This is a genomic window from Micromonospora sp. CPCC 205558, from assembly GCF_036902955.1.
Lineage (GTDB): Bacteria > Actinomycetota > Actinomycetes > Mycobacteriales > Micromonosporaceae > Micromonospora.
Genome location: NZ_JBAKHR010000015.1, coordinates 56,086 through 170,120 on the forward strand (window position 1 = coordinate 56,086; position 114,035 = coordinate 170,120).

General features: G+C 71.4%; 101 protein-coding genes, 3 tRNA genes and 1 other RNA gene (2 of these 105 only partly in view). 47 read left to right on the forward strand and 58 right to left on the reverse strand.

Translation table 11 applies throughout. From position 1 onward, the window contains the following. The 3 genes from V6U86_RS18270 to V6U86_RS18280 all read right to left on the reverse strand — a co-directional run. Window positions 1-617 carry the 5' portion of a glycine betaine ABC transporter substrate-binding protein gene (locus V6U86_RS18270; RefSeq protein WP_334504933.1) on the reverse strand. 388 nt of this gene lie to the left of the window's left edge, so only the first 617 of its 1,005 coding nucleotides appear in the window; the start codon lies at window positions 615-617; the stop codon falls past the left edge of the window. A 201-nt stretch (window positions 618-818) separates the two neighbouring features. Next, window positions 819-1,559 carry an ABC transporter permease gene (locus V6U86_RS18275; RefSeq protein WP_334505119.1) on the reverse strand — a complete coding sequence of 247 codons (741 nt, stop codon included), beginning with the start codon at window positions 1,557-1,559 and terminating at the stop codon, window positions 819-821. Further along, window positions 1,556-2,242 carry an ABC transporter permease gene (locus tag V6U86_RS18280; protein WP_238658416.1) on the reverse strand — a complete coding sequence of 229 codons (687 nt, stop codon included), beginning with the start codon at window positions 2,240-2,242 and terminating at the stop codon, window positions 1,556-1,558. Before V6U86_RS18280 ends, V6U86_RS18275 begins: the two co-directional genes overlap by 4 nt. Before the next feature lie 2 nt (window positions 2,243-2,244). Between V6U86_RS18280 and V6U86_RS18285 the strand changes: the two genes are divergently transcribed. Beyond that, on the forward strand, window positions 2,245-3,249 hold the full coding sequence (locus tag V6U86_RS18285) for an ABC transporter ATP-binding protein (protein ID WP_334504938.1): 1,005 nt from the start codon (window positions 2,245-2,247) through the stop codon (window positions 3,247-3,249). Between the two features lie 43 nt (window positions 3,250-3,292). Here V6U86_RS18285 and V6U86_RS18290 read toward each other — a convergent pair whose 3' ends face one another. The 7 genes from V6U86_RS18290 to folP all read right to left on the reverse strand — a co-directional run bounded on the left by V6U86_RS18290 (window position 3,293) and on the right by folP (window position 7,887). Continuing rightward, window positions 3,293-3,784 (reverse strand): hypothetical protein, encoded by a 492-nt coding sequence (locus tag V6U86_RS18290; RefSeq protein WP_334504940.1) that lies wholly within the window; start codon window positions 3,782-3,784, stop codon window positions 3,293-3,295. A gap of 65 nt (window positions 3,785-3,849) precedes the next feature. Beyond that, the gene (locus V6U86_RS18295; protein WP_334504943.1) at window positions 3,850-4,158 is read right to left on the reverse strand and encodes a hypothetical protein; all 309 of its coding nucleotides are present in this window, start codon (window positions 4,156-4,158) and stop codon (window positions 3,850-3,852) included. A 53-nt stretch (window positions 4,159-4,211) separates the two neighbouring features. Further along, window positions 4,212-5,426 carry an ABC transporter permease gene (locus V6U86_RS18300; RefSeq protein WP_334504946.1) on the reverse strand — a complete coding sequence of 405 codons (1,215 nt, stop codon included), beginning with the start codon at window positions 5,424-5,426 and terminating at the stop codon, window positions 4,212-4,214. A 119-nt stretch (window positions 5,427-5,545) separates the two neighbouring features. Next, window positions 5,546-6,031: a DUF3180 domain-containing protein gene (locus V6U86_RS18305; protein WP_442934963.1), complete on the reverse strand. Its 486-nt coding sequence runs from the start codon at window positions 6,029-6,031 to the stop codon at window positions 5,546-5,548. Window positions 6,032-6,101: 70 nt separating this feature from the next. Further along, window positions 6,102-6,629 carry a 2-amino-4-hydroxy-6-hydroxymethyldihydropteridine diphosphokinase gene (gene folK, locus V6U86_RS18310; RefSeq protein ID WP_334504952.1) on the reverse strand — a complete coding sequence of 176 codons (528 nt, stop codon included), beginning with the start codon at window positions 6,627-6,629 and terminating at the stop codon, window positions 6,102-6,104. Continuing rightward, window positions 6,626-6,994 (reverse strand): dihydroneopterin aldolase, encoded by a 369-nt coding sequence (gene folB / locus V6U86_RS18315; RefSeq protein WP_334504954.1) that lies wholly within the window; start codon window positions 6,992-6,994, stop codon window positions 6,626-6,628. Before folB ends, folK begins: the two co-directional genes overlap by 4 nt. Then, a complete protein-coding gene (folP, locus tag V6U86_RS18320; protein WP_334504957.1) occupies window positions 6,991-7,887 on the reverse strand; it encodes a dihydropteroate synthase in 897 nt (298 codons plus the stop codon). The genes folB and folP overlap by 4 nt, the downstream gene beginning before the upstream one ends. Before the next feature lie 356 nt (window positions 7,888-8,243). Between folP and V6U86_RS18325 the strand changes: the two genes are divergently transcribed. From V6U86_RS18325 to V6U86_RS18355, 7 genes are all read left to right on the forward strand, one after another. Further along, window positions 8,244-8,558, forward strand: coding sequence for a hypothetical protein (locus V6U86_RS18325; RefSeq protein WP_278149444.1), 315 nt, complete (start codon window positions 8,244-8,246; stop codon window positions 8,556-8,558). A 13-nt stretch (window positions 8,559-8,571) separates the two neighbouring features. Then, a complete protein-coding gene (locus tag V6U86_RS18330; RefSeq protein WP_053654782.1) occupies window positions 8,572-8,934 on the forward strand; it encodes a hypothetical protein in 363 nt (120 codons plus the stop codon). A gap of 70 nt (window positions 8,935-9,004) precedes the next feature. Continuing rightward, entirely contained in the window at window positions 9,005-12,385 is a 3,381-nt protein-coding gene (locus V6U86_RS18335; RefSeq protein ID WP_334504973.1) for an ATP-binding protein, read from the forward strand. A 1-nt stretch (window position 12,386) separates the two neighbouring features. Next, window positions 12,387-14,393, forward strand: a complete 2,007-nt coding sequence (locus V6U86_RS18340) for an MFS transporter (RefSeq protein WP_334504975.1) — start codon at window positions 12,387-12,389, stop codon at window positions 14,391-14,393. A 5-nt stretch (window positions 14,394-14,398) separates the two neighbouring features. After that, window positions 14,399-14,947: a hypothetical protein gene (locus V6U86_RS18345; protein ID WP_442934957.1), complete on the forward strand. Its 549-nt coding sequence runs from the start codon at window positions 14,399-14,401 to the stop codon at window positions 14,945-14,947. After that, the gene (locus V6U86_RS18350) at window positions 14,944-16,119 is read left to right on the forward strand and encodes a M23 family metallopeptidase (protein WP_334504980.1); all 1,176 of its coding nucleotides are present in this window, start codon (window positions 14,944-14,946) and stop codon (window positions 16,117-16,119) included. Before V6U86_RS18345 ends, V6U86_RS18350 begins: the two co-directional genes overlap by 4 nt. 13 nt (window positions 16,120-16,132) lie before the next feature. Further along, window positions 16,133-16,732, forward strand: coding sequence for a hypothetical protein (locus V6U86_RS18355; protein ID WP_334504983.1), 600 nt, complete (start codon window positions 16,133-16,135; stop codon window positions 16,730-16,732). Between the two features lie 3 nt (window positions 16,733-16,735). Here V6U86_RS18355 and V6U86_RS18360 read toward each other — a convergent pair whose 3' ends face one another. Beyond that, window positions 16,736-17,179, reverse strand: a complete 444-nt coding sequence (locus V6U86_RS18360) for a hypothetical protein (RefSeq protein ID WP_442934958.1) — start codon at window positions 17,177-17,179, stop codon at window positions 16,736-16,738. A 306-nt stretch (window positions 17,180-17,485) separates the two neighbouring features. Here V6U86_RS18360 and V6U86_RS18365 point away from each other — a divergent pair, with 306 nt between their 5' ends. Then, entirely contained in the window at window positions 17,486-20,047 is a 2,562-nt protein-coding gene (locus tag V6U86_RS18365) for an FtsK/SpoIIIE domain-containing protein (RefSeq protein ID WP_334504988.1), read from the forward strand. 28 nt (window positions 20,048-20,075) lie between these two features. Then, entirely contained in the window at window positions 20,076-20,795 is a 720-nt protein-coding gene (locus tag V6U86_RS18370) for a hypothetical protein (protein ID WP_334504991.1), read from the forward strand. A 71-nt stretch (window positions 20,796-20,866) separates the two neighbouring features. Here the strand turns inward: V6U86_RS18370 and folE are convergent, their stop codons facing one another. The 4 genes from folE to V6U86_RS18390 all read right to left on the reverse strand — a co-directional run bounded on the left by folE (window position 20,867) and on the right by V6U86_RS18390 (window position 24,934). Then, complete coding sequence (folE, locus tag V6U86_RS18375; protein ID WP_112601529.1) at window positions 20,867-21,484, reverse strand: GTP cyclohydrolase I FolE; 618 nt, start codon at window positions 21,482-21,484, stop codon at window positions 20,867-20,869. A 34-nt stretch (window positions 21,485-21,518) separates the two neighbouring features. Next, entirely contained in the window at window positions 21,519-23,537 is a 2,019-nt protein-coding gene (gene ftsH / locus V6U86_RS18380) for an ATP-dependent zinc metalloprotease FtsH (protein ID WP_334505000.1), read from the reverse strand. Between the two features lie 532 nt (window positions 23,538-24,069). Then, window positions 24,070-24,645: a hypoxanthine phosphoribosyltransferase gene (hpt, locus tag V6U86_RS18385; RefSeq protein WP_334505002.1), complete on the reverse strand. Its 576-nt coding sequence runs from the start codon at window positions 24,643-24,645 to the stop codon at window positions 24,070-24,072. Window positions 24,646-24,745: 100 nt separating this feature from the next. After that, on the reverse strand, window positions 24,746-24,934 hold the full coding sequence (locus V6U86_RS18390) for a hypothetical protein (protein ID WP_334505130.1): 189 nt from the start codon (window positions 24,932-24,934) through the stop codon (window positions 24,746-24,748). Between the two features lie 99 nt (window positions 24,935-25,033). Here V6U86_RS18390 and V6U86_RS18395 point away from each other — a divergent pair, with 99 nt between their 5' ends. Continuing rightward, complete coding sequence (locus tag V6U86_RS18395; RefSeq protein WP_334505004.1) at window positions 25,034-25,996, forward strand: GlxA family transcriptional regulator; 963 nt, start codon at window positions 25,034-25,036, stop codon at window positions 25,994-25,996. Between the two features lie 9 nt (window positions 25,997-26,005). On the opposite strand, the gene tilS is transcribed toward V6U86_RS18395, so the two are convergent. The 3 genes from tilS to dacB all read right to left on the reverse strand — a co-directional run bounded on the left by tilS (window position 26,006) and on the right by dacB (window position 29,612). Beyond that, window positions 26,006-26,989 (reverse strand): tRNA lysidine(34) synthetase TilS, encoded by a 984-nt coding sequence (tilS, locus tag V6U86_RS18400; RefSeq protein ID WP_334505006.1) that lies wholly within the window; start codon window positions 26,987-26,989, stop codon window positions 26,006-26,008. 10 nt (window positions 26,990-26,999) lie between these two features. Next, window positions 27,000-28,070 carry a zinc-dependent metalloprotease gene (locus V6U86_RS18405; protein ID WP_334505008.1) on the reverse strand — a complete coding sequence of 357 codons (1,071 nt, stop codon included), beginning with the start codon at window positions 28,068-28,070 and terminating at the stop codon, window positions 27,000-27,002. 93 nt (window positions 28,071-28,163) lie between these two features. Further along, window positions 28,164-29,612 carry a D-alanyl-D-alanine carboxypeptidase/D-alanyl-D-alanine endopeptidase gene (gene dacB, locus V6U86_RS18410; RefSeq protein ID WP_334505120.1) on the reverse strand — a complete coding sequence of 483 codons (1,449 nt, stop codon included), beginning with the start codon at window positions 29,610-29,612 and terminating at the stop codon, window positions 28,164-28,166. Between the two features lie 572 nt (window positions 29,613-30,184). Here dacB and V6U86_RS18415 point away from each other — a divergent pair. Next, window positions 30,185-30,691, forward strand: a complete 507-nt coding sequence (locus V6U86_RS18415; protein ID WP_109816465.1) for an inorganic diphosphatase — start codon at window positions 30,185-30,187, stop codon at window positions 30,689-30,691. A 31-nt stretch (window positions 30,692-30,722) separates the two neighbouring features. On the opposite strand, the gene eccD is transcribed toward V6U86_RS18415, so the two are convergent. Continuing rightward, entirely contained in the window at window positions 30,723-32,126 is a 1,404-nt protein-coding gene (gene eccD, locus V6U86_RS18420) for a type VII secretion integral membrane protein EccD (RefSeq protein ID WP_334505013.1), read from the reverse strand. Window positions 32,127-32,227: 101 nt separating this feature from the next. On the opposite strand from eccD, the gene eccCa reads away from it, so the two are divergent. The 3 genes from eccCa (at window position 32,228) to V6U86_RS18435 (ending at window position 38,438) form a co-directional block, all read left to right on the forward strand. Next, a complete protein-coding gene (gene eccCa, locus V6U86_RS18425; protein ID WP_334505016.1) occupies window positions 32,228-36,211 on the forward strand; it encodes a type VII secretion protein EccCa in 3,984 nt (1,327 codons plus the stop codon). 74 nt (window positions 36,212-36,285) lie between these two features. Beyond that, window positions 36,286-37,626, forward strand: coding sequence for a type VII secretion-associated serine protease mycosin (gene mycP, locus V6U86_RS18430; RefSeq protein ID WP_334505018.1), 1,341 nt, complete (start codon window positions 36,286-36,288; stop codon window positions 37,624-37,626). A 53-nt stretch (window positions 37,627-37,679) separates the two neighbouring features. Next, window positions 37,680-38,438, forward strand: coding sequence for a phosphatase PAP2 family protein (locus tag V6U86_RS18435; RefSeq protein WP_334505020.1), 759 nt, complete (start codon window positions 37,680-37,682; stop codon window positions 38,436-38,438). A 15-nt stretch (window positions 38,439-38,453) separates the two neighbouring features. On the opposite strand, the gene V6U86_RS18440 is transcribed toward V6U86_RS18435, so the two are convergent. The 6 genes from V6U86_RS18440 to V6U86_RS18465 all read right to left on the reverse strand — a co-directional run bounded on the left by V6U86_RS18440 (window position 38,454) and on the right by V6U86_RS18465 (window position 43,792). Next, entirely contained in the window at window positions 38,454-39,632 is a 1,179-nt protein-coding gene (locus V6U86_RS18440; RefSeq protein ID WP_334505021.1) for a MarP family serine protease, read from the reverse strand. 63 nt (window positions 39,633-39,695) lie between these two features. Further along, entirely contained in the window at window positions 39,696-40,388 is a 693-nt protein-coding gene (locus V6U86_RS18445; RefSeq protein WP_334505022.1) for an NUDIX hydrolase, read from the reverse strand. Next, window positions 40,385-41,068: a TlpA family protein disulfide reductase gene (locus V6U86_RS18450; RefSeq protein WP_334505023.1), complete on the reverse strand. Its 684-nt coding sequence runs from the start codon at window positions 41,066-41,068 to the stop codon at window positions 40,385-40,387. The genes V6U86_RS18445 and V6U86_RS18450 overlap by 4 nt, the downstream gene beginning before the upstream one ends. Continuing rightward, window positions 41,065-41,898: an endonuclease III gene (gene nth / locus V6U86_RS18455; RefSeq protein ID WP_442934964.1), complete on the reverse strand. Its 834-nt coding sequence runs from the start codon at window positions 41,896-41,898 to the stop codon at window positions 41,065-41,067. The genes V6U86_RS18450 and nth overlap by 4 nt, the downstream gene beginning before the upstream one ends. After that, complete coding sequence (locus V6U86_RS18460) at window positions 41,895-43,073, reverse strand: CapA family protein (RefSeq protein WP_334505026.1); 1,179 nt, start codon at window positions 43,071-43,073, stop codon at window positions 41,895-41,897. Before V6U86_RS18460 ends, nth begins: the two co-directional genes overlap by 4 nt. Window positions 43,074-43,129: 56 nt before the next feature. After that, a complete protein-coding gene (locus V6U86_RS18465) occupies window positions 43,130-43,792 on the reverse strand; it encodes an adenosylcobinamide amidohydrolase (RefSeq protein WP_334505121.1) in 663 nt (220 codons plus the stop codon). A gap of 143 nt (window positions 43,793-43,935) precedes the next feature. Between V6U86_RS18465 and V6U86_RS18470 the strand changes: the two genes are divergently transcribed. The 9 genes from V6U86_RS18470 (at window position 43,936) to V6U86_RS18510 (ending at window position 55,299) form a co-directional block, all read left to right on the forward strand. After that, complete coding sequence (locus V6U86_RS18470) at window positions 43,936-44,613, forward strand: Crp/Fnr family transcriptional regulator (RefSeq protein ID WP_007073398.1); 678 nt, start codon at window positions 43,936-43,938, stop codon at window positions 44,611-44,613. A gap of 129 nt (window positions 44,614-44,742) precedes the next feature. After that, window positions 44,743-45,486 (forward strand): metallophosphoesterase family protein, encoded by a 744-nt coding sequence (locus V6U86_RS18475; RefSeq protein ID WP_334505027.1) that lies wholly within the window; start codon window positions 44,743-44,745, stop codon window positions 45,484-45,486. Between the two features lie 700 nt (window positions 45,487-46,186). Beyond that, window positions 46,187-46,792 carry a TetR/AcrR family transcriptional regulator gene (locus V6U86_RS18480; RefSeq protein WP_334505028.1) on the forward strand — a complete coding sequence of 202 codons (606 nt, stop codon included), beginning with the start codon at window positions 46,187-46,189 and terminating at the stop codon, window positions 46,790-46,792. Between the two features lie 37 nt (window positions 46,793-46,829). Next, entirely contained in the window at window positions 46,830-47,627 is a 798-nt protein-coding gene (locus V6U86_RS18485) for a TIGR03084 family metal-binding protein (protein ID WP_334505030.1), read from the forward strand. Continuing rightward, the gene (locus V6U86_RS18490) at window positions 47,624-49,300 is read left to right on the forward strand and encodes an acyclic terpene utilization AtuA family protein (RefSeq protein WP_334505031.1); all 1,677 of its coding nucleotides are present in this window, start codon (window positions 47,624-47,626) and stop codon (window positions 49,298-49,300) included. The genes V6U86_RS18485 and V6U86_RS18490 overlap by 4 nt, the downstream gene beginning before the upstream one ends. After that, entirely contained in the window at window positions 49,297-50,493 is a 1,197-nt protein-coding gene (locus V6U86_RS18495) for an acyl-CoA dehydrogenase family protein (protein WP_334505032.1), read from the forward strand. Before V6U86_RS18490 ends, V6U86_RS18495 begins: the two co-directional genes overlap by 4 nt. Then, on the forward strand, window positions 50,490-52,091 hold the full coding sequence (locus tag V6U86_RS18500) for an acyl-CoA carboxylase subunit beta (protein ID WP_334505033.1): 1,602 nt from the start codon (window positions 50,490-50,492) through the stop codon (window positions 52,089-52,091). The genes V6U86_RS18495 and V6U86_RS18500 overlap by 4 nt, the downstream gene beginning before the upstream one ends. Before the next feature lie 11 nt (window positions 52,092-52,102). Continuing rightward, window positions 52,103-54,139: an ATP-binding protein gene (locus V6U86_RS18505; protein ID WP_334505034.1), complete on the forward strand. Its 2,037-nt coding sequence runs from the start codon at window positions 52,103-52,105 to the stop codon at window positions 54,137-54,139. Then, window positions 54,136-55,299, forward strand: coding sequence for an acyl-CoA dehydrogenase family protein (locus V6U86_RS18510; protein ID WP_334505035.1), 1,164 nt, complete (start codon window positions 54,136-54,138; stop codon window positions 55,297-55,299). Before V6U86_RS18505 ends, V6U86_RS18510 begins: the two co-directional genes overlap by 4 nt. 47 nt (window positions 55,300-55,346) lie before the next feature. On the opposite strand, the gene V6U86_RS18515 is transcribed toward V6U86_RS18510, so the two are convergent. Both V6U86_RS18515 and V6U86_RS18520 read right to left on the reverse strand, forming a co-directional pair. Then, complete coding sequence (locus V6U86_RS18515; RefSeq protein ID WP_334505036.1) at window positions 55,347-56,555, reverse strand: hypothetical protein; 1,209 nt, start codon at window positions 56,553-56,555, stop codon at window positions 55,347-55,349. Continuing rightward, window positions 56,552-57,493, reverse strand: a complete 942-nt coding sequence (locus tag V6U86_RS18520; RefSeq protein WP_334505037.1) for a transporter substrate-binding domain-containing protein — start codon at window positions 57,491-57,493, stop codon at window positions 56,552-56,554. Before V6U86_RS18520 ends, V6U86_RS18515 begins: the two co-directional genes overlap by 4 nt. A gap of 168 nt (window positions 57,494-57,661) precedes the next feature. Between V6U86_RS18520 and V6U86_RS18525 the strand changes: the two genes are divergently transcribed. Continuing rightward, window positions 57,662-58,003: a hypothetical protein gene (locus tag V6U86_RS18525; protein WP_334505038.1), complete on the forward strand. Its 342-nt coding sequence runs from the start codon at window positions 57,662-57,664 to the stop codon at window positions 58,001-58,003. Here the strand turns inward: V6U86_RS18525 and V6U86_RS18530 are convergent. The 7 genes from V6U86_RS18530 to V6U86_RS18560 form a co-directional block, all read right to left on the reverse strand. Continuing rightward, on the reverse strand, window positions 57,990-59,468 hold the full coding sequence (locus tag V6U86_RS18530; protein WP_334505039.1) for a serine/threonine-protein kinase: 1,479 nt from the start codon (window positions 59,466-59,468) through the stop codon (window positions 57,990-57,992). The two genes, V6U86_RS18525 and V6U86_RS18530, sit on opposite strands and share 14 nt — an antisense overlap. Window positions 59,469-59,498: 30 nt before the next feature. Further along, the gene (locus V6U86_RS18535; protein ID WP_334505041.1) at window positions 59,499-60,002 is read right to left on the reverse strand and encodes a hypothetical protein; all 504 of its coding nucleotides are present in this window, start codon (window positions 60,000-60,002) and stop codon (window positions 59,499-59,501) included. Window positions 60,003-60,127: 125 nt separating this feature from the next. Then, window positions 60,128-63,775 carry an adenylate/guanylate cyclase domain-containing protein gene (locus tag V6U86_RS18540; protein WP_334505043.1) on the reverse strand — a complete coding sequence of 1,216 codons (3,648 nt, stop codon included), beginning with the start codon at window positions 63,773-63,775 and terminating at the stop codon, window positions 60,128-60,130. Next, a complete protein-coding gene (locus tag V6U86_RS18545) occupies window positions 63,772-64,608 on the reverse strand; it encodes an MBL fold metallo-hydrolase (RefSeq protein ID WP_334505044.1) in 837 nt (278 codons plus the stop codon). The genes V6U86_RS18540 and V6U86_RS18545 overlap by 4 nt, the downstream gene beginning before the upstream one ends. 123 nt (window positions 64,609-64,731) lie before the next feature. After that, a complete protein-coding gene (locus V6U86_RS18550) occupies window positions 64,732-65,193 on the reverse strand; it encodes a RidA family protein (RefSeq protein ID WP_334505045.1) in 462 nt (153 codons plus the stop codon). A gap of 55 nt (window positions 65,194-65,248) precedes the next feature. Next, window positions 65,249-65,404 carry a DUF4177 domain-containing protein gene (locus V6U86_RS18555; RefSeq protein ID WP_007466198.1) on the reverse strand — a complete coding sequence of 52 codons (156 nt, stop codon included), beginning with the start codon at window positions 65,402-65,404 and terminating at the stop codon, window positions 65,249-65,251. Between the two features lie 46 nt (window positions 65,405-65,450). Then, window positions 65,451-65,933: a hypothetical protein gene (locus V6U86_RS18560; RefSeq protein WP_334505047.1), complete on the reverse strand. Its 483-nt coding sequence runs from the start codon at window positions 65,931-65,933 to the stop codon at window positions 65,451-65,453. A 353-nt stretch (window positions 65,934-66,286) separates the two neighbouring features. Between V6U86_RS18560 and V6U86_RS18565 the strand changes: the two genes are divergently transcribed. The 3 genes from V6U86_RS18565 to V6U86_RS18575 are packed head-to-tail and all read left to right on the forward strand — an operon-like array spanning window position 66,287 to window position 69,213. After that, on the forward strand, window positions 66,287-67,003 hold the full coding sequence (locus V6U86_RS18565) for an Rv0361 family membrane protein (RefSeq protein WP_334505048.1): 717 nt from the start codon (window positions 66,287-66,289) through the stop codon (window positions 67,001-67,003). A 26-nt stretch (window positions 67,004-67,029) separates the two neighbouring features. Then, window positions 67,030-68,007, forward strand: a complete 978-nt coding sequence (locus V6U86_RS18570) for an ArsA-related P-loop ATPase (protein ID WP_334505049.1) — start codon at window positions 67,030-67,032, stop codon at window positions 68,005-68,007. A 54-nt stretch (window positions 68,008-68,061) separates the two neighbouring features. Next, a complete protein-coding gene (locus V6U86_RS18575; protein ID WP_334505050.1) occupies window positions 68,062-69,213 on the forward strand; it encodes an ArsA family ATPase in 1,152 nt (383 codons plus the stop codon). Between the two features lie 6 nt (window positions 69,214-69,219). Here the strand turns inward: V6U86_RS18575 and V6U86_RS18580 are convergent, their stop codons facing one another. Further along, a complete protein-coding gene (locus V6U86_RS18580; protein ID WP_210780772.1) occupies window positions 69,220-69,540 on the reverse strand; it encodes a WhiB family transcriptional regulator in 321 nt (106 codons plus the stop codon). A gap of 407 nt (window positions 69,541-69,947) precedes the next feature. Between V6U86_RS18580 and V6U86_RS18585 the strand changes: the two genes are divergently transcribed. Continuing rightward, on the forward strand, window positions 69,948-72,383 hold the full coding sequence (locus tag V6U86_RS18585; RefSeq protein ID WP_334505051.1) for a penicillin-binding protein: 2,436 nt from the start codon (window positions 69,948-69,950) through the stop codon (window positions 72,381-72,383). 97 nt (window positions 72,384-72,480) lie between these two features. On the opposite strand, the gene V6U86_RS18590 is transcribed toward V6U86_RS18585, so the two are convergent. Then, window positions 72,481-72,936, reverse strand: a complete 456-nt coding sequence (locus V6U86_RS18590; RefSeq protein ID WP_030328082.1) for a GatB/YqeY domain-containing protein — start codon at window positions 72,934-72,936, stop codon at window positions 72,481-72,483. A 25-nt stretch (window positions 72,937-72,961) separates the two neighbouring features. Here V6U86_RS18590 and V6U86_RS18595 point away from each other — a divergent pair, with 25 nt between their 5' ends. The 3 genes from V6U86_RS18595 to V6U86_RS18605 all read left to right on the forward strand — a co-directional run bounded on the left by V6U86_RS18595 (window position 72,962) and on the right by V6U86_RS18605 (window position 75,760). Further along, the gene (locus V6U86_RS18595; RefSeq protein ID WP_334505053.1) at window positions 72,962-73,855 is read left to right on the forward strand and encodes a metallophosphoesterase; all 894 of its coding nucleotides are present in this window, start codon (window positions 72,962-72,964) and stop codon (window positions 73,853-73,855) included. Between the two features lie 74 nt (window positions 73,856-73,929). Continuing rightward, window positions 73,930-74,006 (forward strand) — tRNA-Pro (locus V6U86_RS18600). A gap of 314 nt (window positions 74,007-74,320) precedes the next feature. Then, window positions 74,321-75,760: a hypothetical protein gene (locus tag V6U86_RS18605; protein ID WP_334505054.1), complete on the forward strand. Its 1,440-nt coding sequence runs from the start codon at window positions 74,321-74,323 to the stop codon at window positions 75,758-75,760. A 116-nt stretch (window positions 75,761-75,876) separates the two neighbouring features. Here the strand turns inward: V6U86_RS18605 and V6U86_RS18610 are convergent, their stop codons facing one another. Next, on the reverse strand, window positions 75,877-76,425 hold the full coding sequence (locus V6U86_RS18610) for a hypothetical protein (RefSeq protein ID WP_442934959.1): 549 nt from the start codon (window positions 76,423-76,425) through the stop codon (window positions 75,877-75,879). Between the two features lie 75 nt (window positions 76,426-76,500). Between V6U86_RS18610 and V6U86_RS18615 the strand changes: the two genes are divergently transcribed. Continuing rightward, window positions 76,501-77,784, forward strand: a complete 1,284-nt coding sequence (locus V6U86_RS18615) for an MFS transporter (protein WP_334505056.1) — start codon at window positions 76,501-76,503, stop codon at window positions 77,782-77,784. A 74-nt stretch (window positions 77,785-77,858) separates the two neighbouring features. Here V6U86_RS18615 and V6U86_RS18620 read toward each other — a convergent pair whose 3' ends face one another. Further along, window positions 77,859-79,565: a bifunctional metallophosphatase/5'-nucleotidase gene (locus V6U86_RS18620; RefSeq protein ID WP_334505057.1), complete on the reverse strand. Its 1,707-nt coding sequence runs from the start codon at window positions 79,563-79,565 to the stop codon at window positions 77,859-77,861. Between the two features lie 276 nt (window positions 79,566-79,841). Between V6U86_RS18620 and V6U86_RS18625 the strand changes: the two genes are divergently transcribed. From V6U86_RS18625 to V6U86_RS18635, 3 genes are all read left to right on the forward strand, one after another. Continuing rightward, window positions 79,842-80,639, forward strand: a complete 798-nt coding sequence (locus V6U86_RS18625; protein WP_334505058.1) for an alpha/beta fold hydrolase — start codon at window positions 79,842-79,844, stop codon at window positions 80,637-80,639. 380 nt (window positions 80,640-81,019) lie between these two features. Further along, a complete protein-coding gene (locus V6U86_RS18630; protein ID WP_334505059.1) occupies window positions 81,020-82,429 on the forward strand; it encodes a sensor domain-containing diguanylate cyclase in 1,410 nt (469 codons plus the stop codon). Between the two features lie 266 nt (window positions 82,430-82,695). Continuing rightward, window positions 82,696-83,865 (forward strand): DDE-type integrase/transposase/recombinase, encoded by a 1,170-nt coding sequence (locus V6U86_RS18635; protein ID WP_334505060.1) that lies wholly within the window; start codon window positions 82,696-82,698, stop codon window positions 83,863-83,865. 552 nt (window positions 83,866-84,417) lie between these two features. Here the strand turns inward: V6U86_RS18635 and V6U86_RS18640 are convergent. Together V6U86_RS18640 and V6U86_RS18645 are read right to left on the reverse strand one after the other, a co-directional pair. Beyond that, a complete protein-coding gene (locus tag V6U86_RS18640) occupies window positions 84,418-85,479 on the reverse strand; it encodes an aspartate-semialdehyde dehydrogenase (RefSeq protein WP_334505061.1) in 1,062 nt (353 codons plus the stop codon). A 5-nt stretch (window positions 85,480-85,484) separates the two neighbouring features. Then, window positions 85,485-86,750, reverse strand: coding sequence for an aspartate kinase (locus V6U86_RS18645; protein ID WP_334505063.1), 1,266 nt, complete (start codon window positions 86,748-86,750; stop codon window positions 85,485-85,487). A 258-nt stretch (window positions 86,751-87,008) separates the two neighbouring features. Here V6U86_RS18645 and V6U86_RS18650 point away from each other — a divergent pair, with 258 nt between their 5' ends. Together V6U86_RS18650 and V6U86_RS18655 are read left to right on the forward strand one after the other, a co-directional pair. Beyond that, a complete protein-coding gene (locus tag V6U86_RS18650) occupies window positions 87,009-87,797 on the forward strand; it encodes a hypothetical protein (RefSeq protein WP_334505064.1) in 789 nt (262 codons plus the stop codon). A gap of 85 nt (window positions 87,798-87,882) precedes the next feature. Further along, on the forward strand, window positions 87,883-88,422 hold the full coding sequence (locus tag V6U86_RS18655) for a nitroreductase family protein (RefSeq protein WP_334505065.1): 540 nt from the start codon (window positions 87,883-87,885) through the stop codon (window positions 88,420-88,422). A 12-nt stretch (window positions 88,423-88,434) separates the two neighbouring features. Here the strand turns inward: V6U86_RS18655 and V6U86_RS18660 are convergent, their stop codons facing one another. After that, on the reverse strand, window positions 88,435-89,421 hold the full coding sequence (locus tag V6U86_RS18660) for an ArsR/SmtB family transcription factor (RefSeq protein ID WP_334505066.1): 987 nt from the start codon (window positions 89,419-89,421) through the stop codon (window positions 88,435-88,437). A 79-nt stretch (window positions 89,422-89,500) separates the two neighbouring features. Between V6U86_RS18660 and V6U86_RS18665 the strand changes: the two genes are divergently transcribed. Together V6U86_RS18665 and leuA are read left to right on the forward strand one after the other, a co-directional pair. Continuing rightward, window positions 89,501-90,772, forward strand: coding sequence for an MFS transporter (locus V6U86_RS18665; protein ID WP_334505067.1), 1,272 nt, complete (start codon window positions 89,501-89,503; stop codon window positions 90,770-90,772). A gap of 237 nt (window positions 90,773-91,009) precedes the next feature. After that, the gene (gene leuA / locus V6U86_RS18670; RefSeq protein ID WP_334505068.1) at window positions 91,010-92,761 is read left to right on the forward strand and encodes a 2-isopropylmalate synthase; all 1,752 of its coding nucleotides are present in this window, start codon (window positions 91,010-91,012) and stop codon (window positions 92,759-92,761) included. Between the two features lie 30 nt (window positions 92,762-92,791). Here the strand turns inward: leuA and V6U86_RS18675 are convergent, their stop codons facing one another. After that, window positions 92,792-94,285 (reverse strand): MFS transporter, encoded by a 1,494-nt coding sequence (locus V6U86_RS18675; RefSeq protein ID WP_334505070.1) that lies wholly within the window; start codon window positions 94,283-94,285, stop codon window positions 92,792-92,794. 107 nt (window positions 94,286-94,392) lie between these two features. Here V6U86_RS18675 and V6U86_RS18680 point away from each other — a divergent pair, with 107 nt between their 5' ends. Both V6U86_RS18680 and V6U86_RS18685 read left to right on the forward strand, forming a co-directional pair. Continuing rightward, window positions 94,393-95,031 carry an HNH endonuclease family protein gene (locus V6U86_RS18680; RefSeq protein WP_334505071.1) on the forward strand — a complete coding sequence of 213 codons (639 nt, stop codon included), beginning with the start codon at window positions 94,393-94,395 and terminating at the stop codon, window positions 95,029-95,031. Window positions 95,032-95,084: 53 nt separating this feature from the next. Further along, window positions 95,085-95,414 carry a hypothetical protein gene (locus V6U86_RS18685; protein ID WP_442934966.1) on the forward strand — a complete coding sequence of 110 codons (330 nt, stop codon included), beginning with the start codon at window positions 95,085-95,087 and terminating at the stop codon, window positions 95,412-95,414. A 30-nt stretch (window positions 95,415-95,444) separates the two neighbouring features. Here V6U86_RS18685 and V6U86_RS18690 read toward each other — a convergent pair whose 3' ends face one another. The 7 genes from V6U86_RS18690 to V6U86_RS18720 form a co-directional block, all read right to left on the reverse strand. Beyond that, window positions 95,445-96,548: an ABC transporter ATP-binding protein gene (locus V6U86_RS18690; RefSeq protein ID WP_334505073.1), complete on the reverse strand. Its 1,104-nt coding sequence runs from the start codon at window positions 96,546-96,548 to the stop codon at window positions 95,445-95,447. Next, window positions 96,545-97,558 carry an ABC transporter ATP-binding protein gene (locus tag V6U86_RS18695; RefSeq protein WP_334505074.1) on the reverse strand — a complete coding sequence of 338 codons (1,014 nt, stop codon included), beginning with the start codon at window positions 97,556-97,558 and terminating at the stop codon, window positions 96,545-96,547. Before V6U86_RS18695 ends, V6U86_RS18690 begins: the two co-directional genes overlap by 4 nt. A gap of 7 nt (window positions 97,559-97,565) precedes the next feature. Continuing rightward, the gene (locus V6U86_RS18700; protein WP_124776653.1) at window positions 97,566-98,528 is read right to left on the reverse strand and encodes an ABC transporter permease; all 963 of its coding nucleotides are present in this window, start codon (window positions 98,526-98,528) and stop codon (window positions 97,566-97,568) included. Next, complete coding sequence (locus V6U86_RS18705) at window positions 98,525-99,529, reverse strand: ABC transporter permease (RefSeq protein WP_334505075.1); 1,005 nt, start codon at window positions 99,527-99,529, stop codon at window positions 98,525-98,527. The genes V6U86_RS18700 and V6U86_RS18705 overlap by 4 nt, the downstream gene beginning before the upstream one ends. A gap of 85 nt (window positions 99,530-99,614) precedes the next feature. After that, window positions 99,615-101,276 carry an ABC transporter substrate-binding protein gene (locus tag V6U86_RS18710; protein WP_334505076.1) on the reverse strand — a complete coding sequence of 554 codons (1,662 nt, stop codon included), beginning with the start codon at window positions 101,274-101,276 and terminating at the stop codon, window positions 99,615-99,617. Window positions 101,277-101,588: 312 nt separating this feature from the next. Then, window positions 101,589-102,182, reverse strand: a complete 594-nt coding sequence (recR, locus tag V6U86_RS18715) for a recombination mediator RecR (RefSeq protein WP_334505077.1) — start codon at window positions 102,180-102,182, stop codon at window positions 101,589-101,591. Between the two features lie 8 nt (window positions 102,183-102,190). Beyond that, on the reverse strand, window positions 102,191-102,499 hold the full coding sequence (locus V6U86_RS18720; protein WP_007466279.1) for a YbaB/EbfC family nucleoid-associated protein: 309 nt from the start codon (window positions 102,497-102,499) through the stop codon (window positions 102,191-102,193). A 201-nt stretch (window positions 102,500-102,700) separates the two neighbouring features. Here V6U86_RS18720 and V6U86_RS18725 point away from each other — a divergent pair, with 201 nt between their 5' ends. Continuing rightward, on the forward strand, window positions 102,701-103,372 hold the full coding sequence (locus V6U86_RS18725) for a DUF998 domain-containing protein (protein WP_334505078.1): 672 nt from the start codon (window positions 102,701-102,703) through the stop codon (window positions 103,370-103,372). Between the two features lie 61 nt (window positions 103,373-103,433). Here V6U86_RS18725 and V6U86_RS18730 read toward each other — a convergent pair whose 3' ends face one another. Further along, entirely contained in the window at window positions 103,434-106,388 is a 2,955-nt protein-coding gene (locus V6U86_RS18730) for a DNA polymerase III subunit gamma and tau (RefSeq protein WP_334505079.1), read from the reverse strand. A gap of 192 nt (window positions 106,389-106,580) precedes the next feature. After that, an RNA gene (ffs, locus tag V6U86_RS18735) (signal recognition particle sRNA small type) lies at window positions 106,581-106,670 on the reverse strand. An 82-nt stretch (window positions 106,671-106,752) separates the two neighbouring features. On the opposite strand from ffs, the gene V6U86_RS18740 reads away from it, so the two are divergent. Beyond that, a tRNA-Ser gene (locus V6U86_RS18740) sits at window positions 106,753-106,837 on the forward strand. A 72-nt stretch (window positions 106,838-106,909) separates the two neighbouring features. On the opposite strand, the gene V6U86_RS18745 is transcribed toward V6U86_RS18740, so the two are convergent. From V6U86_RS18745 to V6U86_RS18770, 6 genes are all read right to left on the reverse strand, one after another. Beyond that, window positions 106,910-107,542 (reverse strand): pentapeptide repeat-containing protein, encoded by a 633-nt coding sequence (locus V6U86_RS18745; RefSeq protein ID WP_334505080.1) that lies wholly within the window; start codon window positions 107,540-107,542, stop codon window positions 106,910-106,912. A 26-nt stretch (window positions 107,543-107,568) separates the two neighbouring features. Further along, the gene (locus tag V6U86_RS18750) at window positions 107,569-108,270 is read right to left on the reverse strand and encodes a hypothetical protein (RefSeq protein ID WP_334505082.1); all 702 of its coding nucleotides are present in this window, start codon (window positions 108,268-108,270) and stop codon (window positions 107,569-107,571) included. 10 nt (window positions 108,271-108,280) lie between these two features. Further along, window positions 108,281-108,982 (reverse strand): WXG100 family type VII secretion target, encoded by a 702-nt coding sequence (locus V6U86_RS18755; protein WP_334505083.1) that lies wholly within the window; start codon window positions 108,980-108,982, stop codon window positions 108,281-108,283. Beyond that, complete coding sequence (locus V6U86_RS18760) at window positions 108,979-109,359, reverse strand: hypothetical protein (protein WP_334505085.1); 381 nt, start codon at window positions 109,357-109,359, stop codon at window positions 108,979-108,981. The genes V6U86_RS18755 and V6U86_RS18760 overlap by 4 nt, the downstream gene beginning before the upstream one ends. Continuing rightward, window positions 109,310-109,744 (reverse strand): YbaB/EbfC family nucleoid-associated protein, encoded by a 435-nt coding sequence (locus V6U86_RS18765; RefSeq protein ID WP_334505087.1) that lies wholly within the window; start codon window positions 109,742-109,744, stop codon window positions 109,310-109,312. The genes V6U86_RS18760 and V6U86_RS18765 overlap by 50 nt, the downstream gene beginning before the upstream one ends. A 389-nt stretch (window positions 109,745-110,133) precedes the next feature. Beyond that, window positions 110,134-112,065: a hypothetical protein gene (locus V6U86_RS18770; protein WP_334505088.1), complete on the reverse strand. Its 1,932-nt coding sequence runs from the start codon at window positions 112,063-112,065 to the stop codon at window positions 110,134-110,136. On the opposite strand from V6U86_RS18770, the gene V6U86_RS18775 reads away from it, so the two are divergent. Beyond that, a complete protein-coding gene (locus V6U86_RS18775; protein ID WP_334505089.1) occupies window positions 111,994-112,548 on the forward strand; it encodes a hypothetical protein in 555 nt (184 codons plus the stop codon). The genes V6U86_RS18770 and V6U86_RS18775 overlap by 72 nt on opposite strands. 92 nt (window positions 112,549-112,640) lie before the next feature. Further along, entirely contained in the window at window positions 112,641-113,135 is a 495-nt protein-coding gene (locus tag V6U86_RS18780; protein WP_442934960.1) for a hypothetical protein, read from the forward strand. A gap of 84 nt (window positions 113,136-113,219) precedes the next feature. Here V6U86_RS18780 and V6U86_RS18785 read toward each other — a convergent pair. Beyond that, window positions 113,220-113,306, reverse strand: a tRNA-Ser gene (locus tag V6U86_RS18785). Window positions 113,307-113,381: 75 nt separating this feature from the next. On the opposite strand from V6U86_RS18785, the gene deoD reads away from it, so the two are divergent. Beyond that, on the forward strand, window positions 113,382-114,035 hold the 5' portion of the coding sequence (deoD, locus tag V6U86_RS18790) for a purine-nucleoside phosphorylase (protein WP_334505092.1). Its footprint extends 54 nt past the window's final position; only the first 654 of its 708 coding nucleotides appear in the window; it begins with the start codon at window positions 113,382-113,384; its stop codon lies off the right edge, out of view.

Below are 114,035 nucleotides of genomic sequence, written 5' to 3' on the forward strand. Positions count from 1 at the left end.
GGGGTGCCGCCCTTGGCCTTGGTGTTGAGGAACTCGGCCATGGTCGCCGCGTACTCCGGGACGACCTGGACCTCGCCCTTCTCCAGGGCGGGCTCGTACAGCTCACGGTTGCCGATCTGCTGCACCTTGACCTGGTAGCCGGCGGCGGTGAGCGCGATCCGGTACAGCTCGCCCAGAATCTGGCTCTCGGCGAAGTTACCGGCACCCACGGTGATGTCGCCGCCCGGGCCCTTGGCGATGCCCGCGGTGAGGTTGTTCGCGCTGGCGAACTCCTCGGCCGCCACCTTCGGGGTCTTGCGGTCCTCGTTCACCGCCTTGTTGAGCTGGATCAGCTTCGGGGTGTCGAGCGCGGCGGAGACCTTGTCCAGTGCGGCGATCAGCTGCGGATTGGCCGCCTTGCTGTTGACCGCCGGAATGATGTTGTCGGAGTTCTGGAGCTTCTTGTCGTCCTGCAGAGCGATGAGCTGCTGACCGGCCACCGGGGCGCACCCGGCGCCGGAGGCGCTGGTCTGGGGTGCGTCGGTGCCGGACGAGCCGGCGTCACCGCAGCCGGTGAGGAGCGCTGCCCCGGCGACGGCGCTGACAGCCCCGATCGCCAGACGTGTACGTGCGCGCATGTGCCCGCCTTCCGTGTCCCGGCGCGGCCCGTCCTGGGCCGGCCGCGTGTCCGACGGGCGATCCTGACTGTCGGTCGCCCGCGAATATCCACCCAACATGTTCCGCAACCGACCGACAACTTGAGATGGACTTCGTCACCCCATCGTCACCGAACGGATGCGACCCGGTGGCCGGTTCGACGCGGGGCCCCCCGGACGGGGTCAGGCGCTCCCGGTGGCGTCGGCGGCCCGGGGCCGTCCCAGGCGCTGTCGCTGGCGCCGCAGTGGCTTGGGGGTGACCAGCCGTTCGACGCCACCGAGGACCACCTCAGCGAGCAGCGCGAGCCCGGCCACCAGCACCCCGCCAGCGACGATCTGCCCGCCGCCGGCCGCGATGCCGATACCGAAGCCGGTTCGGATGATCTGGCCCAGGCCGCCGCCGTTGACGAAGGACGCCAGCGCCGCGGTCGCGATCACCTGGACCGCCGCCGTCCGGAAGCCGGCCGCCAGATAGGGCACCGCCAGCGGCAACTCCACCCGGCGCAGCAACTGTGCGCTGGACAGACCCATACCCCGGGCCGCGTCGCGGGCCTCTGGGTCCACCTGCCGCACCCCGGTGTAGGCGTTGGCCAGCAGCGGCGGCACGGCGAAGACGGCCAGTGCCACCACGACCGGCGTCTTCCCGAAGCCGCTGGCGAAGACCACCGGCAGGATGGTCAGCAGGGCCAGAGTGGGGATGGCCAGGGTGGCGTTGGAGATCAGCACCACCAGGCCGCCACCTCGGCCGAGATGCCCCAGCCAGAGCCCGAGCGGCCAGGCCACCAGGCAGCCGAGCGCCACCGCCAGGGCGGAGATCGTCAGGTGCTCGCCGAGCCGGTCCAGCATTCCGCCCGGGTTGGTCCAGTTCAGCGGGTCGTTGACCCAGGTGATCGCCTGCCCGATCGGGTTCGCCGCGACGGTCACCGCGCCCTCCGGGTGGACCACGGGGTCACCAGTCTGGCGACCAGGATGAGCAGCAGGTCGAGCACGACCGCGAGCGCCACGCAGAGCAGCGCGGCGGTCATGATCTCGGCCTTGTAGAGGTTGTTCTGGAAGCCCGCGAAGATCAACTGCCCGAGCCCGCCGTGCCCGACCAGCACCCCGACCGTGACCAACGCCACCGTTGAGACGGTCGCCAGCCGTACGCCGGTCACGATGCCCGGAAGCGCCAGCGGCAGGTCGATCCGGAACAGGCGCCGCCACCGGCCGTAACCCATGCCCTCGGCGGCCTCCCGAACCTCCGGGGGCACCTGATTGAGACCGGCCACCACGTTGCGCACGATCAGCAGCAGCGCGTAGAGGACCAGCCCGACCAACACCGTGGTCGCCCCGGTGCCCAGGTAGGGGGCGATGAACGCGAAGAGCGCCAACGACGGGATGGTGTAGACCACCCCGCTGACGGCGAGGATCGGGCCGGCGAGCGGACGGAACCAGTAGGCCAGCACCGACAACGGCAGGGCGATCAGCACCGCGATCAACACCGCCCGCCCGGTGAGGGAGGCGTGTTCGCGCACCGCGGCGAGGATCGTGTCAGAGTTGTCCCGCACGTACTGCCAGGAGAACCAGGGGTTACCCGGGTCGGCCCGGTAGCTCAGGCGGAAGGACATACGTGGACGTTACCCCGGAGGCTGCCAGCGTGGCCCAATCCCCTCGCGCGGCGTCGATCTCCCTGCACGGCATCCAGAAGCGCTACCCGAACGGCACCGAGGCTGTCCGGGACCTCAGCCTGGATGTCCGGGCCGGTGAACTGGTGGTCCTGATCGGCCCGTCCGGCTGCGGCAAGTCGACAGTGCTGCGGATGATCAATCGCCTGATCGAACCGACCGCCGGCCGCATCACACTTGGTGACGAGGATGTCACCGATGTGGACCCGGTGCGACTACGCCGCCGAATCGGGTACGTGATCCAGAACGTCGGTCTCTTTCCACACCAGACGGTGCGGGCCAACGTGGCCACCGTGCCGGGCCTGCTCCGCTGGCCCAAGGGGCAGACCCGGGCCCGGGTCGACGAGCTGCTCGACCTGGTCGGGCTGGACCCGAGCGAGTTCGGTGGCCGCTACCCGCACGAGCTCTCGGGTGGCCAACGGCAGCGGGTCGGTGTCGCCCGCGCGCTCGCCGCCGACCCGGTGGTGCTGCTGATGGACGAGCCGTTCTCGGCCGTCGACCCGATCGTCCGGGCCCGCCTCCAGGAGGAGTTCCTGCGCCTTCAGGCCGAGGTGCGTAAGACGATCGTGCTGGTCACCCACGACCTCGACGAGGCGGTCCGACTCGGTGACCGGATCGCGGTGCTCTCCGCGGGCGGGCACCTGGAGCAGTACGACACACCGGCCGCGCTGCTCGGCGCACCCGCCACCGGGTTCGTACGCGAATTCGTCGGCGCCGACCGGGGCATCCGCCGGCTCGCGGTCACCCCACTCGACCGGGACGCGCTGGAGCCGGTGCCCGAGGACGGCGCACCGGACCTGCCCACCGTCGCGGTGGACGGCTCCGCGTACGACGCATTGGCGGTCCTGCTCACCTCGGGCCGGGATCGGCTCCTCGTGACCGACGGCGACCGGCCGGTGGGTGCGCTCAGCCGACAGCGCCTCCTCGACCTCGGCCGCCCCACCAGCTGACCCGCCTCAGTCGGTCGCGGCTGGCCCCCCGCCTCGCGTCGGGTCAGGCGCGACCGCCGAGGCTGGCGATACCGATGATCCACCCGGTGAGGAAGCCGTAACCGGCACCGGCGCTGGCGTCCTGGAGTGCCCCCAGCAGCGAGGGCGCCGGGCCGAGCAACGCCGCCAGCACGGCGGCCAGCCCACCGGCCAGCACGTAGGCGGCCCAGCCGGAAAAGAACTGGCTGACCGGGCCGGGCACCCGGGCGACCTGGGCCGCCGGCAACAGGTAGAGCAGAGCCACCGCCAGGACCACCAGCAGCACGGCCCGCAGGTCGGCGGCGAACAACCCACCGGCCTGCCCGTCGGCGTCGAGCCGCCAGGCCGGCCACGCGAGAAGGCGCGCGTAGAAGGCGCCGGCCGACGCCGGGTCGGTCAGGGTGACCGCCCAACCGGTGTACGCCGGACTGCCGCAGATGCCGACCAGCAGCAACACGGCGAGCGCGCCGGTGCCGGCGGCCGTGCCGTAGCGGCTGACCGGGCCGGAGCGGTGCATGAACGATGCGATCCGCCCAGCCCCCGAACCGTTGGCTCGGGCGGACCTGGGCTGCCCCGAGCGGCTCAGTGCTTCATCAGGTAGTCGATGAAGGCGGCCCGCAGCAGCGGCGCCGACTCCTCGTAGCCGTGACCGGTCAGCTCCCGCCACAGCGCATTGGCCTCGTCGATCGTCGGGCCGATCGAGTTCGGGGCGCCGTCCAGCACGGTGGCCTCGTCCGCGTTCGGCAGGTGGCGAATCACCGACCAGTAGAACCCCACGTCCCGACGCTCCCGGGCCAGGGCGAACGCCCGCTCCCGCAGCTCCTCGGTGGACAACGCGTCAAGCTCCTCGAACGAGGTTCCGCCGGGGGTGGCGGCAGGTGTGTCGGTCATGTCGCCGAGCCTAACGGTCGAGATCAGCTCCGGCTCGGCGGACGCGATGTGGCTCACCGCCCGTCTGTGTCCCACCGCCGCGGGCCGTCCTCCCAGCGCGGATCCCGCCACGGGTCGGCAGGTTGGGACGCGGCCTGGGTCGGCAGCGTGGGCGGCCAGTTGTCGACGGACTGCGACTGCGGCATGGTCCAACCCGAGCTGATCGTGCCGTCACTGACAGGTTCGAGCTGCTCCGGGCTGCCCTGTCGGGGCCGCCCGAGCGTCTCGACCAGCCGGGTGGCCAGCAGCCCGACGCCGAGCGCGGCCCCGCCGACCGCCCAGTTGCTCAACGTCCAGCCGCGCTCCGGCGCGTACACCTGGAAGACGGTGACCAGGCCGACCGCCAGCAGCGTGCCGAACACACCGCCCCGGCGGCCGTACGCGCTGGTGCCGGCGAGCAGGGCCACGCCGACCGCCAGCACCGTCCAGTCCAGCCCCGAGGTGGGCGCCACCGGCCCGGGATCGTTCGCGGCGAGCAGCACGCCGGCGAGAGCCGCCAGCACCGTGGAGACGACAAGCGCGACGGCGGTCACCACGGCGGCCACCGCGCCCCGCCGACGGGCCGGGTCGGCGATCGGGCGGTACCGGCCGACGAGCCGGCGGATCGCCCGGATCGCGCCGAACAGCCCGCCGAGGACGGCCAACGCGGCGAAGCCGGCGAAGAGGTACCCGGCGCTGCTGGTGGGGTCGTAGTCGCCCTGCACCAGCACGGGCGCCGACCGGCGTTCGATGTACACCACCACGGCTGCGGCGCCGGCCAGGCTGGCAGCCCAGCCCGGCACGTGCAGCACCACCACAGCCAGCGCCAGCGCGAGCCCGCCCAGCGCGGCGACCGCCACGGCCGGGCCGATCGACGCCGGCAGGCCCCGGTCACCCTGCTCGGCGTAGTGCAGGGCCGCCGCCACCGCGACCGGGCCGATGGCCAGGTTTGGTGCGGCCGTACGCAGACTCAGCCCGGCGGCCAGGGCGAGCAACCCCAGCCCGACCGCGTCGATCAGCAGCGTGCGCAGATTGCCGTCGCGCACTGCGGCCGGATCCTCCTGCCAGAGCAGCCAGCTCACGGCCGCCAGCCCGGCCAGCAGCACCAGCTCCCACCCCAGGTGTACGCCGATCCGATCCCGGCCGGGCTCACCGTGGGTGGGGTCGTCGAAGACGTTCTCCAGTACGGCGGCCGGCACCCCCGACGAGGGTTCGGCCGACCGGTCCCGGCCCGCTTCTTCGTACCCCATGACGCCGCCTCCCCAGTGGCCGGCCGTCCCCAGTCCGGCGCGCGGACGGACCCTGGGCGGCCCTTGCTCTCTGATCGGTGGCACCGTACCCGCGCCCGCAGCTGGGCGTAACCCCCTGCTCAACGCTGGCCGGGGCGGCTCTCCCGTGGGTCCTGCTCGCGCTCGTCGTCCGGGCGTTCCGGCACCCGGCAGGAGCGCTCCAACCAGAGCGCGGCGCCGACCAGGGCCAGCGAGGCGAGCAGGCCCCCGCCGGCGGCCGGTCGATCGTCCAGGGCGGCCCGGGTGGTCTCCACGAAGAGCCAGCCGGTGAGCCCCGCGTAGAAGCCCGCAAAGATCGCCGCGGCCAGTGCCGACGCCTTGGCCAGCACCACGAAGCGGGCAACCATCAGCGGGTTGACCGGGTCGCGGCCGGGCTTGCGCTCGATCCGACCCCGGGTGTTGATCGCCGCGTACGCCTCCAGCACGGCGAGGCCGGCCAGCGTCACCACCGGCAGCCAGGGCAGCCGGGGAATGCCGCTGTAGTAGAGGCTGCTGATCAGCAGCCAGGCCACCGCCGCCGCGGCCAACCCGGCCACGACAAGGGTCGAGATCCGGGTGGGGCCCATCCGGGACCCGTCCGGGCTCGACCCGCGGGGTGGGGGCTTCGCCTGCGTCATGCCGGCCGGTTCCGCTCGGTCATGCCGTCGACTCTAACGCCAACTCCGGCCGCGGACGCAGTTCCAGCGCCTCGTCCGCCGCGGGGCCGGTGGTCAGCAGGTCGGTCAGCCAACCGTGACCGGGCAGCCGACCGTACGGCTGGATGTCGATCCACGGGCGCAGCACGAAGGCGCGCAGGTGCGCCCGGGGGTGTGGCAGGGTCAGCTCCGGGTCGTCGCTGAGCACCGGCTCGTCGTCGTCGCCCCAGACCGCGATCACGTCCACGTCGAGGGTGCGCGGCCCGAACCGCCGCTGCGGGTCACGGACCCGGCCGGCCGCGCGTTCCGCTTCGCGGGCCCGCTCCAGCCAGTCGCGCGGGGTGGCGCTGTCGTCCTGGGCGAGCACCACCGCGTTGAGGTACGCGGGCTGGTCGGTGTCGCCCCACGGTGGAGTCTCGTACACACCGGAGAGGACGAGCACGGCGTCGCCGAGGGTGGCCACCGCCGTACGCAGGTGCTCCAGGCGGTCGCCCAGGTTGCTGCCGAGCGAGAGGACCGCCCGGGTCACCGGGCACGCGTCCGGGTCATGGTGACGGCCACGTCGGTGAAGGTGTGCGGTACCGGGGCCTCCGGCTTGTGCACGGTGATCGTCGCGGCGTCGACCCGCTCGTCGGCCAGGCAGACCGCCAGGAGCCGGTCGGCGAGGGTCTCGATCAGGTTGACCGGCTCGCCGGTCACGACCGCGACCAGGCGTTCGGCCAGCTCGCCGTAGTGCACGGTGGCGGTGACATCGTCGCTGGCTGCGGCCGGGCCGAGGTCCAGCTCCAGGACGGCGTCGACGACGAAGTCCTGCCCCTGTGCGCGCTCGAAGTCGTACACCCCGTGCCGGCCGTGCGCCCGCAGGCCGGTCAGCTGGATCCGGTCGGTCGTCATCGCCGTACCTCGTGTTCGTGATCGTGTTGCGCTCGCTCCTGGTGGCGCGACGGAGCGGCCAGGCGGGGGCTGCCGGTCGCGGCCCAGACGGCGAGCGCGTCGGAGGTGGCCTGCACGTCGTGCACGCGTACGCCCCAGGCGCCGGCGGCGACCGCCAGCACGCTGGTGGCCACGGTGGCCGCCTCCCGCTGGGCGGTCGGTCGCGGCGTGCCGTCCGAGCCGGCGAGCAGGCCGCCGAGGTACGACTTACGACTGGCCCCGAAGAGCAGCGGGTAGCCGAGATCGAGCAGCTCCGGCAGGCGGGCGCTGAGCTCCCAGTTGTGTGCGGCCGTCTTGGCGAAGCCGAGCCCGGGGTCGACGATGAGGCGGTCGGCGGACACCCCGGCGGCCAGCGCCGCGTCGATCCGTTGGGCCAACTCGGCCCGGACGTCGGCCACCACGTCGGTGTAGGTGGCCAGCTCGCGCATCGCACGGGAGTGTCCGCGCCAGTGCATCAGCACCCAGGGGCAGTGTGCATCGCGGACCACGCGGGCCATGTCCGGGTCGGCCAGGCCGCCGGAGACGTCGTTGACCACCGCCGCGCCGGCGGCCAGCGCGGCCTCGGCGACCCGGGCGCGGCTGGTGTCGACGCTGACCGCCACGCCGGCGGCGGTCAGCTCACGGATGACCGGCAACACCCGTTCGGCCTCGGTCGCGGCGTCGATCCGCTCAGCGCCCGGACGGGTCGACTCGCCGCCGATGTCGACCAGGTGCGCACCGGCGTCGCGCAGACGGACGCCGTGTCCGACGGCAGCGTCCAGGTCGGCGTACCGTCCGCCGTCGGAGAAGGAGTCCGGTGTGACGTTGAGGACGCCCATCACCACCGGGCCCGAAGCCCGCACCAGATCGGTCACGACTAGACGGTACCGGTCGCGGCAGCGGCGCCCAGCGACCCGGGTCGGCCCCGCACCAGCACCCCTGACGTGGCAATTGGAACAGGTGTACGATCGGTCATCCGGGCAGCATCGGGCAGCCCCTTCGCGGCTTGTCGCAATCCGGGGCGGCCCGTACGCTTTGGAATTGGTCAGCATCGAGATGGCGAAGCTTGGAGGGAGGGCCGAAGCGGGGAAAATCCGCCCAAACCTCGCCACCCTCCGTGGTGAGTAACGAACACAGGGTCAAGTACGCCATGCCCTGTGGAGCACTTTTCCCGCCAGGCTTGCCTATTGCACCGCCGCGGCACCGCCGGCCGCGCTATGGGGAGGTTCCAGTGATCGCCTTCGAGCTCATGGAGACGGCGTCGTCCGGCGTCGCCCACGCGCTCTCCACCCTGGCGTCGACTCCACTCGCGGAGCCGGCACCGAAGGGGATCGACACCAACGGTGTCGTCACCTTCTTCGCCAGCAAGATCGCGCCGATCCTGCTCGCCGTCCTGGGCGTCATCTTCATCGGTCGTGCCAGCCGAGGCGAGATCTCCAAAGTGCTGACCAGCTCCGCGATCGCCATCGTCGGGCTCGCCTTCATCGCCGGCGCGGCAACACTCTTCTTCGTCGGCGATTACCTGATCGACCTGATCTTCGAATAGGCGCGTTCATCAGATGCGGCTGCGCACCGACGACGACATCTACCGGGCCCGCCTGGTCTACCTCGGGCCGCCCGGTTACACCCTTCCGGTCCACCTGCCCTACGCCCAGTACGGGCTCTTCATGCTGCTGGTCCCCCTCTACATGTTCATCCACTGGCTGTTCACGTTGACGGTCGAGCTCTTCCCAGCCTGGGAGATCGCGCTCGCCATCGTGACCACGTCGTTCATCTTCCGGCACGTCGACCCCGATCGGCCGGCGCGGGTGGTCATCCGCACCGCGCTGACCGACTGGCGGCGCACCCGGGAGCCGGCGGTCGAGCAGCGCGATCCGCGCCTGGTCGGCAGCCGGATCAGGATTCGGGAGGAGCTGGCATGACCGGACGTAGGGTGAACGGTCCGTCGCAGGGCGTGGGCAAGGTTCTGCCCACATCCCTTGAGGCGGGCGCATGAGCCGCTCCTCCACGCCGGGCTCCCCGGCCGGCCGCCCGGGCGCGCCGACCGGTCACCGTGCGCACTCATTCGACTACACCGACGACGACGAGGTCGCCCTCGACCCCGCGCTGGTGACGTCACCCGGCCACGGCGCCGTCGGCGTGTTCCAGGCACCCCGGCCGGTCCCCCGCCGGACACCACCGGTGGAGCCCGCCGCCGTGTCGGCCGGGGAAAACGCCGACATCGACTCCCCCTTCCTGGACCTCTTCGGCGGCGGGGCCCGACCCAGCGCGGCCCGAGCCGTCACGGCCGGCCCGAGCACCCGCGAGCAGCCGGCGATCCCGCATCAGCCGCCACCCACCGCCAGCCCGGCACCAGCCCGCGCGGTTCCCGAGCTGGAGCCTCCGTGGACGCCCGCCGAGCAGCCCGCCAGCGGCAGCCGACCCGTCGAGGCACGGCACGGAGGCGGCCACCCGACCACCGAGTCCCGGGTGCCGCATCAGGCCGGCGATCGACGGCCGATGCTGCGCCCGCCGGACGAGCCCGACCCGTCCCCCGGCCGTGGCTCATCGGCGGCGGCAACCGGCCCCGCTGGCCGGACAACCGGCACCCTGCCGAGCAGCCGACCCACGCCCACCCCGACGGCTCAGGCGGCCCGGCCCACCGCACCGGCCCCGCAGCCGGCCAGCACCGCAGGCGCGGCTCGCCCGGCATTGGAGCGCACGCCGCGGCGAGCCGCCTCCACGGGCAAGGAGGTCGCCGCACCCCGACAACGCACGGCGAGCCGACCGGACCGGCCGATCAAGCCGACCCGGGTGCGGGCCCCAAAGATCAAATTCGGGGATCGGGATCCGTCGGTCGAGTTGGCCATCACCGAGATCGCCGGCCACCTGACCTTCACGCCGAACACCGTCACAGCCTGGTACTGGCTGCCCGAGGTCCGCTGGGCGTTCCGGCCGGACGCCGAACGCGAGGCGCTACTGTCGGCGATCTCCGAGCAGTACGCCGGCTTGGCCGGCTTCCGCCTACACCTGCGCCGCACCACCCGGCCGTTCCCCGCCGACGAGTGGGCGCGCACCATCGACACACACACCGCGGCACCGCTCCCCGACGTACCCGGCACCACCGGCTGGGCCGATCACCTGGTCGCCGCCCAACGGCACCTGATGGCGGTCAACCACGCCGAGGGGCAGACCTACCTGGGTGTCACCTTCGCCCGCCGTTCCCTCGGCGACTCGCTCACCGAGCGGCTGCTGCGCACCTTCGGCCGCGGCACCGCCGATGGCGAACGCCGCAAGCTGGGCCGCACCGTCGAGCAGTTCGACGAGGTGCTCGGCGCGTTCGGCATGCGCGGCCGGCGGGTCACCGCCCAGGAACTCGAGTGGCTGCTCTACCGCTCGGTGGCGCTGTGCATGTCACCGCCGAGCACCCTCTCCCCCGTCACCGACGGGCGCTGGGAGCGCGGCGACCTGCTCGCCATGACCGAGCAGGTCGAGCGCTACCGCACCCCGTACGGCTCGACGGTCAAGCTGGTCAATCGGATGACCGGCGAGGAGCGGCACGTGGCCGTGCTCGCCGTCGGCCGGATGGAGCCGCTGGAGATCCCGGAACGGCACGAGCCGTGGCTGCACTTCCACGAGCGGCTGCCTTGGCCGATGGAGATCTCCACCCGCGTCGACATCCTCGGCTCCGGCGACTCCTTCCGCAATCTCGAACACCGACTGCGGATGATCCGCTCGCAACAGCTCGACTACGCCGAACACGGCATCGACGCACCCCCGGAGCTGGAACGACTGGCCAAGCGCGCCCTGGTGATCGGCGACGAGATGACCACCGGTCTGCCGGTCGACTCGGCCCGTGCGCACGGCTGGCACCGGATCGCGGTCGGCGGCCGGACCAGGGAGGAATGCCTGGAGCGAGCCCGCCGGCTCATCCAGCTCTACTCCCGGGAGCTGCGCATCTCGCTGCAGCACCCGAAGAACCAGGACTGGCTGGCCCGCGAGTTCATCCCCGGCGAACCCATCGCCAACACCGGCTACGTCCGTCGCATGCCGGTGCCACTGCTCGCCGCCGCGCTCCCCCAGGCCGCATCGAACGTGGGCGACCGGCGGGGCGACCTGATCGGCCGGACCGCCGGCACCTGCCGCCGCCCGGTCTTCCTCGACCTGCACTTCCCCATGGAGGTCCGGGAACGCTCCGGGCTCGCGGTCTTCGTCGCCGAGCCGGGCGGTGGAAAGTCGACACTGCTCGGCGCGCTGGGCTACCTGGCCGCCCGCCGAGGTGTCCAGGTGACCCTGCTCGACCCGTCCGGCCCGCTGGCCCGCCTCTGCGCGATGCCCGAGCTGCGGCCGTACTCCCGGGTGTTGAACCTGACCGGCTCGGAGCACGGCACCCTGGCGCCCTACTCACTCATCCCGACGCCGCTGCGCACCGAGTTCGGCAGCGGGGCCGCCGGTGACCGGGAGTTCGAAATCGCGGTCTCCAACGCCCGAGCCGAGCGGCGGATGCTGGTCCAGGACATCTGCATGATGCTCGTCCCGCCGCAGGTGGCCAGGGAGGCGTCGACCGCAACCCTCTTCCGGCACGCCGTCCGCCAGGTCCCCGCCGAGGAGGCCTCCACCCTGGACGACGTGGTGAGCTGCCTCGGGCGGCTCGACGACGACGCCGGCAAGGAACTGGCCAACCTCCTGCTGGACACCGCCGAGATGCCGTTGGCCATGCTCTTCTTCGGCCGACCTCCGGAAGGGCTGCTCGGTGCCGACGCGGCCCTCACCGTGATCACCATGGCCGGGCTACGGTTGCCCGACCTCAAGATCGAACGGGAATACTGGTCAGCCGAGGAAGCCCTGGCCCTGCCGATGCTGCACACCGCGCACCGGCTCGCCGTCCGGCGCTGCTACGGCGGCTCGATGTCGTCCCGCAAGCTCGTCGGCCTCGACGAGGCGCACTTCATGGAGGGCTGGCGATCCGGGCGCTCCTTCCTGGTCCGGCTCGCCCGTGACTCCCGCAAATGGAACCTGGCCGCGCTGGTCGCCTCCCAGAACCCCCGCGACATCCTCGGCCTCGACGTGCAGAACCTCGTCTCCACCGTCTTCGTCGGCCGCATCGCCGAGGACGCCGAGATCGCCTCCGAAGCCCTGCGGCTGCTGCGGGTGCCGGTCAACGACGGGTACGAAGCCACCCTCGCCTCGCTCTCCGCCGCCGACGCCAACTCGGCCTCCCGCCTCGGCTTCCGGGAGTTCGTGATGCGCGACGTGGACGGACGGGTGCAGAAGGTCCGAGTCGACGTCTCGTACGTCGAAGGGCTGCTGGACCACCTCGACACGACGCCCGCCGCGATCGCCGCAGCGGCCGGAGTGCTGCCGAGCATCCCCCTGCCGGACCTGGAGGCGTGACATGGCTAGGGCCTGGGCCAGGGTCCTCGGTCGAGCCGAGGCGGAGGGCCGTGACCCGGGCCCCGGGGTCTGGGCAAAGATCACGTCGTTTCTGCTCGCCCTCGGCGTACTGGCCGGGGCCAGCCTCACCTGGCCGCTGATCAGCGCGGAGGCCGCAGCCGCCGCACCGCCAGCCGCCCAGGCCCGCGCCGACCTCTGCACGACCGCCGAATGGCAGGCCGACTTCCGCGCCTGCGTGGAAAAGCTACAAGCAGTCAGCGAGGACCAGGTCACTTGCCGCAACGCACCAACCCCGGGTGCGCCGGATTCCGGGCTCGCTGGCTGGTTCGCCGCCGCGCCGCCAACGGAAGCCGCGAATGGAGTAGCTGGTCGGTACAGCCTCTATGGCTACGGCGGCTACAGCTATAACACCTATGACGTCGACGGTGGCTGCGCCTCGAGCGTGCTTCATCCGGACTACAAGTTCACCACGACGGTCGCCAATGGCGAGTTCATGGCCGCCACGGCAATCATCGGCGCGTCAAATGCGCTCAGAGAGCGCGCCTGGGACCCCGGTTCGATGTGGGGATGGGCTGACCCGCTTGTCGAACAGGCGACCAAGGCCGTGTACCAGAAGGTGTTCAGCGTCTTCGGCATCGTCACCCTCTGCGTGGTGGGGCTCTACCTACTCTGGCGATCCCGCCAGTCAGACATGAGCAACGCGATGACCACCGCAGGCTGGGCACTGCTGGTGATGGTCGCGGTCACGGCGCTGGCTGCCTGGCCGGTCAAGTCGGCGAACATCGCCGACGGTGCACTTGTCACCGGCCTCGGAGTGGTGCACGACGCCGTTGGGCCGCAGGCGAAGGAACCGGATCCAGGGCGGTGCATCGAGCCGGACCGCTGCAAAGATCTTCGCGCCCCTGCCGTTCGAGCCAGCGACACCGCTACCGAGACGATGCTCTACCGCAACTGGCTCCGGGGCGTTCTAGGTTCAGCAGATAGCGAGACCGCGCTCAAGTACGGCCCCGCACTTTACGATGCGAAATCTCTAACCTGGGGCGAGGCCAAATCCATGCGCGCCAGTTCGGCCGCCCGGGACGCGACGATCAAGGCCAAGCAGCAGCAGTGGGCGCGGGTGGCACAGCAGATCAAGACCGAGGATCCGGAGGCGTACGAATACCTTCGGGGCGTACGCGATATGGACCGAATCGGCGCAGGATTCATCGCCGTGCTCGCGGCCGCACTCTTCGCGATGTTCGACCTCACCGCGTCGTTGCTGGTGCTGCTGGGCTTCCTGATCTTCCGGTGGGCGGTGATCGCGGCCCCCATCCTGGGCACCATCGGTCTACTCCGGCCGGCCAGTGCCGGTCTGCGGCGGTTGGCGAACGCTGTGGTCGCCGCGCTGTTCAACATCGCCATCTTCGGCACCGGGGCCGCCATCTACCTGTTCGCCGTCGATTTGATCATGAGTACCCCCACCATGCCGGGTTGGCTTCAGGTGGTGCTGGTGTGGCTCTGCGGGGTGGTCGGATGGCTGCTGCTGCGGCCGTATCGTCGGATCACCCAACTCGGCGGCAAGGACAGCAGCGAAGCGGTCAGCTCGGCCGGGTCCTGGCATCGCCGGTTCTTCCGTGACATGCGGACCGCCGCGCGACTGGACGTTGCGGAGCCGGGCGGCACCGCCGAGCCGGTGGGCGGACGTCGACGGTCACCCAACGCGGAGCAGACCCGGCTACGACCGGAGGCACGGCGGGAGGACCCGGCCCCCGTGCCGACCGCTGCGGCCGAGGGCCGGCGCGCAGACGCAGTGCGCCCCGACGGTCGAGAGCGGCCCGACGAGACGCCGGCGGGTGAGGGCAGCGGTCGGAACCGTCAGGTCCCCCCACAGCCCCGACGCCGACAGCCGGCGACCTGGACCGAGCCCGACGTACCGGATGAGAACCCGGCGTTCGTGGTGTACCGCCCGGGCTCCACCGATCGAGCGCCGGATCGCACCGGACCTCGGGTGCGCTCAGAGGCGAGGTGACGGTCATGCGACGGGCGTTGGAGTTCCTCTTCACCCGGGCGCTGCGGTCCCGGTTGGGCATTGCGCTGGTGATCGGGGTGGTGGTCGTCGGCGTACTCGGGGCGGCCCGGCTGATCGGCAACCCGGCCGATTCGGCGGATGGTTTGAGCAGCCGTCCGGATGGACCGATCATCACCGTGGATCCGACGGCCGGCGACGACGGTCTGCTCAACAGCGCGGCGCCGCCGTCACCCGTGACGTCGCCCGGCGCCCGCACTCCCGAGCAGACCGCCGACCGCTTCGCCGCAGCCTGGCTGGGTCGCCCCGGGATGACCACCGAAGCCTGGCAGGCTGGCCTACGGCCGCTCTCCACACCTGCGCTGAGGGAGAAGTTGGCCGGCGTCGAGCCCGAGAGCGTGCCCGCCGAGAAGGTCACCGGTGCGCCAACCATGCGGGAGCGGACCGAGACGTTCGTCGAGTTGCTGCTCCCCCTTGATGCCGGCCGGCTTCGGCTGGAGCTGGTCACCTCCGACGATGGTTGGCTGGTCGACGTTCTGGACTGGGAGCGGCCATGAGCGACGTTGGTAGCCCCGAAACCCGCCGCCGGCCCCGGCTCGGTCTCATCGCCGCTGTGGTCACCGGGGTGCTGCTCCTGCTCTGCTGCACTGGCGGCACCGCGGCGTTCTTCCTCACCGGGCTAGGCGGCGACGACGCCGAGAACGGCGACACCCTGGCAGGCATGGAGTGCGGACCGGTCCGAGCTGTGAACATCGCCGGCAAGCTGCCGCGGTTCGCGGAGTACGGCGACAGCCAGGTCCGCAATGCCGCGATCATCATCAAGGTTGGCCAGGACATGGGTGTGCCGTCGCGTGGCTGGGTGATCGCCCTCGCCACCGCGATGCAGGAGTCCGCCCTGCGCAACCTGGCGAACAGCGGCGTGCCCGAGTCCCTGGCCCTGCCGCACGAGGGCGTTGGCGCGGACCACGACTCGCTGGGCCTGTTCCAGCAGCGGCCGGGATGGGGCTCTGTCGCCGAGCGGTTGACCCCCGCGTACGCGGCCCGCAAGTTTTACGAAAAGCTCATCAAGGTGGAGAGCTGGCAACGCCGACCACTGACCGTGGTCGCGCAACGAGTGCAAGTCAGCGCATACCCGGACGCGTACGCCAAACACGAAGAGGTAGCCAGCCGGATCGTGGACGCGCTGGCCGGCGGCGCGGCCCGCACCGTCGAGATCAACGGCAAGGCGGTGTGTGACGCGGCCGAGCGCGGCCAGATCGCCGCCTCCGGCTGGACCGCGCCGATCCCCGGCAGAGTCGGCTCCGGTTTCCGCACCGCCAGCCGACCCAGCCACAACGGAGTCGACATCGGCGCGGCCAAGGGCACCGAGATCCGTGCGGCAGCGACCGGTCGGGTACTGGTTTCCACCTGCGACGAGGACTACCGCGGCCGGCAAGACTGCAACGTGGACGGATATCCCGGCAAGAAGGGCTGCGGCTGGTTCGTCGACCTGCTGCACGCCGGCGGCTACATAACCCGCTACTGCCACATGGTGGTTCAGCCCTTCGTCAAGAAGGATCAGATCGTGTCGGCCGGTCAGGTGATCGGCAAGGTCGGAAGCAGTGGCAACTCCTCCGGCCCACACCTGCACTTCGAGGTGCACCTGCGCAACGACCGCAACGCGTCGGGCGCGGTGAACCCGGTCCCGTTCATGCGCCAGCGGGGCGCCCCGCTGCGCGCTGCGGAGTGAGGCCACCGCGGGTATGACCGGACCATTGCCCGATCCCTTCGCCGACCAGCCCGACTGGGCACCGCAGCCACCCCGGCCGCTGGCCATCGTCCCTGCAACGGAGCGGGTCGAGCTACGCGGGCGGCGGGTGCTGGTCGGGCTGCCGGGGTTGGGTTGGCGTGGCGATCTGCGCGCGGACGACCGGGTGGTGCAGAGCGTCCGGACCTACGTGCCGGTCATCCCCGAGCATGAGTGGTACCGGGCCGAAGCGGACCAGGTCGAGGTGTTCGCGCCGCTGGTGCCGGTGGAGCGGGTCTGGGTGGAGACCGTCGGCAGCCGACCCGGGGTCGATGGCGCCCGAGACACGGGAATCCGGTTGGTCTCGCTGGACGGGCCGGCCCATCGGGCCCCCACACCGGTCTTCGAAGCCGACGCAGTCACCGGCCGTCGGGTGGTGCACGTCGAGAACGGCCTGGAGCGCCGTGACCTTCGAGCGGTCACCGAGACTTACTCGGGCGCCGAAGGGGACATCTGCGTGCGCATCACGCCCGAGGTGGAGTGGTACCGCTGGGCCTGGCGGGGCCAGTCGCCCACCACCCTGGAAGTGCCGGTCCATTTGTTGTGGATTGAATGAAAGTTAACTGATTTTGGAGCCAGAGCAGACGCGCCATCCATCCCTGTCCTTCAAATCGAACCGCCAAGTGTCGGCCAAGCTCTGATGGATTCCGTCAATCGCCGCGCTCCGTCTAATGACGGCGATCACAGATGCGTCGGCGGCAGCAGCCTCAGCCACGGCAACGTCTTCGATGTTGATCGCAAAAGAGACGCCCAGTTCCTGCTCTCGTCGGGCTACGTCCGCTGCGAACTCGTCAACCGAAGAAACCGCGCCATCGCAGGTGAACAGCTTTGCCCGGTTTGAATCACGGGAGACGAGCGTCGCCTGAAGATAGTTGATCACCGCTACGTCCGGCGTGCTGCGGTCCGGGGCTGAGGCGCGGCTGTACCAGACGTAGGCGGTTGCGACCCCGCCAAGACAGAGCAGAGCGAGCACGCCGGCGACGACCGTGAGCACCGTCCGCATTCGGCGGTGTGGCGGCTGCGGTGCCGGCGTTACCGGGGCGGGTGGCAGCTGCTCGGACGGTGTCCGCTGGGCCGGTACGCGGGAGACCTGGGAACCGGCGGGGGGCTGCACTGATTCCACCTCCTGAAGTTAACGGCTGGACGCTCCGGAGCCAATGCCTCAGATCCAGCGGATCGTGACGGACCCCTCCCCACCGGTGAGATCCGCGACAACACCGGCGCAGCGCCGAGGCACCTCCCGGAGGTGCGCCTGCGGCTGGGATACCGTCTCTGCTTGGGGAGGGGTTGCCAACCTCGGGTAGAGGGGGTGGACGCGGTGGCCGGTCCGAAGGCTCGCACGAACCGCGCCGCAGCCCTGCATCGTCGGGCGACGGCCGTCGCGACTGCGGCTGCCGGGATCCTGGACGAGACGCGGCCGGCTCCGGCCGATCAGCGCCGTCAGTACGAGGTGGCCGACCGGCTTCGGTCGGCTGCTGCGTTGTTGGCTCCGGGTTGGTCGGGCGCGGCGCTGGATTCGCTGTCCGTGGATTCGCCGGCGGGTGATGGTCCGCCGCCGTTCGTTCGGGTCGGCACCGCGGCGCCGTTGGACGACGCTCGTTTCCCCGCGTTGGTGCCACTTGTCGGCACCGGTCATCTCAGCGTCGACGTTGACGCGCGGGAGCCGAGGGTGGCTGGGTTGCTCCGAGCCGTACTCCTGCGGTTGTTGGGTGCGGCACCGGCGGGTGCCCTGCTGATTCGCGCGGTGGATGCCACCGGGGCTGCGCTGACGCCGTTCGGAGCGCTCGCGGACGCTGGCCTACTGCCGCCGCCGGCGGTGGATGTGGCGGGTCTGCGCGCGGTGCTGACCGAGGCAGAGCAGTGGGTCGCGCCGGGGACGAGTGGGCGGCGCCGCCACGATCGGACGCTGTTGCTGGTGGTAGCCGCGTTGCCGGAGTCGACCGGTCCGACCGATCTGGCGCGCATCGAGACGTTGGCGGAGCAGGGGCCGGGCGCTGGGCTGCACCTGGTGGTGGCGGGTTGGCCGCCCGCCGGCCCGTACTCGGCCCGGGCACCGCTGCCGCGCACCACCTCGCTGGCGTTGCGTAATGCGTACGCGCTGCTCGGTGACCCACCGGGGGCGTCGTTCGCGGGGCCGGGCGCCGATCCGCCGGGCGGTTTGAACTCGCCGGTCTTCGTCGAGTCGGACCCGCCGGCCGAGTTGGTCGACGCGGTCTGCCGACGGCTCGCCGAGCAGGTCGAGGCTGGTTCCCGGTTGGCGTTGGGTGCTCTGCTGCCGCCGACGGGTGAACAGCTGTGGGAGTCGGACTCGGCCGACGGGTTGACCACGACCGTCGGCGATGCCGGGGGCCGGCCGGTGCCGCTGGGTTTCACCGAGTTGACCCCGCACTGGCTGGTGAGTGGCCGGTCCGCGACGGCCCGTGCGGCGTTCCTGACCACCGCGCTGCTCGGCCTGGCCGCCCGGTACGGCCCGGAGGATCTGGCGTTCTACCTGGCGGATCTCGGCGACGGCGAGTCCTTCGTGGAGTTTTTGCAGACCGAACGGGACCGGTCGTGGGTTCCGCAGGTGCGCGCGGCGGCGATGGCCGCCGACCGGGAGTACGTCCGGGATCTGCTCGAGGAGTTGGCGGCCGAGGTCCAGCGCCGTACGGAGGCGGGTGCCCGGGCCGGAGGGCAACGCTTCGCGGAGCTGCGTCAGCATCAGCCGCTGCCGCGGATCGTCTGTGTGGTGGACAATGTGCCGCTGCTCTTCGCCGAGCGGGATCGGCTTGCCGCCGAGGTGGCCGCCCAGTTGGACGGGCTGGCCCGGGCCGGTCGGGCGTACGGCGTGCACCTGGTGTTGGCCGGCGCGGGCGAGTTGGGGCTGAGTGCGCGTGCCGATGCTGGTCATCGCGATTCGGTGCTCGGGCAGTTTCCGGTGCGGGTGGCGTTGCCGGGTGGCAGTCCGGTGCTGGAGCCGACGAACGACTCGGCGGCCGGTCTGCCGGTGGGCAGTGCGGTGGTGAACACGGCCGGTGGGCTCGGCGGCCCGCGGGGTGCGATCCGGGGGCACGAACGGTTGATCCGTCACCCGGATCCGCAGGATCATCCGGAGGTTGTGGAGAGGCTGCGGCACGAGTTGTGGGCGGCCCGACCGGCCGGGTCGGTGCCGCCGGTGGTCTTCGCGGGTTACGCCCGGCCACTGCTGGGCAACGATCCGCGTCACCGGGCGGCCTTGGCGGGGCAGGCGCATGGTCCGGCCGCCCTGCTGGGTCGGGCGGTGGACGTGGCCCGTTCGACGGTCGCCGTGCCGTTGGGGCCGGCGGCCGGGCGCAACCTCGCGGTGCTGGGTTCGGGCTCGGCGGCGGGCGGGCTGCTGGCGACGGCCGCGCGGAGCACGTCGGCTCACCACCCACCGGGTGGCGCCCGCTTCCTGGTGGCGGCACCGGACCCGGGCTCCCGGGCGTTGGCGGAGGCGTTGACGGTCGAGTTGGCTGCCCGGCATTCAGCCGAGTTGGTGGATCTGCCGACGCTGCTCGCGGACGCGGCCGACGACCTGCCGACGTATCTGGTGGTCTTCGGGCTGGACCGGCCGGGTCCTCGGGAGCTGCCGGTGGACCGGCTGCGGTCGCTTCTGCGGGACGGGCCTCCGGCGGGCAGACATCTGCTGGGCTGGTGGCGTGCGGTGCCGCCGTTCGCCGCGTTGTTCGAGCCGGCGGGCGAGGTCGACAAGCTGGCTGCGGTGGCCGTGCTGGATGTGCCGGTCGCGCAGCTCACCGCGGTCTTCGGCCGGACGGTCGAGTGGCAGGTGCGCCCCGACCGGGCGGTGCTGTTCGACGGTCCGGACGAGCGGGGCACCGTGCTGGTGCCGTTCGCCGACGAGGCCAACTGATCGGGTGGCGCGCGTGGAGGTGGTCGAGGTGAGTTCGAACGCGACGGTGGTCGGGCCGGGGCGACAGCGGGCCGCTGCGGCGACCGGGGACTCCACGCCGCCGGCGGTCGAGCCCAGCACGGCCTGGACGGAGTATCTTGCGGCCGCCCGCCAGCTGGACGGGGTACGCCGTAGCGCGGCTGCCGCCGCCGGTGAGCAGGCCCGGTCGGCGGAGGCTGCCCGGGAGGAGTTGACGGTGGTCCGTACCGGGCTGGCGAGCCAGCAGGAACGGCTGCGCGAGTTGGGCGTACCGGCGATCTCTCTGGTGCCGTCGCCGCCGGAGCTGACCGAGGCGGCCCGGTCGATGGCGGGTGGCCCGGCTGCGGTGCTGGCGGCGCTGCGGTCCGCGCGTGGTTGGGCTGAGGCGGCGGACGCGGCGCTGGACGCGCGCCGCCGGCTCCGGCCGGGGTCCTGGCCCGCGCGAGCGCGCAACCTCCTGGTGTACGGGCCGTTTGCGCTGCTGGTGCCGTTGATCCAGGTTGTGGTTCTGGCGGCGACGGGGGTGGGACCGGCCAGCGTGGCGGCGTTGATCTGCGGGCTGCCGATGCCGGCTGTCGCGTTCGTCGCCGGCTGGATCGGCGTCGGGCGGTTGTTCCGGGTCAGCCCCACCGAGCGGTTGGACCGTACGGCGCGGTTCGGCGCGTTGGTGTGCCTGGTGCCGGCGGTGCTGGCCACTGCCGGCCTGCTGCTGGCAGTGCTCGCCGGCTGAGGAACATCCTGCGGGAGCGCAACGGCCGACCGTCCCGCAAGGGTGTCGGCCGGCCGTGGGGCGTCGGGATGTCAGCGGGGGATGATCAGCGCCATCGCCTCGGCCCGCGACTTGGAGTCCGTCTGCAGGATGCCGCGTACGGCCGACGTGATGGTCTTGGCCCCGGACTTCTGGATGCCGCGCATCGCCATGCACATGTGTTCGCATTCGAGCACGACGACGACGCCGCGTGGTGCGAGTTTGCTCATCAGCAGGTCGGCGACCTGCGAGGTGAGCCGCTCCTGTACCTGCGGCCGGCGGGCGAAGACCTCGACGAGTCGGGCCAGCTTGGACAGGCCGGTGATCCGCCCGTCGGGGCCCGGGATGTAGCCGATGTGCGCGCTGCCCCGGAAGGGCAGCAGGTGGTGCTCGCAGAGGCTCATCACGTCGATGTCCCGGACGATGACCAGCTCTTCGTGGTTGGCCTCGAAGGTGGTGCTGAGCACCTGGGCCGGGTCGACCCGCAGGCCGGCGAAGAGTTCGGCGTACGCGCGGGCGACCCGGGCCGGCGTCTGCTGGAGTCCGTCGCGGTCCGGGTCCTCACCGACCGCGATGAGGATCTCGCGGACGGCCTTCTCGATCCGGCCGAGGTCGACCGCGTCCTCGACGGGACGACCGGTCAGCTTGCCGCTGATCAGCCGCGCGGCCACGTAGTCCAGTTCGTCGTCGCCGTCGGGTCGTTGCTCAGTGCGTGCCGTCCGAGTTGTTGGACGGCGCCACGCCGCCGACCGACGCCTGCGCGCCGTCGGCCTCGGCCTGCGCCTTGAGCTTGTCCTTCTCCGCAGGGGTGAGCACGGGCGGCTCGGTCGAGGGCTGACGCTTGCCGAAGCCGTTGTACGGTGCCAGCGGCGGGCGCTTGACCACCCGGGAGCAGATGCGCGCCATGTCGGCCGTGGAGAGGGTCTCCTTCTCCATCAGCTCGAGCACGATGTTGTCCAGGACGTCCCGGTATTCCACCAGGATCTCCCAGGCCTCGTCGTGCGCCAGCTCGACCAGTGCCCGCATCTCGCCGTCGATCTCGGCGGCCACCGAGTCCGAGTAGTCCCGCTCGTGGCCCATGTTGCGGCCGAGGAACGGCTCGTCCCCGCTGGTGCCGTACTTGATCGCGCCGAGCTTGGAGCTCATGCCGTACTGGGTGATCATCGCGCGGGCCAGTTGGGTGGCCTTCTCGATGTCGTTGCCGGCACCAGTGGTCGGCTCGTGGAAGACCAGTTCCTCGGCGGCCCGACCGCCCAGCGCGTACGCCAGGGTGTCGATCATTTCGGCGCGGGTCTGGGTGTACTTGTCTTCGGTCGGGAGCACCAGGGTGTGGCCCAGCGAGCGACCACGGGACAGGATCGTCACCTTGTGCACCGGCGCGGCGTGCGGCAGCGCCCAGGCGACCAGCGCGTGCCCACCCTCGTGGTACGCGGTGATCTTCTTTTCCTGGTCGCTCATCACCCGGGTCCGTCGCTGCGGACCCGCGATGACCCGGTCGATCGACTCTTCCAGCGAGTCGTTGGAGATCGCGCGCTGATCCTTACGGGCGGTGAGCAGGGCCGACTCGTTGATCACGTTGGCCAGGTCGGCGCCACTGAAGCCCGGGGTACGCCGTGCCACCGAGTCGAGGTCGACGTCGGGGGTGAACGGCTTGCCCTTGGCGTGCACCCGCAGGATGGCCTTGCGGCCCTCCATGTCGGGGGCGTCCACCGGGATCTGCCGGTCGAACCGGCCCGGGCGCAGCAGCGCCGGGTCGAGGATGTCCGGCCGGTTGGTGGCGGCGATCAGGATGACCCCGCCCTTGGTGTCGAAGCCGTCCATCTCGACGAGCAGTTGGTTGAGCGTCTGCTCCCGCTCGTCGTGGCCGCCGCCCATGCCGGCGCCACGGTGCCGGCCGACGGCGTCGATCTCGTCGACGAAGACGATCGCCGGGGCGTTCGTCTTGGCCTGCTCGAACAGGTCGCGGACCCGGCTGGCGCCGACACCGACGAACATCTCCACGAAGTCGGAGCCGGAGATGGAGTAGAAGGGCACGCCGGCCTCGCCGGCGACCGCGCGGGCCAGCAGCGTCTTGCCGGTGCCGGGCGGGCCGAACAGCAGCACGCCCTTCGGGATCTTGGCGCCCAGGGCCTGGTACTTGGCCGGGTTCTGCAGGAAGTCCTTGATTTCGTGCAGCTCTTCGACGGCCTCCTCGGCACCCGCGACGTCCGCGAAGGTCGTCTTCGGAGTGTCCTTGGTGATCATCTTGGCCTTGGACTTGCCGAAGTTGAGCACCCGGGAGCCGCCGCCCTGCATCTGCGACATGAAGAACAGCAGCAGGAGGACGAGCAGCGCGATCGGCAGCAGGTTGACGAGCAGGCTCACCCAGATGCTGTCCGAGGAGACCTTGGCGTCGGCCGGGCCGGTGACCCGGTTGGCCGCCTTGGCGTCCAGCACCTCGTTCCAGATCTGGTCGCCAGCCTGGTACGGGAACTGAGCCTCGATCTTGTCGGTCTCGGTCTTGCCGAACTTCGTCTTCTGGGCCAGATCCAGCTGGAGCGTCTGCTCCTTGTCCTGGAAGACAACCTTATTGATCTTGGCAGTGTGCAACTGATCGAGCGCAACGGAAGTGTCCACGCGGTGGTAGCTGGGACCAGCGGTGAACAGCTGACTGAGCACAACGGCGCCGAGGATGACCAGGATGATCCAGACCACCGGTCGGCGGAAGAAACGCGTACGTTCCATACTGTTGTCGAGCGCCGGAGCGCCCGCATCCTCCTGATCGACGTCCTGACCGTCTGATGGTGTCGCCGCGCTGAGCGGCGGCCGGAGCCGCCGTGCGGGCCGGCCTCGACCCCGAGACGCGAAAACTGCCGCGCCGCGGTCATTCGACGGTACACCGTGTGCGCGAGGAGTGAGCTTGCGAGCCCCGCAGTCGTGCACCATCAAAAGACCGAGTACGCCAACAGCGAGCCTGCGAGCCCCCCGCACTCGGCGCGCCTTCGACATCGACGGCACGCACCGTGGGCAGGCCCACCAGCCCCGCAGCCGACATGCGGCGAGTCCGGGGTGGAAGCCGGCGTGGCGGGGAGTCCGACTCGGCCACCCGAACGCCCGGTCACGCGATCGAGGGGGTCGAGCGCGGAGGAACCTCCGGGCCACCGTGCTACACGGTAACCGCATCAGCTGAGAGCGCGCTGAACGTCGGCTTGATGGATGCCGATGCGAGTCGGGCTCATTGCGCCCGACGGGCCACCCCGACGGGTCGGGCCCGTCGTCAGGAGCGGGCGTAGACCTCGGGCTTGAGCACCCCGACGTAGGGCAATTCCCGGTAGCGCTCATCGAAGTCGAGGCCGTACCCGACCACGAACTCGGTGGGGATGTCGAAGCCGACGTACTTCACCGGGACCGGCACCTTCACCGCGTCCGGCTTGCGGAACAGGGCGACCACCTCGACGCTCGCCGCCGAACGCGACTCGAGGTAGCGCAGCAGCCAGGAGAGCGTGAGCCCGGAGTCGACGATGTCCTCGACGACGACCACGTGCCGACCGGCGATGTCGCGGTCCAGGTCCTTGAGGATGCGGACCACACCGGAGGAGGTGGTGCCCTGGCCGTAGGAGGAGATGGCCATGAAGTCGAGCTCCGCCGGCGGGCCGTTACGGCCCAGCGCCCGGGCGAAGTCCGCCATGAACATCACCGCGCCCTTGAGTACGCAGACCAGCAGCAGCCCGTCGCCCACGTGGGCGTAGTCGGCGGAGACCTGCTTGGCCAGCTCCGCCGTCTTCTCGCGGATCTGCGCCTCAGAGATGATCACGTGGTCGATGTCGGCGTCGTACCAGGAGCCGTCAGCCATGACTCCTAGCCTGCCGTACGTCGGATGGCCTCCGTCGGCGGGGCCGCACCTTTTGGCGCGGTCCCGCCAAGGATTTTCTGCGCAAACAACGCTAATCACATCAGTTGGTGCGTGACCGCCAGCGGCGACCGGCGTCGCTGGGCTTCCAGTCGGCCGAATCGTGGCTGTCGACGGTGAGGCCGGCCGCCGAGGCGGCGACGAGCAGGACGAGGAACAGGAGGAAGAGCAGGAACTCCATGGCGGCGCTCGCTTTCAGATGATTGCTGTCGGTTTCGCCGCCGGTGCGCACCGGACTGAGACCAGTCTGCGACCTGCCAAGCCGGCCGGACAGTGGCAGGAATGCCAGTGGTCATCGATTTACTGCCACCTGTCGGGTTACCCTCGTCACATGCTGCGGTCAGTTGCCGTCCTCGCCCTCGACCAGGTCGCCCCCTTCGAGCTCGGCGTACTCGCCGAGGTGTTCGGCACCGACCGGACAGCCGACGGTTTTCCCGCCTACCGCTTCCAGGTGTGCAGCCCCGACGGCGCCCCCGTGCGTACCTCGTCCGGCTTCCACCTGACCCCACACGCGGACCTCGGCCCGGTCGACGAGGCCGACCTGGTGGCCGTTCCCGCGCACAGCCAGGGCACCACCGTCCCCGGCCCGGTGCTCGACGCGCTACGCCGGGCCGACGCCCGCGGCGCGCACCTGTTCAGCGTCTGCTCCGGAGCCTTCCTGCTCGGTGCGGCCGGGCTGCTCGACGACCGCGAGTGCACGACCCACTGGCGGTACGTGGACGAGCTGCAACTCCGGCACCCACGCGCCCGGGTGCGCTGCAACTCGCTCTACGTCCAGGACGGTCGGCTGCTCACCAGCGCCGGCACGGCGGCCGGCATCGACGCGTGCCTGCACCTGATCCGCCAGGAGCACGGCTCGGCCACCGCGACCCGGCTGGCCCGGCGGATGGTGGTCCCGCCGCACCGCGACGGCGGTCAGTCCCAGTACGTCGAGGCGCCCATCCCCAAGGCGCCCGAGGCACCCACCCTCGAACCGGTGCTGGAATGGCTGATGGGTCACCTGGACCGGACGATCACCGTGGAGGAGTTGGCCGCCCGCGCCGGCATGGCACCCCGCACCTTCGCCCGCCGGTTCCGCGCCGAGACCGGCACCACACCGCACGACTGGCTCACCAACCAGCGGGTGCTGCTCGCCCGGCGGCTGCTGGAGGAGACCCCGTTGAGCGTGGAGGCGGTCGCCGACCAGTCCGGCTTCAGCGACGCGGCAGCGCTGCGTCACCACTTCAGCCGCCGGGTCGGCGCCACCCCGCACAGCTACCGGACCACCTTCCGGGACCGGGCACACAGCGGCTGACCCGGAGTCTCAGCCCGAGACCAACCTGCCGTCGCGCCGCAGCACCCGGACACCGCCGGGCAGGTCGGCCGGGCCCTGACCGTGCCAATCGGTGACCAGGGCGTCCAACGCGGCGACGTGCCGGTGCGACAACGCCCCCGGCAGGGCGCCCAGCTCACGGGCCCAGAAATGCAACACCCGACCGCGTACGGCGGGCACCAGGCCGCGCAGCGCCGGCACGGACAGCCCTCCGTCGGGACACCGGGCCGCCGCCAGCGCCGTCCGCGCCAACTCGTCGAGCGCGGCGTTGTCGGCGGCCACCAGCCGGGCGGTACGCGCGAGGTTGTCCACCACGCCGGGGCCGAGCGCCCGTACCAGCGCCGGCAGCAGGTCGGCCCGCACCCTCGACCGGGCGTACGACGGGTCGGTGTTGTGCGGGTCCTGCCACGGAGTCAGCCCGAGGACGACGCAGGCGGCGCGGGTCTGCTCCCGGCCGATCTCCAGCAGCGGGCGCAGCAGCGGCACCCCGCCCAGATCCCGCCGGTCAGGCATCCCCGCCAACCCTCGTGGGCCGGCACCCCGGGCGAGCGCGAGCAGCACCGTCTCCGCCTGATCGTCGCGGGTGTGCCCGGTGAGCACAGCGACCGCGTTCTGCTGCCGGGCCACCTCGGTCAGCGCCTGGTAGCGGGCCTCGCGGGCAGCCGCCTCCGGCCCGCCGGGACGCCCGGCCACCTCCACCCGGACCACCGTCGCCGACCCGAACCCGATCCCCCGACCCCAGGTGGCCACCGCCTCCGCGCGCTCCGCGGAGCCGTCCTGCAAGCCGTGGTCGACGGTGACGAGCACCGCGGCGCGGCCCAGCCGAGGTGCCACGAACACGGTGGCCGCCGCGAGCGCGAGCGAGTCGGCGCCGCCGGAGCAGGCGACCAGCACCGGACCGCCGGACGGCAGACCGGTCAGGGCCCGGCGTACGGCCACCCGGATCGCGGCCACCGGCGGAGCGAGCGCGGCCACCGGCGGGCGGTCAGCCAGCGGCCGGGATGGTGCCGGCCGGGCCGTGCACCCGGGCGACCCAGGCATCCGGGTCACCCAACTCCGACAGTCGAGGCAGGGTCAACGGCGAGTTGAAGATCGAGTTGAAGCCGTCCATGCCGACACGTTCCACCACCCCGTGCACGAACTTGCGCCCCTCGGCGTACTGGCGCATCTTGACGTCCACCCCGAGCAGCCGGCGAATCGCCTTCTCCAGCGGGTTGCCCGCCTCCCGACGTCGGTTGAACGACGCCCGGATCCGCTCGACGCTCGGGATCACCTGCGGGCCGACGCCGTCCATCACGAACTCGGCGTGCCCTTCCAGCAGGGTCATCAACGCGGTGAGCCGGTCCAGTACGGCCCGCTGCGCCGGGGTCTGCACGATGTCCAACACGCTGGTGCGGCTCTCCGGGTCACGGATCGCCTCGGACAACGTGGCCACGCCGCGCCGCAACCGCTCGAGCAGGTGCTCACTCCCGCTGGACGAGGCGTCAACGAACGCCTGCACCTCGCTGAGGAAATAGGCCCGCATCCACGGCACGGCCGTGAACTGGGTGCGGTGGGTGACCTCGTGCAGACACACCCAGAGCCGGAAGTCCCGAGGGTCGGCGCCGAGCTTGCGCTCCACCTCGACGATGTTCGGTGCGACGAGCAGCAGTTGGCCCGGTTCGGCCGAGAAGACCTCGTACTGGCCGAGCACCCGGCCGGAGAGGTAGGCCAGCACCGTGCCGGCCTGCACCCCGGTCAGCCGGGACCCGATCGCCTCGGTCAACGCGCCCGGTTGCTTGTCACCGGAGAGCCGACTCACCAGCGGGGTGATGACCTCGCGGAGCCCGGCGATGTTGGTCGCGGCCCAGTCGCGGCGATCGACCACCCGGACCGGCGGGTGCGACACCTGCGCCCGCAGCCCCGTGTAGTCGGCCACGTGCCCGGCCGCCTCGTCGGTCAGCCGGCGCAGGTCGCCGACCACGTCGGTGGCTTCGGCGTACGACACGCGGGGGCCAGACTTGCTCAACGCCCCCGCCGTGGCGGCGGCCAGATCCCAGTCCACGAACTGCGCCATGGACCCACCGTACCCGCGCCGCGACACCCCGGCCCGGGCTCGCGCCCTCGATCGACACCGATGGCGACCGCGTCGCCTCCGGAGCGGCGAGGGTCAGCCGCAGCCGCAGCCGGCCAGCGCGGCGGCGATCCGGTCCAGCGCCGGCTGGGCGGTATCGCGGTCACCCGGCACCTTGTCGGTGAGCACCGCGAAGGTCAACAGCCGACCGTCGGCGGTGGTGACCAGGCCCGCGATGGCGTGCACGCCGGTCAGGGTGCCGGTCTTGGCCCGGACGCTGCCCGCGCCGACGGCGGTGCCCGCGGTGTTGCGGTAGCGCTCGTTCAGCGTCCCGGACCAACCGCCCACCGGCAGACCACCGAAGACGCCTGCCAACTCCGGATGGTCCGGGCTGGCGGCCAACCGGATCAGGTCGGTCAGCAGCGACGGGCTGATCCGGTTGCGGCGGGACAGGCCGCTGCCGTCGGAGACGCTCATCTCGTCGGCGGGCAGGCCCAACTCCGCGACCTCGGCGTCCATGGCGGCGGCACCCCCGTCGAACGAGGCCGGCTGGTTGCGGGCCAGCGCGACCTGACGGGCGAGCGCCTCAGCCACCAGGTTGTCGCTCTCGCTGATCATGACGTCGACGAGCCGGATCAGCGGCGGAGACTGCACCACGCCCAACTCGGTGCCCGGTGCCGGGGTGGCGCCGGCCGCGGCCTGGGCCGGGGCCGGTGCGGTGCCACGCTGCACGGCGTCGGTCGGCACCCCGAGCAACCGGGCGAACGCCTTGCCGGCGGCCAGGTCCGGCTCGGCGAACCGCTGGGCGGATCCGTGGTCGACGCCCGGGTCCGTACGCGCGCCGTCGGTCATCAACGCGGTCACCGCGCCGCCCGACCCGCCGGTGGGGATGTCGTCGTCCCAGCCCGGGCCGTAGACCGGGCCGGAGTAGAGCGAGCCGTCGACGGTGACGCTGGTCGGCGGGGTGCCGCCGAGCGCGGTACGCACCTGGGCGGCCAGATCGTCGAGGCGCGCCGCACCCGGGTAGTAGCCCTTCTTGTTGATCGCCAGGGTCGGGTCACCGCCACCGATGATCACCACCTCGCCGGCCTTCGCGCCGGCCACCGCACGAGTGGGAATCCGGTGGCCGGGCCCCCGGGCGGCGAGCACGGTCACCGCGGTCACCAGCTTGGTCACCGAGGCGGGGACGGTGCCGTCGTCCGCACCCTTGGCGAACAGCGTCTGACCGGTGATCACGTCGGCGACCGAGACGTTCACCCGGTCACCCAGGGCTGCGACCCCGACCAGTGGATCGAGCGCGGCACGAACCCCGTCCGGGGTGGGCACCGGGGCGTTCGAATCCGGGCCGGCCAGCACCTCCGACGGGGCGGGGTCCGGGGGCACGCCTGCCGCGTTCGGCCCGGACCCGGCGTCGTCACCCAGCCACCCGGCGACCGGGCCGGGACGGGTGATCACGAGCCCGACGCTGGCGAGCACCAGCAGGAGCACGGCGGCCAGCACCAGCGGCAGCCGCCCGCGGCGGCGCGGCGCGGCGGGCGCGGGCACGGGTGCCGGCACGGGCGCGGCGCCGGCGGGTGCCGGCAACGCGGAGATCGGTGGGCCCAACGGGGGGACCTCACCGGCGCCGGGGACGGCCGGCCCGGAAGCGAGTGGCGGGCTGACCGGCGCAGGGCTGACCGGGACCCTGGCACTGCCGCGCGGCGGGCCGCTCACCGGCCGCTCACCGCCGGCTACCGGGAAGCGACCGGTGTTCGGCGTGGGCGGTACCGGACCGGCCGGCGGGCGCCAGGGCAGCGGCGGGGGTCGCTCGGACACCGTCTCCGGTGCCGTGGCCGGTGGTTCGGGAGCCCGTGGGAGGTGCGCCTCCGGCACCGGGACCCGCCCCTTGGCACTGCCCGAGCCGGATCGTCCGGTACCGTGCGCGGAGCCCCCGTCCGGGCGGTAGTGTGAATCTTCCCTCCCCACAACCCCCTCCTCCCCCAGCGAAAATCGGCTTGGGTGACACTACTTCGGTCCGAAGACTATGCGGCGGCCGGAGTCGGCGGGTGGGCATTCACCTGTCCGGAGGGCCGCCAGTGGTTCCGTTAGCCAGCGTGGGCAGACGAGGGAGCGTGCAGATGGATTTCGACGTGACGGTTGAGATCCCCAAAGGTCACCGGAACAAGTACGAGGTGGACCACAAGACCGGCCGGATCCGGTTGGACCGCACCCTCTTCACCTCCACCCAGTACCCGGCCGACTACGGGTTCATCGAGGGCACGCTGGGCGAGGACGGCGACCCACTGGACGCCCTCGTGCTGGTCCCCGAGCCGACCTTCCCGGGCTGCCTGATCCGCTGCCGCACCATCGGCATGTTCCGGATGACCGACGAGAAGGGCGGGGACGACAAGGTCCTCTGCGTGCCCTACGAGGACCCCCGCCAGGAGCACCTGCGCGACATCCACCACCTGGGCGAGTTCGACCGCCTGGAGATCCAGCACTTCTTCGAGGTGTACAAGGACCTGGAGCCCGGCAAGTCGGTGGAGGGCGCGACCTGGGTCGGCCGTACCGAGGCCGAGGCCGAGATCCACGCCTCCTACCAGCGGGCCAGGGACGCCGAGGCGCGCGGCGAATCCGCCCACTGACGACCGCTGACGCACCGGGCCCGAGGGTCGCTCAACCGAGCAGCCCTCGGGCCCGGTCGTACAGGTCGAGCACCGCGCAGGCGATGGGCACCACGGCCACCACCAGGGCCGTGTCGGTGAGGTCCGCGATCCTCCCGACGTACGGCGAGACCGGCCGCCGGGCGTACGCGGTGCCGCTGGCGGCTGCCACCAGGGCCAACGCCGTCCCGCCGAGGACCAGCACCAACCGCCCGGCCTCGTCGGCCCGACCGACCAGCGCCGCGCCCAGCACCGCGTAGCCGGCCAGCCCGGCGAGCACCATCGGCACCCGGTGTCGCAGCGCCACGAACAGCCACGACCGCAGCAACAGCACGGCCGAGGTGACCGCCACCAGCACCCGACCGGCGGTGCCACCGGCAACCACGAGTACGACCGCCGTGGCAACCGCCAGCAGGGCGTGACCGATCAGCATCCCGGTCAGCATCTCCTCGGTGCGGATCACCGCGGCGTGCACCCGGCCCCGGTCCGGCAGGTCCCGGGCCCGCTCCGGCTCCTCCGCGGGAGTCGAGGCCGGCAGGGTGATCGGCGGGAGCGGCAACTTGCCCAGCCGGATGGCCAGCAACGGGATCACGCCGACGGCGAAGACCAGTGCGCTGAGCAGCACCGCCGCCGTACCGGCCGTGGTCATCAGCAGCGCACCGAGCGCGGCCCCCGCACCGATCAGGCCGACCGTGACACCGGCCACGAAGACCCGCAGCCGGCTGGCCACCCCGAGCAGACCGATCAACGCCACCAACAGCAGCGCGACCGAGCCGGCCAGCAGTTCGGGAGCGCCCACCCAGCGGGCCGGCCCGAACGGCCCGACCGGGTCGCCGGAGCCGACCGCCAGGGCGCCGGCCGTGAACGCGTAGGGCAGCGCGTAACCGCCGAGCGTCGCGCCGGCGACACCGTCGCCGTTGGCGCGGGAGGCCACTGTGGCGGCCACCGTGAGCACCAGGGCAACCGCGACGGCCGCCAGCCAACCGGCCCGCTGGGTCGGGCCACCGGCGAGCAGGGCGAGCAGTCCGACCGCGAGCGGTACGGCGGCACCGGCCAGACCAGCCGCCCGGGTGGCCGTGGGCGACCAGGCACCACCACGGCGGCGAGCACCCTCGGCGATCGCCTCGATGACGTCGTCGTACTCCAACTCGGGCCAGTGTGCGCGGGCCGGCACGAGGTGCAGCACCTCACCGTCGCGGACCCCCTGCGGCAGCAGCGCCTGGGCTGTCACCAGCAACGCCCCGTCGGTGCGGCGGAGCACCCAACCACCGTGCTGCTCGCCGTCGTCGGCCAGCCCGACACCGGCGTGCCGGAGCACGTCGGGCAGCAGCTCAGCCAGGGGCACCTGCTCCGGCAGGGCGACGTCCACCCGTCGTTGCGGCGCGCTGATGGTGACGCGTACCAGCCCGGTAGTCATCGACTGGTCTCCATATCGAGGGGGATCGGAGGCTGCGCGGACGACAGGACTTTACCTACCATGAGCCAGGCTCGGGTTACCCAGCGCTGTCAGGAGGCCGAGTGTCCACCGTCGTCATCAAGCGCCCACCGCGCCGACCAGCGCCGGAGATCCCCGCCGGTGAGCTGTCGGTCGAGGCACCGCCGGAGATCCCCGTGGTGACCGGCGGACGGTGGCAGCAGATGCTCATGCTGCTGCCCATGCTCGGCGGCACGGTGGCGATGGCGATGATGTTCGGCCGGGGTGGCGGCGCCTACTCGTACGTGGTGGGCGGGATGTTCGGGCTCTCCTCGTTGGCGATGCTGGTGACGTCCTGGGGCAGCGCCTCCGGCACCCCGAAGAAGTCCGAGATGATGGCCGCCCGCAGGGAGTACCTGCGCCACCTGGCCACGCTGCGGCGGCGGGTCCGGCGGACCGCGGGCCAGCAACGGGCCGGGCTCTACTACCGGCACCCGGACCCGGGCCGGCTCTGGTCGACCGTGGACAGCCACCGGGTCTGGGAGCGGCGGCCCGCCGACCCGGACTTCGCGGTGGTGCGGGTCGGCGTCGGGCCGCAGACCCTGGCCACTCCACTCGTTCCACCGGTCACCCGGCCGTTGGAGGAGCTTGAGCCGATGACCGCTGGCGCGCTACGCCGCTTCCTGGACGCGTACTCCGTGGTGCCGGACCTGCCGGTGGCGCTGTCGCTGCGCAGCTTCGCCCGGGTGCACGTGCGACCCGCCGGCCGCACCCGGGCGACCAACCCGACCACCGGCGGGCCCCCCACCGGCGACCCGGCGGCGCAGGCGCTGGTCCGGGCCGTGCTGACCCAGCTGGCGGTCTTCCACGCCCCCGACGAACTACTCGTCGCGGTCTGCGCCGGGCCGGAGCGCCGCGCCTGCTGGGAGTGGGTGAAGTGGCTCCCACACGCCCACCATCCCGGCCGCACCGACGCGCTCGGCCCGGTACGGCTGGTCACCAGCTCCGCCGCCGAACTGGAGTCGCTGCTGGCCGACGTGCTGGCCACCCGATCCCGGTTCAGTCCGGCCGGCCCGGCCACCGACGGCCCGCACGTGGTGGTGGTCCTCGACGGCGGCGACCTGACCGGTGCCAGTGAGCTGACCGGCGACGGTGGCATCGACGCGGTCACCGTGCTGGACCTGGACACTCCGCCGCCCCGGCTACTGGACCGGTACGCGCTGCTGCTGGAGTTGCACAACCGCCGGCTGCACTCGTTGTCGTCCGACGGGCACGCCGAGGTGGGCACCGCCGACCAGTTGGACCTGGCCGACGCCGAGGCGGTCGCCCGGCGGTTGGCGCCGCTGCGGCTCGCCGGCGCGGCCCGCGGGCCGGACGCCCCGTTCCAGGCCGACCTGGGCCTTCCCGAGCTGCTCGGTCTCGGTGACCCGGAGAGCTTCACTGCGGAACAGGGCTGGTTGCCGCGTTCGGCGCGAGACCGGTTGCGGGTGCCGATCGGGGTGGGCGTGGACGGCGGGGCCATCGAGCTGGACCTCAAGGAGTCCGCCCAGGACGGCATGGGCCCACACGGTCTGCTCATCGGGGCGACCGGCTCCGGCAAGTCCGAGCTGCTCCGCACGCTGGTGCTGGGGCTCGCCGCCACGCACAGCTCCGAACAGCTCAACTTCGTGCTTGTCGACTTCAAGGGCGGCGCCACCTTCACCTCGTTCGACCGGCTGCCGCACACCGCAGCCGTGATCACCAACCTGGCCGACGCGTTGCCCCTGGTCGATCGAATGGTGGACGCGATCAACGGGGAGCTGGTCCGCCGCCAGGAGTTGCTGCGCCGCGCCGGCAACTTCGCCAGCGTGCGCGACTACGAACGGGCCCGGGCGGCCGGCAGCCCGCTGGCCCCGCTGCCGTCGTTGCTGCTGATCTGCGACGAATTCTCGGAACTGCTCTCCGCCAAGCCCGACTTCATCGACCTGTTCGTGCAGATCGGCCGGCTGGGGCGGTCGCTCGGCGTGCACCTGCTGCTTGCCAGCCAGCGGTTGGAGGAGGGCCGGCTCCGCGGGTTGGACACCCACCTGTCGTACCGGATCGGGTTGCGCACCTTCTCGGCCCTGGAGTCCCGGACGGTGCTCGGCGTGGCGGACGCGCACGAGCTGCCCCGCTCGCCGGGCCACGGCTACCTGCGCGCCGGCACCGACCCGCTGGCCCGGTTCAAGGCCGCGTACGTCTCCGGTGCCGTCCACCGTCGGGCCGCGTCGGGCGGCGTCGCCGCCGAGGGAGGCGCGCGGCTGCTCACCTTCACCACCCACGTCGTACCGGTGCCCGAGCCGGCAACCCCGCTCCAGCCGGCCGTGGCGGAGGAGGAGGGCAGTAGGACGCTGCTCGACCTGCTGGTGGACCGGCTCGTCGGGCAGGGCCCGCCGGCACACCAGGTGTGGCTTCCGCCGCTCGGTCAGCCGCCGGCCCTGGACGAGTTGCTCGGCCCGGTCGAGGTGCACCCGAAACGCGGGCTCAGCGTGGGCAACCCGGAGCTGCACGGCTCACTGGGAGTGCCGATGGCGGTGGTGGACAGGCCGTTGGAGCAGCGCCGGGACCTGCTCTGGTTGGCGCTGGACGGTGCCGCCGGGCACGTCGCGGTGGTCGGTGCGCCGCAGAGCGGCAAGTCCACCGCCCTGCGCACGCTGATCTGCGCGCTGGCGCTCACCCACACACCCGCCGAGGTGCAGGTCTACTGCCTCGACTTCGGCGGCGGCGGGCTGGCCGCACTGCGCGACCTGCCGCACGTGGGCGGGGTGACCGGCCGCGCCGACCCCACCGCCGTACGACGCACCGTCGGCGAGATGACCGCCCTGCTGGTCGATCGGGAACGCCGCTTCGCGGAGTTGGGCGTCGAGTCGATGGCCGCGTACCGGCAACGTCGAGCGGCAGCGGGGACGGCCGGTCAGCCGGGCGCCGACCCGTACGGCGACGTGTTCCTGGTGATCGACGGGTGGAGCACCATGCGCGGCGAGTACGACGACCTGGAGCCACTCGTCACCGACCTGGCCACCCGGGGTCTGTCGTACGGACTGCACGTGGTCGCCACCGCGCTGCGCTGGCTGGATTTCCGTCCGGCGATCCGGGACCTGTTCGGCTCCCGGCTGGAGCTACGCCTCGGTGACCCGGCCGACTCGCTGGTGGCCCGGCGTGCCGCCGCGAACGTGCCGGAGCGCCCCGGTCGAGGGGTGACCGCGGAGGGCCTGCACTTCCTCACCGCGCTGCCTCAGCTCGGTACCGCCGGCGGGGACACCGCCGAGCTGGTCAAGAGGGCCACCGAGGGGTGGGCGGGGCCTCCGGCGCCCCGGGTGCGGCTGCTCCCGCCGGTGCTGCCGTACGCCGATCTGGACCTCACCTCGACGACCGGGCTGCGGCTGCCGATCGGGATCGCGGAGGCGGACCTGCGCCCGGTGCTGCTCGACTTCTCCACCGAGCCACACTTCGTGGTCTTCGGGGACTCGGAGTGCGGCAAGTCGTCGTTCCTGCGCGCACTGGCCACCTCGATCATCACCCGCTTCACTCCCGAGCAGGCGCGGGTGATCCTCGTCGACTACCGGCGCAGCCTGCTCGGCGCGATCGAGACGCCACATCTGATCGGGTACGGCACCGCCGCCGCGCACACCGCCGACCTGGTCGAGTCGGCCGCCGGCTACCTGGAGCGGCGGGCCCCTGGGCCGGAGGTCACCCCGCAGCAGTTGCGGGACCGGTCCTGGTGGTCCGGGCCGGAGCTGTTCGTGTTGGTGGACGACTACGACCTGGTGGCGGCAGGGCCGGCGAACCCGTTGCGGGCACTGGAGGAGCACCTGCCGCACGCCCGGGACATCGGGCTGCACCTGGTGCTGGCCCGCCGCTCCGGTGGGGCGGGCCGCGCCCAGTACGAGCCGATCGTGCAGCGCCTGCGGGAGCTGTCCACCGCCGGCCTGGTGATGGCGGGCAGCCCCGAGGAGGGCGCACTCGTCGGGCCGGTGCGACCCGGACCGCTGCCGCCGGGGCGTGGCCGACTGGTCACCCGGCGGGAGGGCGTACGCCTCGTTCAGCTGGCGCAACTGCCGCCGCAATGACCTGACTCGCTGGTTCTTCCCGTGACGGGTGGGGAAAGCGGTAATCTCCGATCGTCATGGTTCCGTCGGGATGAATGGCTGGGGATGTGACTGGGGTGCGGTACAGCGGTCCGTCAGCGGCCCGACGAACGACCGGCCGAGTGCTGCTCGGCGTCGCCGCGGCGCTCGCCGTCGTGGCACCGACCGCGGCAGCCGTGCCGGTCGCCGCGCCCACGAATGGCGGACAGCTCGCCGGCGCGCCGATGGCGTTCGCCCCCGGTGACGCCGTCGCCCGCACCGACCAGGTCCGCGACGAGCAGTGGCAGATCGACGAATTGCAGGCCGAGACGGCGTGGCGTACCTCGACCGGCCGGGGTGTGACAGTGGCGGTTGTCGACTCCGGAGTGGACGGCACGCACCCCGACCTGGTCGGCCAGGTGCTCCCCGGCAAGGACCTGGTCGGCCCCGGCGGCGCTCCGGGCCCGGACCCGGTGGGCCACGGCACGACGGTGGCCGGCCTGATCGCCGGGCGCAGCGACGACAAGCGGGGCGTGATCGGCCTGGCACCGGACGCCCGGATCCTGCCGGTCCGGGTGCTGGACGAGGAGAACCGTTACGACGACGCGCTGATCGTCGCCCAGGGGGTTCGCTGGGCGGTCGACAACGGCGCCCGTGTGATCAATTTGTCGCTGGGCGGCAGCGGCGACAGCCCGGCCCTGGCCGCTGCCCTGGACTACGCGTTCGTCCGGGACGTGGTCGTGGTCGCCTGCACCGGCAACCTGGCCACCTCCAGCAGCACCAAGGTCTGGTATCCGGCTCGGGAGCCCGGTGTGATCGCGGTGGCCGGTCTCGAACGCAGCAGCGACAACCTGTGGTCCGGGTCCATCACCGGCCCGGCCACTGTGCTCACCGCCCCGGCCAGCGGGCTGGTCGGCGCCAAGCCCCCCGGCGGGTACTGGCGGGTGCAGGGCACCAGCTTCGCCGCGCCGCTGGTGGCCGCGACCGCCGCGCTGGTCCGGTCCCGTTATCCGCAGATGCCCGCGGGTGAGGTGGTCAACCGGTTGTTGGCCACCGCCCGGGACCTGGGCCCGACCGGGCGGGACGACCGCTTCGGGTACGGGGTGGTCGACCCGGTGGCCGCGTTGACAGCTCAGGTGCCGCCGGTGACCGCCAACCCGCTGGACGACCAGACGTCGCCGGGGGTGACCGGTTTCGGTCCGGCGCCGGGCTCGGTCGACGACGATCCGGTGGCCGGTGCCGGTACCGATCCCCTGGGTCTCGCCGCGTCCGGTCAGCAGAGCCGGTGGACGGCTCGGGCGGCGGGCGGTCAGGACACGTCCGCGCCGGAGCAACTGGCGACCACTGTCGTCCTCCTGGTCGCTCTGGTCGGCGGTGCGGCGCTGATGATCCGCCGGCTCCGCCAGCGGACCCGTTGAGCACGGCCGTCCGACAGGCCTGACCGGTCGCCCGGTCGGGTAGAACAGGGTCCATGAGTACGCACCGGCCACCCACGCTCACCCTCACCGGCCAGCCGTCGTGGCGGCACCGTCGATTCGACCCGGACCACGCGCTGGGGCTGCGGCTCACTCTCGCCACGATGGCGGCGTTCCTGGTGCTGGTGCCGTTCGCGCTGCTCACGCTGCTGGTGCTCGGCGCCTGGGCACCGCTGCACCGGTTGGACACGGCGGTCACCGACGCGCTGCTCGACTACGCCCACGATCACCCGGCATGGGTCGTGCTGATGCGGGTCTGGACCGAGGTGTTCGCGCCGATGCCGCTGCGCGCCGGCGCCCTGCTCCTGGTGATCTGGCTGCTGCGCCGGGGGGCCCGCCGCCTGGCCCTCTGGGCGGCCACCACCATGGTCGTCGGCGGGTTGCTGGGTCCGCTGCTCAAGCTGCTGGTCGGCCGGGACCGGCCGGAGCTGCTGGACCCGGTGGCCCGGGCCGCCGGTTACTCATTCCCCTCGGGGCACGCGCTGAACGCCACCCTGGCCGCCGGGGTGCTGCTGCTGGTGCTCCTTCCGTACGCCCGGCAAGGGGCGGCACGGGCTGCGCTCTGGGTCGCGGCGGTGCTGCTCACCGTGGTGACCGGGCTGAGCAGGGTGGCGCTCGGCGTGCACTTCACCAGCGACGTGCTGGGCGGATGGCTGCTCGGTGTGGCGGTGGTCGCGGCTACCACCGCCGCGTTCACCAGTTGGCGGGCACACCCCGTCGGGCGTCGCGCAGTGCCGGCCCGTGGGGTGGGCTGACCCCCGCTTCGACGCTCAGGTGCACTCGCCGGTGGCGACCTGTCGGTTGCGTTCAGCCCCGGCCAACGCCACCGGACGGGCCTCGGCCGCCGTCACCGCGAAGCCGGTGTTCGGGTCGTCGGACGCCGCCGCGAAGATCACGCCGAGCACCAGGCCATTGGCGGAGAGCAGCGGACCGCCCGAGTTGCCGCTGCGGACCAGCGCCCGAATGGTGTATATCTCCCGGGTCACCTCGTTGGCGGAGTAGATGTCCGGGCCCTTGATCCGGTCGACGTCCCGGATGCGCGCCGACTGCGCGTTGTAGGGGCCGTCGAGCGGGAAGCCGAGCACGATGGCGTCCGAGCCGCTGCCCGCGTTGCCGGCGGCGAACCGCAGGGACGGTCCGGGCAGCCCGGGCACCAGCAGCACCGCCAGGTCGCGGTTCGGGTCGTAGACGACCACCTTGCCGTCGTACCGCTCGCCGCCCAACTCCACAGCGACCGAGCGGGTGCCGGCCACGACGTGCGCGTTGGTCATCACCCGGTCGTCCGCGTACACGAAACCGGAACCCTCGATCCGGCGTGAGCAGCTGGGCGCGGAGCCGAGCACCTTGACGACCGACTGCTGGCCGCTGACCACCACCTGGGAGCCGGCCAGCGCCGGGTCCGGAGGGTCGACCTGCCGGGCCCGGGTGGGCGCGAGGTCACCGAAGACGTCCGGGAACCCGTCGGTGTCGACGGTGTCCTCCAGCGCCGTGGACAACTGGTGGGCCTGCTCCGGCAGCACCCGGTTGACCACCGTGATCAACGCGCTGTTGCGGACCGAGGCGGCGAGCCAGGGCACCGAGGACGAACCGAGCGGCACGGCCACCAGCCACGCGAGCAGGAGCACCGCGAACAGCGAGACGAACGCCCCACCGACGTCGTCGATCCGTTTGCCCACGTCGCTGGTGATCGTCTTGCGCAGGTGCGAGCCGAGCCAACCGGCGAGTGCCTGCCCGACCACCGCCAGCCCGAAGATGGCCACGAGCGAGATCAGCACGCGGGTGCCGGCGTCCACGAACTGTCTGGCGAACAGCGGCCCGAGCTGGAGACCCAGCAGCAGACCCAGGAAGAAGCCGGACAACGACGTGACGCCGATGACGAAACCCTGGCGGTATCCGCTGATCGCGAACACGAGCATGAGCAGCAGCAGGACGAGATCCACGACGGACACGGGTCAAGCGTACGGGCAGTGTGCCCGCCGGATGACCATCGCTTGCGGATGGTGACCGTGCGGTCAGCGCAGGGCGTTCTCGTCGGCCTCGTCGGTGCCGGCGGAGGGGGCGGGTGTCGCCCCGGTCGGCGGAAGTTCCATCACTCGGCCCGGCGACCACGGACGGGCCCAGCCGCCCATCTCGAGGAGGGTGGCGAGCACCCCGGCGGTGAAGCCCCAGACGAGCATCCCGCGCGCCGAGAAGGCCGGACCGATCCAGCCACTCGGGTGGCGCACCCGCAGTCGGTTTTCCGGATCGACCAGCTCGCTGACCGGCAAGCGGGCGACGTGTGCCACCTCGGCCGGCTCCCGTGGGTGCACCGGGTGCGGGTCGTGCCACCAGGCGAGCACCGGCGTGACCACGAAGTCGCTGACCGGGATCCACAGTTTCGGCAGCTCGGCCAGCACGGTCACGCTGGTCGGGTCGAGGCCCACCTCCTCGTTCGCCTCGCGCAGGGCGGTGGCACGGACGTCGGCGTCCTCAGGGTCGGCCGCACCGCCGGGAAAGGCGGGCTGACCGGCGTGGTTGCGCAGGGTGGCGGCGCGTTGCAGGATCAGCACGTCGGGACCCACGCCGGGCTGCTCGCCGAGCAGCACCAGCACAGCGCTCTCCCGTCCGCCCTCGGCGGGGGTGGTCAGCCTGGTGAAGTCCTCGGCGCGGGCGGTGCCCAGCCGGGTCAGTAACGGCTCGATCCACTCGGGTGGCCGACGGGTCACGCCGGCACCGCCAGGCCGAGGTGCTGGCGGACCAGCTTGGCGAGCGTGGCGTCGTCGAGAGCACCGCTGGCGTCGATGTACCGGACCTGACCGTCGGCGTCGACGAAGAGGGTCAGCGGAATGGCGTTGCGCTTCAGCTCGCGCTGCACCGCCTCGCCCTGGTCCATCAGCATCGGGAATCGAACGCCGAAGTCCTCACCGATGGACTGGGCGCCGCTGCGGCTGTCGCGGCTGTTGACCCCGACCACCTGGAGCTGACCGGCGGCCCGCTCGCTGAGGCGTTGGAAAGCGGGCAACTCCTTGCGGCACGGCGGGCACCAGGAAGCCCACACGTTGATCACCGCCGGCCCGGCCACCTCCCGCAGCGCGACGGGGGCACCGCCGGTGAAGCAGGAGAGGGTCAGCTCCGGCAGCGCCGGCCCGCCAGCGGCGGGCGCAGTCGTGCCCGAGCCGGGCGACGCCGGCGCAGTCGTGCCCGAGCCGGGCGACGCCGGCGCAGTCGTGCCCGAGCCGGGCGACGCGGCGGTGGGCGCGGTGCTCAGCGCGGCGCAGTCCCGGAACGGGGACGGTCGCTCAGCAGTCACCGGACGGGGGGCTGGCTCGTCGTCGGCGGTGCCGCTGGTGCACCCACTGACGGCCAGCAGCAGCGGCACGACGGCGAGGGCGAGGCGGCGGTTCACGGCACCTCCGCGGCGATCGCCTGGGCGGGCACCAGCTCCGGGTCGACCCCGGCAGCGACCGCGAGGTCGCGCGCCCGGGGGCCCTTGAGCAGCTTGGCGGCGGCAGCCGGCTCGGTCGGGCCGGTGCCGTAGGAAGGGCAGAGCTTCGCGAGGGTGCACGCGCCACAGGCCGGCTTGCGGGCGTGGCAGACCCGTCGCCCGTGGAAGATGATCCGGTGCGAGAGCATGGTCCAGTCGCGCTTGTCGTACAGCGCGCCGATCGCGTGCTCGATCTTGACCGGGTCGGTCTCGGTGGTCAGCCCCCACCGGTGGACCAGCCGCTGGAAGTGCGTGTCGACGGTGATGCCCGGGACGTCGAAGGCGTTGCCGAGGATCACGTTGGCGGTCTTGCGACCGATGCCGGGGAGCGTCACCAGGTCGACCAGCCGGCCCGGGACCTCGCCGTCGTACCGGTCGAGGAGGGCCTGACCGAGCTTGAGCAGCGAGTCGGTCTTGTTGCGGTAGAAACCGGTGGGCCGGATCAGCTCCTCCATCTCGCCCCGGTCGGCGGCGGCGTACGCGGCAGCGCTCGGGTAGCGGGCGAAGAGCTTCGGGGTGACCTCGTTGACTTTCTTGTCCGTGCACTGCGCGGACAAGATCGTGGCGACGGCCAACTCCAGAGCGTTGGAGTGGTCCAGCTCACAATGCGCGTCGGGGTGCGTCTCGGCCAGCACCCGGCCGATCTTGCGGGCACGGCGTTTGCGCCCGAGGTCGGTCTCGCTGGCACCGGGAGGGCTACTGGTCACGACGGTCAGCCTACGTCGCACCCCGGACGGTCCTCCTCGGGTCAGCCGGCGGTCGGCGGCGAGATCTTCCCCTGCCCGTCGAGGCGAGCGCCAGCCTTCGGGAAGTCGGCGCGGCTCAACTCGGTGACCAGACCCAGGCCGCGGTCGTCCGGGTCCATCGTCGGCTTGCCCGCGGAGTTCATGTAGGTGGAGGTGAACGAACCGCCAGCCCAGCTGCCGTCCGGCTTGAGCGACACCTTCAGCACCCCGCCCCAGCCGAGACGACCGGCGTTGCTCAGCGAGTTGCCGCCGCCGGCGAAGTTACCCAGGCTGTACGCGATCAGCCGGCCCTGGTAGAACTCCATCCCGCGCAGCACGTGCGGGCCGTGCCCGACGATCAGGTCGGCGCCAGCATCGATCATGGCGTGCGAGAACTTCACCGGGTCGCCCCGGTTCTCGCCCAGGAACATCTCGGTGCCCGGCTTCACCCGGGTCTTGTCGGCACCCTCGCCGCCCATGTGCACCTGCACCACGACCAGGTCGGCCATGGTGGCGGCCTTGGCAACCACCGCCTTCGCCTTGGCGATGTCGACGAGGCTGTTCGACCAGACGTACGACGAGAAGCCGGCAACAGCGACCTTGACGCCCTTGACGTCGACCACGGTGATCTCGTTCGGAGCGCCGGTGTGCTCCAGGTCGTACTTCTGCAGTGCTTTCTGGGTGTTCTCGTAGCCCTTCGGCCCGTAGTCGTAGCCGTGGTTGTTGGCCTGGTTGAGCACGTCGAAGCCGGCATCACGCAGGTGAGCGGCGTACTCCGGCGGGGCGCGGAACTGGAAGCAGCGGGTGGAGTTGGCCCCGCACTTGCCGGTCCCGGTGTCGACCGTCAGCGGCTCTTCCAGGTTGCCCATCACCAGGTCGGCCTTGAGCGCCTCGGTGACCGAGGCGAAGAAGCCCTTACCGCCGGCGGCGGGTAGCCGACTGGGCGCATTGCCCATGATGATGTCGCCGGTTGCGGAGAGCGAGATCGCGCCACCCGAACCGGAGGATGTCGGCCCGGTGGCCTTCGGGCCGGCCGTGGAGACCGGCGCACCGGTGCCACCGCCTCCCGCGCCGGGCTGCCAGACGGGTGCCTCAGCACCGGAGTCGGCGCAGCCGGCAGCGAGGAGGGTGGCCAGCAGCGCGGCGAGGCCGAGGGCGACGCGGCGGCGTGGGCGGGACGCGAGGGGGGCGGGAGCGTACATCGCCCGCGACCCTACCGGTCGTTAAACGCGCCGACGCCAGCCGATCGGTTGGACTTTCAGCCCGTGAGCTGCTCAGACCACGGCACAACCGGCTGGGCGCCACCGGCGAGCACTGCCGCGTGCACCGCCCGGGCGAGGGGTGCTCCCCAGGTGGAGCGTGGGCCACCGTACGCGGCCTCCGGCCCGTCCACGGGGCAGAGCACGGTGACCGCGTCGGTGGGTGTGCCGGTCCCCGGCACCCCCAGCTCGGCGATCGCCTGGGTCTTCGCCTCGGTCGCGGTGGCCACCGCGTTCACCAGTGCCGAGTCGGCGAGCCGGGCCGGCACGTACACCACGATGTTGACCGTGCCGACGCGTTGGGCGAGCGCGGTCGGCGTCGGCGCGGCCGCGGGCACCGGCGTGCCGAGCCCGACCGTCACCCAGGCCCGCACCCCGGTGTCGGTCCGCGCCACCACCTCGGTCACATCGACGCCGGTCAGCAGACCAACCCCGGGCCCGTCGAGGGCCAACTCAGCGGCGAGCGACGCCAGGTGCGCCGCAGGGTCCTCCCGGTCGTACGACATCGGCACGGTCGCGTTCAGCACCCACCGCCGGACCCCGATGCCACCGCCCAGCGGGCCACTGCTGACCGCCCGCAGCGGCACGTCCCCACGCCAGACGAGCAGCGGGACGTTCCGCCCGTCCTCGACGCGGCTGGTCAGAATCGGCTCGCTCAGCACGTCGGGCAGGTTACGCCCACCCATCAAGATTCCAGGGGCGACCTCTGATTCATGCTCACGTGCGCCTAGACTTGGCGGCGCGCGAGGGGATCAGCGGACGGCGGCCCCGGCCGACGGACGGCACGCGCAACCGGAGGTGCGCAATGGACGAGGTACTGGCCCGCAGCGGGATCTTCCAGGGTGTTGACCCGGAAGCTGCCGAGGCGCTTGCCAAGGAGATGGAGACGATCGAGGTCCGCAAGGGCGAGGTCGTCTTCAATGAGGGCGAGCCCGGTGACAGCCTCTACATCCTGCTGTCCGGGAAGATCAAGGTTGGTCGCCGCGCTGCGGACGGCCGGCAGAACCTGATCGCGGTGATGGGGCCGTCGGACATGGTCGGTGAGCTGTCGCTCTTCGACCCGGGTCCGCGTACGGCGACCGCCACCGCAGTGACCGACACCCGGCTGGTGCGGCTGCGTAAGCAGGCGCTGCGGCCGTGGCTCAACAACCGCCCGGAGATCGCCGAGCAGTTGCTCCGGGTGCTCGCCCGGCGGCTGCGCCGGACCAACGACTCGCTCGCCGACCTGATCTTCACGGACGTGCCGGGCCGGGTCGCCAAGAACCTGCTCCAGATGGCGGGTCGCTTCGGCACCCGCGACGGCGGCGTTCTGCGGGTGACCCACGATCTCACCCAGGAGGAGATCGCCCAGCTCGTCGGCGCCTCCCGGGAGACCGTCAACAAGGCGCTGGCCGACTTCGCCTCGCGCGGCTGGCTGCGGCTGGACGGCAAGAGCATCATCATTCTGGACCCGGAGCGCCTGGCCCGTCGCGCCCGCGTCTGAGTAGCGCAAGGACGTCCCCGCCTGCCGGCACTGGCCGCAGGCGGGGACGTTTGCCGTCTGCCTGCCGCTGCCGTCTGCCTGCCGCAGAATCGCTGGCCTCGGGGCGGTGTCTGCGGTGAGGGTGGGGTCATGGTGAACCGTGTTGCGGTGCTCTCCGACATCCATGGCGTGCTGCCGGCGCTGGAGGCCGTACTGGCCGAGCCGGACGTTGCCGCCGCCGACCTGATCGTGCTCACCGGTGACATCGCCGCGGGTCCGCAACCGGTCGAGGTGCTGGACGTGCTCGCCGGCCTGGGCGATCGGGTGTGCTGGGTCGGCGGCAACGCCGACCGCGAGCTGGTCGAGGCCCGCGCCGGCCGCCCGGCCTCGATCGAGGTGTCGAACTGGGCCGCCGCGCAGCTGCGCGACGACCAGGTGGCCCGGCTCGGCGCGCTGCCGGCGACGGCGACGCTGGAGATCGACGGCCTCGGGCCGACGCTGTTCTGCCACGCGACGCCGCGCGATGACGAGGAGGTCGTGCTCGTCGACTCTCGGTTGGCGCGCTGGGCCGAGGTGTTCGACGGCCTTCCCGCCGAGGTTTCCACGGTGGTCTGCGGCCATACGCACATGCCCTTCACCCGGCTGGTCGACCGGCGCCTGGTGGTAAACCCGGGCAGCATCGGCATGCCGTACGGGGGCGCGGGCGCGTGGTGGGCACTGCTCGGGCCGGGTGTCCAGCTGCGCCGCACCGCCTTCGACGTGGACGCGGCCTGCGCCCAGGTGGCGGCGGAGTCGACCTTCCCCGACGCGGCTGCCTGGGCGGACGAGTACCTGCGTTCCCGGCACAGCGACGCCGACGCGTTGACCGTCTTCGGCCCTCGCGACGGCCGCTGATCCGGCAGCCGAACGGCCGCTGGGCGGAGCCGGGATGGCAGTCAGTGAGCCTTTGGAGCTGAATCGTTTGCAGCATCAGCCGTAGGTGATCGGCAGGCCGATCGTCGGACGCAGCCGACCTGGCACAGCCAACCCGGGCGCGTGGTGGGCACTGCTCGGGCCGGGTGTCCAGCTGCGCGGACGAGTACCTGCGTTCCCGGCACAGCGACGCCGACGCGATGACCGCCTTCGGCCCTCGCGACGGCCGCTGACCCGGCAGCCGAACGGCCGCTGGGCGGAGCCGGGATACCAGTCAATGAGCCTTTGGAGCTGAACCGTTTGCGGCATCAGCCGCAGGTGATTGGCAGGCCGATCGTCGGACGCAGCCGACCCGGCACGACGGGCGATTCGTTTGTGACATCAGCTCTATAGCGAGACCGACACCCAGGCCACCTCCGGCGTCACCACCGCGGCGCGCGCCACAGGCCGTTTCACGCGCCACACGCGCCATGTGCCGCACCCCGCGCCACGGGCCACAGGCCGCGCCACGGGCCACAGGCCGCGCCACGGGCCACAGGCCGCGCCACGCCGGGGCCGCGCCAGACGCCTCGCGCCGCGCCGAACCGCCATGCCACCGCGACCCCACCGCGTCCATCCGAGCGCCAAGGTCGAGAAAAAGTCAGTCTTGACTGTTTGTTTCTGGCGCGGCAGGCTGTCCCCCATGTCAGCTCCATCGACGCGCGTCCCTCAGCAGGAACGCAGCCGCGCCACCCAGGCCCGGCTGCTGGAGGCGACCGTCGACTGCCTGATCGAGCACGGCTGGTCCGGCACCACGACCACCGTCGTCGCGGCGCGGGCCGGCGTTTCGCGGGGGGCTCAGCTGCACCACTACCCGACGAAGGCAGCGCTGGTGACGGCCGCCGTGGCCCACCTGGCCGAGCGCCGGGCCGACGAGTTGCGCACCGAGGCCGAGGCGCTGCCGGCCGGCCCGCAACGGTTGGACCGGGTCGTCGACCTGCTCGCCGTGGCGTTCACCGGCCCGCTGTTCGTGGCCGCACTCGAGCTCTGGGTTGCCGCCCGCACCGATCGGGAGCTCCGGGACGCTCTGGTGCCGTTGGAGGCGACGGTCGGGCGGGAGATGCACCGGCTGACCGTCGCCCTGCTCGGCGTCGACGAGCGTCGACCCGGCGTTCGCGAAGCGGTGCAGGCCACCCTCGACCTGCTCCGCGGGCTCGGGGTGGCCAACCTGCTCAGCGACGACTCCGCCCGCCGGGCCGCCCTGTTGGCCACCTGGAAGCGCCAGCTCGCCACCCTGCTCACCCCCTGACCGCCGGCCGCACCGGCCACCACCGACCGGAGGCACCATGGTCGATCTCAGCGACCTGCTCCCCGACCTGGCCGACGAGTCCGCCCAGCTGGACGCCCTGGTGGCGGCACTGCCCGCAACCGACTGGGCGAAACCGACCCCCGCGCCGGGCTGGAGCATCGGGCATCAGATCGCCCACCTCGCCTGGACCGACCACGTCGCGTTGTTGGCCGCCACCGACGCGGAGGCGTTCTACGCGACGGTGACAGCCGCGCCCGACGTGACGCGGATGGTGGACGCGGGCGCCGAGGAGTTCCTCGCCCCGCTGGCCGAGTTGCTCACCCGCTGGCGGGCCGGGCGAACCGCGCTCGCCGATGCGTTGGCCGCCGTTCCGGCCGGCGAGAAGCTGCCCTGGTACGGCACCCGAATGTCGGCCACCTCGATGGCCACCGCCCGGATCATGGAGACCTGGGCGCACGGCGCCGACGTCGCCGACGCCCTCGACGTGGTACGCCCCGACAGCTTTCGACTTCGGCACGTGGCGCACCTGGGCGTGCGTACCCTCGGGCACGGCTTCGCCGCGCACGGCCGGGAGGCACCGACGGCGCCGGTCCGGGTCGAGCTGGTCGGGCCCGGCGGCGACACGTGGAGCTGGGGTCCGGCGGACGCCGCCGACCGGGTCACCGGCCCGGCCCGGGACTTCTGCCAACTGGTCACCCAGCGCCGCCACCGCGCGGACCTCGCCCTGGTCGCCACCGGACCGGTCGCCGACGAGTGGCTCGACGTGGCGCAGGCCTTCGCCGGGCCGCCGGGGGACGGCCGGAAGCCGGCCGGCGGGAACGGGGTACGGGCATGATCCGCATCGGCAACGCCTCCGGCTTCTACGGCGACCGGTTCACCGCCTGGCGGGAGATGCTCGACGGCGGTGAGCTGGATGTGCTGACCGGCGACTACCTGGCCGAGTTGACCATGCTGATTCTGGCCCGGGACCGCCTGCGCGACCCCGACCTTGGCTACGCGAAGACGTTCCTGCGGCAGCTGGAGACCTGCCTCGGCACCGCCCTCGACCGAGGTGTGCGGATCGTGACAAACGCCGGCGGGTTGAACCCGGCCGGCCTGGCCGCCGCCATCGAGAAGCTCGCCGACCGGCTCGGCCTGCCGGCCCGGGTCGGCTACGTCGAGGGCGACACGATCCAACGGGCGGACGCGTTGAGCGCGAACGCCTACCTCGGCGCGTTCGGGATCGCCGCCTGCCTGAACGCCGGTGCGGACGTGGTGGTCACCGGCCGGGTCACCGACGCCTCGCTGGTGGTCGGCCCGGCCATCGCCCGGCACGGGTGGGGCCGCGAAGACCTCGACGAGCTGGCCGGGGCCACCGTCGCCGGGCACCTCGTCGAGTGCGGCGCACAGGTCACCGGCGGTAACTTCAGCTTCTTCACCGAGCTGCCCGACGGCGGTCACCGGCCCGGATTCCCGATCGTCGAAGTCCACTCCGACGGCTCGTCGGTGGTCACCAAGCACCCGGGCACCGGCGGCGCGGTCACCGTGGAGACGGTCACCGCCCAACTGCTCTACGAGATCGGCGGGCCGTCGTATCTCGGGCCGGACGTGGTCACCCGACTGGACACGGTGACGCTGCACCCCGACGGGCCGGACCGGGTCCGGGTCTCCGGCGTACGGGGCACGCCGCCACCGCCCACCCTCAAGGTGGGCGTCAACAACCTCGGCGGCTTCCGCAACTCGATGACGTTCGTCCTCTGCGGTCTGCAGATCGAGGCAAAGGCGGCCCTGGTGCGGGCGCAGATCGAGGAGGCGGTGGGCAAGGACGGGCTGGAGTTCACGCTGGCCCGGACCGACCATCCGGACGCCGCCGACACCGAGGCGGCCAGCGCCCTGCTGCACGTACACCTGCGCGACGGCGACAGGACGCGGACCGGGCGGGCCTTCTCGGCCGCCGCGGTGGAGCTGGCCCTGGCCTCGTATCCGGGCTGCACGTTGACCACAGTGCCCGGCGACGCGACACCGTACGGCGTCTTCACCGCCGACGCGGTGCCGCAGGAATCGGTGCGGCACGTCGCGGTGTTGCCCGGCGGCGAGCGGGTGCCGATCGCCCCGCCCGTCCGCACCGCCCCCACAACGGAGGACGAGAGGTCCCCGGGCGGTGACGCGGCGGTCGACGGCCCCACCCGGCGTGGGGCGCTCGGTGAGGTGGTCGGCGCGCGCTCCGGGGACAAGGGCGGAGACGCCAACCTCGGTGTCTGGGCGCGTTCCGACGCCCGGTACGCGTGGCTGCGGACCTGGTTGACAGTCGAGCGGCTGGCCGAGCTGCTGCCGGAGACCGCACCGCTGGTCGTGCGGCGCTACGAGTTGCCGAACCTGCGCGCGGTCAACTTCGTGATCGAGGGCCTGCTCGGCGCGGGGGTGGCCGCGTCCACCCGGTTCGACCCGCAGGCCAAGGCGCTCGGCGAGCTGCTGCGCGCCCGGGTCGTCGACCTGCCAGCCGAGGTGCCGACGGAGGCCAGCCGATGAGCATCGTGGACACCCCCGAGCGCCGACAACTGCGCGAGCTGACCCGTGCGTTCGTGACCCGGGAGGTGTTGCCGCACCTGGACGACTGGGAGCGGGCCGGCGAGGTGCCAAGGGCGTTGCACGCGACCGCCGCGAAGCTCGGCCTGCTCGGCATCGGCTTCCCGGAGTCGGTCGGCGGCAGCGGCGGTGACCTGCTCGACTCGATCATCGTGACCGAGGAGCTGATCCGTTCCGGCGGCTCGTCCGGGCTGGTCGCGGCCCTGTTCACGCACGGCATCGCGTTGCCGCACATGGTCGCGGCGGCCGGTGCCCGCACCGGTGGTTCGCTGGGCGGACGGTTCGGCGGCGTCTCGCCCCCGGGCGACGACGGCCTGATCGAGCGGTACGTCCGACCCACCCTGTCCGGCACGATGATCGGCGCGCTGGCCATCACCGAGCCGGACGGCGGTTCGGACGTGGCCGGCATCCGCACGACCGCCCGCCGCGAAGGCGACCACTACGTGGTGAACGGGTCGAAGACCTACATCACCAGCGGGCACCGGGCCGACTTCGTGACCACTGCCGTGTGTACCGACTTCCCCGGCAGCGGTGAGCTGACCCTCCTGGTCATCGACAAGGGGTCGCCCGGGTTCACCGTGGGACGCCGGTTGGAGAAGCTGGGTTGGCACTGCTCGGACACCGCCGAGTTGTCCTTCGCGGACGTACGGGTGCCGGTCGCCAACCGGATCGGCGCGGAGAACACCGGCTTCCTGGCGATCATGCAGCACTTCGCTGCGGAGCGGCTGTCGCTGGCGACCCAGGCGTACGCGACCGCGCAGCGCTGCGTCGAGTTGGCGGTGCGCTGGTGCCGGGACCGGGAGACCTTCGGGCGTCCGCTGGCCAGCCGGCAGCTGATCCGACACCGGTTGGCCGAGATGCACACGCGGGCCGAGGCGGCGCGGGCGTACGTGCACGAGGTCGCGGGTCGGGTCGCGGCAGGCGAGCCGGTGGTGACCGAGGTGGCGATGGCGAAGAACATGGCGGTGGCCGCCTGCGACCACGTCGTCGACCAGGCGTTGCAGCTGCACGGCGGCTTCGGCTATCTGCGCGACGCCGAGGTGGAGCGGCACTACCGCGACGCGCGGATTCTCGGCATCGGCGGCGGCACTACCGAGATCATGAACGAGATCATCGCGAAGGGCATGGGCCTATGACGATCCTGGACAGCGCGGTGGACCCTTCCGCGCCCTCGTACGTGGCGAACCGGGCGGCGTTGCTGGAGCGGCTGGCCGAGTTGGACGCTGCGCTGGACCAGGCGCGCGCTGGTGGCGGCGAGAAGTACGTGACCCGGCACCACGGCCGCGGCAAGCTGCTCCCCCGGGAGCGGATCGAGCTGCTGGTGGACGCCGACAGTCCATTCCTGGAGTTGTCGCCGGTCGCCGCGTACGGCTCGGACTTCCCGGTCGGGGCCAGCGTGGTCACCGGTATCGGGGTGGTCGAGGGTGTGGAGTGCCTGATCGTCGCGAACGACCCGACGGTACGCGGTGGCGCGGTCAACCCGTGGTCGCTCGCGAAGACCCGGCGGGCCGGCGAGGTCGCCCTGGCCAACCGGCTGCCCATGGTCAACCTGGTCGAGTCGGCCGGGGCGGACCTGCCCACCCAGGCGGAGATCTTCATCCCCGGTGGTCGGGTGTTCCGTGACCTCACCCGGCTCTCGGCGGCGGGCATCCCCACGGTCAGCGTGGTCTTCGGCAACGCCACGGCCGGTGGCGCGTACGTGCCGGGGATGTCCGATCACGTGATCATGATTCGGGATCGGTCGCAGGTCTACCTGGCCGGTCCGCCGCTGGTGAAGATGGCGACCGGCGAGGTCACCGACGACGAGTCGTTGGGCGGCGCGGCGATGCACGCCGGCACGTCCGGGCTCGCCGACTACCTGGCCGAGGACGAGCGCGACGGCATCCGGCTGGCCCGGCAGTGCGTCCGCCGGTTGAACTGGCGTAAGCAGGGTCCGTCGCCGCGTACGGCGGTGCCGCAGCCGCCGAAGTACGACCCGGAGGAGCTGCTCGGCATCACCAGCGCCGATCTGAAGGTGCCGTTCGACCCTCGGGAGGTGCTGGCCCGGATCCTCGATGGCAGCGACTTCGACGAGTTCAAACCGGCGTACGGGGACGCGCTGGTCACCGGTTGGGGTGAGCTGCACGGCTACCCGGTGGGGGTGCTGGCCAACGCCCGAGGGGTGCTGTTCAGCGCGGAGGCGCAGAAGGCGGCCCAGTTCATCCAGCTCGCGAACGCCTCGGACACCCCGTTGATCTTCTTGCAGAACACGACCGGCTACATGGTCGGCACCGAGTACGAGCAGCGCGGCATCATCAAGCACGGCGCCCTGATGATCAACGCGGTGTCGAACTCGACGGTGCCGCACCTGACGGTGAACCTGGGCGCCTCGTACGGGGCCGGCAACTACGGCATGTGCGGCCGGGCGTACGAGCCGAGGTTCCTGTTCACCTGGCCGAACGCGAAGTCGGCGGTGATGGGCCCGGCGCAGCTCGCGGGGGTGCTGTCCATCGTGGCCCGACAGGCGGCTGCGGCACGAGGGCGCGACTACGACGAGGAGTCGGACGCGGCGATGCGGATGATGGTCGAGCAGCAGATCGAGTCGCAGTCCGGCGCGCTCTTCCTCTCCGGACGGCTCTACGACGACGGGGTGATCGACCCCCGGGACACCCGGACCATCCTCGGGCTCTGCCTCTCGGCGATCCACAACGGACCGGTGAAGGGCGCCGACGGTTTCGGCGTCTTCCGGATGTAGAGGGGCCACTCATGATTAACAGACTGCTCGTGGCCAACCGGGGCGAGATCGCGCGTCGGGTCTTCGCCACCTGCCGAGCGATGGGCGTGCAGACCGTCGCCGTGCACTCGGACGCGGACGCCGACGCGCCGTTCGTGGCCGAGGCCGACCAGGCGGTCCGGCTGCCAGGTGCCACGCCGGCCGAGACGTACCTGCGGGTGGATCTCATCCTGGAAGCAGCCCGGCGCAGCGGCGCGGACGCTGTCCACCCCGGCTACGGGTTTCTCGCCGAGAACGCCGAGTTCGCGGCGGCGGTGGCCGACGCCGGCCTGACCTGGGTCGGGCCGCCGGCGAAGGTGATCGCCACGATGGGCGACAAGTTAGCGGCGAAGGCGCTGCTCGCCGAGGCGGGTGTGCCGATGCTGCCGAGCTGGACCGACACCGACGAGATCGCGGACTTCCCGGTGCTGGTGAAGGCGTCGGCTGGCGGTGGTGGCCGGGGCATGCGGATCGTGCGGGCCGCCGACGAACTGGCCGAGGCGGTTGCCTCCGCGCGCCGCGAGGCGGCTGCCGCGTTCGGCGACGGCACTGTCTTCATCGAGCGGTACGTCGAGCGGGGTCGGCACGTCGAGGTGCAGATCTTCGGCGACGCCCACGGTCGAGTGGTGGCTCTCGGTGACCGCGAGTGCTCGATCCAGCGGCGACACCAGAAGATCGTCGAGGAGGCGCCGGCGGTCGTACCGGAGCGGGTGCGGACGGCGTTGCACGAGGCGGCGGTGGCCGCCGGACGCGCGGTGGACTATCTGGGCGCGGGCACTGTGGAGTTCCTGCTCGCCCCGGGTGGTGAGTTCTTCTTCCTGGAGATGAACACCCGGCTCCAGGTGGAGCACCCGGTCACCGAGTTGTGCACCGGTCTGGACCTGGTGGGGTTGCAACTGCTCGTCGCCGAGGGCGAGCCGCTGCCGGCGGCGCTGCCGGCGAGCACCGGGCACGCGATCGAGGTACGCCTCTGCGCCGAGGATGCGGCTGCGGGTTGGCGGCCGGTCACCGGGACCCTGCACCGGTTCAGCGTTGCCGGGGTGGCGACCGAGTTCGGCGGGCTGGCCGGGCCGGGCCTGCGGGTCGACTCGGGTGTGGTGGCCGGCTCGGTGGTCGGGGTGCACTACGACTCGATGCTCGCGAAGCTGATCGCCTGGGGTCGTACCCGCGCGGAGGCGACCCGGCTGCTGGCGAGCGAGCTGGCCCGGGCCGAGCTGCACGGGGTGACCACCAACCGGGACCTGCTGGTCCGGGTGCTGCGCAGCCCTGCGTTCGCCGCCGTGGAGATCGACACGGGTTTCCTGGACCGGCACCCGGAGGTCTTCGCCCCGCTCCTCCCCGCCGACCAGCGTCCGGTCACCGCTCTCGCCGCCGCGCTGGCGGGCGCCGCGCACCGCCGATCGACAGCGCCGGTGCTCTCCGGGCTCCCCTCCGGTTGGCGCAACGTGCCCGCCGTCCCTCAGGTCACCCGCTTCGTCGGGTCGGAGGGCGACGAGATCGAGATCCGCTACCGCCTGGACCGGGCTGGCGGGCTCGCCGACTGGTCCAGCGCCCCGCCGGCGGAGGATGTCGCCGAGCGGGCGGCAGCGCCCACGGTGGCCCTGGTGGACGCCACCCCGGACCGGGTGGTGCTCGACGTCGACGGGGTTCGTCGCGCGTACCGCGTACACCGGGCGGGGTCGGCGGTCTTCGTGGACGGCCCGGACGGGGCGGCGAGCCTGACCGAGCTGCCGCGCCTCCCGCTGCCGACGACGGAGGTGGCCGCCGGTTCGCTGCTCGCGCCGCTGCCCGGCGCGGTGACCCGGGTGCATGTCCGGGTCGGTCAGCGGGTCACCGCCGGCGAGCCACTGCTCACGTTGGAAGCGATGAAGCTGGAACATCCCGTGCTGGCCCCGATCGACGGTGTGGTCGCCGAGTTGCCGGTGCCGACCGGCGGTCAGGTGCAGGCGGGCGCTGTGCTGGCCGTCATCGACGGCTCACCCGCACCCGGCGATCTGGAGCCGTCGAATCCCGAGGAGGACCCCCGATGACCTTCGACCTCACCCCCGAGCAGGACCAGCTGCGCGACGCCGTGCGGGCCCTTGGCCGCCGCTACGGCCACGGCTACTTCGTCGAGAAGGCGAAGGCCGGCGAGCACACCACCGAGTTGTGGGCCGAGGCGGGACGGCTCGGCTACCTGGGGGTCAACATCCCCACGGAGTACGGCGGCGGGGGCGGCGGCATCACCGAGCTGGCCATCGTCTGCGAGGAGCTGGCGGCCGCCGGTTGCCCGCTGCTGCTGCTGGTGGTCTCGCCGGCCATCGCGGCGACCGTGCTCACCCGGCACGGCACGGAGGAGCAGCGCAAGCGGCACCTCCCGGGCCTCGCCGACGGCTCCCAGAAGATCGTCTTCGCGATCACCGAACCGGAGGCCGGTTCCAACTTCCACCGGCTCGGGACGGTGGCCCGCCGCGACGGCGACGACTGGGTGCTGAACGGCCGCAAGTGCTACATCTCCGGTGTCGACGAGGCCGGTCACGTGCTGGTGGTGGCGCGAACCGAGGATTCCGGGACCGGCAAGCTGAAGCCGGCGCTGTTCCTGGTGCCGACCGACGCCGCCGGGCTGACCCGGTCCAAGCTGGACATGGAGATCGTGTCTCCGGAGAACCAGTTCCTGCTCTACCTGGACGACGTGCGGGTGCCCGCTGACGCGCTGCTCGGTGAGTCGCTGGACGCCGGGTTGCCGGCACTCTTCGCCGGGCTCAACCCGGAGCGGATCACGGTGGCCGCGATGGGTGCCGGCACCGGCCGGTACGCCATCGAGCGGGCCAGCGAGTACACCGCCACCCGCAAGGTCTGGGGCGGTCGGAGCATCGGGTCCCACCAGGGGGTATCGCATCCGCTGGCACACGCGGCGGTGCAGGTGGAGCTGGCCCGCCTCATGATCCAGAAGGCGGCCACCCTGTACGACGCCGGCCGTGACCTGGAGGCCGGAGTGTCCGGCAACATGGCCAAGTACGCCGCCGGGGAGGCCGCCGCGCTCGCCGTGGACACCGCCGTCCAGGTGCTCGGCGGGGCCGGCATGACCACCGAGTACGGGGTGGCGACCCTGCTCGGCGCGGTCCGGGCCGGCCGGATCGCGCCGGTCAGCCGCGAGATGATCCTCAACTTCGTGGCCCAGCACGTCCTCGGCCAGGACAAGTCGTACTGACCTGGGCCGCGCGGGCGTGCCGGGCGCCCGCGCCACCCCGTCGACGGTCAGGCCGGGGTACGGCAGGCGGCGTCGATGCGGTGGACCGGGCGGACCCGACGACCCATGCCCTCCAACAGTGAATCCTCGACGTGGAAGTCGTGAATGCGCAGTTGGTGGCGGGGCAACTCCTCCTCGCTGGGGCAGAGCACCTGGGCGCGGACCAGATCGACCGGGACGTACCGGACCCCGCCCCGCTCCTGGAGGATCACCATGTTGACGTCGTCGGTGGTGACCACGTGCCCGCGTACGTCCTCGGTGGGCCCATTCTCCGGGCCCACCGTGGTGACGGTCAGCGGCAACACCGGTGTGCTGATCACCGGCACCGCGGCCCAGATCAGGGTGGCGAGCACCGCCACCTCGGTCACCGACGCCAACGGCCGGATCACCATGCCCGGCAGCGGCCCCGCGATGAACAGGGCCAGCAGCGGAGGCACCACGATGAGCGCCAGCACCAGCCACTCGTCGCCTTGGCGCATCGCATCGCGAAGCGTGGGCAGCATCAACCAGCCGTACCCGGCGAACAGCGCGCCGATCAGCAGCAGCCGAGGCACCACCCGCTCGTGCAGCCGCCCGGGGCGCAGCTGGAACGCGGCCACGAACGCCGGCAACAGCAGCGGAAGGTAGAGCAACGGCCAGGTGATCAGGGCGAGCAGGAAGCTGGCCAGCACCACCCAGGCTGGCGTGATGTCGGCCCAGCGGGCGAAGAGTGGGCGACGCCGAGTGCCCGGCGGAAGTCGATCCGCGCTGACGGCCAGCACCGCGCCGAGCGCGAACACGGCGACCAGGCCGGTGGAGAGCAACCGGGCCGCTGTGGTCAGGAAGCCGGCGAGCAGGTTGACCGGCCCGACGTTGGCCACCAGCAGCAGCGTGGTCTGAAGTTCGCCGCCGGCCTCCACGCCGAGGCGGAGCACCGAGAAGATCGCGGGTACGCCCACCACGGCAGTCCAGAACGACTGGCTGGCACGGGCGCGCCGCTCGGCCGGATCCCAGCGGACCCGCCCGGGCTCGGCCTCGGCGACGACCGGCTCGGCCGGTTCGGCGACCGGCACGGCGGCCGGCCAGGCAACCTCACCTGCGGCGGCTGGACGGTCGACGGCGGGCGACGCTGCGGTCGTACCGTCGATTGGCGGCGGGTCGGCGGCGTCGCCGGGCGCGGCCGCGCGGGGCGGCGGAACCGGCCCGTCGCCGCCGGTGGCGGTCGTCGCCGCGCTCACTTCGCGGGCGCCTTGTCGTCGAAGTCGACGAGCTTCGGCACCTCCAGCGGCTGCGGCTGGCGCTTCTCGGCCTTCAACCACGGGCCGAGAGTCCGGTTGTACGCGGTCTGCCAAGGGCTGGCGTCGCCGTCGCGGCCCTGCTCGTAGCTCTTCTGGAGGAAGAACGCGACCAGGTCGCGCAGCGCGGGATCACCGATCGGCACGCCGATGCCCAGCAACTCGCTGGTGCCGAACGGCATGTCCACGATCTCGAACTCCTTGGGGTAGCTGGCCAGGAAACCGGCGAGGATCGACTCGTCGGAGCTGACCGCGTCGTACCGGCCCTTCCGGATGCCGTCGACGCAGTCCCCGACGTCCTTGACCACGAACGTCCTGACCTGGTGTTTCTCCAACTCGGCCTCGGTCGTGGAGCCGCCGCTGGTGCAGACCTTGTAGGCCGGGTCACGCAGATCCTCAATGGTGCGGATCTTGTCCTTGAGCCGGACCGGCACCATCACCTCCTGGGTGGTGACAAAGTACGGCCCGGCGAAGCTGACCAGCTTCTTGCGGTCCTCGGTCATCGAGAAGCTGGACACCACGAGGTCGACGGTGCCGCCCTGGAGCGACGGGATCCGGTCCTCGGTGGCCACCGAGACGAACTCCAGCCGCTGGTCCCCCTCGTAGCCGAGGGAGGCCGCCACGTACCGGGCGATCTCCACGTCGAACCCGACGTGCTGGCCGTTTCGCAGGTCGCCCATGAGCGGCTCGTTCGTGGCGACACCGATCCGGAGCTTCGACTGACCGTAGATGTGCGTCTCGCGCATCTTCTCCTGCACGGAGGACAGGTCTGGTTCCTTCCGGCTGTCGCAGCCGGCGGCGGCGGCGAGCACGAGGGTGAGGGCGACCGCCAGTGTCGAGGCGACCGAGCGGAGCCGGGACTGCGAACTGCCTGAGTTCATGGGCGACCTCGCTGCCGGGAGAGCCTGCGGGACACCGAGAGTAGCCGCTCTTGTCCATTCCGTACGGGTGCCGTGGACCATGTCGAGCGGGTGGGTCGGATTGACGTCGATCGGCGCGGCGGCCGGCTCCGCGGTTGACAGCGGGCCTCGTCACGACATGCTGGACGGGTGAGCCGATTGTCCAGACCCGATGCGCGCACAGTGGCGGTGCTCGCGGCGCTGGGAGCCCTTGCGCCGCTGGTCATGCTGGTCGTGTGGCGCCGACAGGATTTCCTCGGCGTGGTTCTCGCGCTACTCTGCGTGCTGATGCTGATGGTCACCGGGGTCGCCATCTCCGCCGCTCGTCAGGTCGACGAGCCGGAGCCGGTGGACCGGTCGGCAGCCGTCGGGCCGCCCGAGCTGATGCCGTACGGCATCGACGCGGACACCCTCGACGCCCTGGACAGTCGGGACGCTTTGCGTGCGGTGCGTGACCGCCGACGCGGGTCGAACGGGCTCAGCGGCCGGTGAGCGCGGGCGCGGTGAGCGCGTCCACGCCCCGCCCCGCCAGACACCGGTAGGTCCGGTCGATGCTGCCGTCGACCGGCGGTAGCACCTCCAGGTGCCAGCCGGTCGCCTCGGCGATCCCGGTGGTCAAGCGGAACGTGGTGGCGCTGCACACCTGCCGCACCGGCTCAGCGGCGGCGACCTCGTCGTAGTCGGCGCCGACCAACGACACCGGCAGGATGCCCTCGGCGTACGTCTCCCAGGTGTGTGGGCCGGCGCAGGACAGCCGAGCCGCCTCGGCGCGGTTGCCGCGGATCCGCATCGGGCCGAAGCACTCCAGCTCGGGCAGGCACCGGGCACCCTCGGGCAGGGCGGTGGGCACACCGGCGCCGGTCGCGCAGCCGGGTAGCGGCCCGGTCGCCGGTGCGGCGATCTGGGTGGCGGACGGGTACGGGGCGGGTGGTGTGCGGTCGGCGACCCAGGCTCCGGCGGTCGCGGAGGCGGCCAGCGCGAGCACCCCGACGCCGCCGAAGAGCCAGCGCCGCCAACGCCGACCGGTGGGGAGATTCGGCTGAGTGTCCTCTATGGGCGGGCGGGGTACCGGCTGGCTGGCCGCGTACGGGCCGGAGAGCGTCGCGCCACCGCTGACCGGTGTCGCCGGTGAGCCGAGTGGCAGGTTGGCGAGCAGGTCGTGCAACTCCAGAGCCGACGGGCGTTCGACCGGGTCGTTGGCCATGCCGGCGCGCAGCACGTCGATCAGCTCGTCCGGCACCCCGGGCAGGGCGGGGAGCGGTTGGTTGAACATTTCCAGCACGGTGACCAGGCTCGGGTTGCGCTCGGACTGCCAGCGCGGCGGCCGGCCGTGCATCACCGCGTAGAGGGTGGCGCAGAGCGCGTACACGTCGACGGCCGGCGACGGCGGGCTGTGGTTGAACATCTCCGGCGGCGCGTACGCCGGGGTGAGCACCTCCAGGGTGACCGAGGCGTCCCGGTGCTCGGCGAGGACGGCGAGCCCGAAGTCGGCGAGCACCGCCGAGTTGAAGTGCGAGTGGAGGATGTTCGCCGGTTTCACGTCCCGGTGCAGCACCCCGGCGGCGTGCGAGTGGGCCAACGCGTCTGCGATCTTGATGCCCAGGTCGCGGGCCTCCACCGGGCCCAGCGGCGAGGTGCGCATCCGTTCGGCGTACGAGCCGTCGCAGAGTTCCATGATCAGGTAGGGGTGCTGGTCGACGGTGACCCCCACGTCGAAGAGGTCCACCACATGCGGGTGTGACGACATCCGGCCGGCCGCCCGCGCCTCGCGCAGGAAGCGGGCCTGATCCCGCTCGCTGTCCAGCGTTCGGTTCTCCACCTTGACGGCGACCTCACGGCCCACGGAGATCTGGGTGGCTTGGTAGACAGTCGCGTACCCGCCCCGGGCAAAGACCCGCAAATCAGTCAGACCGGGCACGATCGGCACTCGCAGGCCGCCGGTCGGGGTGTCGGTCACCGCTCGAAAATACCCAACCCGGCCGATGGCTCAGTGCACCGCGTCCGCCGGAGGCGCACCGGCAGGACCGGTACCCTCCTCAGCGACCGCAGCCGTCCCGGCGCCTTCGGACGACGCGATCCCGCCGTTCGGAATGCCTCGGCGCGCATCCAGCCGCAGACCGACGGCGGTGGCCACGGCCCCCAGCCCTTCCCACGCCGCCACCCCGAAGAACCGGTCGGGAGCAATGTCGGCAAGCACCGCGATTGTGAACACGGTGAACGTGACCAGTCGGAAGACCACAGTGAACCGGTAGAACGCCCGCCACTCGGTCACCGTGGCGAGCAGGTAGTAGACGCCCATGTTGAAGGCCGCCATCGACGACGCCAGCAGGAACGTCCCGGTGTGATCACCAACGGCACGTGTCGCCGGCACCTCGAACCCGAGCATCCGCAGCTGCGCCTCCGGCCAGAGCAACCCAACCGCGCCCATCACCAGCGCCAACACGCCGAAGACCGCGATGGTCCAGCCCGCGATGGATCGCGGCAGCTTCATGAAGGGCCTCCCCAGGCACGGCGACGGTCACCACTGTGGAGCCGCACGCGGTGGTGACACGCTAGCCGTTCACCCCGCACACCACATCCCCAGAACCGGCAGAACCTGCACCCTCGGGGAGCGGGTCAGACCAGGGCGCTCAGGCGGGCGCGCAGGGCGTCGGCTGCCGCACGCTCGCTGCGCTGCTCGGTCGCGTACGCCAGGCGGACCGCCTCTTCCGCAGAGGACAGCGCCTCCGCCGGGCGTCCGCAGGCGGCCAAGGCCTCGGCCAGCACACTCGCCGCGATCACCTGGCTGCGCACGTCCTCGGCCGGTGCGCCGACCGCGCGACTGGCCCAGTCCAACGCCTGCTCCCGCTGACCGTGAGCGAGCAGCGCCGCCGCGTACTGGGCCATCGTCTGGCGGCGGGAGAAGAGCAGCGAGGGCGCGTTCGCGGCGGCCGTGGCCACCGGAGCGAGCAGCCCGACGGCGGTCGCCGAGTCGCCAGCGGCGAGACGGGCCGTCGCCAGCAACACCCGGGGCGCCACCTGCGCCGGGGCCTGCGGGTTGTGCGGCTCCACGGCGGTCAGCACCGTGCGGGCCACCCGCTCGGCCGTCTCGCAGTCGCCCATGTCCAACGCGACGAAGCCGCGCAGTGTCCCGGCCATCCCGGTGAGCAGCGGATGCGAGGTGCGCTCCGCGTACGCCAGGGCGTCGGTGAGCAGGTCCGCAGCGTGCTCCGGCTCGCCCAACCCGCGCGCCACCACCGCCCGCACCACCAGGGCGAAACCGCGGCCCCAGTCGTCGGAGGCGGCAGCGAACTCCCGGTACGCCCGCCGGGCCTCCCGGTCCGCCTCGGCCAGGTCACCCAGCTCGGCCGTGGCGAACGCCGCCACCGCGCGCAACGTTCCCACCGCCCACGCCTCACCGACCCGCTCGCCGAACGGCAGGAACACCTGCGCCATCCGACACGCCTCGCGCAGTCGGCCGGCGAGCAGCCGGGCGAACGCCGTGGTGCCGCGCAGCCAGGCCCGCCCGTACGGGTCCTTCAGCTCGGCGAAGAGCCGGGCGGCCCGGCCGAGCACCGCATCGGTGCCGGCGAAGTCACCCCGGGTGGTGGTCACCCAGGCCAGGTTCTGCAGGGACCACGCCTGCCCGCGCCGGTCCTGGACGCCGAGGCTGATCTGGTACGCGGCCGCCAACCGGCTGCTCGCCTGACTCAGCCGCCCGGCCACGAAGTCGGCCATGCCGAGCCGGCGCATGGCCGTGGCGCGCTGCGTGGGCAGCTGACCCTCCGTGGCCACCTGCAACGCCTCCTGCCAGGCGGTCACCGCCCGACCCTGATCGCCGAGGGTCTCCTGGGCCTGCCCCGCCAGCAGCAGGGCGCTGACCCGGGTGGCCTCGTCCCCCGCGTTCGCGGCGATCTTCTCGGCGTACGCCAACGCGTCGGAGACCCGGCCGACCTGGAGCAACGCCCGGGCGTGCACCACCTTGTCGACTGCCGGCACCCCGTCGCGGGCCAGTTCGGTGGCGCGCTCGGCGTACTCGACGGCCATCGCCGGCTCACCGGCGGACAGCGCCCGGCGGGCGGCGCGGCCGAGCGCGGCGACGCCGAGCGGCACCACCGCCCGGGCCGGCGCGTCCGGACGCAGCTTCACCGCGTCGGCGAGCCGGGCGGCCCGCTCGACGTGCGTCGCCACGAAGTCGTCCCGGGCCTCGTCGGTGAACCCGCCCACCGTGCTTGCCGTGGCCTCGTCCGCCGGCGCCGCCCAGCGGGCCAGCGCGGCGTGCCGCTCGGCCAACTCGGCCTTGCTCACCCCGGCGTACGCGGCCTCCCGCATGAGCGGTGTCGCGAACGAGTAGCCGGCACGCGAGCGGTGCAGCATCCGCCGTTGCAGCAACTCCTCGACCGCCCGGTCGAGCTCGACGGCGACCACGGCCGACGGCCTGCCGTCGCGCCCGGCCCGCTGCTCGCGCATCGCCTCCAGCGCGCCGATCGGCACCATGTCACCGGTGACCGCCGCGTCGCGCAGCACCGACCGGGCGTCCGGCGGCAGCGCGTCGATCCGGGCCGCCAGCACGGCGGCGAGATCCCGGGAGAGCAACCGGCTGCCCAACGAACCCGGCACCAACCGCCAGCCGGCCGACGCGCTCTGCTCCCGCTCGCCGGAACCGGACCGCTCCACCCCACCACCGCGGACTGTCGCTGCGCCGCGCACCGATTCGGTGGTGAGCGCACCCCGCTCGATCAGCAGGGTGACCAGCTCAGCCAGGTAGAACGGATTGCCCTGCGCGGTGGCGAGCAACCGGTCGGTGTCCGCCTGGGGCAGCTTGCCGCCACCGAGGTAAGTAGTGAGCAGCCGGGCCGCGTCGGCACCACGCAGCGGCGGCAGGGAGTGCACCTCGGCGTCCGCGACCCGGGTCAGCGCGCCGGCGGTCCGCACCAACTCGGGGCGGCCGAGCAGCAGCACCAGCACCGGGCCGGTGAGCCTGGACAGGGTCATCCCGAGGGCGCTGATCGTCTCGGCGGTGGCATCGTGCAGGTCGTCCACCACGATCACCAGCGGGGCCTCCGAGGCGAGCCCGCTGAGCAGGTCGGCGACGGCGTTCGGCACCATCTCGGCGTCCGCGGCCGGAGTGCCCACTCCGCCCCACTCGCCGCTGTCGGTGCCACCGTGCGCCGGGAGTTCGGCATAGCCGAGCAGGGCGAGCAGCTGCTCGGTGGCGATCGGCGCGGTCTCCGCACCGGAGCGGGCGAGTCGCTGCCCGAGCCGACGCAGCCGCTCCTCCACCGCCGGGCGGGTCAGCGCTGTCGACGCGTCGCTGGGCAGACCGACAGCGGCCCGCACCAGGTCGGCCAGGGGCGCGAGCCGTCGCCGCTCACCGAACGCGGCACAGCGCACCGAGAGCACCCGGGCCCCGGTGTGCGCCGCATAGCGGCCGGCGCCGACGTCGTACCCGGCGGCGAGGCGCTCCACCTCGGCGGCGAACCGGGACTTGCCGATACCCGCCTCGGCGGTCATCAGCAGCACCCGTGGGTCGCCCTGGTCGATCACCTCGGCGAGCCGGCCGGCGACCCGGCCGATCTCCGTCTCCCGACCGACGTACGGCGCCTCGTCGCCGAGCCCCGAGCGGGTGCCCGGCGCGTCCAGCAGACCCAGCAGCTCGTACGCCTCGACCGGCTCCCGCTTGCCCTTGAGCCGCAGCGGGCGCAGCGCCCGCCAGGAGGAGACGTGTCTGGTGGCGGCGGCAGTCCGTCCACCGGCGTAGACGGCCCCGACCGCTGCGGCGTCGGCCAGCCGGGCCGCGGTGTTCACCGTGTCGCCGATGACCGTGTACTCGATGGCGGCCTGGATGCCCGCGATGACGTCGCCGGTGTTCAGCCCGACCCGCAGCCCGAGCGGCGCGCCGCCGCCGCGCTCGTCGTCGAGCACCCGACGGACGGCCCGTTGCATGGACAGGGCGGCCCGGACGGCGCGTTCGGCGTCGTCCTCGTGCGCCACCGGGGCGCCGAAGACCGCCATGATGCCGTCACCGGTCAGCTTGTCGACGTGCCCGCCGAACGTCTTCACCGCGCCGGCGAGGGCGGCGAGCACCCGGTCGGTGACCGCGCCCACGCGTTCCGGGTCGAGGTCCTCCGACCAGGAGGTGAATTCGGAGAGGTCACCGAAGAGCACGGTGACCACCCGGCGCTCGGCCGCCGGCAACGTGGCGGCGGCCGGCAGCGCGGCACCGCAGTTGTGGCAGAACCGCGCGCCGGGAACGGCAACGGTTCCACACACGGGGCAGGTCACATGTGCTCCAACCCACTGACCCCGGGCGGGGATTCCCCGGTGTCGACGCCCAGATACTCCAGCTGGGCACGGACCGACCACTCGGCTGCCCACCAGAGTGAGCGGTCCACGTCCGCGTAGACCGTCGCCACCACGTCGGCGGGGGTGTGGGCGCCGGCGGCGACCGCCGCCCGGACCTGATCGAGCCGGGCCCGACGGTGGGCGAGGTAGAAATCGGCGGCGGCAGCGCAGTCGGCCAGCGCCGGGCCGTGTCCGGGCAGCGCCGGGATCCCCCGGTACGCGGACAGCAGCCCCAGGCTGGTCAGGTAGTCACCGAGGTGCCCGTCGGGGTGGGCGACCACGGTGGTGCCCCGGCCGAGGATGGTGTCACCGGTGAGCACCACCCGCTCGTCGTCGTGCTCGACAAGGAAGCAGACCGAGTCGGCGGTGTGCCCCGGCGTGGCCAGCAGGCGGATCTTCAGGCCGAAACCGCCGAGCTGCTCGCCCGGCTCGGTCAGCGGCTCACCGCCGACGGTGTGCGCCGGGTCGACGGCGAGGACGTGCACCCCGCCGAGCAGCTCACTGAGCCGCGCCGCGCCCTCGGTGTGGTCGGGGTGGCCGTGCGTGATCAGGATCAGCCCGATCGGACCGTGCTCGGCGATCCGGGTCAGGTGGCCCTCGTCCGCGGGCCCCGGGTCGACCACGATGGCGTACTCGGCCGCCGGTGCGCGCAGCACCCAGGTGTTGGTGCCGTCGAGGGTCATCGGCCCCGGGTTGGGCGCACGCAGCAGTGAAACCCAGCGGGGCAACTCGTCGGCAAGCGCCGCTACCGCCCCCGTCACGTGCCCGCTCATGGCTGCGATCGTACGACCCCGCCCGCCACACCCCGCGATCTTGCACTTGCTGCCCCTGATTCGTCCCTGTTCAGGGCTTTCGTCCGAGCAGAAAGTGCAAGATCGCGGGGCGAGGGGAACGCGTCAGGCGACCTCGACGATCAGTTCGATCTCCACCGGGGCGTCGAGGGGCAGCTCGGCCACACCCACCGCGCTGCGCGCGTGCCGGCCGGCCTCCCCGAAGACGGTGCCCAACAGGTCGGAGGCACCGTTGATCACGGCGGGTTGACCGGTGAAGCCGGGCGCGGAGGCCACGAACCCGGTCACCTTCACCACCTTGACCACGTTCTCCAGGCCAACCAGCGAGTCGACTGCGGCCAGCGCGTTGAGCGCGCACCGCTGGGCCAGATCCTTCGCCTGCTCGGCGGAGATCCCGGCGCCGACCTTGCCGGTCCCGAGCAGCTTGCCCTCGGCCATCGGCAACTGGCCGGAAACGTACACGTGCTGCCCGGACTGCACGGCCGGGACGTAGCTGGCCACCGGAGGCACGACCTCGGGCAGTTCGAGACCGAGCTCGGCGAGCTTCCCGTGCGGACCGTTGCTCACCGCGCCACCTTCTTGTTCGCGACTGCGGGGCTCCGCTCCGCTGCACTCCTCGCGCTCACGCCTTCGGCCGCTTCAGGTAGGCGACCAGCTGGTCCGGATTCGGGCCGGGGACCACGGCGACGAGTTCCCACCCGTCCTCGCCCCAGTTGTCGAGGATCTGCTTGGTCGCGTGGACCAGCAGCGGGACCGTGGAGTATTCCCACTTCTGCATCGCTGAAGGGCTCCCTCTCGGTGCGGAATTTTGTTCGAGGGACAGCCTACGGTCCGCTGGCCGGACGAGGTACGGGACGCTGCTCCGAAGCGGCCGGCAGTTCCCCGCAGCGCCCTTCGTGCCCGTATCCCTGCGGACAGCGGGACCGGTCGGGCAGCAGCAGGTCACAGAAGACCCGGTGCCGGTTGTTCTGGTCGTCGGCGTTGGACACGGTGGTCTCGCCGGCGTCCAGCTCGGGCAGGAACCCCAGGGACTCCGCGACCCGACCGGCCAGCACCGTCGCCGCCGCCAGGTTCGGCACCCGGATCGGCAGGTGGATGACGAAGCCCGGCTCGTCGTCGTCGCGGGTCCGCTCGACGGGCTGGCTCGGCACCCGGGCGGTCTCCGCCTGCTCCGGCATCCGGCGGTACGACCGTTCGTTGATCGGCTGGCTGCTGACCTGCCCGCCGGCCTCAACCACGAACCCGGGCCGTCGAGGCCGGTCGTTCGTCGGGAAGTGGGTACGAGGAATGTTGTCCGCGTCGCGCATGCACTGCCTCCGGTCGTACCTCTCGGACCATGCTTCCGGCCCGGACCCATTCGTCCGTTCCGACCCCCGCACCGGGACGAAGGTAGGTCTGTGGCCGCAGTCCCGCCAACAGGACGCGCACAAGAGGTCATCAACAGTCACATATGCGACACACCGCAGGTCGGAGGCCCGACACCGGAACCGACGCGGGTACCGCTCAGCGCATCGCTCGACCGCCCGGCAGGCAGGGGCGACACCGACCGGCTCATCGACCGCTACCCTTCCGGTCGGACGGTCGCGCAGCGCCCGGCCGCCCGCTCGATCACGCTCGGCGCCAGGGGTGGCGGCGGGCGCCGCACCCCTGGGGGAAAGACATGACCCACCCGCCCAGCGGCGACCAGGCCGGCACACCCGCTCACCCGCCGGCCCACCCGGATCCCGCCGGTCAGCCCGGCACGCCGGCCGTCCCCAACCAGCCGACCCCCACCCCGCCGCCCGGGCAGCTCACCCTCCCCGCATCACCCGCCCGGCCGGCGCTCCCCGCCGGCCCCACCTCGGCCGCCGCGCCGACGTCGGGCGCCCCGAACCCCTCGTCGATCCCCCCGCCCCCGCCGGCCTACCCGCCCTACCAGGGCACCGTCGAGCCGAAGAAGAAGCGCGGCCTGTTGATCGCGGCGATCGCACTGGTTGTGATCATGGTGCTCTGCGTGGGCGGCGGGGTGGTGACCTTCCTGACCCTGCGCAATGCCGAGACCGGCGAGGGCGCCAAGGAGCCAGCGGTCGCCGTCGACGAGTTCCTCACCGCGATCTACAAGGACCGCGACGCGACAAAGGCGGCCAGTCGCGTCTGCGCCGCAGCCCGCGACGACGACAAGATCGCCGCGAAGGTGGCGGAGGTGGAGAAGTACGCCTCCACCTACCAGAACCCGCGCTTCCGGTGGACCACCCCGAAGGTGGACAACCAGACCGGGGAACGGGCCACCGTCTCCACCCGGCTCACCATGACCACCGCCGACGAGAAGGTGGCCGACCAGGAACTGCGCTTCACTGTGGTGCAGAAGACGGGTTGGTGGGTCTGCGAGGTCGCGTGACCGGCACGCCTGGATAGGCTCGACGGGTGTGTGCAGCTGAGCGCCCGATCGACCCGGCCGGTGCCGGATGGCCCGCCCGTCTCCACGTGGTGACCGGCAAGGGCGGCACCGGTAAGACCAGCGTGGCGGCGGCGCTGGCCCTCGGGCTCGCCGCCGGTGGCCGGCGCACCCTACTGGTCGAGGTCGAGGGGCGCCAGGGCATCGCCCAACTGTTCGGCATCGATCCACTGCCCTACGAGGAGCGGCACCTCGCCGACGCTCCGGACGGCGGTGAGGTGCGCGCGCTCGCGGTGGACGCCGAGGAGGCGCTGCTCGAGTACCTGGACATGTTCTACAAGCTGGGCGCGGCGGGCCGGGCGCTGCGCAAGCTCGGCGCCATCGACTTCGCCACCACCATCGCGCCCGGCCTGCGGGACGTCCTGCTCACCGGCAAGGTGAAGGAGGCCACCACCCGCACCACCGGGCAGCGGCGCGCGTACGACGCGGTGGTGTTGGACGCTCCGCCGACCGGGCGGATCGGCCGGTTCCTCAACGTGACGGCGGAGACCGCCCGGCTGGCCAAGGTGGGCCCGATCAAGACCCAGAGCGAGGGGGTCGCCGCGTTGCTGCGGTCCCCGATAACCGCTGTGCACGTGGTCACGCTGCTGGAGGAGATGCCGATCCAGGAGACGGTCGACGCGATCGCCGACCTGACCGCCCTCGGCTTCAGCGTCGGGAAGGTGCTCGTCAACGGAGTCCGACCCCCGCTGCCCACCGGGCAGGCGGTCACCGCCGCGGAGTTGAAGCGCGGGTTGGTCGCCGCCGGGCTGCCGGCCGATCGGGACATCGTCGCCGGGCTGCACGATGAGGCACGCGACCAGCTCATTCGTCGCGAACTGGAGGATTCGCTCCGCGCCGACCTGGTGGAGTTGGGGCTGCCGATGGTCGAGCTGCCGTTGCTGCCCGACGGGGTGGACCGAGCGGGGCTCGCGACGCTGACTCAGGCCCTCGTCCGCGCCGAATGACTCACACCTGAGCGCAGCACGGGCGCGTGGACCCCACCGGCCCGATACGCTCGATTGGTGCCTTCCGAAGACGCGGCGCCGCAGCTGGACGTCGACCAGATCCTCGCCGATCCGGGCGTACGGATCGTCGTGTGCTGCGGTGCCGGCGGGGTGGGAAAGACGACAACGGCCGCGGCGCTGGCGCTGCGGGCTGCCGAGCACCACGGCCGGCGCACGGTGGTGCTCACCATCGACCCGGCCCGCCGGCTGGCCCAGTCGCTGGGCCTGACCGAGCTGGACAACACCCCTCGCCAGGTCAAGGGGATCGACGTCGAGAGCAGCGGCGGCGAGTTGCACGCCATGATGCTGGACATGAAGCGCACCTTCGACGACGTGGTGTTGCAGCACACCGACCCGACGAAGGCCGCGGAGATCTTCGCGAACCCGTTCTATCAGGCGATGAGCTCGACCTTCGCCGGCACCCAGGAATACATGGCGATGGAGAAGCTAGGCCAGCTGCACGCCCGGGGGGAATGGGACCTGATCGTGGTAGACACCCCACCGTCCCGCTCGGCACTTGACTTCCTGGACGCGCCGGCTCGACTCTCCCGTTTCCTCGACGGCCGGATGCTGCGGCTCCTGCTGGCCCCGGCGCGCAGCGGCGGCCGGAGCATGTTCAGCCTGGTCACGGCCTCGTTCGGGATGTTCTCGAAGGTGGTGCAGAAGGTGCTCGGCGCGCAGCTGCTCACCGACCTGTCCGGCTTCGTGGCGGCACTGGATTCGATGTTCGGTGGTTTCCGGCAGCGCGCCGAGCAGACGTACCGCGTCCTACAGGCGCGGGAGACGGCCTTCCTGCTGGTCGCGACGCCGGAGCCGGACGCGGTCCGGGAGGCCGCCTACTTCGCGGGCCGGCTGCGGGACGAGCGGATGCCGCTGGCCGGCCTGGTGCTCAACCGGGTGCACCGCCCGGCGGTCCCGGGGCTGGACGCCGAGCAGAGCCGGGTCGCCGCCGAGCGGCTGACCGAGCTGGGTGGGCACGAGGCCACCGCCGACGTGCTGCGGGCGCACGCGGCGCTGGCTCGCCAGGCGGTACGCGAGCAGCAGGTCGCCGCGCGCTTCACCGAGGAGTTCCCGAACGTGGCGGCGGTTTCGGTCACGGCGCAGCCCGCCGACGTGCACGACGTCGACGGGCTACGGACGATCGGCGCGGCGATCAGCCGGCCGTGACCGGCGTCAGTTGGCCGCGCTGACGAGAATCTTGTCCTTGCCGGTCTTGTCCTTGCTGTTCTTCTTCATCGCGGCCTCGAACATCTTGCGCCAGCTCGTCACCTGCGGGTGACGACGCAGTAGCGCCCGCCGTTCGCGTTCGGTCATGCCGCCCCACACACCGAACTCGATCCGGTTGTCCAACGCGTCGGCCAGGCACTCGTACCGAACTGGGCAGCTCCGGCAGATCCGCTTCGCCACGTTCTGTTCGGCGCCCTGTACGAACAACGCGTCCGGGTCCCCGTTCTGACATGCCGCCAGTGACGGCCAGTCAGTGATCATGCCCATGTGTACACGTCCCCCCTTGCAGTACCTACCGACCTCGTCGATGCACGTCAGCCGGCAATTCCCCCCGATCGCCCGGCCTGCCTTCCCCAAGGCGGCGCGGACGACATGTGGCGCTGTCGCCGCCCCCATCATGCTCTGTAGTCGACTGATTACGCAACGTTGTCGACGAAATCCATCATTTCGGACACTCCCGGCTTCCCGGGCCTTCGACCGCCGGTTACCCCGCCGAGGTCAGCGATAACGCTGCGCCGCCTCACTGAATCGGAGGAGACTCACGCCAGGTCACACGCAACCGAGTACCGGGGGTCGTGCGTTTAGCACAACGAGGGCAGCGCGCGCAGGAAATGGGGAAAGAACGCCCCAGCGCCCCTCGTTCCCTACTCGCGTACCCTGTCGAGGTGACCTGGATGCGGAAACGTGACCACAATGTGCTGACCAACGCCGCATCGCTACTCGTGTGTGGCCTCCTGGCCGGCGTGGTGGTCGCTGCGGCGGCCTTCCCCGCAGTAGCGATGTCCGGCCTGGCCGCGAAAGCCGGCGCCGAGACCTTCGGTGCCCTGCCCACGGAGCTGACGGTGGCCCGCGCGCCACAGATCAGCTACCTGCTGGCCTCGGACGGCAAGACCCCGCTCGCGACGATGTACGACGAGAACCGGCGGGACGTGAAGCTCCCCGACATCTCGGTGCCCATGCAGAAGGCCATCATCGCGGCCGAGGACCACGACTTCTACAAGCACAACGGCGTCGACATCAACGGTGTCGCCCGCGCGTTCGTCAACAACCAGAGCGAGGGCTCCGGCCGACAGGGCGCCTCGACGCTGACCATGCAGTACGTCCGGCTGGCCATCGCCTACTCGGCCACCCACCCGGCGGACGTCGTCGCGGCGACCGAGGACACCAGCGCCCGCAAGCTGCGCGAGATGCGGCTGGCCCTCCAGGTCGACAAGGAATTCTCCAAGGACGAGATCCTCACCCGCTACCTCAACCTCGCCTCGTTCGGCAACGGCGCGTACGGCATCTACGCCGCCAGCCAGGTCTACTTCGGTAAGCCGCCGAGCAAGCTGAAGATCGAGGAAGCGGCGCTGCTGGCCGGCATGGTCAAGGCGCCGACGACGAACGACCCGACCACCGAGGCGGGTTACCCGCTCGCACTGGATCGGCGCAACTACGTCATCCAGAACATGGTCGACATCAAGGCCATCACCCAGCAGGAGGCGGACGCCGCCAAGGCGACGAAGCTGGTCGTGAAGGACAAGCGCACCCCGAACGGCTGCGTCGCCGCCAACGTCAACGCGTGGGGCTTCTTCTGCGACTACTTCTACCGCTGGTGGATGGATCAGGAGACGTTCGGCTCGACCAGGTACGACCGGGAGCGCCGGCTGAAGAGCGGCGGCTACAACGTCGTGACCACGATCGACGTCCAGGCGCAGACCGCCGCGGACAAGGCGGTCCGTAAGGCCAAGAGCGTGAACAGCAAGGAAGCGGCAATGGTCGCGGTGGTCGAGCCGGGCACCGGCCGGGTACGGGCGCTCGCTGTCAACCGGCAGTTCAAGCTCGACGACCCGAAGAACCCGAAGAACAAGCTCTCCAGCGATCCCGCGAAGAGCAAGAAGAAGATCCGGGGCAACTACCCGGCGACCGTCAACCCGCTGCTCACTGGCGGTGACGGCATCACCGGCTACCAGGCCGGGTCGACGTTCAAGATCTTCACCATCGTCGCGGCGCTGGAGAAGGGCATCCCGCTCAGCTACACGATCAACGCGCCGAAGCAGTTCAGGTCGGAATACATCATCCGGCCCGGCCCGGCGGCCTGCCCGGGGACCAGCCTCTACTGCCCCACCAACTCGACCGAGAGCATGGCCGGCGTCCACAACATGTGGAGCGCGTTCGGTCGTTCGGTGAACACCTACTTCGTGCCGCTCCAGCAGCAGGTCGGCGCGGAAAACGTGGTCAAGGCCGCCAAGCGGCTGGGCATCAACTTCCGGGCCCAGGAAGATCTGGACCTGGAGAAGGGCGCGCACCAGTGGGGCGCCTTCACCCTGGGCGTCTCGCAGACCACCCCGCTGGATCTGGCCAACGCCTACGCCACCCTGGCCGCCGACGGCAAGTACTGCGAACCGATCCCGGTGCAGGAGATCCGCGACCCGGAGGGCAACAAGCTGGACGTCGCCAACCCGCGCTGCGAGAAGCGGTTCAGCACCGAGGTGGCCCGCGCCGCCGTCGACGCTGCCCGCTGCCCGGTTGGTGACAGGTCGACGTCCTCCCGGTGCGCCGGGGCGACCGCCGGCAACGTCCGCGGCGACGTCGGTTTTCCGGTGGCCGGCAAGTCCGGCACCACCGACTCGGAGAAGACCGCCGCACTGGTCGCGATGACCAAGCAGTACGCGGTCGCCGGCATTATGGCCGACCCGGACTGGCCGCAGACCAACGTGCAGATGAAGCACAAGGAGCAGGACGGCATCAACCCGCCGGTCTGGGAGACGCTGCGGGACGCGATGAAGGGCAAGACGCCGATCCGGTTCGAGGCGCCGGGTCAGAAGATCTCCCAGGGTGACCAGCGCAGCATCCCCGACGTGAAGTGCATTTCGGTGGAGCAGGCGAAGTCCCGGCTCAAGGGCGCCGGGTTCGAGCCGGTCGTCTCCAGCGCGAAGGTGCCGTCCTCCTGCAAGGCCGGCGAGGCGGCCGGCACCAGCCCGGACGGACGCACGATCAAGAATGGTGTGGTCACCATCCAGGTCAGCAGCGGCGGCGGTGGCACGCCGGGCAACAACGACGACGACACCCCGGGCGGCCCGGGCGGCAACCAGCCCGGTCGACCCGGCGGCGGCCGTCCGGGCGGCTGAGCCGACGAGTAGCGCACAACGGGCGGGCACCCTCCTCGGGTGCCCGCCCGTTCGTCTGTCCGGACCAGCGAGCGGCTGAGACAACCGCCCTGCTGAGTCAGAGACCGAGCTGTCGGCGTACCTCGGCGGCCACCCGGCCACCCTCCGCCTGGCCCGCCACCGCGGCCTGGGCTGCCTTCATCGCCGGGCCCATCTGGGCCTTGCCGGTGAAGCCGCCCGCGGCGAGCGCCCCCGACACCAGCTCGGTCAACTCGGCGTCCGAAAGCTGCTTGGGCAGGTAGCGGTCCAGCACCTCACCCTCGGCGCTCTCCTTCGCGGCCTGCTCGGCGCGTCCGGCGTCGGCGAAGGCGGTGGCCGCCTCCCGACGCTTCTTGGCTTCCTTGGTCAGCACCGCGAGCACCTCGTCATCGGTGAGCTCGCGCTTGGCCTTGCCGGCGACCTCGGCGGTGCCGACGGCGGCCAGGGCCATCCGCAGCGTGGAGGTGGTCAGCTCGTCGCGCGCCTTGAGCGCGGAACGCATGTCGGCAGTGAGGCGGTCCTTCAGCGTGCTCATGGACGGTCAAACTACCCTGAACGCCATGCGAAAGCGCACACTATTCCGGCTCGCCGCCGGAACTGCCACGGTCGGCGCGGCCACCCTCGCGTACGCGTCGCTCATCGAGCGCAACATGTTCACCCTTCGGCGGTACGACGTGCCGGTGCTCCCGGCCGACGCGGAGCCACTGCGCGTGCTGCACCTGTCCGACCTGCACATGATGCCCGACCAGGCGCGCAAGCAGCGCTGGGTGGCGTCGCTGGCCGCCCTCGACCCCGACCTGGTGGTGGTGACCGGTGACAACATGGCGCACCCGGGTGCGGTGCCCGGGGTGCTGCGGGCCCTGCAACCGCTGCTGGACTACCCGGGCGCGTTCGTTTTCGGCTCCAACGACTACACCGGGCCGGTGCTGAAGAACCCCTTCACCTACTTCCTGCCCGACCGGGAGTACACCGAGGGCGTGGAGCTGCCCTACGAGGAGCTGCGTCAGGTCTTCACCGGCGCCGGCTGGGCCGATCTCAACAACGCCCGGACCATGGTGAAGGCTGGCGGCCGACAGCTCGACCTGGTCGGCGTCGACGACCCGCACATCGAACGGGACGACTATCCCGCCGTGTCCGGCGCGGTGTCGTCCTCGGCGGACCTCTCCATCGCGCTGACCCACTCGCCCGAGCCGCGGGTGCTCGACCAGATGGCGGCGGACGGCTTCGGGCTGCTGCTGGCCGGGCACACCCACGGTGGTCAGGTCTGCGTACCGGGTTTCGGGGCGCTGGTGACCAACTGCGGCCTGCCCCGGTCGATGGCGAAGGGTCTACACCGGTGGCCTGGCTCGGACTCCTGGCTGCACGTCTCCGCCGGCCTCGGCACCCACCCGACCGCCCCGATCCGCTTCGCCTGCCCCCCGGAGGCCAGCATTCTCACCCTCATCCCCCGCTGAAGCCCGCCCACCGCCCGGCGGGGGTACCGAGTTTGACCATCGGGGCGGGTGGGCTACTATTTGTCGGCACGCCTCGGGGTGTGGCGCAGCTTGGTAGCGCGCTTCGTTCGGGACGAAGAGGTCGTCGGTTCGAATCCGGCCACCCCGACCAGAGGTAAGAGGGCACATCCGATCCATGGATGTGCCCTCTAGTGCTTCCTGGGTGAGCACGTTGACCCCATCCTCGCCGCCCCCTTTCAACCTTCTGCCCCTCGACGGGGTCGTGACAGGTAACCAATCAAGGCGGGGGCTTATGGCAGTTGACGACGAGCATTTCCGAGAGTTCGTCGACACGCGCTACATGGATCTCTTGCGCGTGGCGTACCACCTTCAGCGGCTCGGCGCAGGATGCCGAGGATCTGGTGCAGACGGCGCTGGTGAAGGTGATGCGTAGGTGGCGGCGGGTCGAAGATCCGGGGCAACGCCATGAGGGTCGACGAGGAGCTGGGCCGGGCCCTGGCCGAGCTGAGCAGCACGCTGACCCCGCAGCCGGATCCGTACGGTCGGGTCAGGGCGCGATATCGACGGACGCGGCAGCAACGCGTCGGAGGGCTGGCCCTGGCCCTCGTGGTCTCCGTGGGTGGCACAGCCTTCGCCATAGCCGGCCCGGCCCGGATCACGCAGCCACCACCAGCGAACTCGAACGAGTCCATCGCACCCGTGGTGGCCTGGTCGGACAAACTGCTTCAGTCACCGCCACGCGGCGCCGTCGCCCAGGACACCGGCTATGTCCGCCAGCTTTCCGACATCCTGTTGGGCGCCCAGCGGCGGGGAGACTTTCCCAACCTGACGGTGCCGGTGAACGCGGTGAAGATCCTCTTCGTCGAAGACGTCGACGACCAACGGATCGCGCTCGCCGCCTTCGTCCGCGACCAGCCCGACCCTGTCACCGGCTGGCCCAGCGCCGCACTGTGGCTCGTCGCCGAGAAAGACGCCAGCGCCGAGAAGCTCGCCAGCACCGGCTCTGTTCGAGGCACGAGCGACGGCTTGGAGCCCTACGAAAGCCTTGCTGTGGACGGCCCGTCCGGTCCGGGAAAGGCGATACACGTGGCGATCGCACCCGCCGGCTGCGTCTTCCTCACGTCACCGGTGCTCAACGGCAAGGAGTTCCAGTGGGCCTCGGAGCCGACCGGGTCCTACCTGATCCGCACGCCGCAGACCCAGCGACCCGAGTGGTGGCGGGTCAACTGCGGCAAGGTGACGCGCAAGATAACTCCCGGGCCGGGCTCGCTGGCGCCCAAGCCGATCACCGACGCCCAGTTCACGACCGCGATGTCCCGCGTACGGGGGACTGTCAAGGCGCAGCAGCGTGCCCGAGAGCTGGTGTATCAGTGGACCCAGTCGGCGGGCTACCGCCTGACCGCCCTTCCGAGCGTGGTGTGGGGCGGGCACGTTGCTGGCGTCCCGACCGTCGGCGGACCGTCGGTGGCGGACGGTCAGGTGACGGTCCTGGCTGCTCCCGCAGTCGATGGCAGCTGGGTCGGCGAGGTGACGATCGAGCCCGATCAACCAAGGTCCGACGGCGTGATCAGCACCGGCACCTCCTTCGCCGTCACGACGGATCCGACCGATCCCGCAAGCGTGCTGGCCGTGCCGATCGACGGTGACGCGGTCGGTGGCGAGGGTCAGCAGTTCCTGCTCGTGGTGACGCCGTCCGCCGCCACCACGGTGCGCGCCCTGCAGGACGGGCGGGAGGTGGCGAGGGCTCCGGCCAGCGGCTCCGGAGCGGCGTTGACAGTGCCCCGACCCACTGCGGGCATCGTCGTGCAGGCGCTCGATGCCTCCGGCAGGACACTCGCCAGCGCACAAGTGTCTGACGAGGGTGCGCAAGGAACACCAGAGACGGACGCCTGGAACCTGGAATGACCGCGAGGAAGTGGTCCGGTCCGAACGACCGGGCCACTTCCGGGTACGCCGTGTGTCGCTCCCGTTCCCAGGTACGTAGGGAGTTCCGCGCCTTCCCAGTGGCGCTCGTGCGCCGGTCAGTCCTGCCGCTCGGTGCGCTCGATCTCGGCGAACGCGGCGGCCAGGTAGTCGTCCAACGGCACGCTCGTCGCCGCCAACAGGTCGGCCACGAGCAGCGGGGCGTGTCGGGCCAGGGCCCCCGCGTCCGGCGGTGACTCGTCGCCGTCGGGGTCGTACACCCCCAATGCGCCGGCCAGCAGGACGAGCACCACGTGCGGGTCGACATCCGAACGCCACCGCACGGACTCCTGCACGCAGCGGGTCAGCACCTGCCGGATGTCGTCGCCGGTCAACCCGTCCGGATGGCTCTCCTCCAGCAGCAACCGGACCACCGCGCCGAGCACCAGGCCGGAACGCTCGTCCGCGGCGAGACCGCTGACCGCCTCGTCGTACGCCCCACCGTCGCGTGCCTGGGCGGCGGCGACGGCCGTCGTGGCGGTCACCGCGATGGCGCGGGCGGTAGCGGGCAGGTGTCGCCAGGTCCCGGTCATCGCGCCAGCATCGCAGACCAGGCGGACACCCACCGACCGCGACCACGGTGAGTGGATCAGCGTGGGATTGGTCACCCGACGGTCCTGGTGAGCGCGAGGCGTGGTCAAAACGATTCGCGCGGCGTCAGACCCACCGAACAGAATGCCGGCATGCTGCGTCGTGCCCTGCCCCGCCGTTCGGAAGCTCGCCGGCTCCTCCTCGGCACCCTGCTGTCGGCGGTCGGGCGGGGTCTGACCCTGCCGTTCCTGTTCATCTACCTGACCGACGTACGCGGGCTCACCGACACCCGTGCCGGGCTCGTCATCGGCTGGTACGGCGTGGTCACCCTGGCCCTGTCGCCGCTGGGCGGGACGCTGATCGACCGGATCGGCGCCCGCCGGGTGGTCGTCCCGTGTCTGCTGATCGAGGCGATCGGCACCGGCTCGCTCGCGCTGGTCCACTCGACCGGCTCGGCCCTGCTGGTGATGACGGTGATCGCCATCGGCAGTTCGGCGATCTGGTCCGGGCAGAACACCATCCTCGCGTCGTTGACCGACGACGATGAGCGGCAGCGCGTCTTCGGGCTGAACTTCGCCCTGCTCAACCTCGGCATCGGCATCGGCGGTATGACCTCCGGCGCGATCGTCGACACCGCCCGGCCCGGCACCTTCCAGACGATCTACGTGCTGGACGCGGTGACCTACCTGATGCCGGCGCTGATCCTGCTCACCCTGCCCGGCGTGGGTCACCGACTCGGCAAACGTCGAGGCGTCGACGAGCCGTCGCCCGGCGGCTATCTGACGGTGCTGCGTGATCGCCCGTTCCGGCGCCTGGTGATCTTCGGGTTGATCCTCACCACCTGCGGGTACGCGCAGGTGGAGGTGGGCTTCGCCGCGTTCGCGGTGCGGGTGGCCGAGGTGAACCCGCGGGTCGTGGCCTGGGCGCTCGCGGCCAACACCGTGATGATCGTGCTCGCGCAGCTGGTGGTGATCCGCCGCATCGAGGGGCGCAGCCGCACCCGGGCGTTGGCGGTGGTGGGGGCGGTGTTCGCCGCCGCGTGGTTGGTGCTGGGCGCGGCCGGACTGGTCAGTGGTGAGAGTGCCGTGCTGGCCGCCCTCTTCGTGGTGCTCTGCTCGGCGATCTTCGGCTTCGGCGAGACGATGCTGTCCCCGGTGATGCCCGCACTGACCAACGCGCTGGCCACCGACGAGCTACGTGGCCGGTACAACGCGATGAGTTCGATGATCTTCGGAATCAGTGGGGTGATCGGCCCGGTGACCGCCGGCCCGCTGATCGGCGCCGCCAACGGCATGGTCTGGGTGGCGTTCGTGGTCGGCGGCTGCCTGGTCGCCTCGCTGGTCGCGCTCTCCCTGCGCCGGCTGCTCACCACCGAGCAGGACGGCCTGGTCACCGCCGCCCCGGCGTCCCCCGCCCGCACACCCACCCTGGCCTGACCTCAGACCCAGGTACCTGGACGGGTCGGGCCCCGGAGCTGGTGCTCCGGGGCCCGATATCGCGGGGTCGGCCGTCAGGCGGCGGGGACCTCGGCGGTGGTGCGGATCCGGTCCAGGGTCGGTGCGGAGACCGGCGACTGAGCGGTCAGGTAGTCCACGAACGCGTCCAGGTCGATCTGGCCGGTGACCAGGTTCGTGCCGCCGGTGAGGGCGCTGAAGCCGTCACCGCCGCCAGCCAGGAAGTTGTTCACAGTCACCCGGTAGGTGGTGGCGGTGTCGACCGGGGTGCCCGCGAAGGTGAGACTGCCGCGGACCACGCGGGTGCCGGCGCACGGGTCGGCGACCGTGCCGGTGGTGCCGTCCGGGTCGACCACGTAGCCCACCGTGGCCGACGGGTACAGGGTCCGACCGGTGACGAACTGCTGCTCCAGGACGCAGTAGAGCTGCGCGCCGGTCAGGTCCAGTGTCACCAGGTTGTTGGCGAACGGCTGGACCGTGAACGCCTCCTCGTAGGTGACCGGGCCGGCGTCGAGGTCGGCCCGCACCCCGCCCGGGTTCATGAAGGCGGCGACCGCGTTCTGTTCGTCGTCGGTGGCGGCGAGCTGCGCGTCGGCGATCAGGTTGCCCAGTGGCGATTCGCCCAGACTCGTACCGAAGAGGGTTTCCTGGCTCCGGGTGATCGCCTGGGTGGTCACGCCGACCTGGCGTCCGGCGACCGGGCCGAGCACCGTCTTGTACCGGTTGATCAGCGCGGTCTGCCGCGGGTCCTTGGCGACGTCGCGGGTGACCACGACGTTGTTCGCGGCGGCGGAGACCACGTCCCCGCTGTGGCGATCGATCTTGAGGTCGATATCGGTGACCAGGCGACCGAACGAACTGGCGCTGGTGACCAGCTTGCCGTTGATGTTGCAGTTGTACGCCTGGTGGGTGTGCCCGCTGACCACCACGTCGATCGACGGGTCCATCCGGTTGGCAATGTCCACGATGGGGCCGGTCATGCCGACGCAGTCGTTGATCCCACCGGTCGCCGCCTGGGTGCCGCCCTCGTGCAGCAGGACGACGATCGCCTCCACGCCCTTGTGGCGCAGCTCGCGAGCGTACCGGTTGGCGGTGTCCGCCTCGTCGGCGAAGGTGAGGCCGGCGACACCCTGCTGGCTGACGATCTGCGGGGTGCCCTCCAGGGTCATGCCGATGAAGCCGACCTTGACGCCCTGCACCTTGTGGATCGCGTACGGCGCCATCAGCGGCTTGCCGGTCGCGGTCTTGAAGGCGTTCGCGGACAGGTACTGGAAATCGGCCCCCCGGTACGGGGTGCCGTCGCCGCAGCCGTCCACCGGGTGGCAGCCGCCGTTCTGGATTCGCAGCAACTCGGTCGCGCCCTCGTCGAACTCGTGGTTGCCGACGCTGGCGTAGTCCAGCCCGGCCATGTTGAGCGCCTCGATGGTCGGCTCGTCGTGGAACGCCGCCGAGAGCAGCGGCGAGGCGCCGATCAGGTCACCGGCGGCGACCGTGATGGTGTTCTTCTTCTTGGCGGCGGCGCGCAGCTCGGCCAGGTGGGTGGCCAGGTACTCGACACCGCCGGCGGTCTGCCCGGCGATGGTGCCGCTGGACCCGCTCGGCGGTTCGAGGTTGCCGTGGAAGTCGTTCAGGGCGAGCAGGGTGACGTCGACCGGCTTCGGCCGCGCGTCGGCTTGCTCAGGGCTGGTGGCGACCGCGCCGAAAGCGGCCACCGCGAGCGCGGTCAGGCCGACAGCGGCCCGACGCATCCCGGGTATGAACATGGATCTCCTCGTGAGAATCGGCGCGTACGGTGCCCGGCCTCTGGGTCGACCGGGCCGCCGACTGACGCCGTCGGAAGTGTCGCGGATGGCGGCGGTTGAGCACGGCCCCCCGCCCCGACAGCCTCTCATCCGGACGCCGACCGGTCGACCCGAGCAGCACATCGGAGCAGCGCGTACGCCGAAACCGGAATCGATCACCGTTTACCGCGGTCTGGCGGACAGTGTCGGACCGAGGGTCTAGAAAGGACAGGACAGTCAACGTGGACAGGGGGCATCGTGAGCGGACCGACACCCGTGGTGGAGCAGGTGCGATCGGCGGACGGCACGCCCATCGCGTTCGAGCGGTCCGGTGCCGGGCCGGCGGTCATCCTGGTCGGTGGCGCGTTCAGTGATCGCAACGCGACCCGCGACCTGGGTGCAGCGTTGGCGCCGGATTTCACCGCCTTCGGCTACGACCGTCGGGGGCGCGGCTACAGCGGCGACACAGCACCGTACGAGGTCGGTCGCGAGATCGACGACCTGGCCGCCCTGATCGCGGCGGCTGGTGGTTCAGCCGCCGTCTACGGCATCTCCTCCGGTGCAGTCCTGGCCGCCCTCGCCACCGCCCAGGGCCTGCCGGTGACCGGGTTGGTCCTGTTCGAGCCACCGTTTCAGGTCGGTTCGCACGTGGGCGTTCGCAAGGACATCACCCCGCAGCTCATCGAGCTGATCGCCGCCGACGACCGCGACAGCGCGGTGGAGACCTTCCTCAGCGCCTCGGTGGGGCTGCCGGCCGAGCAGATCACCGGGATGCGGTCGCAACCGATGTGGGGCGGGCTGACGGCGGTCGCGCACACCCTGGTGTACGACGCGATCGTCACCGCCGGCGGGCGATTCCCCGCCGACCGGCTGGCGACCATCACCGCGCCGACCCTCGGAGTAGACAGCACCGGCAGTCCACAGTGGCTGCGGGACGCGAGCCGGGCGGCGGCCGAGGCCGTCCCGGGCGGCCGGTCCGTCAGCCTCGACGGCGGCTACCACGACGTGCCGCCGACGACGCTGGCCCCGGTGTTGCGCGAGTTCCTACTCGGTTGACGGCACCGGCGCACGGCCGAGCAGCGAGCCGGTGGGTCAGCCGAGCTGTTCCTCGCCGAGCTGGCCACCGTCGCTGCCGGGGACGAGCGCTTCGACTCGCGGTCGTCATGGTTGCCGGTGGTCAGGTGTGATCACTGAGCTGGGCGATGAGCGCCGGCTCGCCTCCTCGGCGCCGGGACGGTCCACGCTATCGCCAGGCACGGCATCCCGGAGACCTGGTTACCGGCGCCGGCGCTGGTAGGCAGGCGTCCACAGGCCGCGTCCACAGCCTGTGGATAGCACGTGTGTACGAAGACGGGCCGGTCCCCGCCGCCGTGAGTACGCTTGATCGAGCGGTTCGGCGTCGGCCGGGCCCCTCCCCTACCTGGAACGACGTGCGAGTGGATCATCAGCGAGTCATCCGTGACGTCACCGTCCGCCTGCCGATGGCGTCGAGCACGCCAGAGGCGTGTCGTTGGACGGTCACCGCGCTGTCCCGCCACACCCGGGCGACCATCTCCGTGCTGCTCGCGGTCCACGACCGCCTGCGCTGCGTCGCGGCGACCGGGGCCTGGCAGGTCTTCGCCACCGTGCCGGCACAGACCGGCATCGTCGGCCGGGTGTACGCCACCGGCGTTCCCGCCGTCGTCCCGGACGTCACCGTCGACCCGGACTACCTACCGATACGCCCGGACGTGACCGCCGAACTGTGCGTACCGGTGCTCGACCCGACGGGCCGGGCGGTCGGCGTACTCGACCTGCAGTGGAGTGAGCCGACCGACCTGGAGCCGTGGCGGGAGACCGCGCAGCGGGTGGCCGACGGGCTCGGCGCACGGATCGCCGCCCTCGGTGGCCCACCAGCGGAGAGCCGCAGCGAGAAACTGCTCCGGCACACCGCCGCGCTCTCCTCAGCGGCGACCGAGGCAGAGGTGATGCGGGCGGCGGCCCGCGCCGCACGGGAGGTCTCCACTCTCTCCACCGCGCTGCTGCTGATCGGCGGTCAGCTCGGCCCGTCCCCGGCGACACCGGGCGACCTGGAGACCCGGATCCGTGCCGAGCTGGCCGGGGCAGGTCCAGCCGCCCTGGACCGGATGGTCGACCGGGCACACCGGTACGGCGCCGGGTACACGCTGGGCGAGGCCGGGCATCCCCCGACCGAGGACTACCGTGCACTGACCCGGGCGGGGGTACGCACGCTGGTTGCCGTGCCGGTCGGGCCGACGGACGCCGGTGGGATGTTGCTGGTCGCCGACGAACGTGAGCTGCGCCCGGACCCGACCACGGTCAGCCTGATGGAGTTGCTCGCCGGGCAGGCCTGGACGAGCGTGGACCGGCTGCGCACGCTGGCCCGGCTGCGGGAGCAGGCCAGCTCCGACCCGCTGACCGGGTTGCGGCACACCGGCCCGTTCGGGCAGCGGATCGCGGAGGCCACCCCCGGGCGTACGGCCCTGCTGGCGATCGACGTGGACGGCTTCAAGACCGTGAACGACACGTACGGCCACCAGGCCGGCGACCGGGTGCTGGTCGGGTTGGCCCGGGCGCTGGAGGCGGCGCTGCGGCACGGCGACGAGTTGTACCGGATCGGCGGCGACGAGTTCGTGGCGGTGATCGAGGTGAGCCGCCCGGAGGAGGCGGTCCGGATCGCCGAACGGCTGACCGAGGCGGCCCGACGCATCGGCCGCACGATCAGCGTGGGTGTCGCGCTGCCCCGCCCCGGCGAAACTCCCGAACGCACCCTGAGAAGAGCCGACCAGGCCCTCTACGCGGTGAAACGCCAGGGCCGAGACGGCGTGCACCTGTCCGCCGCCTGATCGGCCGCTGCGCACGTCCACGCTGTCCGCGTGGGGCAGGCGGTAGTGCAGGCGCAGCCTGCGCTGCAGCCAGAGGGGGCGCGCCGAGCGGCGGCCACTAGATCAGCTCGATGGCCGCCGGCCCTCGCTGGACCCTTCCAGCGTAGATCTTGGACACTTTCCGTTCGGTCGGAACTATTCAGTCCCATGACATCTGTCAGTGTTGAAGTCCCGATACATGTGTCAGTTGGTAGGGATCTTGGGTGTGCTGGTAGATGGTGCCGGGCATGGCTTCTCGGCGGCGTGTCATGAACCTGCTCGATGCCCAGTTGGCTGCTGGGGTGCGGATCAACGCGGCCGAGTTCGCGCGTGAGCATGGTGTGTCGGTGCGTACCGTGTACCGGCATCAGGCGCGGATCCGGGACGTGGGCGAGTGGCGTGAGGGGTCCCGGCGGCCGCTGAGCAGTCCGCGGGTGACGCCACCGGAGTTGGACGCCTGGATCTGCAAGCTGCGCGCCGATCTCGGTCTGGACAACGGGGCCGACTTCATCCGCGACGCCCTGATCGCGCTGCACGCCGCTACCAGTCCCGGGTGGCGGGTGCCCGCACGGTCAACGATCAACCGGGTCCTGGCCCGGCATGACCTGCTCGAGCGGAACCCGGCGAAACGGCCGCGCAGCTCGTTTCGGCGCTTCGTCTATGCCCGGCCCCGGGACTGCTACCAGATCGACGCCACGAACGTCCGGCTCGCCGACGGCAGCCTCGCCGCGGTCTTCGACGTCCTAGACGACTGCACCCGAACCCTCGTCGGCTGTCACGCGGCGTCCGCGGAGACCGCCGAAGGCGCCCTCACCGCGCTCAGGCAAGCCTTCACCGAGTACGGCGTCCCCGCGATCGTGCTGTCCGACAACGGCACCGCGTTCACCAGCCGACTAACCCGACCCGGATCAATCTCCACGTTCGTTCAGTGCCTCCTGGAGCACAACGTCCGACCGATCAACTCCAGCCCCTACCACCCACAAACCTGCGGCAAAGTCGAACGCCACCACCAAACCCTCAAAAAATGGCTGACCACCCAACCCACCCCCGGCACCCGCGCCGAGCTGCAGAACCTACTGGACGTCTACCGCCGCTACTACAACACCCAACGACGCCACAGCGCCCTACCACGACGCACCACCCCCGCCCAGGCATGGACAAACGCACCCAGCCTCGGCGGACCAACCAGCCTGCCCATACAAACCGACGCCACCCTGCACCACTGCCTCGTCGCCAACACCGGCGCCATCCGCGTCGCCGGACACCGCACCAGCGTCGGCACCACCCACGCCGGCACCACCGTCACCGCCATCCGCGACCACAACCGCATCACCATCTACCACCACGACGGCCAACCCCTCGGCCACTTCCACCTCACCCCCGACCGCACCTACACCACCCTCACCCGAGCAGCCTGATCAACAACACCTGACACATCTATCGGGACTTCCCCTTGACACATGTATCGGGACAGCACAGTTCGGTCGGAACGGAAAGTGTCCAAGATCTACAGATCGGGGAACCTTCAGTCACCTGACCGCCCGATGAAATCGGGCCAAAAGCCCCAATATGCACGATCGTCGAGCGCCGGCAGGGCCGGACCGAGCGCAAGCAGGGCCGCGCAGGACCGGACCGGACCGAGCGCGGCAGGGCCGCGCAGGACCGGACGGAACGGACCGAGCGCGGCAGGGCCGCGCAGGACCGGACGGACCGGACCGAGCGCGGCAGGGCCGCGCAGGACCGGACGGAACGGACCGAGCGCGGCAGGGCCGCGCAGGACCGGACGGACCGGACCGAGCGCGGCAGGGCCGCGCAGGACCGGACGGAACGGACCGAGCGCGGCAGGGCCGCGCGGACCAAGCCGGGCGCGGCAAGGCCGGACCGAGCCCGGACGGAACGGACCGAGCGCGGCAGGGCCACGCGGACCAGGCCGGGCGGACCGAGCCCGGGCGGACCAGACCGGGCGGGGGTCAGGCGCTCTTCAGTTCCTTGGCTAGGAGTTCGGCGATCTGGGCGGTGTTGAGGGCCGCGCCCTTGCGGAGGTTGTCGCCGGTGACGAAGAAGTCGAGGGCGCGGGGGTCGTCCAGGGCGCGACGGATCCGCCCGACCCAGGACGGGTCGGTGCCGACGGCGTCGATCGGCATCGGGAACTCCCCGGCTGCCGGGTCGTCGACCAGGATGACCCCGGGGGCGTTGCGGAGGGCCTCGCGGGCGCCTTCGGCGTCGACCTCGGTGGCGAAGACCGCGTGTACGGCCACCGAGTGCGCGGTGACCACAGGCACCCGGACGCAGGTGGCGGAGACCTTGAGGTCGGGGAGGCCGAGGATCTTCCGCGACTCGTTGCGGATCTTCATCTCTTCCGATGACCAGCCGCTGTCCGCAGGGGAGCCGGCCCACGGGACCACGTTGAGCGCCATTGGTGCCGGGAACGGGCCCAGGTCGTCGCCGACCGCCTGGCGTACGTCGCCGGTGCGCGAGCCCAGCGTCCGATCGCCGGCGACCTTGGTGAGCTGGTCGTGCAGGATGTCGACGCCGGACTGACCGGCTCCGGAGACCGCCTGGTAGGAGGCGAGCACCAACTCTCGTAGGCCGTACTCCCGGTGCAGCGGCGCGACCGCGACGATCATCGCGAGGGTGGTGCAGTTGGCGTTGGCGATGATGCCCCGGGGCCGGTTGCGGACCTGCTCGGGGTTGATCTCGGGAACGACCAGCGGGACGTCGCGGTCCATCCGGAACGCGCCGGAGTTGTCGACAGCGATCGCGCCCCGGGCGACGGCGATCGGTGCCCACTCGGCGGAGACCTCGTCGGGCACGTCGAACATGGCCACGTCGACCCCGTCGAACGCTTCGGGGGTCAGCGCCTGGACGACGAGTTCTTCGCCCCGGCAGCGCACCCGCCGGCCGACGGAGCGCTCGGAGGCGAGCAGCCGGATCTCACCCCAGACGTTGCGCCGCCCGGTGAGCAGCTCACACATCACGGTGCCGACGGCACCGGTAGCTCCGACCACGGCGAGGGTGGGCAGCGCCGTCATCGGCGCTACCTACCCGTCCCCGCGTAGACCACGGCTTCGGTGTCGCCGCCGAGCTCGAACGCGTCGTGGATGGCGCGGACGGCGGCGTCGAGGTCGGTGTCCCGGCAGACGACGGAGACCCGGATCTCGGAGGTGGAGATCATCTCGATGTTGACCCCGGCTGCGCCGAGCGCGGCGAAGAAGCCGGCCGCCACACCGGGGTGCGAGCGCATGCCCGCGCCGATCAGCGAGACCTTGCCGACGTGGTCGTCGTAGAGCAGGCCCTTGAACTTGACCGGCTCCTGGATCTTGCTGAGCGCCGCCATCGCGGTGGGCCCGTCGGCCTTGGGCAGGGTGAACGAGATGTCCGTCCGGCCGGTGCCCTCGGTGGAGACGTTCTGCACGATCATGTCGAGGTTGATCTCGGCGCTGGCGACGGTGTCGAAGATCCGCGCGGCGGCACCGGGCTCGTCGGGCACGCCGACGATCGTGATCTTGGCCTCGCTGCGGTCGTGCGCGACCCCGGTGATCAGTGCCTGCTCCACGGAAAGGTCCTCCATCGATCCGGTGACCATCGTGCCGGTGTTGGTCGAGTATGACGAACGGACGTGGATCGGCAACCCCGCCCGGCGGGCGTACTCCACGCTACGCAGGTGCAGCACCTTCGCGCCGCAGGCGGCCAGCTCCAGCATCTCCTCGTAGGTGATCTGCTGGATGTGCCGGGCGTTGGGGACGATCCGCGGGTCGGCGGTGAAGATGCCGTCCACGTCGGTGTAGATCTCGCAGACGTCGGCGTGCAGGGCTGCGGCGAGCGCCACCGCGGTGGTGTCCGAACCACCCCGGCCCAGCGTGGTGACGTCCTTGGTGTCCTGGGAGACGCCCTGGAAGCCGGCCACGATGACGACCGAACCCTCGTCGAGCGCGCCCTTGAGCCGCCCGGGGGTGACGTCGATGATCCGCGCGCGGCCGTGCACCGAGGTGGTGATCACGCCGGCCTGTGAGCCGGTGAACGAGCGGGCTTCGTACCCCAGGTTGTGGATGGCCATGGCGAGCAGCGCCATGGAGATCCGCTCCCCGGCGGTGAGCAGCATGTCCAGCTCGCGGCCCGGCGGCAACGGACTGACCTGGTTGGCCAGGTCGAGGAGCTCATCGGTGCTGTCCCCCATCGCGGAGACCACCACCACCACGTCGTCGCCGGCCTTGCGGGCGGCGACGATGCGCTCGGCCACCCGCTTGATCCGCTCGGCGTTGGCGACGGAGGACCCGCCGTACTTCTGCACCACGAGTGCCACGACGTGCACTCCCTCCCAGCGACCCTGAGCGTGCCGACGCCGCCGGAACCGGGGCCGGCGGCGCGTGTCGAACCACTTGAGGGTATCCGGCGGGTAACGACGCCGGGTCAGGTGATCCCACCATCCGGCCCGCCCGGCGCCCGCCAGGCCGGTCCCACCAGGTCGGGCGGTACGCGGGAACGGTCCTGCCCGACACGCCGGGACGAGCGCGGTCCGCGTCGGCACCCACCAACCGCCGGTACCCACCAGAATGGGCCGGTGCCCGTCCTCATCCGCTCGGCCGGCCGCGTGCTCGGGCCGTTCGTTCTCGCCCTGCCGGTGCTCCTGACCGCCTGCACCAGTGAACAGCCACCGGCTCCACCGCCCGCCGATTCGGGGCCGGTCGAGGTGGATGCCACGCGGGACGAGCTGGCCGCGCTGGCCGCGGCGGCTCAGGACCGTCACCTGGTGGCCCAGTACGTGTACAGCCGGGCGGGTCAACCGGATCGCACCATCGTGTTCACCAGCGCGAACGACGGCAGCTGGCGGGTCGACGTGCCGGGCGGCGCGTTGGGTGGCACCGCGGATGTCTCGATGGCCAACACGGCCGACGGGCTGTTCCAGTGCGCCCTGCCCTCGGCTGGTCATGCCGAGTCGGCGAGTTGCGTACGCCTGGGTGAGCGCGACGAGGCGATCCCGCGCCGGCTGGACCCCCGGGTCCAGCACCCGTTCACCGACTGGCTGGATGTGCTCACCGACCGACGCGCTCCCCTGGCGGTCGCCCCGGCCACCGCGCCCGAGGGCATCACCGGCGCCTGCTACTCGGTGGACTCCACCTCGGCGTCGCTCAACGCCCCGCTGGACGTGGGCATCTACTGCTACGACCGGGACGGCACGCCGACCGGCGTCCGGACCGGGGCCGGGACGTTGAGGCTGGCCGCTCCGCCCGCCGCGGCGCCGGCCACCGTGCAACTGGCCGGGCCGGTGGTGGTCGATCGGGAGCCGCTGGGCACCGCAGCGCCACCGACCCCGGACCCGTCGGAGAGCCCGAGCGCGGGAACGCCCTGATCTTCGTCCCGTTACGGGTGGCCTTGCCCACATTTAACCCACCCCATCCTGGGCGACGAATCACCCATACGGGACGATCCGTCTTATGGCCGACCTCACCCCCCTGCTCGCCTACCGCTGGAGTCCGCTGGCGTTCCATCCGACCGAGGAACTGAGCGCGGCCGACGCGTCCTCCCTGTTGGAGGCGGCCCGCTGGGCACCTTCCCTGGGCAACCGTCAGCCCTGGCGGTTCACCCTCGGCTACCGAAACGACGACACGTGGAAGCGCATCCTGGTCAACCTGCCCGAACCCGACCAACGCTGGGCGCACCGGGCCGCCGCGCTGCTGCTCGCCGCGCACGTCGACCCGGACGCGGCGGCGGCCGACGGGATCGCGTACGACCTCGGTCAGGCGGTCGCTCACCTCACCGTGCAGGCCACCGCGCTGGGGTTGCACGTACGGCAGGTGCTGACCGTGGACCGCGCTGGGCTCGCCTGTGACCTGCACCTTCCCGCCGACGTGCGGCCGTACGCGGTGCTCGTCGTCGGGCAACTCGGCGACCCTCTCAGCCTGCCGGCGGATCTCGTCGCCGAGGAGACCGGGCTGCGCCGCCGCCGACCGTTGGCCGACCTGCTGCTCGGCTGACCGGTCACCGACCTACCCGCCGCGGCTGGCCCGCAGCAGAACCCCGGCGGCGTCGGTGTTGCGATAGAGCACGTGCCGGCCCTGTCGGGACCGGCCGACCAGGCCGGCGGCGTGCAGTGCGGCCAGGTGCTGGGAGACGTTTCCGGCGGACATGCCGGTGCGCCGGGCCAGGTCGGTGGTGGTGATCGCCGTGTCGAGCAGGTGCAGCAGCGCGGCCCGGCCGGGGCCGATCACCCGGGCCAGCGGGTCGCCGGGCGGCGGCGCGGCCGTCTCCCAGAGCGTCCCGACCGCCCGGACCGGGTACGCGCCGGCCGGCAGTGAATCCTCCAGCAGGTTCCACAGCACGCGCCGCTCGGTGAACATCGTCGGGTTCAGGGCCAGGCCGCGACCGCGCAGGTCGAAGGTCCGCTCGAACGGGTCGTCGCTGACCACCCGGTCGCCGAGCCAGCGCAGGCTCGGGTGGAGCTGTTCGAAGAACCGACCGGCGCCGCTCTCGGCGAGTTGGGCGGCGCGGTACGCCACGTCGGCGTCGAGCAGCGCCCGCATCCGCGGCCAGTCCGGGGCGATCGCCTCGTCGTACCACACCTGCACCGCGTCGACGAGCTGCGGCAGCAGCCCGCGGGGGTCGGCGAGCAGCGCCTGCCCGAACGGACTCAACGGCCGGCGCGGGGTGGTCGCCAGCAGGTCCTGGACCACCACGGCCGGCGGTGTCGCGGCGATCTGGTCGAGCTGCTCGGCCATCTCCACGTTTGGTCGGGCAGCCGGGGTGAGGAAGTCGGGCAGCCAGCAACGCGACCGGGCCAGCTCCGTCAGCGGTCCGACCCGGGCGGCCACCTCGGGGCGGCGCAGGGTCACCCGGGCGCGGTCGATCCAGGGCAGGTGCACCGCGTGGTAAACCGGGCTTGCCAGCGCCCACATGCTCATGACCGTCTCGTTGACCGGCGACACGGCGAGCCGCACGCCCGCCACGTCGGCCAGGCTGAACCGCAACTCGGACACGCGCCCTCCCCGGGAGCAGGATTCGATCCAGCCTAAAAGGCTCGACCGTCCTCGTGGGGGCACGGTTCACTCCCCTGCCATGGGGACCAGAGACACCATCCGTACCGCTGTCGCGAACGTCGTACCGCCGGCCGGTCTGACCCGTGCGCTGGCCGTGCAGGCCATGGTCTACGCCGTCGGCAGCGGCCTGTTCCACGCCGGCAGCGCCGTGTTCTTCACCCGGGCGCTGGGGCTGAGCGCCGCTCAGGTCGGGCTGGGCCTGTCCATCTCGGCGGGGGTGTCGTTACTGGGCACCGTGCCGCTGGGCGGACTCACCGACCGGTACGGGCCGCAGAGGGTCTGGCTGGTCGGGCTGGTGCTGAACGCCGCGCTCTTCGCGACCTACCCGTTCGTGGGCGGCTTCGCCGGATTCCTCGCAGTGGTGGTGGCGCTGGCCGCCGTGGAATCCGCGAGCGGCGTGGCCGTACAGGTCTACTCGATCAACGCACTCGCCCCGGCCGAACGGGTCACGGCGATGGCGTACCAGCGGTCGTCGTTGAACGTGGGCTTCGGGCTCGGTGCGGTGCTCAGCGGCGTGGTGCTGGCGGTGGACACGATCGAGGCGTACCGGGGGATGGTCTGGTTCATCGCGACGGTCTTCCTGGTCACGGCCTTGTTCGTGCGGCGACTGCCCCGGCTGCCGCAGGTCGCCCGAGCGGCGGAGCCGATGAGCCGGCTCGCCGTGCTGCGGGACCGTCCGTTCATGGCGGTGTCCCTGCTCTCCGGGCTGCTCACCGCGCACCAGACGCTCTACCTGACAGTGATGCCGCTCTGGATCCTCACCCACACCGACGCTCCGAAGACCGTGATCGCCGCTCTGGTGCTGCTCAACACGGTCCTGATCGTGCTGCTCCAGGTACGCGCGAGCCGGGGCGCCGACACCGCCGCGGGCGCGGCAAGGGCGTCTCGCAGGGGCGCGCTGCTGATCGCCCTGTTCTGCCTGGTTCTGCCGATCTCCGGGCTCACCCGGGGCATGCTCACCGTGGTGGTGCTGGTGACCGCCGCGACGCTGCTGATCCTGGCCGAGCTGATCGAGTCGGCGGGCGCCTGGGGGCTCACCGCCACCCTGCCGCCGGCCGACCAGCGCGGCGCGTACGTGGGGGCGTTCCGGCTCGGCTCCCAGGTGCAGTACCTGATCGCTCCGGCGGGATTGACCGCGCTCGGGGTGACCACCGGCGGGTGGGGATGGTTACCGGCCGCAGCGATCTTCGTACTGGTCGGGCTGGCGATCGTACCCGCGGTGGCCTGGGCCGGACGGACCCCGAGGCTGGGTTCCCAGGCCCCGGAGCCGACGATGACGTCGGTCCCATAGTCCGGACCAGCCTTCCCACGCCCCTTTCCATCACGTAGGGTGACGTGGTCATGTGGCAGGCGCTGCTCCTCCTTAGCTGCCGCGACGAGGCCTGACCGGCCGGCACCTCGTCGCGGAGTCGCATCGCGCCGTCCAGCACATCCGAGTTTCTTTTCGGCACCGCCGCGCACCGTCGCCCGGCACTTCGCCGACACCTTCCGATCTGCTGACGCCACATGTTCCAGGGAGCACTCCGAGATGGCTCAACCTGTCACCGACGCTGAGACCGATCCGATCGCCCGGCAGCGCCCCAGCCGGATGCCGTACCACCGCTACCAGCCGTACCAGGAGCAGTTCCGGGTCGAGCTGCCGGACCGCACCTGGCCCACCCGCACTGTCGAGGCCGCCCCCCGTTGGTGCGCGGTGGATCTCCGCGACGGCAACCAGGCCCTGATCGACCCGATGTCGCCGGAGCGCAAGCGTCGGATGTTCCAGCTGCTGGTCCAGATGGGTTACAAGGAGATCGAGGTCGGCTTCCCGTCGGCCAGCCAGACCGACTTCGACTTCGTCCGGCAGCTGATCGAAGACGACATGATCCCGGACGACGTCACCATCCAGGTGCTCACCCAGTGCCGGGAGCACCTGATCGACCGGACGTTCGAGTCGCTGCGCGGCGCGAAGCGGGCCATCGTGCACTTCTACAACTCGACCTCCACCCTCCAGCGGCGGGTGGTCTTCGGTCTGGACCGGGACGGCATCGCCGACATCGCCACCACCGGGGCGCGGCTCTGCCAGAAGTACGCGGAGATCCACACCCCGGACACGGAGATCTTCTACGAGTACTCGCCGGAGTCGTACACGGGCACCGAGCTGGAGTACGCGCTGGAGGTCTGCTCCCGGGTGATCGAGGTGATCGACCCGACCCCCGACCGGCCGTTGATCATCAACCTGCCGGCCACCGTCGAGATGGCCACCCCCAACGTGTACGCCGACTCGATCGAGTGGATGCACCGGCACCTGCCGCGCCGGGACAGCGTGGTGCTGAGTCTGCACCCGCACAACGACCGGGGCACCGGCGTGGCCGCCGCCGAGCTGGGCCTGCTGGCCGGTGCGGACCGCATCGAGGGCTGCCTGTTCGGCAACGGTGAGCGCACCGGCAACGTCGACCTGGTGACCCTGGGGCTCAACATCTTCTCCCAGGGCATCGACCCGATGATCGACTTCTCGAACATCGACGAGATCCGGCGAGCTGTCGAATACTGCAACCAACTGCCGGTGCACGAGCGCCACCCGTACGCGGGTGACCTGGTCTACACCGCCTTCTCCGGCTCCCACCAGGACGCCATCAAGAAGGGCTTCGACGCCCTCGCCGCCGATGCGAAGGCGGCCGGCGTAGGAGTGGACGAGCACACCTGGGCGGTGCCGTACCTGCCGATCGACCCCAAGGACCTGGGCCGCACCTACGAGGCCGTCATCCGGGTCAACTCGCAGTCCGGCAAGGGCGGCGTCGCGTACATCATGAAGAGCGAGCACCAACTGGACCTGCCGCGCCGGCTCCAGATCGAGTTCTCCGGGGTGGTGCAGCAGGTCACCGATCACGACGGCGGCGAGGTCGACCCGGCCGCCATGTGGGAGATCTTCGCAACGCACTACCTGCTCGACCACCAGCCCGACCCGGCGGTCCGGCTGGCCGGCTACACGATCGGCACGGCCGACGGCAAGGTCGAGATCGAGGCCCAGGTCGGGGTGGGCGGCGAGCAGCAGTCCCTCACCGCGGTCGGCAACGGCCCGATCGACGCGTACGTCAACGCGCTCCAGTCGGTCGAGGTGGGTGTACGGGTGCTCGACTACCACGAGCACGCGCTCTCCTCCGGCGGTGACGCGCAGGCCGCCGCGTATGTGGAGTGTGAGGTGGACGGGAAGACGGTCTGGGGTGTCGGCACCGACGCCAATATCGTCACCGCGTCGATCAAGGCGGTCACCAGCGCCGTCAACCGCGCCCGGCGCTGATCTCAGGCGCCACGCCCCCGAGTTGGTTCGCTACCTCGGGGGCGTGGCGGCGGGCAGCGATTGGCAGGGCTGCGACGGCGGGGCTTCCCGGGGCGGTCGGTGGACCAGCACGAGGGCCAGCACCGCGCCGGCCACGAGCAGCCCGGCGCACCACTCCATCGCTCCCCGGAACGCGTCGGTCAGCTCGGCCTTCTGCTCGTAGCCGCCGCCGGAGAGCCCGACCAGCAGCGGCAGCGCCGCCACCGCGAGCAGGCCGCCGGCCCGGGACGCGGCGTTGTTGAACCCGCTGGCCACCCCGGAGAACCGGTCCTGCACGGCGGCCAGCACCGACGAGGTCAGCGGCGCCACCACCAGGGTCAGCCCGATGCCGAAGAGCAGCACCCCGGGCAGCACGTCGCGCCAGTACGACGCGCCCGGTCCGATGCCGCGCAGCAGCAGCAGACCGACAGCGGCGATCACCGGCCCGATGGTGAGCGGCAACCGCGGGCCGATCCGTGCCGACAGCGCGCCGGCCCGCGCCGACCCGATCATCAGCAGCAGGGTCATCGGCAGCAACGCGATGCCGGTGCGGAAGGCCGACCACTCGACCACGTTCTGCAGGTAGACGGCGAAGAAGAAGGTGAAGCCGCCGAGCGCCGCGTAGACGACCACGGTGAAGAGGTTCAGCACCGAGAAGAGGCGGCTGCTGAACAGCCCGGTGGGCAGCATCGCGGCGTCGCCCCGCCGGCGCTCCAGCAGCACGAAGGCCACCGCGGAGAGCACCCCGACCGCTGCCGCGATCAGCACCTCGGCGGAGTCGAACCCGCGGGCCGGCGCGTCGATCAGGGCGTAGGTGACGCCGGCCAGCGCGAGCGCTCCGAGCAGGGCTCCGGCGACGTCGAACCGACGTCGGGTGCGACCCCGTCCCTCGGTCCGGGAGGCGCTCTCGTCCCGGCTCTCCGGCACCCAGCGCAGGGCGGCCAACACCACCAGCACGGCGATCGGCACGTTGAGGAAGAAGATCCAGCGCCAGGAGAGCGCGTCGATCAGCCAGCCTCCGATGAACGGGCCCAGCGCGGTGGACACCCCGGACAGCCCGGCCCAGGCGCCGATGGCGCGGCCCCGGTCGTCCGGATGGAAGCTCGCCTGGAGCACCGACAGCGACCCGGGCGTGAGCAACGCGCCACCGGCGCCCTGGAGGAACCGGGCTCCGATCAGCCAACCGGTGCCCTGGGCGAGCCCGCACAGCACGGAGGCGGCGGTGAACCAGACCACGCCGATGAGGAAGATGCGTCGCCGGCCGAAGCGGTCCCCGAGCGCCCCACCGAGCAGCACGAACGCCGCCAGCATCAGCAGGTAGCCGTTGATGGTCCACTGGAGATCGGCCACGTTCGCGCCGAGATCCTGACCGAGCTTCGGCAGCGCCACATTGACGACGGTGCTGTCGAGGAAGACCATGCCAGAGGCGAGTACGGCGGCGAGCAGCGTGCCCCGGCCGGCGATGGTGCCCATCCGGAGGGCGGCCGCCGGTACGGGTGTGGTCATCCCACCAATCTGCCTTGCATGATGTGGGAGACGCCACGAAACGCCGAAACCGTGCCCGGGTACTGTGCGCAATCGCCGGGAGCCCCCAAGCTGGAGAGGTGTCGTCTGTGCGTACCAGATCAGGACCGCGAGCGGCGGTGGTCGCGCTTGCCGCGGCGCTGACGCTCGGCGTGGCCGGTTGCGTCCCGCCGGATGAGCCGACCCCGTCGCCGCCGAGCGACGGCGGCAACGCCGTGGAGCAGCTGAGCCAGCTCACCGTCGCCACCGCCGGCTCGATGAAGGGCTACAGCCGAAACCGTTTCCCGCACTGGCGGAACACCGGCAAGAACTGCGATGTCCGGGACACCATCCTCCAGCGCGACGGCGAGGACGTGAAGCTCTCCGGCTGCAACGTGGTCGGTGGGCGCTGGGAGAGCGTGTACGACGGTCGCAGCTTCTCGGATCCCTCCGACGTGGACATCGACCACACGGTGCCGTTGGCCAACGCGTGGCGCTCGGGTGCCGACGAGTGGGACAACGCGAAGCGGGGCGATTTCGCCAACGACACCACGCGTCCGCAGCTTTTCGCGGTTTCCGCCTCTTCGAACCGGGCAAAGGGTGACCAGGACCCGTCCCAGTGGAAGCCGGCAAACCGATCGTACTGGTGCAAATACGCCCAGGACTGGGTGACGGTCAAGCACTACTGGAAGCTGACCGTGACCAGCGCCGAGAAGGCCGCCCTGACCGACATGTTGGAGGGCTGTTGAGTGGGGAGCAAAACGTGACCGCCGCCGGGGAGAGCGGCCCGTCCGCCGCCGGGATGACCGCTGACGGCACCGCCGAGACTCCGGCCGCCGTGCCCGGCGCCGGCATGGTCGCGGATTCGAGCGGCGCGGCCGGCCCGCAGAGCCGCACCACCGACATCGTGCCCGGCCCCGGCGGCGTGATGACCGACGAGGTCGGCGTCGTCACCGGTGACCTGACGCTGCGCACCGAGTACGCCGACGGCAAGGTCACCCTGCGGGTGCAGTACAAGGACGCCGACGAGTGGTACGTGGTGACCGGCACCTCGGTCACGCTGGCCGATCCGGCCGGGCTGGACGCGGTGCACGGCGTCGCGGTGGGGCTGCTGAACCGCCCCGAGGGCTGACGGCCTCCGCCGCCGGCACCGCGTCCAGTCTCAGACGTACGAACCGGGCTCGGTGGGCGCGGAGACCACGCCCGGCGCGTCCCCCTCGCCCTCCGGGCGGACGATCTGCGCGGCGACCCCGTGCGGGCGCAGTTCGCCGCTGGCGATCTGCTCGGCAAAGTGGCAGGCCACCCGGGTGGTGCCGATCTCCCGCAGCACCGGTCGCTCGTCGGCGCAGCGGGTGGGCTGCGCCCACGGGCAGCGCGTGTGGAAGCGGCAGCCGGACGGCGGGTTGGCCGGCGACGGCAGGTCACCGGCGAGCAGGATCCGCTCCCGGCGGTCCTCCACGTCCGGGTCCGGCACCGGCACCGCCGACATCAGCGCCCGCGTGTACGGGTGCAGCGGCTCGGTGTAGAGCCGGTCGCTCGGCGCCTCCTCGACCAACGCCCCCAGGTACATGACGCCGACCGTGTCGGAGATGTGCCGGACCACCGCGAGGTCGTGCGCGATCACCAGGTAGGTCAGCCCCAGGCTGTCCTGGAGTTCGTCCAGCAGGTTGACCACCTGGGCCTGGATCGACACGTCGAGCGCCGAGACCGGCTCGTCGGCGACGATCAGTTCCGGCCCGAGGACCAGCGCACGGGCGATGCCGATGCGCTGCCGCTGCCCGCCGGAGAACTCGTGCGGGTAGCGGGAAAGCGCCCAGCGCGGCAGCCCGACCGCGTCCAGGGTCTCGCCGATGATCCGTCGACGATCGGTGCGGTCGGTGCCGATCCCATGGGTCTGCAGGCCCTCGGTCAGGATCGACTCGACGTTCTGCCGGGGGTCGAGACTGGACATCGGGTCCTGGAAGATCATCTGCATCCGGCGACGCATGCTGCGCAGCTTGCCGGCCGGCAGCGTCGTCAGCTCGACGCCGTCGAAGCTGACCTCACCGGCGGTCGGCGGGGTGAGCTGGAGCAGCGCCCTACCCAACGTGGACTTGCCGCAGCCGGACTCACCCACCAGGCCGTACGTCTTACCCCGCGCGATGCTCAGGTCGACCCCGTCGACGGCCTTCACATGGCCGACCACCCGATCGAAGAGCACCCCCCGCTTGATCGGGAAGTGCACCTTCAGATCGCGCACCTCGACGAGGATGTCGTTCTCACTCACGCTGATTCCTCCTCGCGCGGGGCGGGCACCATGCCGGGCACCGGCTCCGGGTTGACGCACCGGTAGCTACGTCCGTCGTGCGCGTGCACCAGCTCCGGCGGCTCGCCCACACACTCGTCGGTCCGTCGGGCACAGCGCGGGGCGAAGGCGCAACCGTCCGGCCAGGGCAGCAGGTCGCGGACCGAACCGGGAATCGGGTTGAGCTTCTCGCCCCGCCCGGCGTCCAGGCGCGGCACCGAGCCGAGCAGACCCACGGTGTACGGGTGACGCGGCTGGCGGAACAGCGGACGACGGCGGGCCGTCTCCACCACCCGGCCGCCGTAGAGCACATTGACGGTGTCGCACATACCGGCCACCACGCCCAGGTCATGCGTGATCATCAACAGCGCGGTGCCGGAGTCCCGGACCAGCTCCTTGAGCAGCTCCAGGATCTGGGCCTGAATGGTCACGTCCAGCGCGGTGGTCGGCTCGTCGGCGATCAGCAGCCGCGGCTGGCAGGCCACCGCCATCGCGATGAGCGCACGCTGGCGCATCCCACCGGAGAGCTGGTGCGGGTACTCCTTCAGCCGGCGCTTCGGGTCGGGGATGCCGACCCGGTCCAGCAACGCCGCCGCCTCCTTCGCCGCGGCCTCACCCTTCATCCCCCGGTGCCGGGTGAGCACCTCGGTCACCTGCAACCCGATCGGGATGACCGGGTTCAGGGAGGAGAGCGGGTCCTGGAAGATCATCGCGATGTCCCGACCCCGGATGTCCCGCCGCGACCGGTCGTCGAGCTGGAGCAGGTCGGTGCCGTCGAAGACGGCCTTCCCGCCAACCCGCAGGCCCGGCTGCTTGGGTAGCAGACCCATGATCGCGAGCGAGGTGACGCTCTTGCCGCAGCCGGACTCGCCCACCAGGCCGACCACCTCGCCGGCGTCGACCGAGAAGGACACCCCGTCGACCGCGTGCACGGCCCGCTGACCGCGGCGGGCGAACGTGACGGCGAGATCTTCAACTTCGAGCAGTGCCATAACGGGCCTACTTCCGCAGCTTCGGGTCGAGGGCCTCACGCATCGCCTCACCGAGCAGGGTGAAGCCGAGCGCGGTGATGATGATCGCGACGGCCGGGTAGATCGCCAGCGACGGCCGGATGCCGAGGTACTGCTGCGCGTCGGCGAGCATGACCCCCCACTCCGGTACGGCCGTGTCCGGGTTGCCGAGGCCGAGGAAGGAGAGCGCCGCAGCCTCGATGATCGCGGTGGCCAGGGTCAGCGTGGCCTGCACGATCACCGGGGCGAGCGAGTTCGGCACCACGTGGGTCAGCGCGATCTTCGACTTCTTGACGCCGAGCGAGGTCGCCGCCAGCACGTAGTCGCTGTTGGCCTGGGAGATCATCGAGCCGCGCAGCAGCCGGGCGAACACCGGCACCGAGACCACACCGACCGCGATCATCACAGTGGTCAGGCTGGCCCCGAGCAGGGCTGCGATGCTCACCGCCAGCAGCAGGCTCGGCATCGCCAGCAGCATGTCGATGAAGCGCATCAGGGTGGTGTCGACCCACCGCCCCCACCGGCCACCGAGACCGGCTGCGGCGCCGGAGACGCCACCGATCAGCGCGCCGATCGCCAGACCGATCAGGGTGGAGACCACGCCGACCAGCAGGGTCTGACGGGCACCCACGATCATCCGGCTGAACTCGTCACGGCCCTGGTGGTCGTAGCCGAACCAGTGCTCGCCGGTCGGGCCGGGGATGACACCCGGCTTGATCAGCCCCTCCCGGATGCCGATCGTGTCCGTCGCCGCGTACGGCACGAGGAACGGGCCGACCACCGCGACCAGCACGAAGATCGCCAGGATGACCGCACCGACGATCGCGGCCGGGTTACCGCGCAACCGGCGGAACGCCTCCTGCCAGAGGCTGACACCCCGCTCGTCGTCGCGGGCGGCCAACTCGGAGAGCCTGTCGATCTTCTCGCGCTTCTTGCCTGGGCTGAGTGTCATCGCACCCTCACCCTCGGGTCGATGAAGCTGTAGGAGAGATCGACCAGGAGGTTCACCAGCACGTACACCACCGCGATGATCAGGATGAAGCCCATCAGCACCGGATAGTCGCGTTGGCCGATGGCCTCGGCGACGAACGCTCCGATGCCACTGAAGGCGAAGACGGTCTCGGTCAGCACCGCGCCGGAGAGCAGGCCACCCGCCAGCAGACCGATCGAGGTGGCCACCGGCAGCATGGCGTTACGCAGGACGTGCCGGCGACGGACCGTCTGCTCGGTCAGGCCCTTCGCCTCGGCGGTCCGTACGAAGTCCTCGTTCAGCACCTCCAGCACGCTCGCCCGGGTGATCCGGACGATGATCGCCAGCGGGATGCTGGCCAGCGCTATGGCGGGCAGCACCAGATGCCAGAGGGCATCGGCGGCGGCGTCCCACTCGCGGGTCATCAACCCGTCGAGGACGAAGAAGTTGGTCACCCGGGTCGCCCCGAGCGTCGGGTCCTGTCGACCGCTGGACGGGAACCAGTGCAGGTTCTCCGAGAAGATCGCTTTGAGCACGTAGCCCAGGAAGAAGACCGGGATGCAGATGCCGATCAGCGAGCCGCCCACGGACGCGTGGTCCAGGAACCGGCCGCGACGACGGGCGGCCAGGTAGCCCAGCGGGATGCCGACGCCGATCGCGATGATCATCGCGGTGATGGTCAGCTCGACGGTGCCGGGGAAGCGCTCGATGAACTCCGTGGTGACCGCCCGCTTCGTGGAGGTCGAGGTGCCCAGATCGAGCTTGATCATCCGCCGTACGAAGCGGCCGTACTGCACCAGGATGGGCTCGTCGAGCCCCATGTTGCGGCGGATCGCAGCACGCATCTCGGGCGTGCCGCGCTCGCCGAGGATGGCGGTCTCGGGGCCGCCGGGAAGCCGGCGGAGCCAGATGAAGAGCAGGAGGGAGAGCCCGAACAGCGTGGGTATCAGCTGAAGCAGGCGCCTGATGATGAACCGGAACACGGCGGCCTCGAAGGGGTGCGGAGGGTTGCGGGCGGGCGCTGTGCGACAGCGCCCGCCCGCGTTCCTTGCTGCGTCAGATCAGGACTTACTTGAACTCGGCGGTGGAGAACCGCTCGTCGGTGAGCGGGCTGGCCTTGACGCCGGTCACGTCCTTGCCGAACACGATCGCCGGCGGCGAGTGCGAGATCGGCACACCGGGCAGGAACTCCATCACGGACTTGTTCAGGGCCTTGTACTTCTCGGTACGGGCCGCGATGTCGGCGGTGGTGTCCGCGTCCTTGAACTGGTCGAACAGGGCCTTGTTGTTGAAGCCCCACTCGTCCTTCGGCCGGTCGAAGAACGTGCCGATGAAGTTGTAGGCGTCGCCGTAGTCACCGGTCCAGCCCAGGAAGTGGATGTCGTGCTTGCTACCCGAGGTGGTGGCGTTCAGGTAGTCCGGGCTCCACTTCAGCGGGATCGCCTCGACGGTGATGCCAACGGCCTTCAGGTCCGCCGAGAGCAACTCGAAGATGTCCTTCGGGTTCGGCATGTACGGCCGGGTGACCTCGGTCGGGTAGTGGAACTTCAGCGTCAGGTTCGACGCGCCAGCCTCGGCCAGCAGGGCCTTCGCCTTGGCCGGGTCGTAGGTGTACTTCGGAACGTCGCCGTTCCAACCCTCGACGGTGTCCGGCATGAAGTTGTCGGCGACCTTGGCGCCCGGCGGCAGCTTGGAGGTGACCAGCTGCTGACGGTTGAGGGCGTACGCGATGGCCTGCCGGACCCGGAGGTCGGCGAGCTTCGGGTTGCCCTTCTGGTTGATCGCCAGGTAGAGCACGTTGAACGCCGGGCGGGTGAGCATGTTGAAGCCCTCGGACTTCAGCGGCTCGACGTCGGCCGGGCCGACCAGGTCGTAGCCCTGGATGTCACCGGAGCGCAGCGCCTGCTTGCGGGCGTTCTCGTCCGAGATCGTCTTGAAGATGAGGGTCTTCAGCTTGGCCTTGGGGCCCGAGTAGTCCTCGTTGCGCTCCAGGGTCAGCGTCTTGTTGGCGACGTCCCAGGCCTTGAACTTGAACGGGCCGGTGCCGGTCGGGTGCTCCGTCGCGTACGCCGGGTACTTGATGTCCTCGGCGGTGCCCGCGACGTTGCTGGCGTCGAACTCCTGCAGCGCCTTCGGGCTGTGGATGGAGAACGAGGGGAGCATCAGCGCGGCCGGGATCTTGCTGGAGACCCGGGTGAACGCCAGGTCCACAGTGGTCGCGTCCTTGGCGGTGCACGACTTGAAGAGGCTCGGCGGCAGGTCCGCGTTCTCGTTGTTGGCGAAGCCGCCCATGACGTCCTGCCAGTACGCGGTCACGTCCGGGCTCTGCATGAGGCCCTTGGCGTTGTACCAGCGGTTGAAGTTGACGCAGACGGCCTCGGCGTTGAAGTCGGTGCCGTCGTGGAACTTCACGCCCGAGCGGAGCTTGAAGGTCCAGGTGGTGCCGGCGGCGTCCGGGGTCCAGGACTCTGCCAGGCCGGGGGTGACCTTCGTGCCACCCTCCTCCGGCCGGACCAGGGTCTCGAAGACCTGACGCGCCACACGCAGCGACTCACCGTCGCTGGCGAAGCTGGGGTCGAGCACCTTCGGGTCTCCGGCGACGCCGAAGACGAGGGTGTCCTTCTTGCTACCACCGGATTTGTCGTCGCGGTTGCTCTCGGCGCAGCCTGCTACCGCGAGGGCCGCGACCGCGACGGCCGCGATCGCGACCTTCGGCCTGGGTGCACGCATGTGTGCTTCACCTCGTCCTTTGGGGTACGGACAACGTGGTGACAGGGGTCACCGATGGCGGTGACCATAGCTCCCGAGGCGTCCAGCCGGAAACTACTGGGTGGATGGTTGGTATCGGATCGTGCCTCAACCGCCGCTTGACATTCGATTCGTAGGTAAACAGCGGCAAAAACCGATCAATCAGCACCCACGATGCCAAACTGTTACGTCGAACAGCCCCTATGAGGGCGCAGGTGTCAGATCGTTTCCGGGCAGAGACGCAACGGTGGCCGGCACCCGCACGGGTGCCGGCCACCTGTCGTACGTCAGAGGTCAGACCGCGCGTCGCCCCTCGAAGGCCCGACCGAGGGTGATCTCGTCGGCGTACTCCAGATCGCCGCCGACCGGCAGCCCACTGGCCAGCCGGGTCACCGAGATGCCCATCGGCTTCACCATCAACGCCAGATAGGTGGCGGTCGCCTCGCCCTCGGTGTTCGGATCCGTGGCCAGGATCAACTCCCGCACCCCGCCGCCACCGAGCCGGATCATCAGCTCCCGGATGCGTAGATTGTCCGGACCGATCCCCTCCAGCGGATTGATCGCGCCACCCAGCACGTGGTAGCGACCGCGGAACTCACCCGTCCGCTCGATGGCCACCACGTCCTTGGGCTCCTCGACCACGCACAGCACCTCGTCACTGCGGCGCGGATCGCGGCAGATCCGGCACTGCTCGGACTCGGCCACGTTGTAGCAGGTCGTGCAGAACCGAACCAGCTCCTTGACCTTGCGCAGCGCGCCGGCCAGCCGGTTGACGTCGGCCGGATCCGCCGAGAGCACGTGGAACGCGATCCGCTGAGCGCTCTTCGGACCCACGCCCGGCAGCCGACCCAGCTCGTCGATCAGATCCTGGATGGCACCTTCGTACATCTGCCGGCTCAGAAACCGGGCAGGCCGAGGCCGCCCATGCCGCCGGCGACCGGGCCCATCTTGCGCTCGGTCAGCTCACGGGCCGCCTCGGCGGCGTTGTGCACGGCCGCGACGACCAGATCCTCCAGCGTCTCCACGTCGTCCGGGTCGACGGCCTTCGGGTCGATCTTGATGGCCTTGAGCTCGCCGGAGCCGGAGACGGTCGCGGTGACCAGCCCGCCACCGGCGGTGCCGGTCAGCTCGGCCTCGGCCAGCTCGGCCTGCGCGGCGGCGATCTGCTGCTGCATCTTCTGCGCCTGCTTCAGCATCTGCTGCATGTTCGGCTGTCCACCTGGGCGCACGGGATGGCTCCTTCTCGCACTCGTCTGCTCGACCGCCGCTCAGCCTATCCGCTGGGACCGACCTCGCCCCGCCCGGTGCGTCGCCCACGCCGAGCCGTGCGGGTACGGCTACCCCTACCCCGAACCGGCCATCTGCTGGTAGTGCGCCCAAAGCCGCCGCACTGGTCTGCTCGTGGGATGAACCTCAACCGCACCGGCCGCATCGGAGCGCTGTGCTGGCTCGCGGCCGCGCCCCTCTTCCTCGTCGCCAGCCTGATCACCGGGCTGCGCTGGCGCGAGCCGACCTACAACTGGGCCACCCACAACATCAGCGACCTCGGCAACGCCCACTGCGGCATCTGGGACACCAGTCGACCCCGCTACGTCTGCTCGCCGTGGCACCCACTGATGAACACCGCGATGCTGGCCACCGCCATACTCCTCGCCGTTGGACTCCTGCTGACCTGGCGGATCCTCGGCCACGGCCCAGTGGTGCGCTCGGCCCAGACACTCCTGCTGCTGGCCACCGGCGGATACGCCCTCGCCTCCGGCTACCCCGCCGACGTCGACGAGAACCTGCACGTCCTCGGCGCATTCCTGATCATGGGGCTGGGAAACGTCGGCCTGCTCCTCGCCGGCTTCGCACCCCGCAGCACCCCGCTCGGCCGGTGGCGACGGCTCACCCTCACCGCCGGCCTCGTCGCGCTGGTCGGAACGACACTGTTCGCCGCCCAGCAGGGCCTGGGGATCGGGGTAGGCGGCATGGAACGAGTAGCCGTCCTACCCTTCCCCCTCTGGGCCTGCACTCTGGGTGTCCTGCTCGCCGAGGCCCCTACCTTGCGCGATCTTGCACTTCCTGCCTCGACATAAGGGGGCATTCTGCGCAAGACGACGACCGAAGCTGCAAGATCGCCGGCCCAAGGTGGGGTCGCTAGCGGGCGTCGACTTCGTTGATCTTCTCGGCGCCGAAGGTTTCCCGGAGCAGCCGTACCGCCTGCTCCTCGCTGGACTCCCGTGCGGTCTTCTCGTCGATGATCTCGTCCAACGGCTCGTCGCCCGGGTCGAACCCCTCGAAGGCCGGGGCTGCGGCCGGTGCCGCGCCGCCGGGTCGGCCGGCCCGCGCGGGGCCGTCGAAGTCCGGGTCGTAGGGCGGCTCGCCCGCCCATTCGGCGTCCGCGACCGGCCGGGCTGCCGCTCCGGTACGCGCACCGCGCCCCGCCGCCGCCGCTCGAGCCGCGGCGATGGCGCTGCTCACCGGCGCACCACCGGCTGTCGCCGGCTGCCGGGCCGCCGGTGTCGGGTTACCCCGCCCGCCCGGCTTGCCGCCACCGGCCGTCGCCCCGGGGCCACCCGAACCGCCTGGTCCGGTGCCGCTCGCGCCACCGCCGTTGGGGCCACTCCCGTTCGCGGCGGTGCCGTTCGTGCCGCTCTCGTTCGAGGCGGTGCCGTTCGTGCCGGTGCCGTTCGCGCCGGTCGACGCCGGTCCGGAGGGGGAGCCTCCAGGGTTCGACTCGTTCCCGGCCGACGCGCCGCCGGGGCGGGCGGCCTCCGGCCAGTCCTCGTCATCGTTCGCCTCGACGGCCGGGGCACCACCGCCGGGGAGGGCCGCCTCCGGCCAGTCGTCCTCGTCGTCCGCCGCCGGGGCTGACGACGCTGCGCCCTGCCGACCAGCACCGTGACCGCCGGAACCCGCGCCGACACCGCCACGCGAAGCCGCGCCGGCAACTGCGGTGGGGCTCGCCGCGGTGGGCAGCGCGCTCACCGGCCCCGCGGAGGCGTCCAAGCCAGGCGCATCGTTCGAGCCAAGCCCAGCGCTCGAACCCGGCCCAGCGCTCGAACCCGGCCCAGCGCTCGAACCCGGCCCAGCGCTCGAAGCAGGCGCACCAGGCGCAGCATTCGCTGCGGGTAGCGGGGCGCTCGTCGGGCCGGTGGTGACGGGCGGGGGCGTGGCGTTCGCCGCGGCGGGCGGTGTCTCCGGCCCAGAGGATGGCGCGGCGGGTCGGGCCGGTGCGGCGGGTTGCGAGCGCGGAGGGCCGGACAGCGACGCCGCACCGCGCTCGCCGGCCACCTCGCACCGGATCTGCCAGCGCCCACCCAACTCCTCGTAGAGCGCGTCGGTGAGCACCCCCGCGTGGTCGGCCATCATCTTGGCCAGCACCGTGGACTTCACCGTCAGCACCAGCATGTCGCCGTCGAGTTCACGGACCACCGCGTCGCGCATCAGGGCGGCGATCCGCTTGTTGGTCCGGTTGACCTTGCCCACCACGTCGGGCCAGACGCGACGGACCGCGACCGCGTCCAGCGCGGCGGCCGGCGCCCCCGGTCGGGGCGGCGCCGGCGTGGCCGGGTCGGGAAGCACCGCCGACGGTGGCACCACGCGACGTGGGGCCGTCCCGGTGGGCGAGACGGGTACGGCCTGGTCAGCGGCCGCCGACCCGGTCGACGCGCCGGGGGACGCCGGGATCGGCGAGTCGGCCGCCGAGGCGTACGCGGCCGGGGCGCCCGAGGTGGGTGCACCGGTGACCGAGGCAGCCGGGGCGGGAGCACCCGAGGTCGCAGCACCCCGGGTCGGGGACGCTGCCGGGTCGACAGCCCACGGCGGTGCGGAGGTCGGGGCGTTCGCCGGGGTGGCGGCAGCCGGGACCGGGGTGGCTGGCTGTGGGCGTACCCCTGGGTTGGTGGCGGGCGCGGAGCCGGCGGCGGCCGACGGCGCGTCGGTGCCGCCCAGGGTGAGCCGGCGTTCCATCCGCTCAAGGCGCTGGAGCAGGCCGCCGGTGGAGTCGTCCACACCGGGCAGCAGCATCCGGGCGCAGATCAGCTCCAGCAGCAGGCGGGGCGCGGTGGTGCCGCGCATCTCCACCAGCCCGTTGTGCACGATGTCGGCGCAGCGGGAGAGCGTGGCCGAGCCGAGTTGCGAAGCCTGGGCGGCCATCCGCTCGATCTGGTCGGCGGGGCCGTCGATCAGACCCTTCGCGGCGGCGTCCGGGACCTGCTGGATCACGATCAGGTCGCGCAGACGCTCCAGCAGGTCGGAGGCGAACCGGCGCATGTCGTGCCCGGCCTCGGCGACCCGGTCGACTGTGGCGTACGCGGCCGCGCCGTCACCGGCGGCCAGCGCGTCGCACATCTCGTCGATCAGCGCGGAGTCGGTGACCCCGAGCAGAGCGACGGCCCGGGCGTAGCTGACCCCCTCCGCGCCCGCGCCGGCGATGAGCTGGTCGAGCACGGAGAGGCTGTCCCGCATGCTGCCGCCACCGGCGCGGACCACCAGCGGGAAGACCGCCGGCTCGACGGCGACGCCCTCGGCCTGGGTGAGCTGCTCCAGGTACGGGCGGACCACCTTCGGCGGAAAAAGCCGGAACGGGTAGTGGTGGGTCCGCGACCGGATCGTGCCGAGGACCTTCTCCGGCTCGGTGGTGGCGAAGATGAACTTGACGTACTCCGGAGGCTCCTCGACCAGCTTGAGCAGGGCGTTGAAGCCCTGGGTCGAGACCATGTGCGCCTCGTCGATGATGTAGATCTTGAAGCGACTGCTGGCCGGCGCGAAGAAGGCGCGCTCGCGCAACTCGCGGGCGTCGTCGACACCGCCGTGGCTGGCGGCGTCGATCTCGATCACGTCGATCGAGCCGGCACCGTCGGCGGCCAGCGAGCGGCAGGAGTCACACTTGCCGCACGGCTCAGGAGTGGGGCCCTGCTCACAGTTGAGCGAGCGGGCCATGATCCGGGCGCTGGTGGTCTTGCCGCAGCCGCGCGGGCCGGAGAAAAGGTAGGCGTGGTTGAGTCGTCCGCTGCGCAGCGCCTGCGACAGCGGCTCGGTCACGTGCTCCTGACCGATGACCTCAGCGAAGGTACGCGGCCGGTACTTGCGGTAGAGCGCCAGCGTCACGCGTCCCGCCTCCTCTCGACCGAGCCATTCTGCGCCGGTCGGGCGCGGGTGACCACCCACCCCGCCGGGCACCATGGGTTGCCCCGGGTTGCCGCGCTTGATCGACTCGGCTTCCTGGAAATCGGGGTGTCCGCGTGCCCGGGACGCCGCGACATCAAGGATGGCGAGTGGATCAACCGGTCCACAGACAAAAAAGGCCTCCCGTGCACCCGGCAGAGCTCGCTTATCCTTGCTGCCTTCCGGCCCTGGGGAGGTTCACGAGATACCGCCGCACGGGAGGTGACGCCCAGCCTACCCGACCGCCCGTCGATCTTCAGGGGGTGGTGGGGTGGCCCGGCCGACACGGGCCTGTATCCTGGCTCGCGGAGGATTCGCCTAGAGGCCTAGGGCGCACGCTTGGAAAGCGTGTTGGGTTTACACCCTCACGAGTTCGAATCTCGTATCCTCCGCTCGCCTGAGCAGCACGAACGACAGGGCCGGCCCCCAACGGGGACCGGCCCTGAGTCGTCTGTGCGGTGGGATCAGCCCACCACTTGGACGTGCTCCGCGCCCTGCCCCGAGAACCACGCCTCCAGCTCGGCGCCGCCGACGGACCGGGTCGCCCCCTCGTCGACGAGGACCGGGCCGACGACGGCACCCTTCGCGCCCTCGAACTGGCAGCCAAACATCCTCGCGCCGGTCAGCACCGTCGGCATGCTCGCGCCGCCGAGGGTGCACCAGCGCAGGCTGGCCAATTCAAGATTGGCACCGCGCAGATCGGTCTTGTAGAGCTTGGCCGAATTGAGAATCGCGTGGCGGAGATCCGCCCCTTCCAGAACGGCATCGTCGAGCTGCACCGAGAACAGCCGAGCCGAGCGGAACAACGCCTTACCGGCCGAGCAGCCGACCATTTCCGCCTTGGCCAGGTCGGCGAAGGAGAAATCCGCGCCCTGCAACTCGGCGTTGCTCAGGTTGGCGTCACCGAGGTTGGCCTCCTCGAATCGGACACCGACCAGGTGGGAATTGGCGAGATAAGCGCCAGCCAGGTCGAGACGGCTGAGGTCCGCCCCACGAAAATCAAGAAAATCCCCCGACAGGTACGCCGTGGCGGAAGCGTCGGCGAACCACTCCTCCAGCGCTTCCCGCGCATCGGGGCTGTCTGGCCAGCGGATCACGTCGCCGCTGGCCCGCTTGTACCTACTCATTTGTCGAACACCACCTTGCCGTCCCACTCCGGTCGATCAGCGACCCGCGCCCTGAGATCGGCCAACGCACTCGGCGACAGGCTCCGGGTGTTGAGAATGACGTTCTGTCCACCAGCGACCTCGTCGGCGAGTTTCTGCTCGAACTCCACGCCATCGTAGCGGCCCTTCATACCCTCGGGCATCGGCTCACCAGCCCGCCGCCCGGCCGGGAACAAATCATTGGGAGACTTGACGTCCCAGTTTTCGCCGTTGGAATCGATGAACTCACCCTGGTCCTTCTGGAACGCGGGATCCGAGTTGTCGAGTTCGGCCCGCTGGATCGGCCCGGGGATCTTCCCATCCGCCTCGGCCGCGAGCCCGACCTCGGCCTCGATCCGGGACTTCGCGCTGATGTTGCCGTTGTGGGCCGGGTCGGCGGCGAGTTCCTCCAGTCGCCGGTCGTACTCGGGGGTGCCGGGCTTGGGGCTCTGGTATCCGTCGTCACCGCCGGGCGGGCGGCCCGGCGAGTCGCCGGCGTCGCCGCCCGGCCGACCGAGCTTGAACTCCTCGGCTGCGAAGTCCTGCCCGCCGGTGACGGTTTCGGGCACCTCGCTGGAGTTGCGGCGTCGCTGTCCCGGGATGTCGCCGTCGCCGTCGCCCGGACGCGACGGCGTTCCGCTGTCACCGTTTCCACCGGGGGGAGTCTTGGGTTTCGCCATCGTCTTCGCCCTAGCCGTTCAGCAGCTTGGACAGGTTGGTGAGGCTGGAGATCAGTGCGCCGACGTAGGTGAGGATGCGTCCAGCCCACTTGACGACGGCCGCCACTATCGACGCCGCGATCGCCGGGATGGTGACGACGAAGATCGCCTCGATGGCCCACACGATCACGCGTGCCACCAGGTCGGCGATGAGGTCCCGGACGACGTCGCGGGTGAACGCCACCAGGTTCCCGGCGGCCTGCGTCGCGGCGGCCATCGCTGCGGAGATACCGCTCAACGCGTCGATGCCCGTGACGTTGTGGGCCATCAGCGCCTGGTACGCCGTGGCGGCCTGCCCCTGCCAGCCGGGCATGTCCACCCCGAGGTGGGTCTTCAGGTCGGTGGCCATGCTCTCCAGTTCGGCGGCCATGTTGTTCCAGGTCGCCGCGTGTGAGGCCACCACGTCGGGCATGCCGGTGAGTTGGTCGAGGATTTCGCGCAGCGGCTCGAAGTACTCCATCGCCCAGCCGAGCCCGTTGGCGAGCAGGGCGCTGAAGGGATCCAGCACCGTCGCGACAGCCTCGACGCCGAATGCCGCGCCCGCGAGGAGGTCGTCGACCCAGCCCTCGCTGTGGATGGCGTCGACCAGCCCTTGGAAGCTGTCCGCGGCGGCCGCGCCGGTCCAGGGCTTGCGGGTCGACTGGACATCCGCGATCAGCGACACGTCGGTCATGACGCCGCGTCCAGTTGGCTGCCGACCTTACGGATCGTGGTGTCGGAGTCCGCGTCGGCGTTGTCGTAGTTGTCGGCGGTGGTGCCCAGCCCCTTCACCACCAGCGACAGGTTCTCCTCGACGTAGGCGATCAGCTCGTCCTGCCGGGTGTGCCGGCCCTCCAGGATCCCGGAGATCCACCCGCACAACAGCCCGTACGCGGCGTCATCCTGGCTGATGTGCGCGCTGGCGTTCTTGACCGCGCCGAAGCGGGCACGCAACGCCTCGATGTTGCGCGCGTGCTGGCGGATCTGTTCGGCGTCGACCTCGAACCCGCCGCTCACCGACTCACCACCGGCCGTGCTGCTCGTCCGGGCCACCCGCCGCAGGCTCAGCATCGCGCAGTTGCTGCCCGACGCGTTCGGCGATCGCCCGCGCGGCAGGCGAATCGGTGCCCAGGGTGTCGCCGATGATCTCCTGAGCACGGTCGGCCAGTTGCCGTTTGGCCGCGGCGATCGTGGCCATGATCGTCCGGGCGACGACATCGGGGGCTACCCGTTGCACCCGCTGGCCCAGGTGCAGGTCGACAAGCGCGCCCACGGAGTCGACGGTGACCTCCACCAGCCCGTTGCCGTCGGCGACCGTCACCCGCAGCTCCTGGATGCGCTCGCTCATCGCGTCGGTGGCGGTCGCCAACTGGTCCAGGCGGCCCTTCCACTCGGCGAGCCGATCCATGGCACCGCCCGGGTCCAGCAACCCTCCCGTGGGTGGAACGTCGGCCATCATGTGTCCCCTCGGTCGCTCAAGGTGATCATGCTCAGCTGAGGGAGATTAACATGAGGGCGTCTGCACGACGGTCCACCTGGGACGCCCGGACCGCCCGTACGCTCGGACCCTGCGCTCTCATCGACGCCGTGACGTGGGAGTGGGAGGAGACTTTGTACGCGGGCAGCGCCCGCCACTACATCGTCGGCCGGAGGCCCTATCCGCCCAGCCTCGCCGAGGCGGTCGGGACCGCGCTCGACCTCGACGGCACCGGCCCGCCCCCTCAACTCTGTCGAGATCTTGGACAGTTTCCGTTCTGCGCGAACGGAAACTGTCCAAGATCTGGAGATTTGATGCCGGGAACGCCGGGCCGGCGGGGAGCGGCGTAGCGCGTTGCTGCGGAGCACTCAGAACAGTGGGCCGCCACTTTGCGGGCCGGCGATCCGGAGACCGTAGCGCTGGGGCCAGACGATCGCCGTCCGGTCGGACAGACCGCTCCACGTCTTGTTCTGCGGTACCAGCCCGCCGGCTGAGCCGTAGAACGGATTGATGACCCCGGACGGGTAGCCGGCGAGGTCACCCTTCACCTCTTCCCCGGGGGACGCCACGAGGGCGTCGAACCCGGCGGCGCGGCTGAGGTTCAGCAGGGCGACGGAGGAGCCGAACCTGTCGCCCTTCTCGGACCCGTCCGGGACGGCCGAGTGGTTCTGGTCGAACGCCTGCGCACCGGCGCCCGTCAGCCTCGCGGCGGACCCCTTGAGCAGGGTGACGCTGCCGGCGTCGACCCGTGAGCCGATGTCCTCGCCGGGGGCGCCGACCAGCACGTCCGCCTTGCCGTCACCGGTCACGTCGCCGATGGCCAGCGCGCCACCGAAGCGGTCGTCAGACTCGGGGTCGTCCGGCACACCGGCCGTACGCTGGGTGATGATCTGAACCGCGCTGCTGGACAGGCCGCCGGAGCGGCCGGCGAAGGCTGCGACGAGGCCGCCGTTGATGCCTGGGGTCTGCGCGCCGGAGGCTCCGACGACGACCTCGCCCAGTCCATCGCCGTTCAGGTCGCCGACGGCGAGCGCATCACCCAGGTACCAGGCGATGGTGCCGGTCCCGTCTTTGGGTTCGATTGCCGCACCGGTGACCGAGGTGGCACCGGCGGATGACACGCCACTCGCCGAGCCCCACATCAGGGTGACCATGCCGCTGCCGCCCCAGCTCACGCCGTCGTTTTCCCGAGGAGCGCCGATGACCAGGTCTTGGTAGCGGTTGTTGTCGACCTTCCCGATCGCGAGCGTGTAGCCGAACTGGTCGTTGTTCTCGGCCGATCCGGGCACCGCGGTCTGGTCCTGGTGAAGGTGCTGAGCCCCGGTGACGGTGAGGCCGGCCGGCGCACCGAAGAGGACGGTGACGGCGCCGGCGCTCGCCTTGGTGCCGATCGACTCTCCCCAGGCACCGATGGCGAGGTCGTCGCGGCCGTCCCCGTTGATGTCACCGGCCGCGAGGGCAGCCCCGAACTGGTCGAAGCTTTCAGGATTGTCCGGAACACCCGGCGAATCCTGGTTGAAATGGATTGCCGAGGCGACCACCAGGCCGTTGCGGCCGCCCGGAATGACCCAGACCCCGCCAGCGTGCGTCTTGGTACGGGGATCCGGCTCGTCCGGGTTGCCGATCGCCAGGTCGTCGTAACGGTCGCCGTTGAAGTCCCCCGCCACGAGCGCCATGCCGAAGGCGACGGCGCCGCCGTTCCCCGGTATGGCGCCCATCAGGTAATCGACCTTTGCGGCCGAGGAGTACCGCACGGTGACGACACCAGCCGGGACCAGCGGCAAACTGTAGTAGGACGGGTCGCCGGTCACCGCGATGTCGTCGATGCCGTCGCCGTCGAAGTCGGATCGGCCGACACCGACGCCCCGCAACCGGGGCGTCGCCTTCAGCAGGGCCACCTCGTGGTGCTGGAGAACGACGCCGCCCCGGGTGATGGTCCGGACGCCTTCTGCGGCCTGCGCGGGGGCACTCAGGGCCAGGCTGGCCAGCACAGTTGGGAGAACCAGAAGAGATGCGCTTCGTTGCACAGGGACCCCGTTTCGATAGGCGCCTGGACACCATAGGCAGCCGACCGGGTCACCGAAATGAGGCGAACGGGCAGTGCGGTGACGGACCACCACAGCTGATTCGAGGGTGAGCACGAACGGCGGGTACGGTCCGGGGGCCGGCGGGCCCCGCGCCCGTCGTACACATGTTCTATCCACAGGCTGTGGACGGCGGAGGGACCGATGAGTTACCAGCTCAGCGCGGTGGTCGCGGACGCTGAACTGCTCCGCGAGCAGACCGCCGAGCTGGATCACGCGGTCCTCGGCGAGCTGAGACAGGACTTTGCGTTGCTGCCGGTCACCCCACAGTTGGTGATCGAACTGACCGGGTCGCTGCCGGATTTCGCGACTGACGACCGGAGCGCCGAGCGTCCGTTCGGCCTGGTGTTGTCGGCGACGCTGGTCGAGCTGCTGACCCGGTGGTCACAGTCGGGTCCGGTGGCGTACCTGGAGGCGGAGTTCGGTGGTGGCGCGGGCTACCAGTCGGCCGCGGTGTGGTTGGGCGGGGCACTGTCCTGGGGCCCGCGTTTCGACGACGAGTTGGAAGCGCCGCGCGCGCAGTGGCCGATCAACGGGGCACTGACCCGACTCGGCGTCGAGCCCGGCACCTGGATCGACCCGTTCGCCGAACTGGGGTTGCACCTGGAGCGGAACACCGACGGCTGGCTGGCGCACGGGCGTCGTCGACTCAGCGCCGACTACTGGGATGAACTGGTCGAGCAGTGGGAAAATCAGTAATCCGGTCATTGGTAGCAACCTGAATGCTCCCGTCCCGTTGAGGACTGGGGGATTCCATGAAATTGCGACAATTTGCGTTTATCGCCACGTTGATGACGGCTGCCTCGATCGCTGGCAGCGGCGTACCGCCAACCGGGCCGATCCCGGATGGCCGGCACGTCGGCAGCGTGGAGGTCATCGACCTGAACGGCCTGCGGAACATCGAATTCGGTGCCACCGAGGCCGAGCTGACCCGACGCGGCATCCTGCGTACCAGCCTGGATGCCTGCGGGCCGATGCTCGCCGGCCATGACACCGTCAGCCCGGTCTTCGTGCAGGACAAACTCGTGCTGCTCTGGGTCGGCGATCCGATACGGACACCGGAGGGCATAACGGCAGGCTCGCCCGTGGGCCAGGTCTGGGACCGCTATCCGGAGGTCAGCCGACTTCGCGCTCCACAGGGGACACATCGCCTCGACGGGCTACTCGCCCGCAGCGGCGACCGCGCGTACCTGTTCCTGCACGACGGGCGCACGGTCCGAAAAACCATCGCCGGGTACGCGGACTGGGCCCGCCGCCTCTTCGACGAGGGCGTCGGCCCCTGCTGACCCGCCACGGTGCTGCTGCCGGCCGACGAAGAAACGCCCGGTTCGATCCTCGCGGACCGAACCGGGCGTTTCTGCACTACAGAGCGGTGGCGGAGGGATTTGAACCCTCGGAGGGCGTTAACCCTCACACGCTTTCGAGGCGTGCTCCTTAGGCCGCTCGGACACGCCACCGCCGACGAGGGTACAGGACCGCTGGTTCCGACGCCGAACCGGTATCGCCCCGGCCGGCCTGGCAGGATCTTTGCCATGAGTACGCACATCGGCGCGAAGCCGGGCGAGATCGCCGAGCGGGTCCTGATGCCGGGCGACCCCCTGCGGGCCAAGTGGATCGCGGAGACCTACCTCGAGGGCGCCACCTGCTACTCGACGGTCCGGGGCATGCTGGGCTTCACCGGCCGCTGGAACGGCGTCGAGGTTTCCGTCCAGGGCTCCGGCATGGGCATGCCGTCGGCCTCCATCTACGCCCACGAGTTGATCAACGAGTACGGCGTGAAGACGCTGATCCGGGTCGGCTCCTGTGGTGCCCTCAGCACCGACCTGCAACTGCGGGACGTGGTGGCGGCGATCGGGTCGTCCACCGACTCGAACATGAACCGGATGCGCTTCGACGGGCTGATCGACTACGCCCCGGTGGCCGATTTCGGGCTGCTGCGTACGTCGGTCGAGGTGGCGGAGCGGCGCGGCATCACCATGCACGTCGGGCCGATCCTGGCGGCGGACGCCTTCTACACCGACCGGCCGGACCTTTACGACACCCTCGCCGACTACGGCGTGCTGGCGGTGGAGATGGAGTCGGCGGCGCTCTACACGATCGCCGCCCGGTTCAAGGCCCGCGCGTTGACCGTGCTGACCGTCAGCGACCACATCAAGACCGGCGAGAAGACCACCTCGGCGGAGCGC

Coding starts and splice junctions, on each gene's coding strand:
- V6U86_RS18495 (WP_334505032.1), top strand. CDS start 49,297: ATGAGCATCGTGGACACCCCCGAGCGCCGACAACTGCGCGAGCTGACC.
- V6U86_RS18685 (WP_442934966.1), top strand. CDS start 95,085: ATGACCGCTGACGGCACCGCCGAGACTCCGGCCGCCGTGCCCGGCGCC.
- eccD (WP_334505013.1), bottom strand. CDS start 32,126: ATGACTACCGGGCTGGTACGCGTCACCATCAGCGCGCCGCAACGACGG.
- V6U86_RS18585 (WP_334505051.1), top strand. CDS start 69,948: ATGCGGAAACGTGACCACAATGTGCTGACCAACGCCGCATCGCTACTC.
- V6U86_RS18720 (WP_007466279.1), bottom strand. CDS start 102,499: ATGCAGCAGATGCTGAAGCAGGCGCAGAAGATGCAGCAGCAGATCGCC.
- V6U86_RS18545 (WP_334505044.1), bottom strand. CDS start 64,608: ATGAGCGGGCACGTGACGGGGGCGGTAGCGGCGCTTGCCGACGAGTTG.
- V6U86_RS18435 (WP_334505020.1), top strand. CDS start 37,680: ATGAGTACGCACCGGCCACCCACGCTCACCCTCACCGGCCAGCCGTCG.
- V6U86_RS18580 (WP_210780772.1), bottom strand. CDS start 69,540: ATGGGCATGATCACTGACTGGCCGTCACTGGCGGCATGTCAGAACGGG.
- folB (WP_334504954.1), bottom strand. CDS start 6,994: ATGACGACCGACCGGATCCAGCTGACCGGCCTGCGGGCGCACGGCCGG.
- mycP (WP_334505018.1), top strand. CDS start 36,286: ATGGCTGGGGATGTGACTGGGGTGCGGTACAGCGGTCCGTCAGCGGCC.
- V6U86_RS18635 (WP_334505060.1), top strand. CDS start 82,696: ATGGCTTCTCGGCGGCGTGTCATGAACCTGCTCGATGCCCAGTTGGCT.
- V6U86_RS18655 (WP_334505065.1), top strand. CDS start 87,883: ATGGCCGACCTCACCCCCCTGCTCGCCTACCGCTGGAGTCCGCTGGCG.
- V6U86_RS18760 (WP_334505085.1), bottom strand. CDS start 109,359: ATGCTGAGCCTGCGGCGGGTGGCCCGGACGAGCAGCACGGCCGGTGGT.
- V6U86_RS18775 (WP_334505089.1), top strand. CDS start 111,994: ATGAGTTACCAGCTCAGCGCGGTGGTCGCGGACGCTGAACTGCTCCGC.
- V6U86_RS18340 (WP_334504975.1), top strand. CDS start 12,387: ATGGCTAGGGCCTGGGCCAGGGTCCTCGGTCGAGCCGAGGCGGAGGGC.
- V6U86_RS18535 (WP_334505041.1), bottom strand. CDS start 60,002: ATGAAGCTGCCGCGATCCATCGCGGGCTGGACCATCGCGGTCTTCGGC.
- V6U86_RS18505 (WP_334505034.1), top strand. CDS start 52,103: ATGATTAACAGACTGCTCGTGGCCAACCGGGGCGAGATCGCGCGTCGG.
- V6U86_RS18560 (WP_334505047.1), bottom strand. CDS start 65,933: ATGCGCGACGCGGACAACATTCCTCGTACCCACTTCCCGACGAACGAC.
- V6U86_RS18395 (WP_334505004.1), top strand. CDS start 25,034: ATGCTGCGGTCAGTTGCCGTCCTCGCCCTCGACCAGGTCGCCCCCTTC.
- V6U86_RS18295 (WP_334504943.1), bottom strand. CDS start 4,158: ATGACCGACACACCTGCCGCCACCCCCGGCGGAACCTCGTTCGAGGAG.
- hpt (WP_334505002.1), bottom strand. CDS start 24,645: ATGGCTGACGGCTCCTGGTACGACGCCGACATCGACCACGTGATCATC.
- V6U86_RS18480 (WP_334505028.1), top strand. CDS start 46,187: ATGTCAGCTCCATCGACGCGCGTCCCTCAGCAGGAACGCAGCCGCGCC.
- V6U86_RS18485 (WP_334505030.1), top strand. CDS start 46,830: ATGGTCGATCTCAGCGACCTGCTCCCCGACCTGGCCGACGAGTCCGCC.
- V6U86_RS18355 (WP_334504983.1), top strand. CDS start 16,133: ATGACCGGACCATTGCCCGATCCCTTCGCCGACCAGCCCGACTGGGCA.
- V6U86_RS18500 (WP_334505033.1), top strand. CDS start 50,490: ATGACGATCCTGGACAGCGCGGTGGACCCTTCCGCGCCCTCGTACGTG.
- V6U86_RS18335 (WP_334504973.1), top strand. CDS start 9,005: ATGAGCCGCTCCTCCACGCCGGGCTCCCCGGCCGGCCGCCCGGGCGCG.
- V6U86_RS18555 (WP_007466198.1), bottom strand. CDS start 65,404: ATGCAGAAGTGGGAATACTCCACGGTCCCGCTGCTGGTCCACGCGACC.
- V6U86_RS18415 (WP_109816465.1), top strand. CDS start 30,185: ATGGATTTCGACGTGACGGTTGAGATCCCCAAAGGTCACCGGAACAAG.
- V6U86_RS18590 (WP_030328082.1), bottom strand. CDS start 72,936: ATGAGCACGCTGAAGGACCGCCTCACTGCCGACATGCGTTCCGCGCTC.
- V6U86_RS18470 (WP_007073398.1), top strand. CDS start 43,936: ATGGACGAGGTACTGGCCCGCAGCGGGATCTTCCAGGGTGTTGACCCG.
- V6U86_RS18675 (WP_334505070.1), bottom strand. CDS start 94,285: ATGACCACACCCGTACCGGCGGCCGCCCTCCGGATGGGCACCATCGCC.
- V6U86_RS18755 (WP_334505083.1), bottom strand. CDS start 108,982: ATGACCGACGTGTCGCTGATCGCGGATGTCCAGTCGACCCGCAAGCCC.
- V6U86_RS18280 (WP_238658416.1), bottom strand. CDS start 2,242: ATGTCCTTCCGCCTGAGCTACCGGGCCGACCCGGGTAACCCCTGGTTC.
- V6U86_RS18360 (WP_442934958.1), bottom strand. CDS start 17,179: ATGCGGACGGTGCTCACGGTCGTCGCCGGCGTGCTCGCTCTGCTCTGT.
- V6U86_RS18300 (WP_334504946.1), bottom strand. CDS start 5,426: ATGGGGTACGAAGAAGCGGGCCGGGACCGGTCGGCCGAACCCTCGTCG.
- V6U86_RS18345 (WP_442934957.1), top strand. CDS start 14,399: ATGCGACGGGCGTTGGAGTTCCTCTTCACCCGGGCGCTGCGGTCCCGG.
- V6U86_RS18780 (WP_442934960.1), top strand. CDS start 112,641: ATGACGGCTGCCTCGATCGCTGGCAGCGGCGTACCGCCAACCGGGCCG.
- V6U86_RS18640 (WP_334505061.1), bottom strand. CDS start 85,479: ATGACGGCGCTGCCCACCCTCGCCGTGGTCGGAGCTACCGGTGCCGTC.
- V6U86_RS18725 (WP_334505078.1), top strand. CDS start 102,701: ATGAACCTCAACCGCACCGGCCGCATCGGAGCGCTGTGCTGGCTCGCG.
- V6U86_RS18595 (WP_334505053.1), top strand. CDS start 72,962: ATGCGAAAGCGCACACTATTCCGGCTCGCCGCCGGAACTGCCACGGTC.
- V6U86_RS18490 (WP_334505031.1), top strand. CDS start 47,624: ATGATCCGCATCGGCAACGCCTCCGGCTTCTACGGCGACCGGTTCACC.
- V6U86_RS18700 (WP_124776653.1), bottom strand. CDS start 98,528: ATGACACTCAGCCCAGGCAAGAAGCGCGAGAAGATCGACAGGCTCTCC.
- V6U86_RS18305 (WP_442934963.1), bottom strand. CDS start 6,031: ATGGGCCCCACCCGGATCTCGACCCTTGTCGTGGCCGGGTTGGCCGCG.
- V6U86_RS18695 (WP_334505074.1), bottom strand. CDS start 97,558: ATGGCACTGCTCGAAGTTGAAGATCTCGCCGTCACGTTCGCCCGCCGC.
- V6U86_RS18330 (WP_053654782.1), top strand. CDS start 8,572: ATGCGGCTGCGCACCGACGACGACATCTACCGGGCCCGCCTGGTCTAC.
- V6U86_RS18605 (WP_334505054.1), top strand. CDS start 74,321: ATGAGGGTCGACGAGGAGCTGGGCCGGGCCCTGGCCGAGCTGAGCAGC.
- V6U86_RS18665 (WP_334505067.1), top strand. CDS start 89,501: ATGGGGACCAGAGACACCATCCGTACCGCTGTCGCGAACGTCGTACCG.
- recR (WP_334505077.1), bottom strand. CDS start 102,182: ATGTACGAAGGTGCCATCCAGGATCTGATCGACGAGCTGGGTCGGCTG.
- V6U86_RS18615 (WP_334505056.1), top strand. CDS start 76,501: ATGCTGCGTCGTGCCCTGCCCCGCCGTTCGGAAGCTCGCCGGCTCCTC.
- ftsH (WP_334505000.1), bottom strand. CDS start 23,537: ATGGAACGTACGCGTTTCTTCCGCCGACCGGTGGTCTGGATCATCCTG.
- V6U86_RS18620 (WP_334505057.1), bottom strand. CDS start 79,565: ATGTTCATACCCGGGATGCGTCGGGCCGCTGTCGGCCTGACCGCGCTC.
- V6U86_RS18565 (WP_334505048.1), top strand. CDS start 66,287: ATGACCCACCCGCCCAGCGGCGACCAGGCCGGCACACCCGCTCACCCG.
- V6U86_RS18510 (WP_334505035.1), top strand. CDS start 54,136: ATGACCTTCGACCTCACCCCCGAGCAGGACCAGCTGCGCGACGCCGTG.
- V6U86_RS18405 (WP_334505008.1), bottom strand. CDS start 28,070: ATGGCGCAGTTCGTGGACTGGGATCTGGCCGCCGCCACGGCGGGGGCG.
- V6U86_RS18520 (WP_334505037.1), bottom strand. CDS start 57,493: ATGAACTCAGGCAGTTCGCAGTCCCGGCTCCGCTCGGTCGCCTCGACA.
- V6U86_RS18460 (WP_334505026.1), bottom strand. CDS start 43,073: ATGTACGCTCCCGCCCCCCTCGCGTCCCGCCCACGCCGCCGCGTCGCC.
- V6U86_RS18750 (WP_334505082.1), bottom strand. CDS start 108,270: ATGGCGAAACCCAAGACTCCCCCCGGTGGAAACGGTGACAGCGGAACG.
- V6U86_RS18765 (WP_334505087.1), bottom strand. CDS start 109,744: ATGGCCGACGTTCCACCCACGGGAGGGTTGCTGGACCCGGGCGGTGCC.
- V6U86_RS18290 (WP_334504940.1), bottom strand. CDS start 3,784: ATGCACCGCTCCGGCCCGGTCAGCCGCTACGGCACGGCCGCCGGCACC.
- leuA (WP_334505068.1), top strand. CDS start 91,010: ATGGCTCAACCTGTCACCGACGCTGAGACCGATCCGATCGCCCGGCAG.
- V6U86_RS18350 (WP_334504980.1), top strand. CDS start 14,944: ATGAGCGACGTTGGTAGCCCCGAAACCCGCCGCCGGCCCCGGCTCGGT.
- V6U86_RS18475 (WP_334505027.1), top strand. CDS start 44,743: ATGGTGAACCGTGTTGCGGTGCTCTCCGACATCCATGGCGTGCTGCCG.
- V6U86_RS18710 (WP_334505076.1), bottom strand. CDS start 101,276: ATGCGTGCACCCAGGCCGAAGGTCGCGATCGCGGCCGTCGCGGTCGCG.